96 protein-coding genes and 1 pseudogene (2 of these 97 only partly in view) are annotated in these 115,343 nt (G+C 66.1%); 40 read left to right on the top strand and 57 right to left on the bottom strand.

Annotated features, from left to right (window positions below; genetic code table 11):
• The 8 genes from BES08_RS18975 to BES08_RS18940 all read right to left on the bottom strand — a co-directional run.
• A protein-coding gene (locus BES08_RS18975; protein WP_036525335.1) for a cell wall hydrolase crosses the window boundary here: on the bottom strand, nt 1–300 show its beginning. It extends 831 nt beyond the left edge of the window; only the first 300 of its 1,131 coding nucleotides appear in the window; the start codon lies at nt 298–300; its stop codon lies beyond the left edge, outside the window.
• Between the two features lie 162 nt (nt 301–462).
• Complete coding sequence (locus BES08_RS18970) at nt 463–1,560, bottom strand: polysaccharide pyruvyl transferase family protein (RefSeq protein WP_036525123.1); 1,098 nt, start codon at nt 1,558–1,560, stop codon at nt 463–465.
• A gap of 2 nt (nt 1,561–1,562) precedes the next feature.
• Nucleotides 1,563–2,498 carry a phosphoribosyltransferase family protein gene (locus BES08_RS18965; RefSeq protein ID WP_036525126.1) on the bottom strand — a complete coding sequence of 312 codons (936 nt, stop codon included), beginning with the start codon at nt 2,496–2,498 and terminating at the stop codon, nt 1,563–1,565.
• Nucleotides 2,498–3,970 (bottom strand): hypothetical protein, encoded by a 1,473-nt coding sequence (locus BES08_RS18960; protein ID WP_036525129.1) that lies wholly within the window; start codon nt 3,968–3,970, stop codon nt 2,498–2,500. The genes BES08_RS18965 and BES08_RS18960 overlap by 1 nt, the downstream gene beginning before the upstream one ends.
• Entirely contained in the window at nt 3,967–5,106 is a 1,140-nt protein-coding gene (locus tag BES08_RS18955; RefSeq protein ID WP_051586777.1) for a glycosyltransferase, read from the bottom strand. Before BES08_RS18955 ends, BES08_RS18960 begins: the two co-directional genes overlap by 4 nt.
• Nucleotides 5,103–7,244 (bottom strand): GumC family protein, encoded by a 2,142-nt coding sequence (locus BES08_RS18950; protein ID WP_036525132.1) that lies wholly within the window; start codon nt 7,242–7,244, stop codon nt 5,103–5,105. The genes BES08_RS18955 and BES08_RS18950 overlap by 4 nt, the downstream gene beginning before the upstream one ends.
• A 41-nt stretch (nt 7,245–7,285) precedes the next feature.
• On the bottom strand, nt 7,286–8,554 hold the full coding sequence (locus BES08_RS18945) for an outer membrane beta-barrel protein (protein ID WP_036525135.1): 1,269 nt from the start codon (nt 8,552–8,554) through the stop codon (nt 7,286–7,288).
• On the bottom strand, nt 8,554–9,213 hold the full coding sequence (locus BES08_RS18940; protein WP_008828990.1) for a sugar transferase: 660 nt from the start codon (nt 9,211–9,213) through the stop codon (nt 8,554–8,556). Before BES08_RS18940 ends, BES08_RS18945 begins: the two co-directional genes overlap by 1 nt.
• Nucleotides 9,214–9,591: 378 nt before the next feature.
• Here BES08_RS18940 and BES08_RS18935 point away from each other — a divergent pair, with 378 nt between their 5' ends.
• Both BES08_RS18935 and BES08_RS18930 read left to right on the top strand, forming a co-directional pair.
• Nucleotides 9,592–10,197 carry a polysaccharide biosynthesis/export family protein gene (locus tag BES08_RS18935; RefSeq protein ID WP_051586778.1) on the top strand — a complete coding sequence of 202 codons (606 nt, stop codon included), beginning with the start codon at nt 9,592–9,594 and terminating at the stop codon, nt 10,195–10,197.
• A 497-nt stretch (nt 10,198–10,694) separates the two neighbouring features.
• A complete protein-coding gene (locus BES08_RS18930) occupies nt 10,695–11,396 on the top strand; it encodes a LuxR C-terminal-related transcriptional regulator (RefSeq protein WP_036525138.1) in 702 nt (233 codons plus the stop codon).
• Nucleotides 11,397–11,469: 73 nt separating this feature from the next.
• Here BES08_RS18930 and BES08_RS18925 read toward each other — a convergent pair whose 3' ends face one another.
• The 4 genes from BES08_RS18925 to hisD (BES08_RS18910) form a co-directional block, all read right to left on the bottom strand.
• A complete protein-coding gene (locus tag BES08_RS18925; RefSeq protein ID WP_036525141.1) occupies nt 11,470–12,183 on the bottom strand; it encodes a 2OG-Fe(II) oxygenase in 714 nt (237 codons plus the stop codon).
• On the bottom strand, nt 12,180–13,250 hold the full coding sequence (ada, locus tag BES08_RS18920) for a bifunctional DNA-binding transcriptional regulator/O6-methylguanine-DNA methyltransferase Ada (protein ID WP_069709366.1): 1,071 nt from the start codon (nt 13,248–13,250) through the stop codon (nt 12,180–12,182). The genes BES08_RS18925 and ada overlap by 4 nt, the downstream gene beginning before the upstream one ends.
• A gap of 197 nt (nt 13,251–13,447) precedes the next feature.
• Entirely contained in the window at nt 13,448–14,212 is a 765-nt protein-coding gene (locus BES08_RS18915) for an SDR family NAD(P)-dependent oxidoreductase (protein WP_008828985.1), read from the bottom strand.
• Nucleotides 14,213–14,305: 93 nt separating this feature from the next.
• Nucleotides 14,306–15,637, bottom strand: coding sequence for a histidinol dehydrogenase (hisD, locus tag BES08_RS18910; protein WP_008828984.1), 1,332 nt, complete (start codon nt 15,635–15,637; stop codon nt 14,306–14,308).
• A gap of 229 nt (nt 15,638–15,866) precedes the next feature.
• On the opposite strand from hisD (BES08_RS18910), the gene BES08_RS18905 reads away from it, so the two are divergent.
• The 3 genes from BES08_RS18905 (at nt 15,867) to BES08_RS18895 (ending at nt 19,073) form a co-directional block, all read left to right on the top strand.
• Nucleotides 15,867–16,880 carry a LacI family DNA-binding transcriptional regulator gene (locus BES08_RS18905; RefSeq protein ID WP_008828983.1) on the top strand — a complete coding sequence of 338 codons (1,014 nt, stop codon included), beginning with the start codon at nt 15,867–15,869 and terminating at the stop codon, nt 16,878–16,880.
• Between the two features lie 128 nt (nt 16,881–17,008).
• Nucleotides 17,009–17,779: an HpcH/HpaI aldolase family protein gene (locus BES08_RS18900; RefSeq protein ID WP_008828982.1), complete on the top strand. Its 771-nt coding sequence runs from the start codon at nt 17,009–17,011 to the stop codon at nt 17,777–17,779.
• A 34-nt stretch (nt 17,780–17,813) separates the two neighbouring features.
• Nucleotides 17,814–19,073, top strand: coding sequence for an amidase (locus BES08_RS18895; RefSeq protein WP_008828981.1), 1,260 nt, complete (start codon nt 17,814–17,816; stop codon nt 19,071–19,073).
• A gap of 256 nt (nt 19,074–19,329) precedes the next feature.
• Here BES08_RS18895 and BES08_RS18890 read toward each other — a convergent pair whose 3' ends face one another.
• Together BES08_RS18890 and BES08_RS18885 are read right to left on the bottom strand one after the other, a co-directional pair.
• Nucleotides 19,330–21,609: a TonB-dependent receptor gene (locus BES08_RS18890; RefSeq protein ID WP_036525149.1), complete on the bottom strand. Its 2,280-nt coding sequence runs from the start codon at nt 21,607–21,609 to the stop codon at nt 19,330–19,332.
• 261 nt (nt 21,610–21,870) lie between these two features.
• Nucleotides 21,871–22,917: a LacI family DNA-binding transcriptional regulator gene (locus tag BES08_RS18885; RefSeq protein WP_081798963.1), complete on the bottom strand. Its 1,047-nt coding sequence runs from the start codon at nt 22,915–22,917 to the stop codon at nt 21,871–21,873.
• Nucleotides 22,918–23,090: 173 nt separating this feature from the next.
• Between BES08_RS18885 and hisD (BES08_RS18880) the strand changes: the two genes are divergently transcribed.
• The gene (gene hisD / locus BES08_RS18880; RefSeq protein ID WP_036525157.1) at nt 23,091–24,386 is read left to right on the top strand and encodes a histidinol dehydrogenase; all 1,296 of its coding nucleotides are present in this window, start codon (nt 23,091–23,093) and stop codon (nt 24,384–24,386) included.
• Between the two features lie 343 nt (nt 24,387–24,729).
• Here hisD (BES08_RS18880) and BES08_RS18875 read toward each other — a convergent pair whose 3' ends face one another.
• The 3 genes from BES08_RS18875 to BES08_RS18865 form a co-directional block, all read right to left on the bottom strand.
• Complete coding sequence (locus BES08_RS18875; protein WP_036525343.1) at nt 24,730–24,984, bottom strand: hypothetical protein; 255 nt, start codon at nt 24,982–24,984, stop codon at nt 24,730–24,732.
• A 105-nt stretch (nt 24,985–25,089) separates the two neighbouring features.
• Entirely contained in the window at nt 25,090–25,404 is a 315-nt protein-coding gene (locus BES08_RS18870; RefSeq protein ID WP_008831447.1) for a hypothetical protein, read from the bottom strand.
• A 190-nt stretch (nt 25,405–25,594) separates the two neighbouring features.
• Nucleotides 25,595–26,629, bottom strand: a complete 1,035-nt coding sequence (locus BES08_RS18865; RefSeq protein ID WP_081798964.1) for a cupin domain-containing protein — start codon at nt 26,627–26,629, stop codon at nt 25,595–25,597.
• Nucleotides 26,630–26,821: 192 nt separating this feature from the next.
• Between BES08_RS18865 and BES08_RS18860 the strand changes: the two genes are divergently transcribed.
• The 3 genes from BES08_RS18860 to BES08_RS18850 all read left to right on the top strand — a co-directional run bounded on the left by BES08_RS18860 (nt 26,822) and on the right by BES08_RS18850 (nt 30,070).
• Nucleotides 26,822–27,553: an alpha/beta fold hydrolase gene (locus BES08_RS18860; protein ID WP_036525161.1), complete on the top strand. Its 732-nt coding sequence runs from the start codon at nt 26,822–26,824 to the stop codon at nt 27,551–27,553.
• A 29-nt stretch (nt 27,554–27,582) separates the two neighbouring features.
• Nucleotides 27,583–28,728, top strand: coding sequence for a nuclear transport factor 2 family protein (locus tag BES08_RS18855; RefSeq protein ID WP_069709364.1), 1,146 nt, complete (start codon nt 27,583–27,585; stop codon nt 28,726–28,728).
• A gap of 79 nt (nt 28,729–28,807) precedes the next feature.
• Complete coding sequence (locus tag BES08_RS18850; RefSeq protein WP_008828942.1) at nt 28,808–30,070, top strand: MFS transporter; 1,263 nt, start codon at nt 28,808–28,810, stop codon at nt 30,068–30,070.
• A gap of 23 nt (nt 30,071–30,093) precedes the next feature.
• Here BES08_RS18850 and BES08_RS18845 read toward each other — a convergent pair whose 3' ends face one another.
• Together BES08_RS18845 and BES08_RS18840 are read right to left on the bottom strand one after the other, a co-directional pair.
• Nucleotides 30,094–31,788 carry an FAD-dependent oxidoreductase gene (locus BES08_RS18845; RefSeq protein WP_036525163.1) on the bottom strand — a complete coding sequence of 565 codons (1,695 nt, stop codon included), beginning with the start codon at nt 31,786–31,788 and terminating at the stop codon, nt 30,094–30,096.
• The gene (locus BES08_RS18840) at nt 31,788–32,414 is read right to left on the bottom strand and encodes a gluconate 2-dehydrogenase subunit 3 family protein (RefSeq protein ID WP_081798965.1); all 627 of its coding nucleotides are present in this window, start codon (nt 32,412–32,414) and stop codon (nt 31,788–31,790) included. The genes BES08_RS18845 and BES08_RS18840 overlap by 1 nt, the downstream gene beginning before the upstream one ends.
• Nucleotides 32,415–32,634: 220 nt before the next feature.
• On the opposite strand from BES08_RS18840, the gene BES08_RS18835 reads away from it, so the two are divergent.
• Nucleotides 32,635–33,840, top strand: a complete 1,206-nt coding sequence (locus BES08_RS18835; RefSeq protein ID WP_036525164.1) for an MFS transporter — start codon at nt 32,635–32,637, stop codon at nt 33,838–33,840.
• 42 nt (nt 33,841–33,882) lie between these two features.
• Here BES08_RS18835 and BES08_RS18830 read toward each other — a convergent pair whose 3' ends face one another.
• The 3 genes from BES08_RS18830 to BES08_RS18820 form a co-directional block, all read right to left on the bottom strand.
• Complete coding sequence (locus BES08_RS18830; protein WP_069709363.1) at nt 33,883–35,352, bottom strand: indolepyruvate oxidoreductase subunit beta family protein; 1,470 nt, start codon at nt 35,350–35,352, stop codon at nt 33,883–33,885.
• Nucleotides 35,353–35,516: 164 nt separating this feature from the next.
• Nucleotides 35,517–37,661 (bottom strand): ferredoxin family protein, encoded by a 2,145-nt coding sequence (locus BES08_RS18825; protein WP_036525166.1) that lies wholly within the window; start codon nt 37,659–37,661, stop codon nt 35,517–35,519.
• 6 nt (nt 37,662–37,667) lie between these two features.
• Nucleotides 37,668–38,441, bottom strand: a complete 774-nt coding sequence (locus BES08_RS18820; RefSeq protein ID WP_036525167.1) for a cyclase family protein — start codon at nt 38,439–38,441, stop codon at nt 37,668–37,670.
• A 103-nt stretch (nt 38,442–38,544) separates the two neighbouring features.
• Between BES08_RS18820 and BES08_RS18815 the strand changes: the two genes are divergently transcribed.
• Nucleotides 38,545–39,009: a MarR family winged helix-turn-helix transcriptional regulator gene (locus tag BES08_RS18815; RefSeq protein ID WP_008828462.1), complete on the top strand. Its 465-nt coding sequence runs from the start codon at nt 38,545–38,547 to the stop codon at nt 39,007–39,009.
• Nucleotides 39,010–39,044: 35 nt separating this feature from the next.
• Here the strand turns inward: BES08_RS18815 and BES08_RS18810 are convergent, their stop codons facing one another.
• The 5 genes from BES08_RS18810 to BES08_RS18790 form a co-directional block, all read right to left on the bottom strand.
• Nucleotides 39,045–39,455 (bottom strand): acyl-CoA thioesterase, encoded by a 411-nt coding sequence (locus BES08_RS18810; protein WP_036525169.1) that lies wholly within the window; start codon nt 39,453–39,455, stop codon nt 39,045–39,047.
• 95 nt (nt 39,456–39,550) lie between these two features.
• Complete coding sequence (locus tag BES08_RS31950; RefSeq protein ID WP_231958273.1) at nt 39,551–40,231, bottom strand: phosphatase PAP2 family protein; 681 nt, start codon at nt 40,229–40,231, stop codon at nt 39,551–39,553.
• A gap of 11 nt (nt 40,232–40,242) precedes the next feature.
• Entirely contained in the window at nt 40,243–42,540 is a 2,298-nt protein-coding gene (locus BES08_RS18800) for a TonB-dependent receptor (protein WP_069709362.1), read from the bottom strand.
• Nucleotides 42,541–42,681: 141 nt separating this feature from the next.
• Entirely contained in the window at nt 42,682–44,052 is a 1,371-nt protein-coding gene (locus tag BES08_RS18795; protein ID WP_197524481.1) for a sensor histidine kinase, read from the bottom strand.
• The gene (locus BES08_RS18790; RefSeq protein WP_008828467.1) at nt 44,049–44,729 is read right to left on the bottom strand and encodes a response regulator transcription factor; all 681 of its coding nucleotides are present in this window, start codon (nt 44,727–44,729) and stop codon (nt 44,049–44,051) included. The genes BES08_RS18795 and BES08_RS18790 overlap by 4 nt, the downstream gene beginning before the upstream one ends.
• Before the next feature lie 237 nt (nt 44,730–44,966).
• On the opposite strand from BES08_RS18790, the gene BES08_RS18785 reads away from it, so the two are divergent.
• The 9 genes from BES08_RS18785 (at nt 44,967) to BES08_RS18745 (ending at nt 57,292) form a co-directional block, all read left to right on the top strand.
• A complete protein-coding gene (locus BES08_RS18785) occupies nt 44,967–45,545 on the top strand; it encodes an ANTAR domain-containing response regulator (protein WP_008828468.1) in 579 nt (192 codons plus the stop codon).
• Nucleotides 45,545–46,753, top strand: a complete 1,209-nt coding sequence (locus tag BES08_RS18780; protein ID WP_036525173.1) for an ABC transporter substrate-binding protein — start codon at nt 45,545–45,547, stop codon at nt 46,751–46,753. Before BES08_RS18785 ends, BES08_RS18780 begins: the two co-directional genes overlap by 1 nt.
• Before the next feature lie 254 nt (nt 46,754–47,007).
• Complete coding sequence (locus BES08_RS18775) at nt 47,008–48,264, top strand: nitrate/nitrite transporter (protein WP_036525175.1); 1,257 nt, start codon at nt 47,008–47,010, stop codon at nt 48,262–48,264.
• Nucleotides 48,265–48,337: 73 nt separating this feature from the next.
• Complete coding sequence (locus BES08_RS18770) at nt 48,338–49,558, top strand: hypothetical protein (protein ID WP_036525176.1); 1,221 nt, start codon at nt 48,338–48,340, stop codon at nt 49,556–49,558.
• Between the two features lie 228 nt (nt 49,559–49,786).
• On the top strand, nt 49,787–52,312 hold the full coding sequence (gene nirB / locus BES08_RS18765; RefSeq protein WP_036525178.1) for a nitrite reductase large subunit NirB: 2,526 nt from the start codon (nt 49,787–49,789) through the stop codon (nt 52,310–52,312).
• 5 nt (nt 52,313–52,317) lie between these two features.
• On the top strand, nt 52,318–52,653 hold the full coding sequence (gene nirD / locus BES08_RS18760; protein ID WP_008830579.1) for a nitrite reductase small subunit NirD: 336 nt from the start codon (nt 52,318–52,320) through the stop codon (nt 52,651–52,653).
• Nucleotides 52,653–55,277 (top strand): nitrate reductase, encoded by a 2,625-nt coding sequence (locus tag BES08_RS18755; RefSeq protein ID WP_036525180.1) that lies wholly within the window; start codon nt 52,653–52,655, stop codon nt 55,275–55,277. Before nirD ends, BES08_RS18755 begins: the two co-directional genes overlap by 1 nt.
• Entirely contained in the window at nt 55,264–56,064 is an 801-nt protein-coding gene (gene cobA / locus BES08_RS18750; protein WP_069709361.1) for a uroporphyrinogen-III C-methyltransferase, read from the top strand. Before BES08_RS18755 ends, cobA begins: the two co-directional genes overlap by 14 nt.
• 4 nt (nt 56,065–56,068) lie before the next feature.
• Nucleotides 56,069–57,292 (top strand): molybdopterin molybdotransferase MoeA, encoded by a 1,224-nt coding sequence (locus BES08_RS18745; RefSeq protein WP_036525182.1) that lies wholly within the window; start codon nt 56,069–56,071, stop codon nt 57,290–57,292.
• 72 nt (nt 57,293–57,364) lie between these two features.
• Here the strand turns inward: BES08_RS18745 and BES08_RS18740 are convergent, their stop codons facing one another.
• From BES08_RS18740 to BES08_RS18725, 4 genes are read right to left on the bottom strand one after another with little or no spacing between them, the layout of a single operon-like run.
• Nucleotides 57,365–58,774: an efflux transporter outer membrane subunit gene (locus BES08_RS18740; RefSeq protein WP_036525184.1), complete on the bottom strand. Its 1,410-nt coding sequence runs from the start codon at nt 58,772–58,774 to the stop codon at nt 57,365–57,367.
• On the bottom strand, nt 58,771–59,946 hold the full coding sequence (locus BES08_RS18735; protein WP_036525186.1) for an efflux RND transporter periplasmic adaptor subunit: 1,176 nt from the start codon (nt 59,944–59,946) through the stop codon (nt 58,771–58,773). The genes BES08_RS18740 and BES08_RS18735 overlap by 4 nt, the downstream gene beginning before the upstream one ends.
• A gap of 8 nt (nt 59,947–59,954) precedes the next feature.
• The gene (locus BES08_RS18730) at nt 59,955–63,143 is read right to left on the bottom strand and encodes an efflux RND transporter permease subunit (RefSeq protein ID WP_036525188.1); all 3,189 of its coding nucleotides are present in this window, start codon (nt 63,141–63,143) and stop codon (nt 59,955–59,957) included.
• On the bottom strand, nt 63,140–63,760 hold the full coding sequence (locus BES08_RS18725) for a hypothetical protein (protein ID WP_036525189.1): 621 nt from the start codon (nt 63,758–63,760) through the stop codon (nt 63,140–63,142). The genes BES08_RS18730 and BES08_RS18725 overlap by 4 nt, the downstream gene beginning before the upstream one ends.
• A gap of 57 nt (nt 63,761–63,817) precedes the next feature.
• Between BES08_RS18725 and BES08_RS18720 the strand changes: the two genes are divergently transcribed.
• On the top strand, nt 63,818–64,747 hold the full coding sequence (locus BES08_RS18720) for a LysR family transcriptional regulator (RefSeq protein WP_051586780.1): 930 nt from the start codon (nt 63,818–63,820) through the stop codon (nt 64,745–64,747).
• Here the strand turns inward: BES08_RS18720 and BES08_RS18715 are convergent.
• Both BES08_RS18715 and BES08_RS18710 read right to left on the bottom strand, forming a co-directional pair.
• On the bottom strand, nt 64,700–66,055 hold the full coding sequence (locus BES08_RS18715) for an ATP-binding protein (protein ID WP_051586781.1): 1,356 nt from the start codon (nt 66,053–66,055) through the stop codon (nt 64,700–64,702). The two genes, BES08_RS18720 and BES08_RS18715, sit on opposite strands and share 48 nt — an antisense overlap.
• 8 nt (nt 66,056–66,063) lie before the next feature.
• A complete protein-coding gene (locus BES08_RS18710; protein ID WP_036525192.1) occupies nt 66,064–66,732 on the bottom strand; it encodes a response regulator transcription factor in 669 nt (222 codons plus the stop codon).
• 236 nt (nt 66,733–66,968) lie between these two features.
• On the opposite strand from BES08_RS18710, the gene BES08_RS18705 reads away from it, so the two are divergent.
• The 5 genes from BES08_RS18705 to BES08_RS18685 all read left to right on the top strand — a co-directional run bounded on the left by BES08_RS18705 (nt 66,969) and on the right by BES08_RS18685 (nt 78,898).
• Entirely contained in the window at nt 66,969–69,590 is a 2,622-nt protein-coding gene (locus tag BES08_RS18705) for a TonB-dependent receptor (RefSeq protein WP_069709359.1), read from the top strand.
• Between the two features lie 19 nt (nt 69,591–69,609).
• A complete protein-coding gene (locus BES08_RS18700) occupies nt 69,610–70,611 on the top strand; it encodes a YncE family protein (RefSeq protein ID WP_162177372.1) in 1,002 nt (333 codons plus the stop codon).
• 332 nt (nt 70,612–70,943) lie between these two features.
• Nucleotides 70,944–73,580, top strand: a complete 2,637-nt coding sequence (locus BES08_RS18695; protein WP_231958272.1) for a TonB-dependent receptor — start codon at nt 70,944–70,946, stop codon at nt 73,578–73,580.
• A gap of 319 nt (nt 73,581–73,899) precedes the next feature.
• The gene (locus BES08_RS18690; protein WP_083274771.1) at nt 73,900–78,324 is read left to right on the top strand and encodes an autotransporter domain-containing protein; all 4,425 of its coding nucleotides are present in this window, start codon (nt 73,900–73,902) and stop codon (nt 78,322–78,324) included.
• Nucleotides 78,325–78,346: 22 nt separating this feature from the next.
• Nucleotides 78,347–78,898, top strand: coding sequence for an invasion associated locus B family protein (locus BES08_RS18685; protein ID WP_155986215.1), 552 nt, complete (start codon nt 78,347–78,349; stop codon nt 78,896–78,898).
• Nucleotides 78,899–79,433: 535 nt separating this feature from the next.
• Here BES08_RS18685 and BES08_RS18680 read toward each other — a convergent pair.
• From BES08_RS18680 to BES08_RS18650, 8 genes and pseudogenes are all read right to left on the bottom strand, one after another.
• Nucleotides 79,434–79,772, bottom strand: a complete 339-nt coding sequence (locus tag BES08_RS18680; RefSeq protein WP_008832106.1) for a hypothetical protein — start codon at nt 79,770–79,772, stop codon at nt 79,434–79,436.
• Nucleotides 79,769–80,521, bottom strand: coding sequence for an SDR family NAD(P)-dependent oxidoreductase (locus BES08_RS18675; RefSeq protein ID WP_036525200.1), 753 nt, complete (start codon nt 80,519–80,521; stop codon nt 79,769–79,771). The genes BES08_RS18680 and BES08_RS18675 overlap by 4 nt, the downstream gene beginning before the upstream one ends.
• A 16-nt stretch (nt 80,522–80,537) precedes the next feature.
• Nucleotides 80,538–81,086: a nuclear transport factor 2 family protein gene (locus BES08_RS18670; RefSeq protein WP_069709356.1), complete on the bottom strand. Its 549-nt coding sequence runs from the start codon at nt 81,084–81,086 to the stop codon at nt 80,538–80,540.
• Nucleotides 81,087–81,154: 68 nt separating this feature from the next.
• Nucleotides 81,155–83,650: a TonB-dependent receptor gene (locus BES08_RS18665; protein ID WP_231958271.1), complete on the bottom strand. Its 2,496-nt coding sequence runs from the start codon at nt 83,648–83,650 to the stop codon at nt 81,155–81,157.
• A 126-nt stretch (nt 83,651–83,776) separates the two neighbouring features.
• On the bottom strand, nt 83,777–84,448 hold the full coding sequence (locus BES08_RS18660) for a TetR/AcrR family transcriptional regulator (protein ID WP_051586784.1): 672 nt from the start codon (nt 84,446–84,448) through the stop codon (nt 83,777–83,779).
• 252 nt (nt 84,449–84,700) lie between these two features.
• Nucleotides 84,701–84,908 (bottom strand): annotated as a pseudogene (locus BES08_RS34095) (transcriptional regulator); the annotation flags it as partial.
• Nucleotides 84,909–84,969: 61 nt separating this feature from the next.
• The gene (locus BES08_RS18655; RefSeq protein WP_197524480.1) at nt 84,970–85,599 is read right to left on the bottom strand and encodes a ParB-like protein; all 630 of its coding nucleotides are present in this window, start codon (nt 85,597–85,599) and stop codon (nt 84,970–84,972) included.
• A 2-nt stretch (nt 85,600–85,601) separates the two neighbouring features.
• Nucleotides 85,602–87,203 carry a SulP family inorganic anion transporter gene (locus BES08_RS18650; RefSeq protein ID WP_069709354.1) on the bottom strand — a complete coding sequence of 534 codons (1,602 nt, stop codon included), beginning with the start codon at nt 87,201–87,203 and terminating at the stop codon, nt 85,602–85,604.
• On the opposite strand from BES08_RS18650, the gene BES08_RS34730 reads away from it, so the two are divergent.
• Nucleotides 87,185–87,613 carry an SDR family NAD(P)-dependent oxidoreductase gene (locus tag BES08_RS34730; protein ID WP_202902832.1) on the top strand — a complete coding sequence of 143 codons (429 nt, stop codon included), beginning with the start codon at nt 87,185–87,187 and terminating at the stop codon, nt 87,611–87,613. The two genes, BES08_RS18650 and BES08_RS34730, sit on opposite strands and share 19 nt — an antisense overlap.
• Here the strand turns inward: BES08_RS34730 and BES08_RS18645 are convergent.
• Genes BES08_RS18645 through BES08_RS18630 form a run of 4 tightly spaced genes read right to left on the bottom strand, consistent with a single transcriptional unit; the run spans nt 87,523 to nt 90,256 of the window.
• On the bottom strand, nt 87,523–88,092 hold the full coding sequence (locus tag BES08_RS18645; protein WP_036525206.1) for a DNA-3-methyladenine glycosylase I: 570 nt from the start codon (nt 88,090–88,092) through the stop codon (nt 87,523–87,525). The genes BES08_RS34730 and BES08_RS18645 overlap by 91 nt on opposite strands.
• Before the next feature lie 20 nt (nt 88,093–88,112).
• Nucleotides 88,113–89,102, bottom strand: a complete 990-nt coding sequence (locus BES08_RS18640) for a saccharopine dehydrogenase family protein (RefSeq protein WP_069709353.1) — start codon at nt 89,100–89,102, stop codon at nt 88,113–88,115.
• A 1-nt stretch (nt 89,103) separates the two neighbouring features.
• On the bottom strand, nt 89,104–89,499 hold the full coding sequence (locus tag BES08_RS18635; protein ID WP_036525210.1) for a VOC family protein: 396 nt from the start codon (nt 89,497–89,499) through the stop codon (nt 89,104–89,106).
• Nucleotides 89,500–89,512: 13 nt separating this feature from the next.
• Nucleotides 89,513–90,256 (bottom strand): SDR family NAD(P)-dependent oxidoreductase, encoded by a 744-nt coding sequence (locus BES08_RS18630; protein ID WP_069709352.1) that lies wholly within the window; start codon nt 90,254–90,256, stop codon nt 89,513–89,515.
• Nucleotides 90,257–90,392: 136 nt separating this feature from the next.
• Between BES08_RS18630 and BES08_RS18625 the strand changes: the two genes are divergently transcribed.
• Complete coding sequence (locus tag BES08_RS18625) at nt 90,393–91,286, top strand: AraC family transcriptional regulator (RefSeq protein WP_036525351.1); 894 nt, start codon at nt 90,393–90,395, stop codon at nt 91,284–91,286.
• Here BES08_RS18625 and BES08_RS18620 read toward each other — a convergent pair.
• Nucleotides 91,267–92,064 (bottom strand): IclR family transcriptional regulator, encoded by a 798-nt coding sequence (locus BES08_RS18620; RefSeq protein WP_069709351.1) that lies wholly within the window; start codon nt 92,062–92,064, stop codon nt 91,267–91,269. The genes BES08_RS18625 and BES08_RS18620 overlap by 20 nt on opposite strands.
• A gap of 129 nt (nt 92,065–92,193) precedes the next feature.
• On the opposite strand from BES08_RS18620, the gene BES08_RS18615 reads away from it, so the two are divergent.
• The 4 genes from BES08_RS18615 to BES08_RS18600 all read left to right on the top strand — a co-directional run bounded on the left by BES08_RS18615 (nt 92,194) and on the right by BES08_RS18600 (nt 96,339).
• A complete protein-coding gene (locus tag BES08_RS18615; protein WP_036525212.1) occupies nt 92,194–92,979 on the top strand; it encodes a 2-keto-4-pentenoate hydratase in 786 nt (261 codons plus the stop codon).
• Nucleotides 92,980–92,983: 4 nt separating this feature from the next.
• Nucleotides 92,984–93,928 carry an acetaldehyde dehydrogenase (acetylating) gene (locus BES08_RS18610; RefSeq protein ID WP_036525214.1) on the top strand — a complete coding sequence of 315 codons (945 nt, stop codon included), beginning with the start codon at nt 92,984–92,986 and terminating at the stop codon, nt 93,926–93,928.
• The gene (gene dmpG, locus BES08_RS18605) at nt 93,925–94,953 is read left to right on the top strand and encodes a 4-hydroxy-2-oxovalerate aldolase (RefSeq protein WP_036525216.1); all 1,029 of its coding nucleotides are present in this window, start codon (nt 93,925–93,927) and stop codon (nt 94,951–94,953) included. Before BES08_RS18610 ends, dmpG begins: the two co-directional genes overlap by 4 nt.
• A 243-nt stretch (nt 94,954–95,196) precedes the next feature.
• Nucleotides 95,197–96,339 (top strand): acyl-CoA dehydrogenase family protein, encoded by a 1,143-nt coding sequence (locus tag BES08_RS18600; protein WP_036525218.1) that lies wholly within the window; start codon nt 95,197–95,199, stop codon nt 96,337–96,339.
• Nucleotides 96,340–96,392: 53 nt separating this feature from the next.
• Here the strand turns inward: BES08_RS18600 and BES08_RS18595 are convergent, their stop codons facing one another.
• The 5 genes from BES08_RS18595 to BES08_RS18575 form a co-directional block, all read right to left on the bottom strand.
• Entirely contained in the window at nt 96,393–97,400 is a 1,008-nt protein-coding gene (locus BES08_RS18595) for a phosphotransferase family protein (RefSeq protein ID WP_036525220.1), read from the bottom strand.
• Nucleotides 97,397–98,317 carry a DUF7064 domain-containing protein gene (locus tag BES08_RS33695; RefSeq protein WP_036525222.1) on the bottom strand — a complete coding sequence of 307 codons (921 nt, stop codon included), beginning with the start codon at nt 98,315–98,317 and terminating at the stop codon, nt 97,397–97,399. Before BES08_RS33695 ends, BES08_RS18595 begins: the two co-directional genes overlap by 4 nt.
• A 22-nt stretch (nt 98,318–98,339) precedes the next feature.
• A complete protein-coding gene (locus BES08_RS18585; RefSeq protein WP_162177373.1) occupies nt 98,340–99,074 on the bottom strand; it encodes a FadR/GntR family transcriptional regulator in 735 nt (244 codons plus the stop codon).
• Between the two features lie 127 nt (nt 99,075–99,201).
• Nucleotides 99,202–101,412, bottom strand: a complete 2,211-nt coding sequence (locus tag BES08_RS18580; protein ID WP_162177374.1) for a TonB-dependent receptor — start codon at nt 101,410–101,412, stop codon at nt 99,202–99,204.
• A gap of 182 nt (nt 101,413–101,594) precedes the next feature.
• On the bottom strand, nt 101,595–102,254 hold the full coding sequence (locus BES08_RS18575; RefSeq protein WP_036525223.1) for a class II aldolase/adducin family protein: 660 nt from the start codon (nt 102,252–102,254) through the stop codon (nt 101,595–101,597).
• A 112-nt stretch (nt 102,255–102,366) separates the two neighbouring features.
• Between BES08_RS18575 and BES08_RS18570 the strand changes: the two genes are divergently transcribed.
• The 7 genes from BES08_RS18570 to BES08_RS18540 are packed head-to-tail and all read left to right on the top strand — an operon-like array spanning nt 102,367 to nt 108,892.
• The gene (locus tag BES08_RS18570) at nt 102,367–103,644 is read left to right on the top strand and encodes an aromatic ring-hydroxylating oxygenase subunit alpha (RefSeq protein ID WP_036525224.1); all 1,278 of its coding nucleotides are present in this window, start codon (nt 102,367–102,369) and stop codon (nt 103,642–103,644) included.
• Nucleotides 103,637–104,140 carry an aromatic-ring-hydroxylating dioxygenase subunit beta gene (locus BES08_RS18565; protein WP_069709350.1) on the top strand — a complete coding sequence of 168 codons (504 nt, stop codon included), beginning with the start codon at nt 103,637–103,639 and terminating at the stop codon, nt 104,138–104,140. The genes BES08_RS18570 and BES08_RS18565 overlap by 8 nt, the downstream gene beginning before the upstream one ends.
• A 17-nt stretch (nt 104,141–104,157) precedes the next feature.
• Nucleotides 104,158–105,063, top strand: a complete 906-nt coding sequence (locus BES08_RS18560; RefSeq protein WP_036525226.1) for a VOC family protein — start codon at nt 104,158–104,160, stop codon at nt 105,061–105,063.
• On the top strand, nt 105,056–105,802 hold the full coding sequence (locus BES08_RS18555; RefSeq protein WP_036525227.1) for an SDR family NAD(P)-dependent oxidoreductase: 747 nt from the start codon (nt 105,056–105,058) through the stop codon (nt 105,800–105,802). Before BES08_RS18560 ends, BES08_RS18555 begins: the two co-directional genes overlap by 8 nt.
• A gap of 19 nt (nt 105,803–105,821) precedes the next feature.
• Nucleotides 105,822–106,670 (top strand): alpha/beta fold hydrolase, encoded by an 849-nt coding sequence (locus tag BES08_RS18550; RefSeq protein ID WP_036525356.1) that lies wholly within the window; start codon nt 105,822–105,824, stop codon nt 106,668–106,670.
• A gap of 14 nt (nt 106,671–106,684) precedes the next feature.
• A complete protein-coding gene (locus BES08_RS18545; RefSeq protein WP_036525357.1) occupies nt 106,685–108,271 on the top strand; it encodes a long-chain fatty acid--CoA ligase in 1,587 nt (528 codons plus the stop codon).
• Between the two features lie 12 nt (nt 108,272–108,283).
• Nucleotides 108,284–108,892 (top strand): TetR/AcrR family transcriptional regulator, encoded by a 609-nt coding sequence (locus BES08_RS18540; RefSeq protein WP_051586787.1) that lies wholly within the window; start codon nt 108,284–108,286, stop codon nt 108,890–108,892.
• Here the strand turns inward: BES08_RS18540 and BES08_RS18535 are convergent, their stop codons facing one another.
• Nucleotides 108,893–109,636 carry a MerR family transcriptional regulator gene (locus tag BES08_RS18535; protein ID WP_051586788.1) on the bottom strand — a complete coding sequence of 248 codons (744 nt, stop codon included), beginning with the start codon at nt 109,634–109,636 and terminating at the stop codon, nt 108,893–108,895.
• Between the two features lie 126 nt (nt 109,637–109,762).
• On the opposite strand from BES08_RS18535, the gene BES08_RS18530 reads away from it, so the two are divergent.
• On the top strand, nt 109,763–110,878 hold the full coding sequence (locus tag BES08_RS18530; RefSeq protein WP_036525228.1) for an alkane 1-monooxygenase: 1,116 nt from the start codon (nt 109,763–109,765) through the stop codon (nt 110,876–110,878).
• Between the two features lie 124 nt (nt 110,879–111,002).
• Here BES08_RS18530 and BES08_RS18525 read toward each other — a convergent pair whose 3' ends face one another.
• The 5 genes from BES08_RS18525 to BES08_RS18505 form a co-directional block, all read right to left on the bottom strand.
• Nucleotides 111,003–111,815, bottom strand: coding sequence for a tyrosine-protein phosphatase (locus tag BES08_RS18525; protein WP_036525229.1), 813 nt, complete (start codon nt 111,813–111,815; stop codon nt 111,003–111,005).
• Between the two features lie 94 nt (nt 111,816–111,909).
• Nucleotides 111,910–113,040, bottom strand: coding sequence for a phosphotransferase family protein (locus BES08_RS18520; RefSeq protein ID WP_051586789.1), 1,131 nt, complete (start codon nt 113,038–113,040; stop codon nt 111,910–111,912).
• Nucleotides 113,037–113,543 carry a hypothetical protein gene (locus BES08_RS18515; RefSeq protein WP_036525230.1) on the bottom strand — a complete coding sequence of 169 codons (507 nt, stop codon included), beginning with the start codon at nt 113,541–113,543 and terminating at the stop codon, nt 113,037–113,039. The genes BES08_RS18520 and BES08_RS18515 overlap by 4 nt, the downstream gene beginning before the upstream one ends.
• On the bottom strand, nt 113,540–114,505 hold the full coding sequence (locus tag BES08_RS18510; protein WP_036525231.1) for a DUF7064 domain-containing protein: 966 nt from the start codon (nt 114,503–114,505) through the stop codon (nt 113,540–113,542). Before BES08_RS18510 ends, BES08_RS18515 begins: the two co-directional genes overlap by 4 nt.
• Before the next feature lie 12 nt (nt 114,506–114,517).
• Nucleotides 114,518–115,343 carry the end of a TonB-dependent receptor gene (locus BES08_RS18505; protein ID WP_051586790.1) on the bottom strand. 1,541 nt of this gene lie beyond the right edge of the window, so the window shows 826 of its 2,367 coding nt (coding positions 1,542–2,367); its start codon lies off the right edge, out of view; its stop codon occupies nt 114,518–114,520.

Below are 115,343 nucleotides of genomic sequence, written 5' to 3'. Positions count from 1 at the left end.
GTACAAGCCCGCCGCAGCGAGGCAGGTCAGCGCCCGCAGATGGTCTTGCTCGCCGCCCGCGAAGGCGAACGGCCTCGCGAGGCCCGGAGGCGCATCGAAACGCCGCGCATCGTTGAGCAAGTGCGCCTTTTCGGGTGAACCGGCGGTATCGGCGGCCGGCGCGGCGGAACCGAACGGCGGCTTTACGACCGGATTGCGGAGCATCACCGGCCCGGATCGGGCCGTCACGGAGACCGGCGCGCGCACGGCGGCAGGCAGTGCATAGGAGCACAGGCCGACAGCTGCGACGATCGCCGTCATCGCGCGCATCACCCGGACCACCGGGAATCGTGCAGGGCCTGACGGCCGCGCCGATGTCGAGGCAGCGGGATACTGCACGGTGCCGTGATGCCGTCTTCCCGCCTGGACGGAAAGTGCCACGGCGGGCGAGCAGCGGCGCAGCGGGATTAGCCCTTTCGGGTATCAATCGAGGTTGAGCGCCGCCCGGCGCCCGAGTTCCTGCCTGACTTGCGCCCGGGCCGCGCCATCGAACGCCAACGCCGCCGCGACTTTGGCTCCGGCCTTGGCTGCCTCTTCACGGCCGATCAGGGGGATCGCGAAGTCGTCGGCCACGACACGGACCTTGGCCGTGCCGTCCTCGATCGCCAGCGCGGGCGCATCGGCAAGGATCGCGAAGATCAGCGAATGCAGCCGGTTCGTCACCACCAGAGCGGCGTCGCGATAGAGCTGCGTCAGGGTTTCCAGTTCGAAACTGTCGAAGACATGGGGCTCACGCCCCTGCCAACGGCTTGCGAGACGGGCAGCGGACGCCTTGTCCATCGATTCGCGCGGGTCGTGGCAGGCAATGGCGACCCGCGCGTCGGGCAATGCCGCCTGAGCTGCATCCAGCACCGCATCGAGCGCGGCGCCGTCAAGCGAGCGGCGCTCGCTGCCGTCGTCGCAAGGCGCCACCACGATCCAGCGCGCGACCGGCTCGCGTTCGGCTTCGACATACGCGCCGGTTGGCAGGAACACCATGTCGGCGAGGACCGCCACCGCCTTGCCCGGCAGCAGATCGGCCAGATTACGCGCGGAAGCCGCATCGCGCACGTTCACCACGGCGCAGCGTCGCAGCACCATGCGCCAGAGAAAACGCCGGGAGCGTGAACGGATCACACTCACCCCAAGCCCCCGCGTGACCACGCGCCCGCCGCCAGCGCGTGCGCTTACGGCGGCCAGTGCAAGGCCGAACATCGACGCGATCGACACGTTGTCCCGCACGATCTGGCCGCCGCCAATCACGAGATCGGTCCCGAAGGCCCGGCCCGCGAAGTGAAGCAGGCGCTTGCCCGGCGTGAGTTCGCCGCCTGCCTCCTCGACCTGCCTGACGATCGCTGCGGGGAGCCGCGCCCAGTACCGCACCGCCCCGCCCTCCCCTCGCGAAACCGCAAGGTTCTGCAGCACCAGCTTGAGGTCGCCGAGATTGTGCAGGTCACCCGGTACGAAGACCTGTCGCCGGTGCGAATGGCGAGGCGTCGCGGCCCCTTCGCTCCCCGCGTCGATCACCGGCTGGTGCTTCACCGCTACCCCGCTCGCAGCACGCGCGAGACCATCCGGCCGACACGCGCGCGGAACCGGCGCGGAGCCAGCGTATGGCGGATCGCCTGCGGGTTCATCATCCCCGGCATCAGCATCTGCGGGCCCTGAAGGCTGAGCACGGGTTTGCCGGACAGCCGCGCAATGTCGCGGGCCTGCGGCAGTTCGCTCTCCACGAACAGGTCGCAGGCGGCTTCGCGATAAACTTCCGCCTTGAAACTGCCGTGTGCCCGCAGGCGGCGCCGCGCGGCGGCGTCGGGGAGGTCGAGCATCCGGAGCTGGCCGTAACGGACGCCGTGACGGTCCAGCCAGTCCTCGGTCGGCGCACGGTACTTCTCCAGCCGGCTGGTCACCAGCATCGCGATCTCTCGGCGGGGTCGATGGAGCGGCACGGCGCTGGCGAGGAAGTTCAGGTAGCGGGCGCCGTCGTCGTTCTCGCGCTCGGTCGGATCGACGCAGAGCACGCCGTCAATGTCGAAGCAGGAGCGCGAGACGATCGGATGATGCAGCACGTTCCACTCGAAAACGCGTGGTTCCGGGACGGTCTCGAACACGAAGTCGGCGCCGCCGGACTTGCCCGGCACGCCGTAGACCGCCGCGAAGGTGATGCGACAATCGAGGTGTGCCAGCTTCGCACGCGCCTCCTGCATGGAGGCACCGGTGCGGCAACTGTCGTCGATAACGAGGACGTGGGCGAACCGGGAGACGGCGCCTTCCTCGCGCCGGGTATGGCCGGAGGAGAGCAGCCGCCCTTGCGCAAAACCATCGATGTCCGCCAGCGGCAGGTTGCGCGCGAGAGCGACCATCGAGGCGGGCAGCATCCCGCTGCGAGGCACGCCCACGACGAGGTCGATGTCGTGCGGCAGCCGGGAAAGGCCACGCCAGACATCGCGGTAGAGGTCGTTAATCGAGCGGAAATGCATCAGGCGGAACCTCCGGAAGATCGTGCAGTTGCAACGGCTTGCGGCGGCGACCCTGAGATTTTGCGGCTGACCAGTATCGCCAGGTCGGGCTTCCTCACCACGTGCGGGATCATCCGCCTGAGGCCGAGCGCGGCGCCTGCGAAGATCGCGAAGCTGGTGCCTGGGTGGCTGTTGGGGGAGGACACCGCTGCCGGGATCAGGATGATCGGTGCCGTCACCGCGCAGGCCCGCATCACCGCGATCATCGCCTCGTGCCCACTTGCGGCCACGGTGGCGCCGATCGGGCGCACCACGCTGATGAGATACCACACGAAAGTGCCGATCCCGATCACGCCCATCGTACCAAGGATCGCCATGAACAGGCTCGACGAACGGAAACTGCCCGGCCCGATGCCGAGACCGCCCGAGGCGATGAAGGCGGTCACCCCCTGCATGGCCCAGAACAGGCGCTGCTGGCCGGAGGTGCTGGCGCCCTTGTCGACGGTCATGTGGACGACCATCTGCCCGATTTTCGCTGCCATTCCAGGCACAACCGCGATTGCCACCGCCACCAGGAACACCAGCGCGACGAGCGCGGCGGCGGCCTGCCGGAGCCGCTGCGGCTGCGCTCCGGCCGGGAACAATGCGGCGCGCCCGGCGAAGAACGCGGCGTAGCAGGCGAGGCCGACGTAGGCGGTGCTGGAGGTGCTGAGGAACAGGACCCCGCCCAGCAGGAGCGCGGCCGTGCCGGTGTGGCGTGCCCAGACCGAGCGATACCAGCACTCGGCGTTGAACACGAACCAGCCGAGCGCGAAGGCGGCCCAGCCGGAGGCTTCGGGGAAAAGCCCGTCCACCCGGTTAAATCCTTGATAAGACTGATCAAGCTGGGCGTAGGCGCCGTTGCGGAACAGCGCGAAGACGTCCTGCACCCAGGTGCCCTTGGTCTGCGAGGCGATCAGGCCGGTCAGCGCGTGGACCCAGCCGATGACGACGCCGCCCTTGACCAGAGCCTCGATTCCGCCCGCCGTACGCACCGCCACATAGGCACTCAACGTGACCATAAGGGCACCCAAGAGGTACACACAGGCTGTGATGTTCTGCGAAGTCGGCTTCAACGGCACCGTATCGAACAGGCTACGCGCATCATCGAAGCGCATCGGCGCGACATCGATCTGCCCGGCGAAGATGCGCGGCGCGACCAGCGCGGCAACCATGCCGTAGAGCGTGAAGAGCACGAGCGGGAAGTTGTCCTTCACCCCGTCGCGCCACAGTTCGAAATAGCCGCCGCTCGGCATCAGCACGCGCAGATAGACGAAGACCAGCGCGAACTGGATCGGCGGTATCGAGCTGTTGCCCAGCGCCGGAACCGTCAGCGCCGCCGCCCCGCCGAACAGGCCCGAGGCCATCAGGAACAGCAGCATCGCGGGCATCGAGCGGAACAGCAGCACGAAGCCGATCACCAGCTGCACGAGGCCGACGAAAGTGAAGCTCATGACAGTTGCCCCACCGCCGTAAGGATCTTGCGATCGAAATGCTCGGGCGCGAAGCGGTTGGACTGCGCGACCGCGACGCTCGGGTCGAATTCGGGAAGCCAGCGCTCGAACCGCTCGATCCCGTCGACCAGCGAGTCCGCCGTCTGTCGTTCGAAGAACAGGCCGGTCTCGCCCGGCACCACGCTGTCGAGCACGCCGCCGCGCCCGTAGGCCAGCACCGGGCGGCCCGAGGCCATGGCCTCCACCGGGACGATGCCGAAGTCCTCCTCCGCCGTGAACACCAGGCCCCGCGCCCGCGCATAAGCCTGCCGCAACTCGTTGAACCCCAGCCGCGAGACGAAGCGGATGTTCGGCCCGGCGACGCGCTTGAGCCTGGCGAGCATCCCGCCGTCCCCCACCATGAGCAGCGGCAGTCCGGTGCGGTTGAACGCCTCCACCGCAAGGTCGGGGCGTTTGTAGGGCACCATCTGGCCGACCCACAGGTAGTGATCATCGACGTCGAGGCTGGGGGTGAAGATGCGCGTATCGACCGGCGGGTGGATGACCTCGGACTCGCGCCGCCAGAACTTGCGCACGCGCTCGCGGATGAAGCTGCTGTTGGCGACGATCGTGTCCACCCTTGCGCTGGACGACATGTCCCATTGCCGCATCCGGTGGTAGATCAGCGGCATCGCCGCGCGGGCGATCGGATTGGCGTCCTTGCGGTAGAGGTGGTAGTGATCCCACAGATACCGCATCGGCGAGTGGCAGTAGCACAAGTGCTGCGCATGGGGGCTGGTGATCACCCCCTTGGCCGGCCCGCTCTCGCTGCTGATGACGAGGTCGTAGCCGGTCAGGTCGAGATGCTCCAATGCCATCGGCATCAGCGGCAGGTAATACTGGTACAACCGGCGCGAGAACGGCAAGCCGTTGATCCAGGTCGTCGTCACGTTGGCCTTGCGGATGCTCTCCGACATCCGGCTTTCATCGTAGACGTGGGTGAAGACGTCCGCGCCCGGGAACAGGCCGAGCAGCCGCTCCAGCACCCGCTCCCCGCCGCGCATCGACACCAGCCAGTAATGGACGATGGCGACGCGCGGTTCGCTGAACCGGGTGTGCCGTCCCGCCATCGGGGGTTCGGCCAGGTTCAGTGTCATGCGTAATAGGCCTTGTATTCACGGTAGAAGTAGGCCGGGTCGGAGTAGCCGAAGAGGCGCTTGCGGCGCATGTCCATCCGGTTGATCGTCACGCCCACGACGTTGACGCTCTCACGCGGCAGCATGCCCAGGGCCGAGCGCGCCGCCCCCTTCATCGTCTTGCGCCAGCGCACCACAAGCACTGTCGCGTCGGCCATTCCGGCGAGGGTGCGGCCCGCCGCGATCGGCAGCACCGGCGGCAGGTCGAGCACGACATAATCGAAGCAGGCGCGCAATTCCTGCAGCAACCGGGTGAAAGTCTCGCCCGTCAGCAGCGTGTCATGGGCAAGGTCGGAAGGCTTGACCGGCAGGACACAGAGCCCCGATTCCCCGGTCACCAGCGCATCGGCGAGCGAAACCTTGCCCTCCAGCACTTCGATCAGGCCGGGATGCTCGGGCGAGAGGCGCAGCAGCTTGCTGACACCGCGCCCGCGCAAATCGCAGTCGACGAGGATCGCGCCGCGCCCGCTGACCGCCAGCGTCTGCGCGAGGCAGGAGGCCACCGTCGTCTTGCCCTCCTTGGGGAGCGCCGAGGTCACCGCTATGATCTGCGCCGGGCCATAGACCGCCTGCTCGATCGAGGTGCGCAGCGAGCGGAACGATTCGGCGAAGGCGGAGCGCGGTTCCTGCGTGATCGCTGGCACCTCGCGCCGCGACTTGCGGCTGACCGAAGCGAGCAGCGGGATCGCGCCGAGGTAGCGACTGCCCAGTCCCTGCTCGACTTCGTCCGACGTCGTCACGCCGCGGAACAGCGCCTCGGCGACGTAAGCGGCGGCAAGCCCGGCGCCGAGGCCGATCACCAGCGCCAGCAGCATGTTCATGGGAATGTTGGGCGAGCTTGGCAGCAGCGGCACTTCGGCCAGCGACAGCACGCGGGCGTTCGGCCGCTGGGTGCCGTCCTGCGCGATCAGCTGGCGGTAGCTGTTGAGGTAGGTCTCGTACATCGCCTGCGAGGACTGCGCGGTGCGCTCCAGTTCATCGAGGCCCACCATTGCCGCGTTGTTGCGCGCAAGGTTCCCGCGCGCCGCACCGAGGCTGGAGCTGAGCGAGGCGAGGCGCTGGTCCGCCACATCGCGCTGCGCCTGCAGGTTGGACATGATGCGGGTAATCTCGTTCCTGATGTCGCTGCGCACTTCGGCGAGTTCGCTCCGGCTGCGCACGAGCTGGGGATGATTGGGGCCGTAGCGCGCCTGCATGTTGGCGACCTCGCCGCCGATCTGCGATTCCCGCGCGCGCAGCGAGCCGATCACGCCCGAACCGAGCGCCTCGCCCACGTCGTCGCCCGCCGATCCCGAGCGCAGCTGCGCCTGCGCCGTCGCGAGCCGCGCCTGGCTCTCGGCCGCCTCGGCGCGGGCCTTGGTGACTTCCTGGTTGTAGCTGGAAATCTCCTGCTCGGTCAGCGAGGCACCCGAAGTGCTCAAGAGGCCGTTGGCGATGCGGTAGCGCTGCAGCCGCTCGGTATCGGCGTGGGCCTGCTGGCGCAGTTGCTCGAGCCGGGGCGCGACCAGCTTGGCGGTTTCGGTGTTGCTCTCGTGCGCGGCCTTGACCTCGATCTGGGTGAACTGCTGCGCATACATGTTGGCGACTTTCGCCGCGTCCTGCCCGTTCGGCGCCTTGAACGCGACCTTGAGCGCATAGCTCTCGCCGCTGCGCACGGCCGAAACGTTATTCTGGTACGTGGTGACGATCTCGGCCTGCTGGGCCGCGCTCTTGCCGTCGAGGACGCCGAGTGCGGAAGCGACACGCTGCGCAAGGTCGCGCGATTTCAGCGTCTCCACTTGCGTATCGACATAAGAGCTGTTCGGCGAAGGCCCGGCCTGTCGCCCGGCGCTTGCCGCGGCCTCAGGCGTGTCGGTCGGCGCCAGCAGGCTGACGACCGCCTCGGCCGTGTACGTGATCGGCATCGAGAAGGTCACCGCCGCGCCGATCGCCAGCGCCGCCCCCGTGACCAGCGCGATCAGCCCCGATCGGCGCCGGAAGAACGCCATCGACCCGCCAAGGTCGACGCGCGCCGACGGCAGCATGAGCGATTGCCCGGGCGCCAGCGCAAGATCGCGCGGATCGGGACCGGCACTGATAATCTGGTGTGCACTGTTCATTGTCTGCTCCTGCCCTTCCGGCCGCTGGAGATGGTGGCGCCTCAGATCGCGATCCGGGCTCCCACTCGAACGGCTGCCCCGTCGTATTCCCTTGGATTGATGCCTGACCCGCGCTGCCGCCGCGCACTCACGCCGACGAAGGCGGCGATGCGGGTGGAGATCGTGCGGGTCACGGTAGCCTCGCCGAAGACGCGCGATTCGCGGCGGTCGAAGCCTTCGTATTCGTTGCGCAGGAACCCGGCCTCGATCCCCACCAGCGTCCGGCTGCCGAGCGCGATGGAGGCGTTGCCGACCAGCGTGGACTGCAGGACGGCGGAGCCCAGCATCAGCGGGCTGCGCTCCACCGTGCGCTCGCCCTTCAGTTCGAAGCGGGTGCGTGCGGTGGGGGTCCACTTGACGCTGACGTGGTAGTCCATCGCGCCGATGTCCGGGCGGGCCGGATCGCGGGTGTCCTGCTTGACGTAGCCCAGCGCCGCTTCCGCCGTCACCAGGTCCGTTATCCGGTAGCTGACGCCGCCGACCACGGAGAAGCCCTTGGAATTGCGGCCGGTGCCGATGTCGTAGGCCAGCCGGTTACCGGTCGCCCTCACGAACAGACCGAAGGTGTCGGAGCGGCGATAATCGACCCGGAAGGTCACGGCATCGCGCCTGACGTCGCGGAAGGACTGGTCGACCGGGAGCCCGTTCTGGCGCGCGTCGTTATAGTCCAGCTTGCGCGAACTGACGCCGATCTGCCACTCGATGATGCCGCCGCCGCGCGACAGGCGCAGGCCGCCGCCGTACTCGTTGTAGGATACCGGGCGGTCGGTGAAGAACTGGTCGCCGAAGGTGCCGCGCCGCTCGATCCTGCGCGCGACGCCGAAGTCGCCGTCGAGCACGAAGCGGTCCGCGAAGTCCAGTCGCCCGCCCGCCGAAAGCGACCACTGGTTGCTGTTCTCGGCGCTGGTGTCGAGGTAGCGGCGGCCCTCGGCGGCGGCGTCGAAGTGCAGCGCGTGGCGGGAAAAGTCGCTCTGCAGGCTGACGCTGGGGCGCACCACGGCGACACCGTCGTCTATCTTGCTGCGCTGGTTATAGATGTTGGTGTCGTAGCGCAGGTCGAAGTTGACCCGGGGCAGCACCTTCATCGTGCCGATGCGGATGCCCTCGGCATCGGTCTGCTCGACCACCGATTCGGGCACTTCCACCGGATAGTCCTGTGCCCGCGCGGTGCCCGACAGGAACGCGGGCACGAACGATCCGGTGAGCCAGAGCGCGGCGGCGCGCTGGAAGCGTTTTCGCCCCAGACCGGTTGGCGCAAATGCCAACCGCATCAGCAGGACCCTCGCCCGGAAGCGACGGCGGGGATGGTCGCGGCAAGGATGCGGGCATCGTAGGCAAGCGTTCGCGCGCGGGTGTAGCGAATGTCGGCGGCGATGCGGCGGCGATAGGTCACGCTGCTGCGCCCCGAGACCTGCCACAACCCGGTCAGACCCGGCCGCACGGCAAGGTAGTGATGGATGTAGCGCCCGTAACGCGGCATCTCGTCCACCACGATCGGGCGGGGTCCGACGATGCTCATCTCCCCGCGCAGAACGTTGAACAGCTGCGGCAGCTCGTCGAGGCTGGTGACGCGGATGATCCGGCCGACGCGGGTGACGCGCGGGTCGTTCGGCAGCTTGCGATCGCGCTCCCACTGCGCGCGCAGATGCGGGTTCTCGCGCAGGATACCGTCGAGACTGCGCTCGGCGTCGAGCTGCATGGAGCGGAACTTGAAGCACGGGAAGCCGCGCCCGTTGCGGCCCACCCGGCGCTGGGCGAAGATCACCGGCCCCGGCTGGTCGACCCAGATCGCAATGGCGACGATGATGAACAGCGGCAGGAAGGCGATGATCGCCAGCGAGGCGATGGCGATGTCGAACGGCCGCGCCAGCACGTGATCGGGCTGCGCCAGCAAGTCCCAGCAGTCCCAACGCGAGCGGGCGCCCGGCACGATGGGCGCCAGCTGTGTCGCTTCCTCCCGTTCGGTGCTACTCGGCGAATACGCATCCGAGAAGGATTCGTGTATCCGAGCCTGAGTCCCGGCCGAATTCCCATCCATGGAAGATACCTCTCTGCGTCGCGATAACCGAAGGACCGGATCTCTTTTCGTATCCGTACAAAGAGAACTGATCACGATTGTCAGAGTGACGGCATCGATGGCCGGCAGGCAAACGGTCATAAGACGTAAACCCACCTACCCCTTTCGGACTATCGGCCCGGAACTTACTGATTTTTCTTCACAACCTAAGAGGTATGGAACCGCGACGGTACTTGGATAGGATTGCCTCTCACCCCGACTTTGAGCCGGGGATCTCGCAAGGAGGGTGAAATGATCCAGGAACTTTTCAGGCCTCGCACACGCCGCTCCACGCATATTTCCGCGGCTTTGCTGGCGACGGTGCTGGCCGCCGGATGCGCGACTCAGAACTATCCGCTTGTCGACGTGTCCGAGGCGAACGCACGGGCCAGCCAGGGCATGCGCCTGGACGCCGGCGACAAAGTGCGCGTGACCGTGTTCGACGAGCCGACACTGACCGGCGAGTACGAGATCGGCACCGCAGGCGCGGTGACGATGCCGCTCATCGCCGACGTCGCGGCCGCCGGCAGCACGCCTGACCAGATGGCAGGGGCCATCACCGCCAAGCTGACCCAGGGCGGCTACGTACTGAACCCGCATGTCGCGGTGGACGTCATGTCGTACCGGCCGTTCTACATCCTCGGCGAAGTCGGCAAGCCGGGCGAGTATACCTACGCCGGGCAGATGTCCTTGCTGCAAGCGATCGCCAAGGCGGGCGGTTTCACGCCCCGCGCGAACAAGGCCACCGTCGTCGTCCTGCGCAAGAGCTGGGGCGGAGGCCGCAAGGTCGTCGTCGGCGATCCGGCCCTGATCATCATGCCCGGCGACACCATCACCGTGAATGAATCGATGCTCTAAGAGGCTCTTTGCGAAAATGCCCGGAAGGGCATTTCGTAAGCGGCACCGGCCCGCTCCCCCTCCCGACCGCCCATCGGCAGTATCCTGCGGGCGGTCGGGAGGGGGAGCGGGCCGGTGCCGCGAAATTCGTTTCCAACGAATTTCCAAACAGGCTGCGAGTGTCCCGCGATGAACCGTTCATCGCAAATATCGGCAATTTCGACGTGAATCGCTCAAAACACTGAAAAATGCCAATGTAGCCACCCAGCAAGACCAAATATGGTTATGTACGTAAACAGCTTTCGAAAGATATACATCGGCCTCAACCGGCCATGGGTATTTTGAGGACCTGAAAAAAGTACATAATGGATTTGGGAGAAAGCCGCGCCTGAATATTTGGGACGCCGGATGTCGTCTTGTACCGTCGATTGACAGGACTGACCTCGAAAGGCCGCACTTGAACAACACTCCGGGCATTGAGGAATCGATGCCCGGGTTGGGACTCGGAAGGGTGACCGTTGGGTATTTCAGTCTCTATTATCAACCCCAGTTCGATTTCTCGCGAGGGGCTCCGACGCATCATCCTCGATGGCGGCATCGAGGTCGTATCGACTTCCGCCAGCGTCGATGACTTGCCCGAATTGCCCGACCGCAGCGATCATCTGGTCCTGGTCGACATGCCCAGCCTGGCCGACCAGCTCGATTCGCTGCAACGGCTGGCCAGCCGCGACACCGTGAGCGCGCTGATCCTGGCCGAGAAATTCGACCTCTCGTCCATGCTCAACTGCTTCGACCATGGCGCGCAGGGCTATGCCGTGAAGGACATGCCGTGCGACACCCTGATCGCGCTGCTGCGCCTGGCGGCACTGGGGCACAAAGTCATCCCGCCGGACGTCGCCGACATGCTGCGGCGCGAGGACTTCCGGATCGCGATACCCGAGGCGCGTGACGACCTGACCGGCCTGCAGAACACCGGCCACGGCGGTGGGTCGAAGCTGTCCCAGCGTGAAAACGACGTGCTGTGCTGCCTGATGGCCGGCTATTCCAACAAGCGCATCGCCCGCAAGCTCTTCGTGACTGAGGCGACGGTCAAGGTTCACGTGAAGGCGATCCTGCGCAAGCTAAACGTCGCGAACCGGACACAGGCGGCGATGTGGGCGACCACGCACGGCGTGCCCACCCTCGATGCGACGATGACGGCGCCCTCGATGGGGAATTGATCGCTTTGCCGGAGCATGGCCGCCTGCCCCCACACCGCCGTCATTGCGAGCGTAGCGAAGCAATGACGAAGCGTCAGGCCGCGTCGTGGAAGATGATCCCCAGCGTGTGACGCCTGCCCGAACGCAGCGTGCTGACACCATGCCGCAGCGTGACACGGTAGTCGCCCCGCGTGCCCCGCTGCGGGCGCTGGTTCACCGCGAACAGGACGCCGTCGCCCTTGCCGAGCGGCACGACCGATGCGCGTGATTGCATGCGCGGACGCTGCTCGGTCAGTACGAACTCGCCGCCGGTGAAGTCCCTGCCGGGCTGCGACAGCAGCACGGCGACCTGCAGCGGAAACACGTGATCCCCGTAGAGATCCTGATGCAGGCAATTGTAGTCGCCCTCGCCATATTCCAGCAGTAGCGGCGTCGGCCGCCTCTGGCCCGCTTCGTGACACCTTGCGAGGAAACTCGCGTGATCGGCGGGGAAGCGCGCCGCCATGCCCATTCGTTCGCTCCACCTGTTCGCGATCGGCGCGACATGGGGATAGAGACAGATGCGCGCCGCTTCCACCAGCGGGGGCAGCGGGTAGGCGAAATAGCGATACTCGCCCTTGCCGAACCCGTGCCGCGCCATGTGGACGTGGCTGCGGAAGGCGCCTGTTGGTCCGTACATACCAGCCACGGCGTCGCATTCGGCGTCTGCGAGCAGGCCGGGCAGCACCGCCCAGCCTTCCCGGTCGAGATCGCCCGCGATCGCATCCCAGTCGTAGGCGTCGATCCGCGTACTCGGAAAAGCGCTCACGCCCCGCCTTCCAGTTCGATGAGCCTGCGCTTGCGCTCCACGCCCCAGCGATAGCCCGACAGCGAACCGTCATTGCGGATGACCCGGTGGCAGGGGATGGCGATGGCGATGCGATTGGCCGCGCAGGCTCCCGCAACCGCGCGCGTGGCGCTGGGCGAGCCGATGCGGCGCGCGACTTCGGCATACGTGACGGTCTCGCCCGCCGGGATTTCGCGCAGCGCCTGCCAGACGCGCTGCTGGAAGGCGGTGCCCCGCACGTCGAGCGGCAGGTCGAGGCCGATGTCCGGCGCCTCGACGAAGCCGACGACCCGTGCCACCGTCCGCTCGTAACCGGCATCGGCGCCGACCAGTTCCGCGCGGGGAAAGCGGTCCTGCAAGTCGCGGACCAAGTCCTCGGGGTCATCGCCAAGCAGGATCGATGCCACCCCCTTGTCGCTGGAGGCCACCAGGATCGCGCCCAGAAAACATTGCGCCACCGCGAAGTGGAGCACCTCGTCGGCCCCGCCGTTCCTGTAGCGGCCGGGCGTCATGCCCAGCATCGCGCCCGACTGCTCGTAGAACCGGCCGTTGGAATTGAACCCGGCGTCGTAGATGGCGTCCGTCACCCGGCCTCCTGCGGCCAGAGTGTCGCGTACCTTGCGGGCACGATGGGCGCTCGCATAAGCCTTGGGGGTCAGGCCGGTCTGGGCCTTGAACAGGCGGTGGAAGTAGCCGGGGCTCAGTTCCACCGCCGCCGCCAGGTCATCGAGCGAAGGCGGCTCGTCCGACGCCTCGATCAGGCGGCAGGCCTGCTCGACCAGCGCGGCATTCCCGGCGTCCTGCGACGCGCCTTCCGGGTTGCAGCGCCTGCAGGGCCGGCACCCGGTCGCGCGGGCACTCGCCAGCGTGTCGTGCAGCGTCACGTTGCGGGGATTGGCGGTCCGCGAGGGGCAAGAGGGGCGGCAATAGATGCCGGTGGTCGCGACCGAGTACCACAGCGTGCCGTCGGCGCTCTTGTCGCGGGCGACGACTTGCGCCCAGCGCGGATCGTCCGCGGTGTCGTCGATAGGTGTGTCTGCGTTTGTCATGGCCCCATTCTGCCAGCCCGCAGGTGAAACGCGCTCTGTTTCCTGCTTTCAAATTCGATATGGGGCCTTCGTCGCTGCCATGCGAGGCTTACGGCGGGACTCTGGAGCAGAAATGGCTGCCCCATAAGGGGAGGTTTGATTACTCCACCCTTCGTCATTGCGAGCGCAGCGACGAAACACGGTAGGGCGACAACACCCTAGTCGGCGGTCCAGCCGCCGTCCACGACGAGGCTGGTCCCGGTCATCAGCGCCGAGGCGTCCGACGACAGGAACAGCACCGCTCCCATCAGGTCTTCCACTTGACCCAGTCGGCCGATCTTGATCTTCGCCAGGACGCTGGCCTTGAACGCCGCGTCCTCGAAGTACGGCCGGGTGAGCGGCGTCTCGATGAAGGTCGGCGCGATCGTGTTGGAGCGAATGCCGCGGGGCGCAAGGTCGAGCGCCATCGCCTTGCTCATACCCTCCAGCGCCCATTTCGAGGCGCAGTAGAGCGAGCGGTTCGGGCCGCCGACATGGCCCATCTGCGATCCCATGTGGATCAGGCTGCCGGTTTCCCCCGCCGCCATCATCCGCCGCGCGCAGGCCTGGGCCACGAAAAAGGCGCTCTTGACGTTGAGGTCGAGCACCGCGTCGTAATCCTCGACGCTCACTTCCCACATCGGCTTGGGCCGGTTGGTCCCGGCATTGTTGACGAGGACGTGGAACGGCTCTTGCCCGGCGAAGAAGGCATCGACTGCGGCAAGGTCCGACACGTCGAGCGTTGCGGCTTGCGCCTTGCCGCCCAGCGCGGTGATCTGCGCCGCAGCTGCCTCGATCTCGCCTGCGGTACGCGCCACCAGCGTGACATCCGCCCCCGCTTCGGCCAGCGCAGCGGCGGCGGCAAGGCCGATGCCCCGGCCCGCACCGGTGACGACCGCGCGCCGCCCGTCGAGGCGTAGGCTGGGAGTTCTGGGCAGGGTCATCGCATCGTCCTCATGTCTTTCCAAATCGCCGCATCGGCGAACGGGGCCAACAGAGACGGCCCCTGCCGCCCTGTCCACCCCGTTCATGACCGATCAGGCCGCCGTCGCCGGGGTCGGCTCCGCCTGCCCGGCATAAGGCACGTCACGCCCGCCGAAGCGGCGCACGCGGATGTTCGCCTGCTCGCCATGCCCGGCGAAGCCTTCCAGCGCGCAGAGGCGGCTGCAGTATTCGCCGATCAGCGCCGAGGCCTCGTCAGTGAGGACGCGCTGGTAGGTGCAGGTCTTGATGAACTTGCCGACCCAGAGCCCGCCGGTGTAGCGCGCCGCCTTTCTGGTGGGCAGCGTGTGGTTGGTGCCGATCACCTTGTCGCCGAAGCTGACATTGGTGCGATTGCCCAGGAACAGCGCGCCATAATTGGTCATGTGCTGCAGGAAATAGTCCGGGTCGGCGGTCATCACCTGCACGTGTTCGGAGGCGATCTCGTCGGCAACGCGGACCATTTCCTCGTAGCTGTCCGCCACGATCACCTCGCCGAAGGTCTCCCACGCCTTGCGGGCATGGTCGGCCGTGGGCAGTATCTGCAGCAGGCGCTCGATCTCGGCCATCGTCTCGCGCGCGAACTTCTCCGAATTGGTGAGCAGGACGCCGGGGCTGTCCGGGCCGTGCTCGACTTGCCCGAGGATGTCTGTGGCGGCCATCTCGGGGTCGCAGCCGATCTCGTCGGCGATGATCAGCGTTTCGGTCGGTCCTGCGAACAAGTCGATGCCGACGCGGCCGTAGAGCTGGCGCTTGGCTTCGGCCACGAAGGCGTTGCCGGGGCCGACGAGGATATCGACCGGGTCGATCGTCTCGGTGCCCAGAGCCATCGCGCCCACCGCCTGGATGCCGCCCAGCGCATAGATCGCATCGGCACCCGCCATCGCCTGCGCCGCGACGATCGCGCGCGCGGGCTTGCCCTGGAACGGGGGCGCACAGGTGATGACCCGCTTAACGCCCGCGACTTTCGCGGTGATGACCGACATGTGCGCGCTGGCCAGCAGCGGATACTTGCCGCCCGGCACGTAGCAGCCCGCCGAGTTCAGCGGCAGGTTCTTGTGGCCGAGCACGACGCCGGGCAGCGTCTCGACCTCGACGTCCTTCATGCTGTCGCGCTGGATCTGCGCGAAATTGCGCACCTGCGCCTGCGCGAATTCGATGTCCTTGCGCTCCTGCGCCGAAAGCGATTCCACGCAGGCGTCGATCTCGGCCTGCGAGAGTCGGTAGTCCTCGCGGTCCCAGTTGTCGAACCGGTTGCTCATCTCGCGCACGGCGACGTCGCCGCGCGCCTCGATATCGGCCAGCGCTGCCTCGACGATGTCACGCACCTTGCGGTCCGCATCCGCCTTCGCCTCTGCGGTCGCGCCGCGCTTGAGATAGATCGCCATTCGTCCTGCTCCTGCCCGGGCGGTCTGCCCGCTTGCTCTGCGGCGCCTGGGAATCGGACACCGATTGGTGTTTGAATACATATTCATCTATATATGCACAATATGCAAAATATTCGAACATATGGCCATTATATCGCCGCATTAACCTATGATCATGCATTCACTGAACGTACTCCACCCCCCGCGTAACGCCGTTGACCTCCCCCATGACCACTCGATAGGAAACGGCATGGAAATCGAGAAAGAGGCGATCACGTCCCTGGACGTCGCGCGCAGGGCCGGCGTGTCGCAATCGGCGGTGTCGCGCGCCTTCACGCCGGGCGCGAGCATCGCCGCGGACAAGCGCGAGCGGATCATCGCCGCCGCCGAGGAATTGGGTTACCGGCCCAATCCGCTGGCCCGCTCGCTACTTCGCGGGCGCTCTAACATCGTCGGCGTCGGCGTGGGCTACCTCACCAATCCGTTCTTCACCCAGACCCTGCAACTGCTGTCCGACGCGCTGGACGGCGCCGGGCTGCGCCTGATGCTGTTCCCGGCGCAAGGCAGTACCCGGCCCGAGCCCTCCATCCACGAAATCCTGCATTACCGGATCGACGCGCTGGTGCTGCTGTCCGTCAGCCCCTCCTCCACCCTGACCGAGCAGTGCCGCCGCGCGCAGGTGCCGGTGATCCATTACAACCGCACCACCCCCGCGCAGGATGCCTCCTGCGTGGTGGGCGACAACGAGACAGGCGCGAGGGCGATCGCGGCGCACCTGCTGGCCGGGCGTCACCGCCGCTTCGCCTTCATGGCGGGCACCGCGGATTCCTCCACCAACGCCCAGCGCGAGGCGGGATTCACCGAATACCTTGCCGAGCGGGGCGCACCGGCCCCGATCCGCGAGGATGGCGCCTTCGATTTCGATACCGCGATGGCCGCCACCCGCCGCCTGCTGCTGCGCAAGGACCGGCCCGAGGCGATCTTCTGCGCCAACGACACCATGGCGCTGGCCGCGATCACCGTCGCCCGCCACGAATTCGGGCTGGACGTGGGCCGCGAGATTTCGATCGCCGGGTACGACGACGTGCCGATGGCGGCATGGCCCGGCTTCTCGCTCACCAGCTATTCGCAGCCCGCGGCCTTCATGGTGGCGGAGACCCTGCGCCTGATCCTGTCCCTGCGCACCGATGCCGACCGGCACGAGCAGGTCGTCGCGCAAGGCTCCCTCGTCGTGCGCGGCAGCACCCGCCCGGTCGGCGCCTGACCGCAAATCTGATTGGCAGCAAATCCATTGACCGGGCAAGCCCTCGGGCTTACCGATGAATTCGAATTCATCGGAGAATGATCCATGGGAACTGCAACGCCGCACCGCGAATGCCACCGGGCTCTGTCTTGAACACGCCCGCGTTCCGTGAACGGCTGACCTCGGGCGAACTGCTGGTCGGCACGTTCGTCAAGACACCCTCGCCGATCGTCGCCGAAGTGCTGTCGCTCACCGGCCTCGACTGCCTCTGCCTCGATGCCGAGCATGCGCCGTTCGACCGCGCGACCATCGACGGCTGCGTAGCCATGACCCGCGCCATCGGCATGCCCAGCCTCGTGCGGATTCCGGTAGCGACGCCGGAGCAAGTGCTCAATGCGCTGGATTGCGGCGCCACCGGTGTCGTCGCGCCGCATATCCGCAATGCCGCAGAAGCCGCCGCCTTCGCCCGCGCCTGCCGCTTCGGCGCCGGAGGGCGCGGCTATGCCGGCTCCACCCGCGCGGCCTGCTACACGACGCGCCCAATGGCCGACCACTTGCGCCTGAGCGAGCGCGAAACCGTGGCCATCGCCCAGATCGAAGACCCCGAAGCGGTCGAGGACATCGACGAGATCGCCCGCGTCGACGGCATCGACTGCCTGTTCGTCGGCCGCGTGGACCTGACGGTGGGCTACGGCCTTGCCAGCCAGGACCATGAACGCGTCGTCGCCGCCGTCGAGCGCATCTGCGACGCGGGGCGCAGGAATGGCCGGGCGGTCGGCATGTTCCTCAGCCGGATCGAGGACGTGACCCACTGGCACGAACGCGGCGCCAGCCTGTTCCTGCTCGGCTCCGACCATGGCTTCCTTTTGCAGGGCGCCGCAGACCTTCTCGACAGGGCGCGCCGGTCCGTTGCCGTCTGATCTCGCGACAGGCCCTGATCCCGCGACAGGCAACGTGGAGGCAAGGCTGGACGCCTGCCTCGACCGCATCGGCGCCGAGGATCATCGCTGGAATGCGATGCTGGCGCTGAACCCGCACGCCCGCATGGCGGCGCGCGACGCGGACGCGGCCATGCGCCGAAGGATGCCGGTGGGGCCGCTCCACGGCATGGTGCTGGCGATCAAGGACAACATCGACATCGCAGGGATGGCGACCAGTTCGGGATGCCTCGCGCTCGAAGCCGCGATGCCGCTCGCCAATGCCACGGTGATCGACCGGCTTGTCGATGGCGGGGCCGTCATCGTCGGCAAGACCAACTTGTCCGAGTTCTCCTTCGAAGTGCGATCGCGCAGTTCGCTCGGCGGCGACGTCCTCAGCCCCTTTGCCCCGGCCACGACGGCGGGCGGATCGAGCGGCGGATCGGCGGTCGCAGTCGCGCGCGGCTTCGCGAGCGCCGCGATCGGCACCGATACCGGCGGCTCGATCCGCATTCCGGCGGCCTGCAATGGCCTTGTCGGACTGCGTCCCGCGCATGGCATGCTGCCGCTGGACGGCGTCGCGCCGCTGGCCCCATCCACCGACACCATCGGCCCGATCGCCCGCACGGTCGAGGATGCCCGCGGGCTCTATCTCGCGATGGGCGGCAAGATCCCTGCGGGAGAAACCGGGGCGCCGCCGCGCATCGGCGTGCTGCGCGCCGCCTTCGGCACCGACCCGAGGGTGATCGCCGCCTGCGAACGCGCCTTGCGAAAACTGGCGGACGGCGGGGCCGAACTCGTCGATCCTTTCGCGATCCCCGATATCGCGCAAATGCTGGCCGGTCCGCATATCGTCGACGTCGAATTCGCGGCCGCGTTCGACGCGTATCTTGCCCGCAATTTCGTGGCCGGGACCGCACCGCAAAGCCTCGCCGCCTTGCTCGAAGGCGGCCGATTCCTTCCGGAATACCGCCCGGTGATCCTCGATCGCCTGTCGCGCAGCGCGGAAGAGGCGCAGGCTGTCCTTGCCGCTCATCGCCGCCTGACCGACACCCTGCTGCGGGCCATGGCGGAGCACCGCCTCGACGGGCTGTTCCACCCGACCCTGCGCGTCATTCCCGAGGGTCTGGGCAATCCCAAGGTCGGCTGGGCTCCCGAACTGGCGCCTCGCACCGGCTGGCCCGCGATCAGCGTTCCGGCGGGCGCGCAGACCTGCCCTGTCGGTGTGGAACTGCTGGCTCCGACGGGCCGCGAACAGCTGCTGTTCGATCTCGCCCGCATGATCGAGCAGGCTTGACCGAACGCGCTTTGGTCGCCGATCGAGGTTCGCCCTACCCCTCGCCCCGCCCCTCGTCATTGCGAGCGCAGCGAAGCAATCCAGAGCAGTCTTGAGCCGCCCTGGATTGCTTCGCTGCGCTCGCAATGACGAACGGTGAGCAGGCAGGGCATTCGCAACCCGGCAAACAAGGAAGACGGCGCCTTCCCCGCCGGGAAAGCGCCGCCTCTTCACGCCGTGAAAGGGAAGGCTCCCGCCTCCCCCTTCCCTGCCATCGTCAGAACTTGGTGCCGACGCGGATGCCGTACGTGCGCGGTGCCGCGTAGGACACCTGGATGCGCTGGCGGCGACCGATCACGCCGCTCAGCAGCACCGCCTGGTTGCTCAGGTTGTCGCCATAGGCTTCGACGTAGGTGCGATCGTCCGGGCTGCTCCAGCGCAGCGAGGCGTCGAACTTGTCGTAGCTGCCCTGACGGTCCAGCACGGTGTTGCGGTCGGTGGTGTAGTAGCTGCTTGAATGCAGCCACGACCCCATCGGCGACAACATGCCCGCCGTGCCCAGATCGATGTCGTAGGATACCGCCAGCGTCGTCTTCAGCTTGGGCGACTGCGGAATGCGGTTGCCCTTCAGGTTGAGCGACACCGGATCGGTGCCATCGGAAAGTCCGTAGAAGTTGTTGCCGCTAATGTAGCTGGTGTACTCGGCATTCATCAGCGCCGCCGTGGCATCGATGTGCAGCGCCTGTACCGGATTCAGCCGCAGCGCCATCTCGGCACCATAGCTGCGCGCCTTGCCGGCAGAGCCGAAGTACGAGACCAGCGGCGTGTAGATGTTGATCTGCAGGTTACTGAACTTGTTGTAGAACACCGAGGCCTCGAACTGGCCCAGTCCGCCCAGGATGCGGCTCTTGAAGCCCGCTTCGTAGGCGTCCACCTTCTGCGGCGCGTAGGATTGCGGGATCAGCGGATTGCCGCCGCTGTCGTTGACGCCGCCCGATGCGAAGCCGGTCGATGCCGTCGCGTAGATCATCGTGTTGCGATCGACGGTGTACTGCAGGCCCGCGCGCCAGGTCCAGCTGTTGAAGCTGGGCGAGCCGCTGGTGACGACATAAGGCGTCGTGAAATCGTAGGTGTTCGGCGGCGCGTCGGCGAAGTCGGAGAAGACGAAGCTCTTCTTCTCGTGCGAATAGCGGATGCCGCCGATCAGCTTCAGCTTGTCAGGCACGATCGCGTAGCTGGCCTGGCCATAGAAGGCGAGCGCCTCGACGCCGATGTCGGAGTCCGCACGGAAGCCGTTGGTCGTAGCGCCGGGCGCGGTGACCTTCTGCTGGTACGTCTCGAAGATGTCGTCCTTGAGGTAGTAGGCCCCGACGATCCATTCCAGCGGCGTGCGGCTGTTCGAGGCAAGCTGCACTTCCTGCGAGAACGCCTTCGAGCGGGTCTTCGGCTCCTGGATGCCCGAGCCGTAGCCATAGGCTTCGAAGACCTTGCTGGACTGGTCATTGTCGGCGCTGCGGTGAGCGGTGAAGTGCGTGTAGCCGGTGATCGAACTGACCGTGGCAAAGCCGAGGTCATAGGCGATCTTGCCCGAAACGTAGTCTTCGGCGACATGCTCGAACGGCTGGTAATCCCAGTCGTTGGTCCAGGCGCCGCCGGTCACAGGGGTGCCCACGTCACGGCCCGCCAGGTTCGGGCTGCCATTGGGGACGGAGGGGTTCACCGCCACGCCCGATCCATTGATCGACTGGTAGCCGGTGGACGTGTTGATGAGCGTACCGGCGGTCTTGTAGCCGTAGGAGCCCGCGCCTGCATCGTCGCGGCGCCAGGTCCCGGCATGGATGGTCACCTCGAGGCGGTCGTCGGGCTTCCACTTGAGCGAGACCCGCTGCGCGTTCTCGTTCAGGTCGTTGAGCACGATGCCCGGGGTCGTCGACTTGACGTAGCCGTCATGGCGCTGGAACACCCCGGCCACGCGCACCTGAAGGGTGTCGCTGACGGGAATGTTGACGAAGCCGTCGATGCGGGCGGAATCGAAGTTGCCCCTGTCGAGGTTGACCCCGGCCGCGAATTCGTCAGTCGGATCGGACGTCACGACGCTGATGTTGCCGCCGAAGGTGTTGCGTCCGTAAAGCGTGCCTTGCGGGCCGCGCAGGACCTCGACACGGGCGATGTCGAACAGCGGAATGCTCTGCTGCTGGGTGCGGCTCTGGTAGACGCCGTCGAGGTAGAACCCGATGACCGGGTCGGTCTGCGCGCTGACGAGGCTGGTGCGCACGCCGCGGATCGCCGGGAACGAGTCCGACCCTTGCGACCCCCAGGTGAAGCCCGGCGTCGCCAGTTCCACCTTGGACACGTTCTGCGCGCCTAGCCGCTGCAGGGCATCCCCCGAGAGCGCGGTGACGGCAACCGGAACGTCGAGCAGACGCTCGCTGCGCCGCTGCGCGGTAACGACGATATCGCCCGCCGAATTCGCGGATTCATCCGCCGCAGGCACGGTAGTGGTGGTTTTGGCGTCCTGCGCCATGACGGGCGCCGCCGCGAAAACCAGCGCCGCCAACGAAACTCCCTGGATCAAACGAGTGTGCATATTCATCCCTCAAATGCCCTCGAACTCCAGGAAAGGTATCTGCGACCCGCCCCTCTGTCCATGAATTTTTGCATTCGAAGTCATTTCGTGATCGAGCGGGTATATACTTGAGAACCATTTACCTTAAGTAAGACAAGATGCGATATTTGACGATGTTTTATAAAAACTTGAGGTATTATCGGTACATCAATCGAAATATCAAAATATATCACTTCCGTAATGAATGATAATTCAATAGCCTTCTACGGCAATTCGCGCACTGCTTCCCGCCTCCATCTGACCGCTGAACAATCGCTGTTCAGGCGGAGCGGAGGCATCTTCGATACGCTTTATTAGAAGCTCGATGGCCGCCTCGGTCATCCGGCGCACGGGCTGACGGACCGTAGTGAGGTCGTATGCACCGAGTCTCGATGCACCCGAACCATCGAAGCCTACGATGGACAAGTCCTGCGGCACCGACAGACCCAGATCGATTCGCGCCGCGTCCATTGCGCCGATAGCCATCATGTCGTTGACGGCGATGATCGCCTCGCACCCTCTGGCGTGAAGTTCTGCCATCGCCGCATGGCCGCTCTCGTACGTGAAGTCGCCGCGGACTTCGGGCACCTCGGTGATCCCGGCCATAGACAGCGCCATCAGCGCGGCGCTGCGGCGCTCCTCGCCGACGTAGTTGTCCAGCGGGCCGGAGATCAGGCCGAAGCGCCGATGCCCCGCCGCGAGCAGGCGCCCGACCAGATCGCGCTCCCCCTCCCCCGAATCGCACCGTACCGAGGCGGCACCGCTGGCAACGCGATTATAGAGGACGACCGGCACGCGATGCTCGGCGAACTGCGCGACTTGCGCCGTGGACAGGCGCGCCGCCGAGATCACGCCATCGACCGAATGTCGCCAGATCTGGTCCAGCACGCCATCGACCTCGCTCTCCTGCGACAATGCGAAGAGCAGCACGCGAAAGTCCTTCTCGCTCAGCCGCGCGCCCACTTCGGCCAGGACTTCGGGATAATAGAGGTTCGTGCGCGCAGCGATGATGACCGCCACGATGTTGGTCCGCTTCGAGATCAGAGCCTGTGCCAGCGCATTGGGCTTGTACCCGATTTCCGCCGCGACCTTGAGAATCAGTTCGCGCTTGGCAGGCGCGATCGACGCGTTAGGGGCGAAGCAGCGCGATACGGCTGACTGCGAAACCCCCGCGATGCGCGCCACGTCGTAAGACGTGGGACGGCGACCGTCTTCCATTCCGGTGGACTTGAGCTTCTTGGTCGATCGAGGCTTTGGCATGGAACGTCCGTAACTTGGCGCGAAACCACGGTCTAGCGACGTAAAGGCGGCACCGCAAATGCAACGCAACAGCGCCACTCGTTTTGCTACGTGACATTTGAATTCGAATGCAATAAAACTGCATCCCGTCGCCCAGACCGACCCATCCAGACCAGTCCAACGGGAGCCCTTCCATGACCGATGCGCCGCACGGATTTTCCGAGACCACAACTTACATCAAGGCGCCCGCGCGCGACCAGATCACCGACAGTGGTGACGTCGCCGGCCTGGTCGCCCGCGTCCTCGCCGACGTCCGCGCCGAAGGCGATGCCGCCGTGCGCCGCTACTCCGCGCAATTCGACAAGGCCGAACTTGACCGCTTCGAGGTCAGCCCTGCCGAGCGTCAGGCCGCACTCGACGAACTCGACCCGCAGACCCGCGCCGACACCGAATTCGCGATCGACAACGTGCGCCGCTTCGCCGAGGCGCAGCTGGGCACGATCCTGCCGCTGGAGATCGAGCCGATCCCCGGCCTGCACCTCGGCCATCGGGTGATCCCGATCGACCGGGTCGGCGCCTATGTGCCCGGCGGCCGCTTCCCGCTGCTTTCCGCGCCGATCATGACCATCGTTCCGGGCAAGGTCGCGGGCTGCGCCGAAGTCGTCGCCTGCCTGCCGCCCAATGCCCACCGCGCGATGATCGCGGGTTGCCACCTTTCGGGCGCCGACCGCATCTTCCGCATCGGCGGCGCGCAGGCGATCGCGGCGATGGCCTACGGCACCGAGAGCGTGCCGCAGGTCAACAAGATCATGGGCCCCGGCAACGCCTTCGTGAACGAGGCCAAGCGGCAGGTCTTCGGCCCCGTCGGCATCGACCAGCTGGCAGGGCCTTCCGAGATCTTCGTCGTCGCCGATGCCTCGGGCGATCCCGAACTGATCGCCTGCGACCTGCTGGGCCAGGCCGAGCACGACGTGCGCACCCGCGTCGGCCTCATCACCACCGACCGCGCGCTGGCCGAGGCGACCGTGCGCGAGGTGGAGCGCCAGCTCCAGACCCTCGCCACCGCCAAGGTCGCGGCGGAATCCTGGGAGAACTACGGCGAAGTCGTGCTCTGCGCCGACGAGGCGGCGATGATCGCCTATTCCGATTTCGTGGCGGCCGAGCACCTTCAGGTCCACACTGCCGACCCGCACGGCTTCGCCAAGAAGCTGCGCAACTACGGCTCGCTGTTCATCGGCGAGAACGCCAGCGTGGTCTATTCTGACAAGAACGTGGGCACCAACCACACCCTGCCGACGATGGGCGCGGGGCGCTACACCGGCGGCCTGTGGGTCGGCTCCTACGTCAAGATCGCCACGCACCAGTGGCTGGAGGACAAGGCCGTCGCCGCCGTCGCCCCGCCGGCGATCCGCCAGAGCGGCAGCGAGGGCCTCGAAGGCCACCAGAAGGCCGCCGCAATCCGCTTCGATCGGCTGAAGCAGCCCGCCTGACACCCACCGTCGCGATGTGAGGGCGGCTCCGGGTGACCGGGGCCGCCCTTCGCGTGTCCGGCCGCGCAAGGTGACAGGGTTTACACGGTTTACACAGTCCTGGAGGAAAAGGCGTCACCTTGCGGCGGAAGCTGTCACCTTGTGCGCCAGATGTGTCACCTTGTGTGGAAAAGGTGTCACCTTGAACGCTGGAAGTGTCACCTTGCGGCCTCGAAGGTGTCACCTTGCAAGGTCTAGTCGGAAGGCGGCATGCTAGCTCGGGCGAAGTGGAAAACGGCATTCATGACGAATACCGTACCCACCCGGCTGTAGGAAAATGCCCGGTTCGCGCGCCGCGAACCCGTTACGAAACGTCCGGCCCCGCAGCCAGCGCTGCTTCGATTTCCTGTCCGGCAGCGGCCGCTTCGGCCGCGAGCTTGCGCAAGGCCTTCGCGGTATCCGCCAGAAGCCCGGCGCCGAGGGGACGCTCGGCGTTGATGAAACGGCGGATCGCCCGCTCGTCTATGCCCATGCGGCGCGAGAACGCCGTGGTGCCGCCAAAAAGCTGGACGCAATAGGCGAAGTGTTCGCGTTGCTCGTCGATCGAAGGTGCTGCCATTGTATCCGCCTGCTGGTTTGCCGATGCCGCCATACCCGATCTTGCGAACGAGGCAACACGGGTGCGAAGCCTGCAGACTTCGAGCGATCTGCGGGAAATCGCGGCCTAGTTGCCTTCCGCATCGACGGTGAACACCATGGGTTTGCCGCGGGAATCGGGGTCCCATCCCGCCAGCAATGCGGCCCGTACACCCCGCACCACGATCGCATCGCCGATCTGAAGGCGCCCTCGTTGCATGCCCTTGAGCAGCCGTTTGGGCGCCGGGAATTCCAGCAGGGCGCCGCGCTTGGTGTGCCTGCGCAGCAGGGCAACGGTCATCCCCCGCCAGCCATCGGCATCGCCCCACTGCGGCTCGCTGCGGAGTTCCCATTCATACTGAAGTCCATCGACCTCGACGCAGCCGGCTAGCTTGTTGCTCATCGCGGCATGCCTAGCAGGTCTCTGTCCGCAAACCACCCTCCAGTTCCGGAAAGGGCGATCGTCGCTGGCCGAAGCCGCCCTGTGCAGGGCAACAAGGAGCCTGCCCGGCGCGGATGGGGACGCCGGGCAGGCCAGAAGACATCGCCCGACCCATGCAGATGTACCGGGCGACGCGGGTGTTCCCTGAAAATCAGGCTGCGGCGCCAGACTCGAACAGCGGCCGCGCGACGTCCTCGCCGCCGCGCACCACGTAGGCCACGCAAGGGACCGAGGCGGTGTTGCGCAGGGCGTGGGGCAGGCCTACCGGCACGGTCAGGGTGTCGCCCGCGCCCATCAGGATCTCGCCGTGGTCCCAGCTCACTTCCAGCGTGCCGGAGTGGACGAAGATCACTTCCACTTCGCGGCGGCTGTGGCGCGGCACGTAGGCGCCGGTCTGGAGCGTCAGCAGGCGCAAGTTGAAGCCGTGCGGCCACCAACCGCTGATCGGGCCGGGGGCGAAGCCGTCTGCGGTCGCCTCCGGGACGATCAGCCCGGCTTCCTCGACGCCGGGTGCGGCCAGCGGCGAGGCCGGGTTGGCGGCGACGTCCGCGAAGCGCACCATGCATTCGGCCAGCTTTTCGAGCGGGGGCGTGCGAAGTTGTGCAAGGTCGTCCTCGCTCAGCGGGGCTTCCAGTTCGGCCTCACGCAAGGTGTAGTCGCCGTCGCTGGTGTCGATCAGGGTGCCGCCCTTGGTCAGCTTGAGGCCGAAGTCGGCGGCGGATTCGAACACAGCGGGCGCCCAGGTGACTTTGCCGGGATCGTCCTGGCCGAGCACCACCCACAGGAAGCCGACGCCCTCGTCCAGCTTTTCGAAGCCGCGGAACATGCGGGTAGGGACCGAGCAGACGTCGCCCGGCGCGATGTCGAGCGTGCCGTCCTCGCGGTTGGGGCCGAAGATCAGGCGCCAGTGGCCGGAGTGGACGACGAAGACTTCCGCCGTCTCGTGGCTGTGCTGCGAGTTGACGCAGCCTTCTGGCTGGCGGGCAGCGCCGACGTTGAAGCCGTGCGGCTCGGTGATGTGGACGAACTGGTCGGCGCTTTCGGACACGCCCGCGCCGATGATCGTGAAGTTCTCCTTCTCGGTCGAACCCGGCGTGCGGGTATCGATGAAGGCGGTGCGGCAAGGCACGAGGTCTGCGTAGCGCACGAGGCGCTGGGCCATCGCTTCGCGAGTCCACTCGGTCACGTCATACTCCTCAATAGGGTCTTCGATGCGGAGCGCTTTCCTCTACCTTTTCGGATTTCATGAATCACGCTTGCATTCGAATTCAATCGTGGTACGTCATGGACACCGCCAGCGCAAGCCATGACGCGCCTGCGGCACGAAAATTGATCGAGAGGACCAGATAGACGGTCCCACGGGGAGCTGAGCTTGACCATGTCCGCCACTGGACGAAACGATGCCGACGGCCTGCCGCTCGTCCTGCTTGCGGGAACGCTGTGCGACGCGCGGGTGTTCGCGCCGATGCTGCGGCATGCGGCGCTGGCCGGGCGACCGGTGGTCCATTACGACATGACCGGCGTGGCATCGGCGCGGGGGCTGGCCGAACGGGCGCTTTCGCAGGTTTCCGGGCGCTTCATTCCGGTCGGCTTCTCGCTGGGGGCGATCGTGGCGCTGGAGATGGCGGCCCTCGCGCCCGAGCGGATCACCGCCATGGCGCTGATCGCCGCCAACGGGCGCGACGTACCGGAGGCAGATCACGCCGACCGCCGCGCCGCCGCCACGACCGATCCGGGAGTGCTGGTCGGCGAAGTGCTGTGGGAGCGCTCGGTCGCGGCCGGGGCGCGCCATGACAGCGCGCTGAAGGCGACGATCGTGGCGATGGCGCAAAGCCAGCCGCCCTGCACGCTGGCGCTGCAGACCGAAGTTGCCCTCACCCGTTCCGACAAGCGGCCGCTGCTGCCCATCATGCGCATGCCCGCACTGGTGCTGGGCGGGGCCGAGGATCGCATCGCTCCGCCCGAACTGCAGCGCGAACTGGCGGCGGGCCTGCCCGATGCCGAACTCGTGATCGCGCCGGATGCAGGGCATTTCCTGCCGCTCGAATGTCCCGATTTGTGCGCCCGCACGCTGGCCGACTGGCTGGCGCACGTGCGGACGCTCGCATAGCATCATCAAGATCATCCCACGGAGGTCACGTGACTGATACCCAAGCCCCCAAGAAGCCCGCAACACCGCGCACCGACATTGCTCCCAGCGACGGCGAGACGGGCCGCGTCCTGCAGGTCGAGCGGCGCGACTTTACCCAGCTTGTGCCCGAGGGGCGCAAGCGCGTGCAGTCGATGCGCGGTTTCGACGAATGCTACACCGACATCGTCGACTACATCATCCGCTGCACCCACCGCATCTGGGACGAGCGCGACGTCGGCCTGATCTATTCGCACTACACGCATAACTGCGTCGCCTACACCACGATGGGCACGATGTACGACCGCGAGACGCACATCCGCGACACCATCCAGCGCCTCGTCGAATTCCCAGACCGGCGCGGCATGGCGCAGCAGGTGATCTGGAACGGGGACGATGTGAACGGCTTCTACACCAGCCACATGACGCATGGGCTGGGCCGTCACACCGAGCCGGGTTCCTGGGGCAAGCCGACGGGCCGCACCTACTGTACCCGCACCGTCGCCGACTGCATGATCCTGGAGAACAAGATCTACAAGGAGTGGATCGTGCGCGACAACATGGGTCCGCTGATCCAGGTCGGCCTCGATCCGCACGTCTTTGCGCAAGGGATCGCGCAGAAGAAGTTCGATCTCGGCGAAACCGTGCTCGACCTCACCGAGAACCGCCGCCTGCTCGGCCAGTACCCGCCCGAGAGCGAGGCCGACCTGTCGATCGCGCACAATGCGGGCGAGGAGCAGCTGCTCGAATGGCTGCACCACATCTACAACAAGCGCATGTTCGGCAAGATCCACGAGATCTACGCGCCCAACTGCCAGTGGCACGGGCCGCTGATGCGCGAACTCTACGGCGTGGCATCGGTGCTGCACCAGACCATGCGCCTCGTCGCGCTGCTGCCCGACTGCTCGTTCGTGCCGCAGCACATCGCCTCGGTCGACAGCGAGGAAGGCGGCACCAAGTACGCGGTACGCTGGGTGATGGACGGCCACCACCTCGGCTACGGCTCTCTCGGCGCGCCGACGGGGCATCACCTGTTCGTGATGGGCGTGACCCACTTCCACGTGAAGGACGGCAAGATCGTCGACGAATGGGTGGTCTACGACGAGTTGTCGATGCTGGTGCAGCTCAAGCTGGCGGCGATCCAGGCGGCGGCCTGAGTTCAGCACCCCGGGGCCGCGTGCAAGGCGCGGCCCCGACCCTACTTCCGCCACACTCCAACCATGACCGGAGCCGTGCATGCCCATCATCGCCCCCCTCGCGCCTGACGTCGCCCCTGACGTCGCCATCGAAGCCGAGCCGGTCGATCGGGCCGCGCGTCTCCCCATGCCCGGCATGGGGCGGCAGGTGGCGATCTTCGCGCTGCTGCTCGCCTGCGAATTCCTCTACGGCTGGGCTTGGAACACGGTGGACGTGCTGCGCCCGTTCATTCGCGCATCGCTGAACCTCTCGCTGCTGGAGGCAGGATCGGCCTATTCGGCGCAAGGCGCAGGTGCGCTGATCGGCGCGGTGCTGATCGGGCAAATCGCCGACCGCTTCGGCCGTCGCCGGATCTTCGCGCTGGTCGTGCTCGGCTACGGCACGATGCTGATCGCGGGCACGGCGGTCGGCAGCTATCCGATGCTGCTGGTCCAGCGTTTCCTGCTGGGTGCTTTCGCAGGCGCGAGCTTTCCGGTGGGCGTGGGCATCTATGTGAACCTCTTCCGCCCCTCGCTGCGTGGACGTCTGGCAGGGACGATGAACGCCTTCTTCAGCTTCTCGATCGTCGCGCTCGGCCTGGCGATGGGCGCGGTGGCGCCGGGAGACTGGAAGCTGCTGCTGTGGATCGGGGGCCTGCCGACGTTCGCGCTGGCGCTCATGGTGCTGTGGCTGATCCCTGCACGGTCGCCGATCGACATGGCCAGCGAACGCGCGGCGAAGCTGCCCATCGGCGAACTCTTCGCGCCCGACGTGCGCCGCCAGACGCTCATGCTGGCAGCGATGACCGGCCTCAACTTCTTCGGCTACGCGGCCTACAGCGGCTGGCTGACCACGTATCTTTCGGGCGAACGCGGGTTCGACGCGGCGACGGCCGGAAAGCTGGTGGCCTGGCAGTTCGCGGGCAACATCGCCGGAGGCTTCTTCTGGGGCTGGACGGCCGACCGCTTCGGCCGCCGCTTCAATGCGATCGGCTTCCTGATCGCCGCCGCCGCGATCATCGCCTACCTGCTGGCGCCCACCGACGTGCTGATGCTGCAGCTGATCGGGCTGGTCTACGGCGCAGCATTGTGTTCGAGCGTGACCTGGGGACCGTGGCTGGCCGAACTGTACCCGCCGCACCTGCAGTCCACCGCCGCCTCGATCTTCAACTGGGGCCGGATCATCAGCTTCTTCGCGCCGCTCATCACCGCGACGCTGGCGCAGAAGCTCGGCATGACCATCGCCATGGGCTCGGCGAGCCTGGCGTTTTCGCTGGCGGCGGTGCTATGGCTGGCACAGCGCGAGACGCTGGAGCGGCGCTGAGGCGCCTCCAGCGACAGGAGCCGTCAGGCCGGAACCGCCAGCGCCCCGCCTTTCACCTGCTCCGCCGCATGCGCCGCCGCGCGGGCCGTCAGCGCCATGTAGGTCAGCGACGGGTTCTGGCACGCACTGGAGGCCATCGCTGCGCCGTCCGTAACGTAGAGATTCGCGATATCGTGCGCCCGGTTGTGCGCGTCGAGCACCGAAGTGCGCGGATCGCGGCCCATGCGCGCGCCGCCCATCTCGTGAACCGCACCGCCGCCGGAGCCGACCTCCGCCGATTCCGAGAGGATGTCGGCGTCCATCAGCCCGATCATCGCCTTGGCCTCTTCCAGAGCATGGCTCACCAGCCTACGCTCATTGTCGCCATAGGCGAAATCGATGCGGGTCTGCGGCATGCCGAGGCTGTCCACCTTGCCATGGTCGATCGTGACGCGGTTGTGCGCCTGCGGCAGGCATTCGGCAAAGGCGCCCAGCAGCATCGTCCAGTCACCCGGACGGCTGGTCGCCGCCTTGAGGCCGCCGCCGATACCGGGCGTGCCGATACCGTCCGCCCAGCCCCGCCGCGTCGCGCTGCCCTGATAGGAATAGCCGCGCAGCATCTCGCGGTCCTGCCCGTCGAGATTGACGAAGCGCGGGATGACGATCGCCACCGGGCGGTTGCCATAATAAGCATGCCCCTCGAAGCCGCGAATGCGCGCGACGACCGACATCGCCAGCGCATGGTCCATGAAATAGCGTCCCAAAGTGCCGCTCGAATTGGCGAGGCCGTGCGGATTGGCGTCGTCGGCGGAGCGCAGCAGGACGCTGATCGAATTGACGCTGCCCGCGCACAGGAACACCACGTTGGCACGGTAAATCGTGCGGGCGCGGGTCTCCGCATCAATCACGCGCACGCCGCTGATACGCTTGTTCACGGGATCGTATTCGAGGCTGTCGACCACCGTGTCAGTCACCAGCGTCAGCCGCCCGGTGGCGCGCGCGGCGGGGAGCGTCGAACTCTGCGTGCTGAAATAGGCCCCGTAGGAGCACCCGCGCGAACAGATGTTGCGATACTGGCAATGCGAACGTTCGCCCTTTGCCTCGGTCAGGTTGGAACTGCGGCCCATGATCAGTCGCCGCTCGGGCCAGCGTTCGGCGATCCGCTCCTTGAGCGCCGCCTCCACGACATTGAGTTCCATCGGCGGCTGGAACACACCGTCAGGCAACTGGTCCAGTCCCTCGCGCGATCCGGAAACGCCGATGAAGCCTTCGACGTGATCGTACCACGGCGCGATGTCGGCATAGCGGATCGGCCAGTCGGTGCCGTGCCCGTCCCGCGCGTTGGCGCCCCAGTCGAGGTCGCCCCAGCGGTAGCACTGGCGCCCCCATACCAGCGAGCGGCCGCCCAACTGATAGGCGCGGCGCCACTGGAAAGGGTCCGTTGCGGTGGTTTGGTACGGGTTCTCACGGTCGTTGACGAAATGGTCGCGCGACCATTCGGTGAAACCCATGCCCTTGCTCTGCACTGCGTAGTCGCTGGCGTTGAGTTGCGGGTCGCCGAAGCCGCGGAACGGCAGTTCCCATGGCGGCGTCGTCTCGTTGGTGTAGCCCGACTGGTGCTCGATCATGCGGCCGCGTTCGAGCATGAGGACGTTGAGGCCGCGCTCGGTCAGTTCCTTGGCCGCCCAGCCCCCGGTGATCCCGGAGCCTATGACGATGGCATCGAATGCTCCGCTCATTATCCGGCGATCTTCTTCTTGATGGAGTTGGCGGAATAGTCGTTCGACAGCGGCCTGAAGGCAGGCGTCACCGGCACGTCGCGGTCGTAGCGACCGGGAGCGATCTCGTAATCGAGCTGGCCGCTCGCCCCGGCCTCGGAGGTGTAGTAGGCCATCAGGATCAGTGCCTTGGCCGTGAACCAGGGGCTCGGAAATGCGATCGGCGCGGCGAAGACCTTGCGATCGTACTCGCCCAGGATCGCGGCCTGCCGTGCCTGTGACTGGTCCATGAAGCCGCCTGTGGCAAAAAGCCCCGGCACTTCGCCGTCCAGCGCCTGGGCCAGGCGGGCAAGGGTATCGCGCGGCGTGCCCATGAGCCCGGCATCGACCGCGCGCAAAACGAATTCAACATTGCCCTGGTTTCCGGCTCCGGATGTCTCCCCTTGGGGAATCACCAGTCCCAGCAGAACGCCCACCATCGCGCCCTGCTCGACGCCCTCCGCAACCTCTCCGGAGCATGCCGCCGCACCTCCCAGCAGCGCCGCGCAGCCCAGCGCTTCCATCGCCAGAAGTCCTGCACGCAGCGCAGAACGGCGATTTTGAGGCCGCCCCGCAAGATGCGACAAGACATCGTTCGATAGCTGCATTATACCTCCTGCACCCTCACGCCACCCCCGGCAGGGTCGCTTACGGGGCGCCACTCGATCTCGATAATTCAGTCATAAACTAAATTCTCATTCACGCCAATTCAGAATTCACTTTCCGCTTGAGCTGGCATGAACGCAGTGCCATCGACGGAATATCCGGTGCCCGGCGCCAGGCACGGGAGAGACGATTGGCGTCGCAACAAGAAAGGGGAACCGGACAATGGACATCGGCACAAGAGTGCGCCTCTCGCTGATGATGTTTCTTCAGTATTTCGTCTGGGGTGCGTGGTGGGTGCCGTTCGGCAGCTACCTCATGCATGCCGGACTGGGTTCATGGATCGGCACGATGTTTTCCGCGCAAGGCTGGGCCGCGATCCTGTCGCCGCTGTTCGTCGGGGCGATCGCGGATCGCTACTTCTCGGCGCAGAAAGTCGTCGGCGTGCTGCATCTCGCGGGCGGCGGCGCGCTGCTCGCGCTGTCGCTTGCGGGGAGCGACCCGGGCCTCGTCTTCGCGCTGACGCTCGGCGTGCTGCTGGCCTACATGCCCACCCTAGCCCTGTCGAACGCGATCGCCTTCGCCGCGATGACTGACACCGCGAAGGAGTTTCCCGCGATCCGCGTGCTGGGCACCATCGGCTGGATCGTGGCGGGCCTGCTCGTCGGCTGGCTGGGTGCGGAGGAGACCGCGCTACCCCTGCGCATGGCGGCCGGGGTTTCGGTGCTCTACGGCCTCTATGCCTTCACGCTGCCCGCCACTCCTCCGGCCGCCAGCTCGAAGCGCGTGGGCCTTGCCGGACTGCTGGGTCTGGACGCGATCAAGGGCGGCGACCGCTCGTTCTGGGCGCTGATCGGCTGCTCGCTGCTGCTGATGATCCCGCTGAGCTTCTACTACGCCTATGCCAACCCGTTCCTGGTCGGCGTGGGCGTCGGCGCGGCGGCGGGGGTGCAGACGATCGGGCAGGTTTCCGAAGTCGGCTTCCTGCTGCTGCTGCCGCTGTTCCTGCGCTGGTTCGGGATGAAGACGGTGCTGCTCGTCGGCATGCTGGCATGGACCGCACGCTATGCGCTGTTCGCCTTCGGCTTCGACGCGGGCGGCCCGCATATGCCGATGCTGCTGGTCGCGCTGGCGCTGCACGGCGTGTGCTTCGACTTCTTCCTCGTCGCCGGACAGATCTGGGTGGACCAGCGCTTCCCGACCGAGACGCGGGGCCGCGCGCAGTCGTTCCTGGCGCTCGTCACCTGGGGTGTCGGCTCGATCATCGGCAGCCTGCTGGCGAACGCCGTCTACGTCGCGCACAGCGGCGGCACGAACGGGCACGAGGTCGACTGGACCGGCTTCTGGCTGATCCCCTCGGCACTGGCCGCCGTGGTCGCGGTGGTGTTCGCGCTGTCCTTCAGGGACAGCGCGAAGCGGGCCGGGAACTGAGCGTATCGGGGCGATCCCGCAAGGATCGCCCCGATACGGCCATTAACCTGCGAGGGCTTCGGTCAGCCCGCTCGACTTGTCGTCCGCCAGCGCCAGTTCGCGCAAAGTGCGGATGCCTGCCGCATCCCGGGGAGCGCGGGCGTGTTCGGCAACGATGCGCTGGAAGTTCCCGAGGCCGCGCTCGAAGGTATCGCCGTAGCCCTTGATCAGCCGCTGGCAGAGCACCAGTTCCAGCGCCAGTTCGCGGTCCTTGGCTGCCTCGGTGCGCACCAGTTCCAGCCAGTGCTCGATGCGCTCCTGCTCCTCGATGTAGCGCAGCGAGCGCGGGCGGATCGACCGCATCGCCGCAACGGTGCGCAGCGCCAGGAACCAGCGCAAGCCGGTCGTCTCGACATGGCGCCCTTCGGTGAAGAAGCGGCCGAGCAGCTTCGTCAGGCCCTTGCTGGCGAGGATGCGGCGGCCGATCCCGGCGGGCAGCGTCTCGCAGACTTCCTGCAGGCGCGGGTGCATGAATTCGGTGATCGAAAGGATCTGCTCGTCGCCCGCCTTCACTTCGCCGCGTACGCGGGTGATGCGGCTGGCGCGCGTCTTGAGGTCGGCGACGCGAATGGTGTCTTCATAACCCATCCACAGCGCCAGATGGCGCGCGGTCTCGGCGGTCAGTTCGAACGGCGCGGCATCGAGCGCGGCGACGGATTCGAGGCGATCCAGGTAGAGCGCGGCATAGGCGCCGTCCTGCCAGTCCATCAGCTTGGCGACGCCGTGCAGGGCGTTGGCCTGCGCGGGCGGGGGCAGGTTCGCGGCGATGCGCGCGGCGAGCGCGCGGCCCTGCTCGGTGGTCGGCACGGGGAGGTCGTGCGTGATCTCATCCGGCCTGGCAACGGGCTGCTGGGCGCGGTCGAAGCCTTCCTGGAAGCCCTTGAGGTTGCTCTTCACGGCGATGCCGCTGTGCTCGATCGCGGCGCGATAGGTGTCGGCCGCGAAGGGCAAGCCGCCGCTGCCCGCCAGCGCGCCGAACATGATCGCGCTGATGACGCTGCCCGAACGGTCAGTCGCGGCGTCCATGTCGAAGCCGATGAAGCGCTTCGAGCGCTGGTACGCCGCCTCGATGATCTTTTCGCCGTTGCCGCGGCCGTCGCCCATCGCCTGCTTCTCACCGATGGCGTAGATGCGGTGGGTGGAGCCGATCAGCGTCGTGCGCCCCGCGGTGGAGAACCCGCGCAGCAGTGCGCGACCGGTTTCCATGAGTTCGGAGGCGACAACCACGTCCACGTCGCCCGGCATCGGCATCTGCGCCATCACCGGCAGGCGGCCCGATCCGTCGGGCTTCGCCAGTTCGACGTAGTACACGGTCGAGCCGGTGCGCTGCGCCACGCCGGGGACCGAAGTGCCCTGCGCCAGCCAGCCCTCGGCGCGGGCGACTTCCTGAATCCAGTCGGCCAGCACGCCGCCGCCCTGTCCGCCGAGGGCGAGGATGGCGATGGTGATGCGGTTTTCGTTGGCGATCGTCATGGTGGTGTCTCTCACTCTCTTGCTTCATCCTCCCTGTCGCGAAGCGATGGGGAGGTGGCAGCCCGTCAGGGCTGACGGAGGGGACGGGCTGGGTTCCGCCCCCTCCACCACCGACTGCGTCGGCGGTCCCCCTCCCCATTGCTGCGCAACGGGGAGGAATGGCTTCAGAACGCCCGCGCCGCGCGGGCCTTGTCGGCGCCGGCCTGCCAGCGGGCCATGATCGCGCCGCTGACTTTCGCCTTGAAGCGTTCGAACTTGCCCGGATTGGCGACGATCTGCGCGCGGTAGAAGCTGGGGCACAGCACCGCCGCATGGCTCACCTCGCCGCACAGGCCGCAGCCCACGCAGGAATTCTCGACATGTGCCACCGGGTCCTGCCGCAGCGGGTCCGGGTTGGGCTTGATCGTCAGCGACGGGCAGCCCGACAGGCGGATGCAGCTGTGATCGCCGGTGCAGGTGTCGCTGTCGACGCCGAAGCGTTCGCGCACCACGCGCTCGCCCGCCTTCAGCTTCGCCGAAGTCGCCTTCTTCTCGCGCCGCTGCTTGTTGAGCATGCATTCGGACTGCGCGACGATGACCTTGGGGCCTTTCTCCTCGGTCGTCAGCGCTTCGCGCAGCATCGAGGTCATGCCCTTGAGGTCATAAGTGCGATGCGTCTCGCGCACCCACTTCGCGCCGACACCGCGCACCGCCTTGGTGATCGGGTTCTTGGTCACGCGATTGGCGTTTTCGGCGCGCGACGACAGGATATCCTGACCGCCGGTGGCCGCCGAATAGCCGTTGTCGATGATCATCGTGACGGTGTCGTCCTTGTTGAACACCGCATTGCCGACGCCCGAGGTCAGGCCGTTGTGCCAGAAGCCCCCGTCGCCCATGATCGCGATCGACCGCTTTGACCCCTCACCTTCCTTGGGCTTGAACGCCGAGGCACCCGCCGCGCCGAGGCCATAGCCCATCGTCGTGTTGCCGATGTTGAACGGCGGCAGGATCGAGAACAGGTGGCAGCCGATGTCCGCCGAGACATGGGTGGGGCCAAGCTCGCGCTCCACCAGCTTCATCGCGGTAAAGATCGGGCGCTCCGGACAGCCGGTGCAGAAGCCCGCCGGGCGCTGCGGGATTTCCTTGGCCACGGGTGCGGGCAGCGGGTTGGCCGCTTCCAGTTGCGGGGCCAGCGCGGGCGCATAGGCTTCGAGGAATTTCGCCAGGCCCTTGCGGATCACGTCGGCGGTGTACTCGCCCGAGCGCGGCAGCATGTCCTTGCCGACGATCCGGGTGTCCAGCTCCGCGCGGCGGATCAGCGTGTTGAGTTCGTGCTCAATGAACTCGGGCTGGCCTTCCTCCAGGATCATCACTGCGCGCTTGCCCTTGCAGAACGCGGCGACTTCCTCGGGGATGATCGGATAGACGACGTTGAGGCAGTAGATCGGCAGCTTGCTGACACCATAGGAGTCCGCCAGCCCGATCAGTTCCATCGCGCGGTTGAGGTTGTTGTAGAGGCCGCCCTGCACGATCAGGCCGATGCCTTCTTCGCTTTCCTCAGGCCCGAACCACTCGTTCAGCTTGTTGTCGCGGACATAGGCGATGCCTGCGGGCCAGCGCTTCTCGATCTTCTCGACTTCGTGAAGGAAGTTCGCAGGGGGCAGCACGATGCGGTCGGTATCGCGCACCGGGCTGGCGGCCGCCTCGCCCACCGTCAGCGGCGGGCGCACGTTGTCCTTCGCCACGAACGAACCGGTCATGTGGCAGGACCGCACGCGCAGCTGCAGCATGACCGGCGTGTTCGAGGCTTCGGAGAGGCGGAAGCCCTGCTCCACCGAGTCGACGATGCTGGGCAGGTTGGGGCGCGGATCGATCAGCCACATCTGCGACTTCATCGCGAAGGCATGCGTGCGCTCCTGCATGATCGAGGAGCCTTCGCCGTAGTCCTCGCCCACGATCACCAGCGCGCCGCCGGTAACGCCGCCCGACGAGACGTTGGACAGCGCGTCCGACGCCACGTTGGTCCCCACCACCGATTTCCACGCGACCGCGCCGCGTAAGGGGTAGTTGACCGAGGCCGCCAGCATCGCCGCCGCGGTGGCTTCCGAGGCGCTCGCCTCGAAATGGACGCCGAGGCTTTCGAGCAAGTCGTTGGCATCGGCGAAGACGTCCATCAGGTGGCTGATCGGCGAGCCCTGATAGCCTCCGACATAGGCCACGCCCGACTGCAGCAGCCCCTTGGTGACCGCCAGGATGCCCTCGCCGGTGAAGACCTCGCCCTCACCCGCGGTGAGCTTGAGGACTTCCTTCTTGAATGAACGCTCCGCCACTTGCCCTTACTCCGAAACGAGCGCGAGGACGCGCAGCGGGCTGCCCGAACCGCCCAGGATCTTGAGCGGCGAGGCGATCACGATCGCGCCGGTGGCGGGCAGCCTGTCGAGGTTTTCAAGGCACTGCAGGCCGTACTTGCCCGCGCCGTGGAGCAGCGTGTGCGCCGGGTACATCGGCTCAAGCAGATGCGCCTGGCCTGCATCGGTGCCGATCGTCTCGACGCCGAAGCCCAGCGCGTCACGGTCGAGGATGTACTGGATCGCGGAGGCGTCTGGCCCCGGGGTGTGGGCGCCGTCTTCCTTGCGGTTGGTGTAGGCGTCGACGTCCAGCTTCGACCAGTCGGTGCGGAACAGCACCCAGGCGCCGGCGGGAATGGCGCCGTGCTCGGCTTCCCAGACCTTGATGTGCTCGGCCGTCAGGAGGAAGTCCGGGTTCGCGGCGCATTCGGCCGAGAAATCGAGTACCACGGCGGGCGCGACCAGCTTCTGCGGCGGCACCTTGTCGATGGTGTTGTCCGGCAGGTCCTTGCCCGAGACCCAGTGGACCGGCGCGTCGAAGTGCGTGCCGGTGTGCTCGCCCACCGTGAAGTTGTTCCAGTGCCATGCGACGCCGCGCTCGTCGTAGCGCGAGATTTCCTCGCGCGAGAAGGCAGCGGTCTGGCCGAACGGTTCGGGCAGCACCAGCAGCGGGGTGTCTTCGGAGAGGGTCTGGGTCAGATCGACGACGGTGATGTCACCGGCCGTCAGCGCATGGGCGAGAGAAGCGAGAACGTCTGTCATGGACTTGGGCCTCCTGTTGGACCATTACGGCGAAGAGTATCGGATTAAGTTGCATATGCAACTAAAATGTCATGCCGGGCGCTTATCGCCCTTGGAGCCTAGGATGAGCGAGGATTTGCGCCCTTTCGGTAACCCTGGATCGGAGGATTTCCGCCTCGACGCCTACCCGTTCTATCTGCTGAACCGGGCCGCGAGCCGGTACAACGTGGTCATCGAGTCGGGCCTGCGCGGGATCGGGATCGACATTCCGACGTGGCGCGTGCTGATGATTCTCGGCGAGCACGAGCCGCTGGCGATCGGGCAGGTGGCGAAGTCGGCGGTCATCAACCTCTCCACCATGATGCGCATCGTGGAGCGCATGACCAAGGCGGGGCTGATCGAGACGGCGCCCAGCGAATCGGACGGCCGCGTGACCGAGATCCGCATGACGGCCGAGGGGCGCGTGAAACTGGGCGAAGCGCGCGAGGTGACCGCGCCGCTCTACGAGCAGATCATCCGGGGGTTCTCTGCCACGGACTTTTCGAAGATGCTGGATCTGCTGGGGCGGCTCTACGACAATCTGGATTGAGAGCACACGCCCCGAAACAGACGGGAAGCCTTGGTCTATTCGGTGTCGTCGACGGAGAAGAAGCGCTGGATGACGTCGCGGGCCAGACGCGCCGGGCGCATCGTGGAGGCATCGAGGCAGCACCAGCTCGAGCGGACTTCCGCCAGCACTTCCTCGCCGCGACGGATCACGGTCTCGTAGAATGCGCGGGCGCCCTGCACTTTTTCCAGAAGCACCGTCGCGATGACGTCGTCTTCGAGGAAGGCGGGCTTGCGATAGGTGATCTCATGCTTGATCGCGACCCACAGGTGGCCGGCGATCGCGTCTGCGGGGGCCAGAGCGCGCCAGTGATCGGTCACCGCCGCCTGCACCCATTTCAGGTAGCTGGCATTGTTGACATGACCCATGAAGTCGATGTCGTCCGGATCGATGCCGATCGGAAAGCGATGGGGAATTGCCTGGTTCACGTATACGTCAATAGCACCTTGCGAGCGATCCCGGAAGCCGGGCTTGCACTTGCGCCACGGCTTCCGGTCTTCATCCGGGCCTATCGTGTGGGGATTCAGAATCCTGCGGCCTTAAGCTCTTTCGCCGCCTCGTAGAAGCGCGCCTGAAACGTGGGCTTTTCCATCAGGCGCTCGCCGATGATCATGCCGTAGGTCTGGCCGGCGACGACATCGGATCGGAAATGACGCCCGCAAACCACGCGGCCATTTGCGTAACCGGCAGCGCGGGCCATGATCGCGGGAGCCTTGGCAGGGGACAGGCGCGCAAGGATCGAAGCCATCGAGAACACCATCGTGGCATGGCCGCTGGGATAGCCAAAGTCCGGGTTCTCGAGATTTCCGCAAGGATGCAAGGTGGCATCGGAGACCCACGGACGATCCCGATGGAAATGCGCCTTGCCCCGCTCGACCGCTGCCTGCTCTTCCGCACGCACTGTCGCGAACAACGCGCGGGTCGCGGGAAGCCGGTCCAGGGAGAAGCCCGGCCCCATCGCCGCTGCGAAGACGCTGACGTCCTTGATCTTGCCCTCTGCCGCAGCATTCTCGGCCTCGGCGGTGCTCCGCGTTCGTTCGAAGCGGTGGAGTTGCTCCAATTCGGACCGACCTTGCGTGCTGTCCATTGCCGGAGGCGGGGGCAGCAGCAGCGAAGGATCGACGTCCCCGGGCGTCAGCAGCAAGGGCTGCTGCGGCCCTTCCTTGGCCGCGACCAGAGCGATCGCAGCCAGGGTGAGAAGCATTGCCTTGCGCATCAGAAGCGCACCGTGATGTCGCCCATGATCTGGCGGCCGGGCTGGAAGTAGACCTGATCCTGCGAGGTGTTCAGGCTCGTGGACGTAGGGCCGGTCCCCGAGAGGCCGATGTCGGTGTACTTGGTGGAGTCGAACAGGTCGGTCACCGTCACGCCGAAGCGCAGGTTGCGCCAGTCGTAGCTCGCGGAAAGAATGGTGGTGTTGTACGGCGCGATGCGAACCTGCCGGTTCACCTTGTTGAGCCCGCCGCCGATGCTCGATTCATCGATCGCGTACTGAACGCCGGTCCACTTGTCGATGATCGAGAAGCGGATCGGGCCGGACTTGAAGATGGCGCCGGCTGCCGCCGTTCCCTTGGGCGCATTGGCAACCTGGATGTGCGTGGTCTTCTCTTGCGCGGAATTGAGCGAGCCGTTTGCGAACACGGCAAGTCCGTGGCCGATCACCAGCGTCGCCTGCCCTTCGAGGCCCTTGTAGATCACGCCGCCCTGATTGTAGAACGCCGAGGTCGTTCCGCCGGTGCCGTCGGATACGGTGCGGCTGCCGATCTTGTTGTTGAAGTCGATGTAGTAACCATCGAAATCGAGGCTCAGGCGCGAACCGTGATAGACGAAGCCGGCCTGGTAATTGGTCGAAGTCTGCGGCTGCAGGTTCGAAAGGTCGGGGCGCGCGATGTAGAGCGTGCTCAGGCCGGGGGCGAGGAAGCCCTGAGCATACTGGCCATAGACCGACAGGTTCGACAGCACCGAATAATTGATCGTCGCGTACGTCAGGTTCTTGCTGTTGGTCTGACTCAGGCGCTGCGCATAGCGGGTCTTCTGGTTGTAGAGCGCGTCGATCTTGCGCGTGAAATCGACATGCTTGAACCCGGGGGTGATCGTCAGGCCGGGCAGCGGGCGCAGTTCCAGTTCCGCGAATTCCTCAGCCTGATCGCCGGAGGAGTTCTGGTCGAACTTGACGTACTGCGGTGTCTTTGCGCCAGTGACCGGGTTGGTGACCGACTTCTCGATATAGTTGTAGCCGCCGGTGACGAGATCCACGTCAGTCTGCTGGCGGTACGTATCGTTATGCTCCAGCCACAGGCCTGCGGTCAGCGCACCGAAGCCGAAGTCGTACCTGATCTTGGCGATATCGCCCCAGACGCGGTACTTGTTGGTCTTGGTGTAGCCGGGAATGCCGGCGACCTTGGCGCCGCCCGGCGTCAGGACGACCTGGTTGGCGACGTTCAACTGGCTGTTCGGCACGCCGACGAGGTTCGTCGCGGTGTTGCCCGACAGCGTCTCGTTATCGTAGGAATAGGTATAGGCCGTATTCGTGAACGTGGAGTTCGGCGCGAAATTCGCGTCGAGCTTGACGATTTCGAAGTCGGTCGTCTTCGAGGTCGAGTTGTACTTCCAGTAGCTCTGGCTGTTCGGATCGTTGTTCAGGCTGTGATTGCGTCCGTACAGGCGCACCTGATCCAGCGTCGAGCCATCGCTGTCCGGCTGGTTGAAGTGGTTCTTGTTGTAGGTCGAGAGCAGCGTCAGCTTCACGTCAGGGCCGACCGGGATCACGACTTTGCCGAAGAGGTTCTTCTGGTTGTAGCCGCTATAGGTCAGCGCGCCGTCGGTCTTGGTGTACTGGCCCGAGAACACCGCTTCGGTGCCGCCGAGCTTTTCGATCGCGCCGGTCTGGATAAGCCCGCGCAGGAGGTAGGTGTTGAAGGTGCCGTAACTGCCCTTCATTTCCACGCCGGGATCGGCACGCGTCTCGCGCGAGAACATGTTCATGTTGCCGCCGAACGTGGCGATGCCAAGCTGGCTGGCGTTACCCGGACCGCGATCGACCACCAGGGTCTCGACGGTGTTGGACGGGAAGAACGTGTTGGAGTGATGGCTGGGATCGTTGGTATCGCCGAACGGCACGCCATCGTAGGTGATGTTGAATTCACCGTCCTTGAAGCCGCGCATGCGCGACTTGGACTCGTTGAGGCCGACGCCGTTGGTGCCGCCGCTGTTGCTCACCGAAGGCGAGATCAGCGCGATCTGGTTGAAATCGACGCTGGCGGGAAGCGAATCCTCGATGAACGAGCGCGACACGATCGAGGCCGGTTGCGTCTGCTTGAGCGACGCGGTGACAGGCGCGATCTCGTTTGCCTTGGTCGCGGTCACCAGAATGGCGGAACCCTCGGCGATGCCGTCGCCGCCATCTGCCGCAGGCGCCTCGTCGGCCCAGGCAGCCTGGGTGGAAAGGGCGATGGCGAGAGCGGCAATGGATGTAAGGCGGCTAGCGCGCAGGCACAAATTCCGGGCTTTCATGAGTGCATTCCCTGAGTGGTGTGATCTTGTGGCCGTGCCGCTAGAGGCCACGCGTGACAGTTCAGGGTAGTGACCGCCGCCAACCTTGCACCGATGCAATGTTGCATAATTATAATTTTTCGCGGCTTGCCGGAGGCCGAGTCAGATCGCTTGCGGCAAGGCCTCGCCGGGAATTCTCACCCGCACTTCCAGGCCCGGCATCGCGTCCGCCAGGTCGAGGCTGCCTTTGTGAAAGCGGGCGATGGCGCTCGCGATCGCCAGACCCAGTCCGCTGCCCTTGGACGGGGAAACCGCGAGGCCGCGCTCGAACGGCTGCGTAACGCGCGCGAATTCGTCTTCCGGCAAGCCGGGGCCGTCGTCGCGCACCGTGATCGTCGCGCCGTCCCCGACGCTTTCGAGCGAGATCGTGACGTTGGTTCCCGTGGGAGTGTGCGTGACCGCATTCTCAAGCAGGTTCACCAGCAACTGATTCAGAAGGTCCGGATCGCCGTCGATGGCGACCTCCTCCAGGCTCTCCACCCGAAGCGATCCGCCGCGATCGGTGATCACCGGCTCCATCGTATCCGCAATGTCCCTGATCAGCGGGCGCAGCGCGATTCGTCCCATGACCGTGGGATGCTGCCCGGTCTCGATCTCGGCCAGGCGCAGCAGCGCGTCGAAGATATTGATGATGGAGCCGCACTCACGTTCCGCCCTGTCCAGCAATGAGGGGAAGGCCGATTGGTCGTCGCGCGATGCCTTTTCGAGGAGGCTGCGCAGGCGCATCAGGGGTGTGCGCAGGTCATGCGCCAGATTGCTGGAAAACAACTGCTGCGCGCGGACCAGCTCCGCCATGTGATCCAGCATCTGGTTGAGACTTTGCGCCTGCACCGCGAACATGCCGTCAAGCCGCTCCATCGGAATACGGCGGGACAAGTCGCCTGCGGCGATGGCGGCGGCGGTATCCTGCGTTTCCGAAAGCCGCCGGGCCGTCAACTTTGCGACCAGCAATGTCGCCGAGACGCCGAGCACCAGCGCCACCAGCGAAATCGCGACGACCACCATGGGCAGGATCGCATGCAGCCCCCTGACCGCCTCCAGATGCTGGACGACCACGAACAGGCCCCCGGCATCGAGCCGCGTCGCCAGTGCCCTGCCCGCCTCCTTGTGATGCCCGCCCGCCGTATATTGCACCTCGGAGAAGCCCGATGGCGGCGGCACGATGTCCAGCCTTCCCGCCAGACGGCGCCCGTTGCGGTCGAACAGGACATACGTGCGTTCGCTGAAGACCTTGCGCTGGCTCCATTCGAGGATCTTGGCCTTCAGAATCGCTTCCTGCGCGGGATTGCCCCTGAGGTTCGAGACGTACTTGCGGGTATGGTATCGCAGCGATTCGTCGATCCGGTTCGATACTGAATTGTCGGCAAGACTGAACCCGACGATGCCGGTGACGATCATCGCCAGCGCAAAGGCGAGACCGACCTGGATCGCCAGTCGACCCAGCGTCGCCGGTCCACGCATGATCGAGTTCACGTGCAGCGCTCAGTGCGCAGCACATAGCCTGCACCGCGCTGCGTATCGATGGGATCGCAGCCGATTTCCTGCAGGGCCGTGCGCAACCGGCTCATGTTGCTTTCCACGATGTTGGTCGTGGTCGAAAACGAATAGGACCACACTGCCTCCAGCAGCATGGTGCGCGTGACGATGCGATCCGCGTTGTGCATGAGATGGGCCAGCAGGGAATATTGCTTGCGGTTCAGGATCATCGAACTTGCACCGTAGGATACGCTGTGGCTGGCGACGTCCAGCTTCAGTGCCCCGATCTGCAGGATCGCCTTCCCCGCTTGCGGGGTGCCGCGGCGGACGATCGCCTGAAGGCGGGCATCCAGTTCGTCCATGCTGAACGGCTTGGCAAGGTAGTCGTCCGCCCCGGCCTGCAGCCCCTCGATGCGATTCTTGACCGACCCCAACGCACTCAGCATGAGGATCGGCATCGCACCTCCCTTCGCGCGGACCTGATCGATCACCGAAAGGCCGTTTATATCGGGCAGCATGCGATCGAGCACCACCGCGTCATAGACGCCATCGGCGATCGCCCTGGCCGCATCCGCGCCGGTTACGGCCAGCCTGGCGGTGTGGCCGCCCAGCTTCAGCCCGGAAACGATATGATCTGCGATGAGGGGGTCGTCTTCTACGACTAGAACATGCACGGCGCTTTTCTCCTTGCGCCTGTTCCTCGGAAAACATGACAGGAAAATGACGATCTCCGCCTGTAAGCGGTTCTCGTGCAGGGCGTCGTTGGCTGCCCGAAGCGGAACGGGAAGATGAGGCCTGTCACTCAGACGCTCCGGTCATGCTGCCGATGGCCTTCAAAGCGCCTCATATTTCTCGGCCTGCCGTTGACGTCCCATGAAAATCTGCTGCAGATAGCGAGCGAAGGGGCACTTATGCGCATTGTCATCATCGACGACAGCGGGCTGCGCGCGACCGTGCTCGAGGAGGGGCTGCGCGACGCGGGATATGACGACATCCATATCGTTCCCCCGCGCGGCGCTTTCGTGGCGCGGCTGGAGCGCATGGCGCCCGACGTCGTGCTCATGGACCTCGGCAGCCCCAGCCGCGATACGCTGGAGGAAATGCTCACCGTAAGCCGGGCGCTGGCCCGGCCGATCGCGATGTTCGTCGACCAGTCGGACGAGGCGATGATCGGTGCCGCCATCGACGCGGGCGTCTCCGCCTATGTCGTCGATGGCTTGCGCAAGGAGCGGGTGAAGCCGGTGCTGGAACTGGCGGTGCGCCGTTTCAACGCCTTCTCGCGCATGCAGACCGAGCTTGAGGAGGCGCGCACCGCGCTTGCCGACCGCAAGGTGATCGACCGCGCCAAGTCGATCCTGATGAACCAGCGCGCCTTGTCCGAACAGGACGCCTATGCGCTCCTGCGCTCCACCGCGATGAACCAGGGCAAGAAGATCGCCGAGGTCGCGCAGGCGCTGATTACCGCCAGCGACCTGCTGGGAGGGGTATAATGACGACGAATCTTCGCATCGCCTTCCTGCCGCTCAACGACGTCGCGGTGCTCGCCGCCGCCCGCGAACGCGGCTTTGCCGAGGAGGAGGGCCTTGCGCTCGACCTCGTGCGCACGACGAGCTGGGCGACCTTGCGCGACCGGCTGGTCTACGGACAGGTGCAGGCCGCGCACATGCTGGCGCCGCTGGCGGTGGCGGTGACGCTGGGCCTGAGCCAGCAGCCCGCCGCACTGGCCGCGCCGTTCAAGCTGGGCGTCAACGGCAACATGCTGGTCATGGCGAAGGACTTCGCCGCCGCCCTCGCACCCGATCCCGCCGCGCGGCTGGCCGACCCGCTGGGCACCGCGCACGACTTCGCCGCTGCAATCGGGCTGTGGCGGCGCAAGCCGATCATCGGCGTCGTCCACCGCTTTTCCAGTCATGCGCTGATGCTCCGCTACTGGCTGGCCAGCGCGGGCATCGATCCCGACCGCGACGTGGTGCTGCGCGTGCTGCCTCCCTCGCTGACGGTCGAGGCGATCCATGCCGGCGAGATCGACGGTTTCATCGCGGGCGAGCCCTGGGGCAGCGCCGCGATCGAGTCCGGACGCGCGGAGGCGGTGGCGATCGGTCAGCGCATCTGGCAGCGCGGGGTGGAGAAAGTGCTGGCCTTCCGCGAACCATGGCTCGAGGAGAACCCCGAGATCACCGACCGCCTGCTGCGCGCGCTCGCCCGCGCCGCCGTCTGGTGCGACGAGCCGGACAACCGCGAGATACTGGCCGATATTCTCGCCGACCCGCGCTATGTCGGGCAGCCCTCCGACCTGATCCTGCGCACGTTGAGCGGCACGATCGTCCCCAGGGCGGGCGATGCGGCGGTGTCCTGCCCCGACTTCGTGCTGTTCTCCCGCGAGGCGACGCCGTTTCCGTGGCGCAGCCAGGCGCTGTGGATCTATTCGCAACTGGTGCGCTGGAACATGGTGGAGCCTTCCGCCGAAACCGAGGCGCAGGCGGCGGCGGTGTTCCGTCCCGACATCTACCGCCGTGCGCTTGCGGGCAGCGACCTGCCGATGCCGGGGGCGAGCATGAAGCTGGAAGGGGCGGTCGATGCGCCGCTCGGCGTGGGTTCGCGCAAGGGCGACCTGCTGCTGGGGCCTGACCGGTTCTTCGACGGCCGCGTGTTCGATCCTGAACGGATCGAGGACTACCTCGCCGGTTTTGCCCGTTAGGATTTTTGGGCAGCATTGAAAATGCGATGACGCTGAAAACGCGTGCAATTTTACGTCTTGCCAGATCTGCGAAATCGCGTGACTATATAGGCGTCTCGCGATGAAGCGCGACCACACCGGATAGGCTGTCCCAAAGACGGGACGCCATCCTCACCGAAATTCGCAGCAAAGCCGCTGACCGGGCTCACCGCAAGGGTGACGTCCGGCCTGCGGCTTTTTTCGTGTCCGCTTTCATGATTTATGGGGGACGTACCATGGCAACCGCATTCTTCCGACCTGACGAAGACAATGACGTGCTTGCGCCCGCGCAGAAGCCCGCCGTCGGCTTCTGGAAGGCCGGCCACACGCCGACTCTGATCGCAGCTTTCCTCTATTTCGACCTCGCCTTCATGGTCTGGGTCCTGCTCGGCCCGCTGGCGCCGGAGATTTCGAAGACTCTCGGGCTCACGCCCGCGCAGAAGGGCCTGATGGTGGCGCTTCCCACGCTGGCGGGCGCTCTCCTGCGCGTCGTCAACGGGCTGCTGGTCGATCGCATCGGGCCGAAGCGCTCGGGCGCGATCAATCAGGTCATCGTCATCACCGGGCTGTTCTTCGCCTGGTCGATGGGCGTCACCAGCTTTGGCGGGACGCTGGCGCTGGGCGTGATCCTGGGCTTTGCGGGGGCGAGCTTCGCGATCGCGCTGCCGCTCGCCAGCCGCTGGTATCCGGCCGAGCATCAAGGCAAGGCGATGGGCCTTGCGGGCATGGGCAATTCGGGCACCGTCTTCGCCGCGCTCTTCGCGCCGACGCTGGCCAAGATGTTCGGCTGGAACGCGGTGCTGGGCCTTGCCTGCATCCCGCTGACCGTGGTGCTATGCATCTATCTCGCGCTGGCGAAGGACGCACCGAACCAGCCCGCGCCGCGCAAGCTGGTGGACTATGCGGCGCTGCTCAAGCAGGCGGACGCATGGTGGCTGATGGCCTTCTACGCGGTGACTTTCGGCGGTTTCGTGGGGCTTGCCGCGTCGCTGCCGATCTACTTCACCGACCAGTTCGGCCTCAGCACCGTCGTCGCCGGATATTGCACGGCGGGCTGCGTCTTCGCCGGATCGCTGGTCCGTCCGATGGGCGGCGCGCTGGCCGACAAGATCGGCGGTGTGAAGGCGCTGATGATGGTCTACGCGGTGGCTGCGATCGCGCTTGTCGGCGTGTCTCAGGCGCCTAGCCTGATCGCGGCGCTCGGGCTGTTCGTGGTGGCGATGCTGGCGCTCGGCACCGGCAACGGTTCGGTGTTCCAGCTGGTCCCGCAGCGCTTCCAGGCCGAGATCGGCGTGATGACCGGCCTCGTCGGCATGGCGGGCGGTGTCGGCGGGTTCTACCTCGCCAGCTCGCTCGGCCTGGCCAAGCAGTTCACTGGCAGCTTCGCGCCGGGCTTCCTGATCTTTGCCGGCCTTGCGGTCGTGGCTCTCGCCTCGGTGGCGAGCGTCAAGGGCCGCTGGCGCGCGACCTGGAAAACCGGCGCGCGCATCTGAGCCGACAACCGGGGCGGCGGCACCCCAGCGCCGCCGCCCCACTTTCTTTCGTCCTGAGGGGGACGCTTTCACCATGAAAAACATAACAAAAGCGGCGGCCGTGCTGGTCGTCGGCGGGGTCGCTTGCGCGGGATCGGCGCAGGCCCAGGACATCACGGTCAAGCCGGTCGCCGAGGCGCGGGTGCGCTACGAGCATGTCGATCAGGACGGCATCGCCGCCAAGGCCGATGCGCTGACCGTGCGGGTGCGCGGCGGCGCGCAGGCCACCAGCGGGGCGCTGAGTGCCACCGTGGTCGCGCAGGGCAACCTCGCCGTGGTCGATCACTACTACGATGGCGTGAACGGCGCGGCCACGCGGCCCCTTGTGGCCGATCCGCAGAACATCGCGCTCTACATCGCGCAGTTGCAGTACAAGGCGAAAGGCGTGACGCTGACCGCCGGGCGCCAGAAGATCGCTCTGGACGACGAGCGCTTCGTCGGCAACGTCGCCTTCCGCGACAATGCGCAGACCTTCGACGCGGTGAGGGCCGAGGTCACCCCGGTCAAGGGCCTGAAACTGGACGTTTCCTACGCCTGGAGCGTGCGCACGATCTGGGGCATCGACGGCAACGCCGCGCGCCAGCAGGCGGTGGGCGGGGACAATCTGCTCGCCAACCTCTCGTGGGAGACACCGCTTGGGGTGCTGACCGGGTTCGCCTACCTCGTCGATCAGGATGAGGCGGCGGTGCAGGCGTTTCGCCTCTCCAGCCAGACATATGGTGCCCGTTTCGCGGGGACTCATGCGTTCGGCAAGGCGGTGAAACTGGCGTATCAGGCGAGTTACGCGCGCCAGTCGGACTGGCACCGCAATCCCAGCGACTACAGCGCCGAATACTGGCTGGCCGACGCGACGCTCGACGTGAAGGGTTGGAAGGCCAATGCCGGTTACGAAGTGCTTGGCTCCGACAAGGGCGCGACGCTGACCAGCTTCCAGACGCCGCTGGGCACCAACTTCAAGTTCCAGGGCTGGGCGGACAAGTTCCTGACCACCCCCGCGAACGGCGTGCGCGATCTCTATGTCGGCGGCGGGTATGGCACGAAGCAGATCGGCGCGTTTTCCGCCGTCACCCTGCAGGCGACCTGGCATCGCTTCGACAGCGACCGGCTGGACCAGCACTACGGCAACGAAATCAATCTCCTGGCCTCGGCAAAGCTGCGCAAGACGACGATCGCGCTGCGCTATGCCCACTATGACGCGAAGACCCTCGCGACCGACACCGACAAGGTCTGGGTCCAGTTCGACTGGGCGATTTGACAGGTTCGTTACGGAATCGCTTGAGCCTTCGGGCGATTCCATTTATGTTGCAGTGCAAAGGGCAGCGTTGTCCTTCCTACATCGCCGAAATGTCCCACTGACGGGGCACTTAGGCACCGAATGATGGCAAGGCCGCCATCCTGACTTCCGGTTTCGAACCGGGGGTCTGGATGGCGGCCTTTTCTCGTTTTCAACTCCCTTTCCCATGACATTGCCGGAGTTTCGAACATGGACTTTCAGGACGGGATCGAACCCAATTCCGACTATGACGACGCGCCGATCGTGCCGAGCGACGATGTGCGCGAGCATCTGGTCGTCGTCGGCAACGGCATGGCGGGCTGCCGCGCGGTCGAGGAACTGCTGGCGCGCGATGCGGACCGCTACCGCGTGACCATCTTCGGCGCCGAACCGCATGTGAACTACAACCGCATCATGCTTTCGCCGGTGCTGGCGGGTGAGAAGACCTTCGACCAGATCGTCATCAACACCCGCGAGTGGTACGACGAGAACGGCATCGACCTCATCACCGCCGATCCCGTCACCGCGATCGACCGCGCGGCGAAAACCGTGACTTCGCGCTCGGGCCGCACGGTGCATTACGACCGCCTGCTGATCGCGACCGGCTCCGATCCGTTCATCATTCCGGTGCCCGGCAAGGATCTGCCCGGCGTGATCTCGTTCCGCGACATGAACGACGTCGATACGATGCTGGCGGCTGCCGAGGCCGGAAAAGCGCAAGGTGGCGGCTCGGCCGTGGTCATCGGCGGCGGCCTGCTGGGGCTGGAGGCGGCGCATGGTCTGACCCTGCGCGGCATGAAGGTCACCGTCATCCACCTCATGTCCACGCTGATGGAGCGCCAGCTGGACGAGGCCGCGGGCTGGCTGCTCAAGTCCGCGCTGGAAGGTCGCGGCCAGTCCATCCTGACGGGCGCCGACACCGCCGAGATCTACGGCGAGGGCAAGGTCGAGGGCGTGCGCCTCAAGGACGGGCGCGAGATTCCGGCCAGCCTTGTCGTCATGGCCGTGGGCATCCGTCCCGCCACCGCGCTGGCGCGCGAGGCGGGGCTGGACGTCGGGCGCGGCATCAAGGTCGACGACCACATGGTCACCAGCGACCCCTCGGTGCTCGCGGTCGGCGAATGCGTGGAGCATGACGGCAACGTCTACGGCCTCGTCGCGCCGCTGTGGGACATGTGCCGCAGCCTCGCCGACGGGCTGACCGACCGGCACACCGGCTATCGCGGCTCGGTCACCTCGACCAAGCTGAAGGTCGCCGGGCTCGACGTGTTCTCCGCCGGCGACTTCTCGGGCGGCGAGGGATGCGAGGACATCGTGCTGCGCGATGCCGCGCGCGGGGTCTACAAGCGCGTCGTGGTGAAGGACGACAAGGTCGTCGGCGCCGTACTCTACGGCGATACGGCGGACGGCGGTTGGTACTTCGACCTGCTGAAGAAGGGCGAGGACGTTTCCGAAGTCCGCGACCTGCTGATCTTCGGCCAGGCCTTCGCCTCGGGAGGAGGCGCGCTGGACCCTAAGGCGGCCGTTGCGGCGCTCTCGGACGATGCCGAGATCTGCGGCTGCAACGGCGTCTCCAAGGGCCAGGTCGTCGGTTGCATCGAGGCGGGTGCCTGCAGCCTCGACGCCGTGCGCGCCACCTGCAAGGCTTCGGCCAGCTGCGGGCAGTGCACCGGCCTTGTCGAGAGCCTGCTGGCGCTGACGCTGGGCGAAGAGGTCGAGGCAGGGCCGAAGACCTTGTGCAAGTGCACCAGCTTCACGCACGACGACGTGCGCCGCGAGATCGTGGCGCAGGACATGCGCTCGATCCCCGAAGTGATGCAGAAGCTGCACTGGGCGACGCCGGATGGCTGTTCGTCCTGCCGCCCGGCGCTCAACTACTACCTGCTCTGCGCGCTGCCCGGCGAATACGTGGACGACCAGCAGAGCCGCTTCGTCAACGAGCGTATGCACGCCAACATCCAGAAGGACGGCACCTATTCGGTGGTCCCGCGCATGTGGGGCGGCCTCACCAACCCGCGCGAGTTGCGCGCGATCGCCGACGTGGTCGAGAAGTACGATGCGCCGATGGTGAAGGTGACCGGTGGCCAGCGCCTCGACATCTTCGGCATCAAGAAGGAGGATTTGCCCGCCGTCTGGGCCGATCTCAACGCCGCCGGGATGGTCTCGGGCCATGCCTACGGCAAGTCCCTGCGCACGGTGAAGACCTGCGTGGGTTCGGAATGGTGCCGCTTCGGCACGCAGGATTCGACCGGCCTCGGCGTCAAGACCGAGCGGATGACCTGGGGCAGCTGGATGCCGCACAAGTTCAAGATCGCGGTTTCCGGCTGCCCGCGCAACTGCGCCGAGGCGACGATCAAGGACTTTGGAATCGTTTGCGTGGATTCCGGCTACGAACTGAGCGTGGGCGGCAACGGCGGCATCAAGGTGCGCGCCACCGACTTCCTGTGCAAGGTCGCGACCGAGGAGGAAGCGCTCGAATATTGCGCCGCCTTCATCCAGGTCTACCGCGAGGAAGCGCGCTATCTGGAACGCACCGCACCGTGGATCGAGCGCGTCGGCGTCGACTACGTGAAGTCCCGCGTGGTCGAGGACGAGGCGGGCCGCAAGGCGCTCGCCGCGCGGTTCCTCTATTCGCAGAGCTTCAGCCAGGACGATCCGTGGGCCGAACGCGCCTCGGGCGATCGCGCCGACCTGCACCAGCACCTCCAACCTCTTGCTCTCGAAGCAGCGGAGTGAACGCCATGACCGACTGGATCGATATCGGAACCCTGAGCGACATCCCCCAGCGCGGCGCGCGCACCGTGCGGTTCGAGGGGGAGCCGGAGATCGCCGTCTTCCGCACCGGCGACGACAAGGTCTTCGCGCTCGTCAACGAATGCCCGCACAAGAAGGGGCCGCTCAGCCAGGGCATCGTCCATGGCCACGCGGTCGCCTGTCCGCTGCACAACTGGAACATCGCGCTGGCGAGCGGCGAGGCGCAAGGGGCGGACAGCGGCTGCACCCCGACCATTGCCGTGCGTGAGGAGAACGGTCGCATCCTGCTGGCGCGTCCCGAAGTGATGAGGGACGCGGCCTGATGCGCGAGGCGGTCCGCACGACCTGCGCCTATTGCGGCGTCGGCTGCGGCATCTCGGCCACCCCCACGGGTGCGCGCGAGGTGACGATCCGGGGGGACGAGGCACACCCGGCGAATGCGGGGCGCCTCTGCTCCAAGGGTACGCATCTGGGCGAGACGGTCGGGCTGAGCGGCCGCCTTCTCCACCCGATGATCGGCGACAAGCGCGTACGCTGGGACAAGGCGCTGGACCTCGTCGCCAAGCGCTTTCGCGACACCATCGCCCGCCATGGCCCGGACAGCGTGGCGTTCTATGTTTCCGGCCAGCTGCTGACCGAGGACTATTACGTCGCCAACAAGCTGATGAAGGGCTTCATCGGTTCGGCCAACATCGACACCAATTCGCGCCTGTGCATGTCGAGCGCGGTCGCCGGCCACACCCGCGCCTTCGGCGAGGACGTGGTGCCCGCCGGCTACGAGGATCTGGACAAGGCCGACCTCGTCGTGCTGGTCGGTTCGAACACGGCATGGTGCCATCCGATCGTCTACCAGCGCATCCAGGCGGCGCGTGCAGAGCGGGGCACGAAGCTGATCGTCATCGACCCGCGCCGCACAGAAACCTGCGAAGGCGCCGACCTGCACCTGCCGCTGCGCCCCGGCAGCGACGTGGCGCTGATGAACGGGCTGCTGGCATGGCTCGCCGAGCAGGGCATGGTCGACAAGGCGTTCATGGCTGCCCACGTCGATGCGCCCGAGGGTTTCTGGGAGCACCTTGCGACCGGCCATGACGTGTGGACCACGGCGCAGACCTGTGACCTCGATCCCGCGCTGCTGCTGCAGTTCTACGAGATGTTTGCCGCGAACCCGCGCACGGTCACGATGTTCAGCCAGGGGATCAACCAGTCGATCCGCGGCACCGACCAGGTCAACGCGATCATCAACCTGCATCTTGCGACGGGGCGGATCGGCCAGCCGGGCGCGGCGCCGTTCTCGATCACCGGGCAGCCCAATGCGATGGGCGGGCGCGAGGTCGGCGGGCTCGCCTCGACGCTGGCTGCGCACATGGACTTCGCGGCCGAGAACGTCGCGCGCGTCGGCCGCTTCTGGGCCGCGCCGACGATGGCGACGAAGCCGGGTCTCAAAGCAGTGGACCTGTTCCGCGCGATCGGCGAGGGGCGGATCAAGGCGCTGTGGGTCATGGCGACCAACCCCGCCGTCTCGCTGCCCGACGCGGGCAACGTGCGTGCGGCGCTGGAGAAATGCCCCTTCGTCGTCGTCTCCGACGTCATCGCGAACACGGACACCACCGCCTATGCCCATGTGCGCCTCCCCGCCGCCGCATGGGGGGAGAAGGACGGCACCGTCACCAATTCGGAGCGCACCATCAGCCGCCAGCGTCCGTTCATGGCGCTGCCCGGGGAGGCGAAGCCGGACTGGTGGATCGTCAAGGAAGTGGGCCGCCGGATGGGCTGGGGGAGCGCCTTCGCCTATGATACTCCCGCCGACATCTGGCGCGAACATGCGCGCCTCACGGGCTATCAGAATGATGGCGCGCGCGTCCTGAACCTCGCCGCCCACGCCGCGATCGGCAACCTTGCCTATGACGCGATGGAGCCGTTCCGCTGGGGTGGTACACCGTTCGCCGACGGTCGCTTCCCGACGCCGAGCGGACGCGCGCGGATGGTCAAGGTCGGACAGATGGACCTTCAGGCACCGCTCGCCGACTGGCCGTTGACGCTCAACACCGGGCGCTACCGCGACCAGTGGCACACGATGACGCGCACCGGCCTCGCCCCCAAGCTGGCGCGCCACCGCGAGGAGCCGCTGGTCGAGGTCCATCCCGCCGACGCCCTCGCGCTGGACCTCACGGACGGCGATCTCGCCCGCGTCTCGACCCCGCAGGGCAACAGCACCTTCCGCGTGCAGCTCAGCGACGGGCAACGCCCGGGCGAGATCTTCACGCCGATCCACTGGACCGACCAGATCTCCACCGGCGGCCGCACCGGCCTGCTGCCGCGCCCGCTGGTCGATCCGCACTCCGGCCAGCCCGGCTTCAAGTCCACCCCCGCCGCGCTCGCCAAAGTCGAGACCGAATGGAAGGGCTTCCTCATCCTGCGCGGCGATGAACCCGCCCGCGTGCCCTGCCTGTGGGCGACGCGCGTGGCGGTGCCCGGCGGCGCGCTCTACGAGATCGCGGGCAATGGCGATGCCGCGCGCATCGAAGCCTGCCTGCCCAAAGGCGAGCGCATCGAGGCCATCGACCATACCCGAGGCTCGCGCCGCATCGCGGTGATCGTCGAGGGGCGTCTGGCGGGCGTGCTGTTCGTCACCCGCACCGGCCTGCTGCCTTCGCGCGACTGGCTGATCGGGCAACTCGCGGCGGGCGACGTGGGCGCCACCGTGCTCGCCGCGCGCGGCCCCGGCAGCCAGCCGGACAAGGGCGCGACCGTCTGCGTCTGCTTCGACATCGGCCTCAACCAGATCGTCGCCGCCATCCGCGAGCAGGCGCTGGTGGACGTTCCCGCCATCGGCAGGGCGCTGGGCGCGGGCACCAACTGCGGGTCGTGCCGCCCTGCCCTCGCCAAAATTCTTGCACAGACCAATACGGCACAGGCCAACGAGGAGGTTCTCGATGCAGCCGAATGAACTGATCGCCCCCGGTGAAGTCTGGCTGGTCGGCGCCGGGCCGGGCGACCCGGATCTATTGACCCGCAAGGCGGAAAAGCTGATCGCGGCGGCCGACGTCGTTTTCCACGACGCGCTCGTCGGCCCCGGCGTGCTCGATCTCATCCCTGCCCGCACGGACCGCGTCAGCGTGGGCAAGCGCTCGGGCCGCCACTCCCGCGATCAGCAGAGCATCGATGAGATGCTCGTCGCAGCCGCGCTTGCCGGTAAGCGCGTGGTGCGGCTCAAGGGCGGCGACCCGGCCATGTTCGCCCGTGCGACCGAAGAGATGACAGCCTTGCGCAAGGTCGGCGTGCGGGTGCGCATCTGTCCGGGCATCACCGCCGCCAGCGCCGTTGCGGCATCGGCCGGGCTGTCGCTGTCCCTACGCGGCATCGCCCGTCGGGTGCAGTTCGTCACGGCCCATAGCCGCAACGGGCAGGCACTCGATCTGGACTGGCCGGCGCTCGCCGATCCCGCCTGCACGCTGGCCGTCTACATGGGCCGGGAAGCGGCACCGGAACTGAGCATGGCGCTCATCGCCGCCGGTCTGCCGGGCTCCACGCCTGCCCTGATCACCTGCGACGCGTCGCTGCCGCAGGAGCAGCAATTGCGCACCCGGCTGGACCTGCTGCCGCTGGTGGCCCAGGCCTTTGCCGAGGACCGCCCCACTCTGATCCTGATCGGAGAGGCCGTCGCGCAGGCCGACGGCACGGTGCCCGTCGGTTCGGCGGTGGCAATGCCCCTGCGCATCGCGGTAGGGGAGTAGGCGAATGGCCACCGCTCCCGAACTGCCCTGCCACGCTGCCGCAACCTTCGATGACGCGCAGGCGATAGTCCGGCAAAGCTGCGCGCCGCTGGGGGTCGAATGGGTCCCGCTGGCGAAGGCCGGTCGCCGGACGCTGGCCGGTGATGCCATCGCGCAGATCGATTCACCAAGGCGGGACAGCGCGGCAATGGACGGTTTCGCCGTCCGGTCCGAGGACTTTGCCGGGGATTTCACCCGCTTCGTGCTGCAGGGAGAGAGCGTGGCCGGGGGAAGCCAGCCGTTGCCATTGCGACCCGGAGCCGCGATGCGCATCTCGACCGGCGCACCGATACCCTTGGGAGCAGACCGGGTGGTGATGCGCGAACACGCCCGCCTCGACGGCAAAGAGGTGATCCTGCCGCGTACTTCGGGCAAGCCCCATGTCAGGCCGCGCGCATCCGATTTTGCGAAAGGTACGGCGCTGCTCCCGGCAGGCAGCCGGATCGGTCCCCGCGCCATGGTGGTCGCCGCCGCTGCCGATATTGCGAAGCTGCCCGTGTGGCGCCAACCCCGGCTTCGGGTGATGGTCAATGGAGACGAGCTTGTCGTTCCCGGCAATGCCGCACCCGACGTCGATACCATCCCCGACAGCCTGAGCGAAGCCCTGCTGCTGATGGCGCGTCAATGGGGTGCGAAACCGCTCGGCACCTTGCGATCGATGGACCGGGTCGAGGACCTGCGTGCGGCTGCGATGGCGGCGATGGACGGGACGGACCTTATCGTCGTCGCGGGCGGCGCCTCGCACGGCCACCGGGATCTGGCACGGAGGGCGCTGATGCCGCTGGGCCTGCGGATGGCCTTTGCCGGTGTGGCGATGAAGCCGGGCAAGCCGCTATGGTACGGCAGGATCGGCCGGACTCATGTGCTTGGCCTGCCAGGCAATCCGACCGCCGCGCTGACCACTGCCCGCCTCTTTCTGGCGCCCATGATCTGCGCGCTTTCCGGCGCGGGCTTCGATCAGGCTTTGCAGTGGAGCGAGCACCGGCTGCTCCACGATGCGCCGGGCAGAAGCGATCGCGATCAGTTCCTTTGCGCGGCAGGAGACAATGCGGGAGACGGCGTCGCCATCATCGAGCGGCAGGAAGCATCGGCCCAGATGCTGCTCGCCCGCGCCGACCTGCTGGTGGAACGGCGCGCGCATGCGGTGCCCGCGGTTGCGGGCTCCCGGGTGCGATGCCTCCGCTTCTGACGCTGCCGTGCCCGGCGCGATCACGGGCGGGATAAGATTCGTCCGCTCCGGTTCGGACAAGGCGGCGGCGTACTACCATCCACCGCCTAATGCGCGGACAAGGTCCACCGCGGCGACGAAATGGCGTGTCCGCACGTCGAGGGCGGCCTGCTGCGCCTGAAACAGGGAAGTCTGGGCGGTGACCACGTCCAGATAACTCGTGGTTCCTGCACGATAGAGATCGCTCGCCGCATTCGACGTCTGCGTCGCGGCGGCAACGGTCGTGTCGTTGAACCCGCGCTCCTTCGCAAGATCGGACAGCAGCACGCGATTGTCCTCTACCTCGCGAAAGGCGCGGAGCACCGTTCCGCGATACTGCGCGGACATTTCGCGAAAGCGCGCATGCGCCGCATCCAGGTCAGCCTTCAGGCGGCCGCCCTGGAAGATGGGCAGGTTGATGGACGGCCCCAGCGACCAGAGGATGTCGCTGGCCTTGAAGGGATCGCTGCCTGCGCTCTGGAACCCGCCCAGCGCGTTGAAGCTGATAGAGGGGTAGAACGCCGCGCGCGCGACGCCGATCCCGGCATTGGCCGAGGCCATCGCTCGTTCGGCCGAGGCGATGTCGGGGCGGCGTTGCAGCAGTTCCGAGGGCACCCCTTCCGGAACGGCGGGCAGTGCCGGCGGAAGATCGGCCGGGGTAACTGCGAAATCGCTCGGCATGGTGCCGACAAGGACGGCGATCGCATTCACCAGCAGCGCGCGGCGACTGTGCACCTCGGTCAGCGCGGCCTGCGCGGTGCCCAGCTGCGCTTCCGCCCGCGACACGTCCATCTGCGCCGCCAGCTTGCCGCGATAGAGAATGGCGGTCAGGTCGCGGCTCTTGCGATAGAGCGCTACCGTATCGTCGAGCAGCCGGGTCTGGGCATCGAGACCGCGCAGCTGGAAATAGCTGTCGGCAAGCTGGGCCTGCAGGCTCAGCTGCGCCGCCGCGCGATCCGCGTCGCTGGCCTGCGCCATCGCCTTGCGGCTGGTGAGCTGGTTGCGCAGCTTGCCCCACAAGTCCAGTTCGTAGCCCACCACGCCGTTGGCCTGGTCGGCGCTGTAGACGTCGGGCTGTCCCGAGCCGCGCAGGGGCTTGTCCGCCGACTGCCGGTTGCGGGTGGCGCTGCCCTGCAGGCTTGCCGAAGGGAGGAGCGCGCCGCGTGCCTGCCGGGCATAGGCGCTGGCCTGGTCGTAGCGGGCGACGGCGGCCTGCAGGTCGGGATTGTCGGCGGTCAGGCGGGCCTCGAAGGCATTGAGCGCAGGATCGCCGAATGCCTCCCACCATGCCCCGCGCGGCGCGGCATCGGCGGGCGCCGCCTCGCTCCATCCAGGCAGCGGGGCGAAATGGTCCGGCACCGGCATGGTGGGGGGGTGATATGCCGGTGCCAGGTTGCAGCCCGCCAGCGATGACGCGGCGAGGAGGGTAAGGCCGAAGCGCAGCCTGCGGGCAAGGCCGGTCATGCGCCGGCCTTCGTCTTGGCGGGGGCGGGAGCGGCGATCCGCACCGCGTCGCCGGTGCGCAGCGTTTCGGGCGGGGTGTCGACGATGCGGTCGGAGGGCGACAGCCCGGCGACGACATCGACGGCATCGCCGTAGTCGCGGCCCAGCTTGACGTCGCGGATCACCGCCTTGTTGCCGGGGCCGACGATGGCGACGGCGCTGCCGGCGTTGCGCACGATCAGCGCGGTCGCGGGAATGCGGATGGCGTTGCTTGCCGCCGCCGGTTCATCGAAGGTCACCTGGCAATAGGCGCCGGCGCCCACGTTGCCGGGATTGGCCGCCTGCAGCTGCACCAGCATGGTGCGCGCCGCCGGGTCCAGGGCGTGGGAAATCGCCGCCACGCTGGCTTTCAGCGTCTGTCCGGGTTGTTCGGGCAGCGTGAACGTCGCCTGCTGCCCGACCTTGAGCTTGGCCGCCAGCGTCTGCGGCACCTGCACGTAGATGCGCAGCTTGCGCAAGTCGGCGACCTCGAACAGTTCCTGCCCGTTCGATCCGGCGGTGATGAGCGCGCCGATATCGGTCTTGCGCGCGGTCACGATGCCGTCGAACGGCGCGGCGATGCGCTTGTAGGCGGACAGGGCCTCAATCCCGCGCACTTTGGCCTGAAGGGCGGAGACGACCGCGCGCTTGGCCTCGCGGTCGCCCGCCTTCTCGTCCACCACCTGCTGCGCGACGGCGCCGGTCTGGCTCAGGTCGGACCAGCGCGTGGCGGTCAGCGTGGCCAGGCGGTAGTTCGCCTGGGCCATCGCCAGATCGCCGCGCGCGGCGGCCAGTTGCTGGTCGAGGTCGGGCGCATCGACGACGGCCAGCGTCTGCCCGGCGTGGACCGGCGCGCCGATATCGACGCTCCACGATTTCAGGTAGCCGTCCACCCGCGCATAGAGCTGCGCCTTCTGGAAGGGCTGGATCGTCCCCGGCAGGCTGATCGCGCTGGCTTGTCCGACCTGCGGCTTCGCGAGGTTCACGGTGGGCACCGCGTTGCTGCCCGACCACTGCGCGTTGGCGCTTGCCGAAACGGCGCGGGTGATCAGGCCGGAGGCGGCGATCACGATCGCCAACGCAGTTCCTGTCGCTCCCGCGATTAGGAGGAAGCGGCGGCTGGGCGTCTTTGGGGTGATGGATGGAGTGGACATGATGGCTCTCAGATGGTGGCGGGTTCGGGAGCGATGCCCGAAGTATCGCGCTTGATGACCTTGCCTGCGCCGTGGACGATGGCGAAGAGCGTGGGAACGAGGACGAGCGTGGCGCAAGTGGCGAACAGCAGCCCGCCGATCACCGCGCGGCCGAGCGGCATGTTCTGGCCCGGCTCGATCGCCATCGGGATCATGCCCAGGATCATCGCGCTGGCAGTCATCAGCACCGGGCGGAAGCGCGCGGCGCCCGCTTCCATGGCCGCCGTCAGCGGCGCGGAACCGCCGTCCAGACGTTCACGGGCGAAGGCGATCAGCAGGATCGAGTTGGCGGTCGCGACGCCCATGCACAGGATGGCTCCGGTGAGCGCGGGCACCGACATCGTCGTGCCGGTCGCGAACAGCATCCACACGATGCCCGCCAGCGCCGTCGGCAGGCCCAGCACGATCACCAGCGGATCGAGCCAGGACTGGAAGTTGACGACGATCAGCAGGTAGATCAGCAGGATCGCGAAGGCGAGGCCGACGAACAGCTGCGTATAGGCGCTGGTCATCGTCGCGACCTGACCGCGCAGCGCCACGCTCGATCCCTTGGGCAGGGTCTTGGCGGCATCGGCGACGATCTTGTTCACGTCCGCCGCGACGGCACCCAGATCGCGCCCCTGCGGGGTGGCGTAGATGTCGATCACCGGGCGCACGTTGTAGTGCGAGATCAGCGCGTTGTTGGGTGCGCGGCTGATGTCGGCAAGGTTGCGCAGCAGTTCGGGCGTCTGCCCGGCGGCGGCAGTGCTGGGCGTCAGCGGGATGTTCTTCAGCCCGTCGAGCGAGGTGATGTCACGCTGGGGCATCTGCACGGCGACCGGGTAGGACACGCTGGTCTTGGGATCGAGCCAGTAAGTCGGCGCGACCTGCCCGCTGCCCGAGAACGTCGTCAGCATCGCATTGGCCGTGTCGCGGGCGTTGATCCCCACCGCGCCTGCCATCGAGCGGTCGAGCGACACGCTGAGCGCGGGCTGCTGGAAGGCCTGCTGGATACGGGCGTCGGCGACGCCGGGTATCTTGCGGATGCGGGCGAGCAGCGCGGTGGCATAAGCGCGGTTGGCGGCAAGGTCGCTGCCGACGATCTGGAGGTCGATCGGCGCAGGTGTGCCGAAGTTCAGGATCTGGCTGACCATGTCGGCGGGCAGGAAGGCGAAATCGACGCCGGGGAAGCGGCGCGGCAGTTCCTCGCGCAGGGTCTTCACGTAGTCCGCCGTCTCGCCGTGCTCCGGCGCCAAGCTGACCTGGATGCTGGCGTCCTCGGTGCCGATGGTGCCGGCGTTGTCGTAGGCCATGTTGATGCCGCTGACGCTGAGGCCGATGTTGCTGACGACGCCCGCGACCTCGCCATGCGGCAGGATATCGCGGATGGCGGTGCTGACCTGGTCGGCGGTGCGCGTGGTCGCCTCGATCCGGGTGCCGGTCTGGGCGCGCATGTGGATGCGAATCTGGCCGCCGTCGACTTGCGGGAAGAAGTCCTGTCCCAGCAGCGGGTACAGGCACAGCGACAGCAGCGACAGGCCAATGAAGCCGATTACCACCGGACGGCGGCGACCGAGCGCGAGTTCGAGCAGGCCCAGGTAATAGGCGCGCAGCGTCTCGAACCCGGCCTCGAACCGGCGCTGGGCGCGCTGAAGGGTCTGCGAGATCCGGCCGCCGGTCGGCGCCTCGCCGTGACGGATCGGCTTGAGCAGGCGGTCGGCCATCGCCGGGACCAGCGTGCGCGACAGCAGGTAGGAGGCGATCAGCGCGAACACCACCGCTTCCGCCAGCGGACGGAACAGGCTGCCGGACACGCCGTTCAGCCAAAACATCGGCACGAAGGCAATGCAGATGCACAGCAGCGAGACGGTGGCGGGCTGGACGATCTGTTCTGAGCCGTGCAGCACCGCATCGCGCACGTCCTCGCCGCCTTCGAGATGGGCGTTGATGTTTTCGATCGTCACCGTGGCGTCGTCGACGAGGATGCCCACCGCCAGCGCCAGGCCGCCCAGGGTCATCACGTTGATCGTCTGCCCCAGCACCGCCAGCGTGCCCAGCGAGGCCAGGATCGACAGCGGGATCGAGACGAGGATGATCAGCGTCGAGCGCCAGTTGCCCAGGAAGATCAGGATCATCAGCCCGGTCAGCGCGGCGGCGATCACGCCTTCGCGCACCACGCCCGACACCGCGCTGGTGACGAACACCGACTGGTCGCCGGTGGCCAGCAGGTTCAGTCCGGCAGGCAGGGTATCGCGGATGGCGGGGAGCAGGCCGGTGACGCCGTTGATCACGTCGAGCGTGGAGGTCGCGCCGGACTTGATGATGCTGAGCAGCACCGCGTTGCCGCCGTCGACGTGGACCACGTTGGTCTGCGGCGGGTTGCCGTCATGCACGAAGGCGACGTCGCGCATGTAGACGGTGGCGCCGTTGACGGTCTTGATCGGCAGGTCGTTGAACTTGGCCATCGCATCGGGCGAGGCGTTCAGGTTGATGGTGTATTCCAGATTGCCGATCTTCTGCGTGCCCGCCGGAATGATCAGGTTCTGGCTGGCCAGCGCGGCGGTGACGTCGTTGGCCGAAAGGCCGTACTGCTGCAGCGCCTGCGGATTGAGGTCGGCCTGCACCTGGCGCACCTTGCCGCCGTAGGGCAGCGGCACCGACGCCCCCGCGACCGAGGCGAGCTGCGGGCGGATGAACGCGGAGGCCTGGTCGAACAGCGTCGTGTCCGGCAGCGTCTTGGACGACAGCGCCAGCTGCAGCACCGGCACGCTCGATGCGTCGAAGCTCAGGATGGTCGGGGGGGTGATGCCGGCGGGCATCTGCTTGAGCACCGTCTGCGAGGTCGCGGTGACCTGCGCCAGCGCGGCGTTGATGTCGACCGAGGGCTGGAAGTAGATTTTCACGATGCCGTAGCCGGGCAGCGACTGCGATTCGACATGCTCGATATTGTTGACGCTGCCGGTCAGCGCGCGCTCGTAGAACGTGACGATGCGCCCGGACATCTGGTCGGGCGAGAGGCCGTTGTAGCTGAAGACCGCGCTGACCACCGGCACGTTGACCGAGGGAAAGATGTCGACCGGGGTGCGCACCACCGCCGAAAGACCGTAGATCAGGATGAGGATCGCGAGAACGACGACCGTATAGGGCCGGTGCAGCGCGAGCTTGATGATGTTTTTCATGCAGCGTCCGTGGAGTCGTCCTGCCGGGTGGGGTGCCGGGCTGCGGAAGGATAGCGGCTCGCTTGGGCGACGAGCTCGACCAGGAAAGTGTTCAGCGCGCCGTTCGTGGGGTCAGGCCCGTCCCACAGCGCGAAAGTGCGGATGTCGAAGGAGAGGTCGCGCAGCACGCGGATCATCTCGTGAAAGGCGCGCCCCTCGGGATCGTCCTCGTCGCGGTGCTGGACGAAGCGCAGCGAGGCGGGCGCCGCGCGCATCACCCGCGGCAGGGCGGGACGGGGCAGATCGACGACGATCGCGCCCGCACCCGGCGCCCGGCCCTGCAGCACCAGATCGAGCGCGACGTGCCCGGCGCTTCCCGCGCCGACCAGCACGACTTGTCCGAAGGTCAGCCCCATTTCGTCAATCCGCGCCCGGATCAGCGCGGCGTCGGCGGTGGATTTCCGTTCCGTCAGGATCGCCGCGAAAGCGGCGCGGGGCACCGCTTCGTGCCAACCCGGCACGAATGCGGTCATGTCGGACCGGTCGGTGCCCTGCAGGACGACGACCAGCGCTTCCGGCGCCACGCAGGGCAGGTGAAGCATCTGCCATACCGGCTGGGGGCTATCCGGGATATCCATGGGCAGCTGAATGCCCGCACTTGCAGCATTACTCCAACTCATTATATAAATTCGTACATGCACGATATGAATGAAGAGCGGACCGGCGCCCGGCTCGACCTGAACCTGCTGCTGGTGTTCGAGGCGATATTGCGCGAACGCAGCGTCACCCGCGCCGCCGCCCGCCTTGGTCTGAGCCAGCCGGCGATGAGCCACGCGCTCAACCGCCTGCGCCATCTGCTCGGCGATCAGGTCTTCGTCCGCACGCCGCAGGGGATGCTGCCGACGCCGCGCGGGGAGCGTTTGGCGGAACCCGTTCGCCATGCCCTGCTCGAACTGCGCACCGCCCTGGAAACCGAGCACTTCGCGCCCGAGGAGACGCATCACCGCTTCGTCGTCGCGGTCAACAACCATGCCGCAATCGCGCTGGTCGGGCCGATCCTGCAGAAGGTGGCGGCGATGGCGCCGCATATCCGCCTGCGCTTCGTGCCGAGTGGCACTCTGGACGTCGCCGACCTGCTCGACCGCGCGGAACTGGATCTTGCACTGGTCGCGCGGCCTCCGGCCCAGGCCCGTTTCCACGCACGCGAACTCATCGACAATCAGTTCGTGGGACTGGTGCGCCGGGGCCATCCGGTCCTCGGATCGCGGATGGACGCCGCCGCCTTCGCGGCGCTACCCCACCTTGCAATCTCGTCGAGCGGCGACGATCTGAGCGCCATGGATGCAGGTCTCGCGGAAATGGGCCTCGAACGCGCCGTCCGCGTGGAGGCGCCTTACCTGTCGATCGGCGCCATCCTCATGCAGTCGGACATGATCGCCGTCACGGCGCGGCATATCGGCGAGGAATTCCGCCGCGCCTATGCGGTGCAACTGGTCGAACTGCCGGTCCAGCCGGAGCCCTTGCGCAGCCACATGGTCTGGCATCGGCGGTTCGACGACCACCCCGCGCATCGCTGGCTACGCGAGACGGTTCTGTTCGGGGTCCGCGAACTGGGGCCGCGTTGACGGCCTATCCTGCGGAAACCGGACGCGCACGCATAGACCGCCCAGCGAGGCCGCATCTTCCAGCGTGATCGCCGCCGCATGCCGATCGGCAATGCGCTTGGCGATCGCCAGGCCGAGGCCGCTTCCCGCCACGGTATGTCCGGCACCCCGGAAGAATCGGTCGAACGCGCGTGTACGCTCGGCCTGCGGAATGCCTGGCCCGCTGTCCTCGACCGTCAGGTCGAATGTGCCATTGCCCCGCCACAGTGCCACATCGACCTGCCCTCCGACCGGCGTATAGCGGATCGCGTTGTCGATCAGATTGAGTACGAGCAGCATAAGCTCGTCCCCGTCGCCCGGCACGACAGCCTCGTCATCGTGCACGAGGCCAATGTCGATCCGCTTGGCCTGGGCCAGCGGATCGAGCCGGACGAGCGCTTCGCGCACGATCGTGTTGATCGTGATCGGCCCGCGGCTGGCCACCGAACCCTCCGCATCGAGGCGCGAGGTCGCAAGCAACTGTTCGACCAGCCGCCCGGTCCGCTTCACGCTGGCCTTGAGCGCTTCCAGCCCGTTCCGGCGCTCCGCATCGGATCCTGCCTGCTCTACCATCTGGACCTGCAGTTGCAGTCCGGCCAGCGGCGTGCGCAGTTCGTGCGAGGCGTCGGCCAGGAACCGCTGCTGCGCCCCGGCCGCCCTCCCCAACCGGTTCAACAGGGTGTTGATCGCCTGCACCAGCGGCTGGATTTCCGCTGGCTCGCCAGTGGGGTCGAGCGGATTGAGCCGGTCGATGTGCCGGGCATCCAGTTCGCGCGAGATCCTGTGCAAGGTCCGCAGCCCCGCCGTGACCGCCAGAGGCGTGAAAAGCGCAATGACCACGAACAGCAGGATCAGCGGTGCGACCAGATGCAAGGCACGCTCCCGCGCCAGTGCGCTGCGCTCTTCCAGCGATTGTCCCACCTGGATCGTGTAAGGCCCCGCATGCCGGAGGTACACCTTCCACCGCTCCCCGCCGATCGAGCGGATGCCGAAGCCGGGTTGCGTGAAGCGGGGCAGGCCGCGATCAATCGTCGAGCGGTAGATTTCCCGGTCGCCGGTCCATACCTGCAGCAGGAAATCGTCCCTGCCGTGGAACAGCTTGACGTTGATCGCCCTGAAATCCGCGGTCTTGAGCCTTGGCGGAATGCCTGTGGCGATCTGGCGCAGGCGAAGGTCCTGGTAATGTTCGATGGCTGCCCGCTCGACCGCGTAAGTGCCGCCGATGAAGACGACGCTCAGCCCCAGCAGGGGGACAAGCAGCCACAGCAGAAGTCTTTGCTTGATCGACACCCGAACGGTCAGTCGGCCGGCTCGTCGGCCAGAAAATAGCCGACGCCGCGAATATTGCGGATGGCGTCCGGCGACAGCTTGCGGCGCAGGGCATGTACATGGAATTCCACGGCATTGCTCTCGATCTCGACGTCCCAGCCGTATACGCGGTCGATCAGCTGGTCACGCGAAAGCACTTTGCCGGGCTCCTCCAGAAGCGCCGCCAGGAATGCGAGTTCGCGCCCCCGCAGGTTCACCGGTTTGCCGCGATAGGTCACCACCTGCCGCGCGGGGTCGAACACGACCTGCCCGTAGCGGCGCAGCACGCTCGCCCGGCCTTCGCGGCGCCGCCGGACGGCGCGAAGGCGTGCGGCAAGCTCGTCGAGGTCGAAGGGCTTGGGAAGATAGTCGTCAGCCCCGCAGTCCAGACCGGCGATGCGGTCCTGAACGGCATCGCGCGCCGAGAGGATGATGACCGGCGTGTCGTTGCCCCGCCCGCGCATCCAGGACAGCACTTCGAGCCCGGACTTGCCCGGCAGGCCGAGGTCGAGCAGTACCGCCCAGTAATCGTTGGTTCCCAGCGCATGCTCGGCCGCGTCGCCGTCCTCGACCCAATCGACCATGAAGCCATAAGACCGGAAACCGCTGCGGACAGCTTCGCCGATGGTCTGATCATCTTCGACAAGACAGAGACGCATGGCAGACAATCACCAGTCGCACAGAGGCAAATTGCGATGCTGATTAATCCGCCGGCCATTACATAAATATGACGTTTTTGGCAGAATTCTGTACATTGCAGCAATATTGCTTGCACCTCCCGATCGCTAATTTTCGCATAATCCGGCGCGCCTAACCGGCGCCCCCGAACCACCGGACGACGGCTTCGCGATGTGATTCGCCCCGCCCCGTCCGACGCAACTCGGGGGTCAGTTCAATGTCCGGAAACACATCTTGCGCAGGCCAAACGGCACGCGCCGTCATCGTATCCGCCCTTCTTTGCGGCACCGCCGTACCGGCACTCGCCGATGACCTCGATACGGGCGAGCACGCCGACATCGTCGTCACGGCGGACGGCAGCGCCGAGAGCCGTGCGCGGCAGAGGGACGCGCCCAACATCGTTCAGTCGATCTCGCAGGAAGAGGCGTTTCGCCTGCTCGACCTGAATGCGGGCGAGGCGATCGCCCGCCTGCCGGGCGTCACCATCGGTGCGGACAAGGGTGTCGGCCACTTCGTCAACATCCGCGGGCTCGACGCCGACCTCACCAGCACGACCTTCGGCGGCACGCACCTGCCGCCGCCGGACCCCGTGACCCCGCAAGGCGGCGGCCGCGCCTTCTCGTTCGACGTGATGCCGACCGGCGTGTTCGGCTCGCTCACGCTGACCAAGACCAACCGTCCCGACATGGACGCCGAGGCGCTTGGCGGCACCATCGAAATCTCGCCCAAGGCAATTCCGACCGGCCGCGACCATTTCCTCACCGCCCGCCTGGGTTCGGGCGAGCAGTTGTCGCGCCACACCGGCGTCGTCGACCTGTCCGCCAGCGGCGGCATCCGTTTCGGCGACAAGAACGGCGGCGGGCCGTTCTCGATCGTCGGCTCGCTGGCCTACTACCGTGACGCGCTGGGCATGGACGACCGGCGCACCAGCTACGTCAACAAGGCCTCCGCCCCGGACCTGGCCTGGTCGAGCATGTCGCAGTCCTACAACACGTTCCGCCATGTGACGAAGGGCGGCAGCATCGAGTTCGCCTACGAACCCGATGCCGATACCCGTTTCTATGCCCGCTACCTGAACACCGGCTACCAGGAAGACAACTGGCGCCAGCAGCTTGCGATCAAGACCTCTGGCACGGCGACGGCCAACGCCGACGGCACTTACACGTCGCCGGTCAAGCAGCTCGACAAGAGCCTGCGCGACACCCTGCTGAAGGTGAACCTGCAGCTTGCCGAAATCGGTGGCCGCAACAAGCTGGGCGATCTGGCACTCGACTACCATGTGTCCTTCGCGCAGGGGCGCGAGTACCGTCCTTACGACACGATTTCGACTTTCACCTCGAAGCCGGGTTCGGCAAACATCACCTATGGTGATGCAGGCGGGTACTATCCGTCATATACCGTCACCGGGACCGATCCTTTCGGGACCGGCGCCTACAAGCTCTCCAGCCTGACCAACAACGACAACCTCTATCGTACCCGCGAGTGGTCCGGCGCGGTCAACGCCGCCTTGCCGACCGCACTGACCGGCGGCGCCAATGAGAGCATCAAGTTCGGTGTCGCCGTGCGACTGCGCACCAACACCCACGTCATCAACCCCTACACGGCCACCACCTTCCCCTCGACCGGGCCCGCGGTGGTTGCGCCGGGTGCCAATGCGATCGTCGACCAGAGCCATTATTCGAACGGCCCGGACATCGATATCGACGCCATGCGCGGCCTGTGGTCCGGCGGAACCGGCACCGGCTTCGGCAACAATGTTCAGGCGGATGCCTATGCGGGCGGCCTTTCCCGGCAGGACAACCGCGAGAACGTGTTCGCGGGTTACGTGCAGGGCGAGGCCGACTTCAGTGCACTGCATCTGCTCGCCGGTCTGCGCGCCGAGTTCACCGACGCCCGCTACCAGGGCAACACCGGCGTCCCGATCACATCCTCGGCAGCAGCAGGCGGCACGATCACCAACGGCAAGGGTTCGATCCTGGTGCCGACCTCGTCCACGTCGCGCTACACGAACCTCTTTCCTTCGCTGCAGGCCCGTTACGAGTTCTCGCCGAGCCTGATTGCCCGCGCGGTCTACTCCTCGACGATCGCGCGTCCGGGCTTCAACCAGGTCAATCCGTCGGCAACCATCGACGCCGCCAACAACATCGTCACTACCGGCAATCCGAACCTGAAGCCGATCACCGCCAACAGCTTCGATCTTTCGGTTGAGCACTACCTGCCGTTCGGCGGCATCGTCTCGGCGGGCGTATTCGACAAGGAACTGTCGAACTACATCTTCAACCGCACCCAGTCCGGAGGCATCACCGACCCGGTCACCCTTGCCGTGCTTGGCAATCAGGCGACGCCTACCCAGGTCGTCACATATGCCAATATCTCCCACGCCTGGGTGCGCGGCATCGAGCTGAACTACGACCAGCACCTCTCGTTCCTGCCCGGCCCGCTGTCGAACCTCGGCGTTTCGGGCAACTACACCCTCATCGACTCTTCGGCCGATATTCGTCCCGGCGAGAAGGGACCGCTGCCCGCCAGCTCGAAGCATATCTACAATGCCGCGGTCTACTGGGACGACGGCAAGCTCAACGTGCGCACGGCGATCTCCTATGCGGGGCGCAGCCTCTGGTCGGTCGGCACAACCCGCGCACTCGACCAGTATGCCGAGGCCCGGTTCATGCTCGACATCGGCGCCAGCTACGCCGTGACCGACAATGTCTCGATCTACACATCGGGCCGCAATCTGCTCAACACCCCCAAGATCCGTTCGGAAGGCACGCGGGACCACACCGTCCAGCACCAGCTTTCCGGATCAGCGGTGTTCGGCGGCGTAAACGTTCAGTTCTGAAGGAGAATACGATATGCGCATGATCCCCTCCCTCCTGCTCGCGGCGGCCACGGCCTGCATCAGCGGTGCAGCCATCGCCGCCCCGGCCGAAAAGCCGGTCTACGAGCAGCTTGCCGTCACCCCGGTCCCCGACATGCCCGAAGGCGACTGGGACCAGCTGGTGACGGACGTGGCACACAACCGCATCTATGTTTCCGGCGAGGACGGCGCGCTCATGGCCGCGTTCAATCTGGAGACCGGGGCGCTCATCGCTTCGGGCGGTGACGTCGTTTCGCCGCACAAGGTCGCCTTCGACCCCAAGACCGGCCATCTCCTGGTGGCCGAAGGCAAGGATGGCACGGTCAAGGTACTGACCACCGACTTCAAGACCGTCGCCTCGATCCCGGTCGGCGCGAAGTCCGACACCGGCGCCATCGATCTCGTCGGCCGCGTCTTCTACGTCAGCGGCCGCGACGGCGATACCGGATCGCAGATCAGCGCGATCTCGCTCGACACGCTCAAGGTCGTGCGCCGCTTCCCGGTTCCGGCGATGACGCTCAAGGGCCTCGTCCTCGACCGGACGGGCGGACGTCTTTTCGTCAGCATGCGTGACAAGAACGCGGTCGGCGTTATCGACATCAGGACCGGCACGCTGCGGACCTGGACTTCGCCCAACCTCAACAAGAACGTGCCGCTGGCCTACGACAAGCGCAGCCAGCGCCTGTTTGCCGGTTCGCGCGAACCCGGCCGCCTCGTCGTGCTGGATGCGCGCAGCGGCAAGGAACTCCAGTCGCTGCCGGGCACCGAGACGGCTGACAGCATGTCCTTCGACGAGAAGGGCCGCATCCTGTACGTGTCGGGCGATACCGGCATGAGCCGTTACCGCATCGCCGCCAACGGCAACGCCACCCTGCTGGAAACCGACGCCTCGCTGGTCGGCAAGTCCTCGCTCTACGTGGGCGAGAACCATCGCCTCTACGTGATGCGCCCACGCAAGGGGGAAACCGTCGCCGCGCTGCAGGTCTACGCCATCCACGACTGACAGCCCGTATTCGACAACCGGTGAAGTATCACACCCCGCCATTCGCAAGAGTGGCGGGGTTAAGGCACATACACCTGAATGAAAATTAGAACAACTCCCCTCATATCGAGAGAGATATTTGATAACAGAGTAATTTCCATTTCTAGAAAATGTAATTTATTTCATTTTTATGAAAGTATTGAAAATTTATTCAATAATTTTCCTTAAATTATAATTCAAGATAATTCAGCGATAATTTTCCCTCTCTAATGGCGCTGTTCGACAAGCAAGGGGTTGCAGCAGCGGCAGATCCACCGCCGCTGGACAATCACGACATCTCGGAGGCTGTCATCGTGTCGAATAGAAGTTCTGCCCTGCCTCGCGCCCAGCGCGCGGTACTCGTCGCCATGCTCCTGTGTTCGGCGGCCTCGCCCGCGTTCGCAGCGGCCGATGAAGACGAAGCAAACGAGCCGAAGGGCGACATCGTCGTCACCGGCCATGCCGCCACCGACAGCCGTGCCAAGCAGGAAGCCGCGCCCAACATCATCCAGACCGTCTCGGTCGAAGAAGCGCGCCGCCTGCCCGACCTCAACGCCGGCGAGGTCATCTCGCGCCTGCCCGGCGTGACGATCGCGGCGGACAGCGGCGTCGGCCACTGGATCAACATCCGCGGCCTCGATGCCGACCTTACCAGCACCACGCTTGCCGGCACGCACCTGCCGCCGCCAAGCCCCGTCACGCCCCAGGGCGGCGGCCGCGCTTTCGCGTTCGACGCTTTCCCGACCGGCCTCATCGGCTCGGTGACGGTCACCAAGACCAACCGCCCCGACATGGATGCCGAAGCATTGGGCGGCACCATCGAAATCACCCCGAAGAAGCTGGCGCCGAACCAAGGCTACTTCGTGGAAGGCCGCCTGGGTTCGGGCGAGCAACTTTCCCGCAGCACCGCGATCGCCGACATGGCGCTCAGCGCAGGCATCCGTTTCGGCGGCCATGGTATCGGCGACGGTCCGTTCACCCTGGTCGGCTCACTCGCCTATTATCAGGACGCGCTCGGCACCGACGACCGCCGCGTCTCCTTCGCCAACAAGAGCGGCACCCCGGATCTGGCCTGGTCAGGCGTGACCCAGGCGTACTACCAGTTCCACCGCAAGACCAAGGGCGCCACGATCGAACTCGGCTACGAGCCCGACGTGAACACCCGCCTCTACATCCGCTACGTCAACAGCGGCTACCAGGAAGACATCGCCCGCAACCAGCTTGCGTTCAAGCTGGGCAGCCCGACGGTGACCAACGCAAACGGCTCGCTGACGACGCCCGCGACCCAGTACGACAAGTCGGTCCGCGACATGCTGCAGCGCGTCAGCCTGCACCTCACCGAAGTCGGCGGCCATCACCAGTTTGGCAATCTGGACCTCGCGGCGCGCGCATCCTACGCGCAAGGTCAGGACTACCGCCCCTACGACACGCTTTCCACCTTCAGCAACAAGGCCGCCTCGGGCTCGAGCGTCACCTATGCGGATGCGGGCGGGGAGTTCCCGACCACGACTTTCACCGGCACCGATCCCTTCGGCACCGCAGGCTACAAGCTGTCCAGCGTGACCAACAACAGCCAGATCTATCGTACCCGCGAGTGGTCGGGCGGGATCGACGGCACGCTCGCGACTTCGCTGCTGGGCGGTGAGAACGAGAACATCAAGTTCGGCGTCAACGTCCGTCTGCGCACCAACACGCACGTGTTCAATTCCTACACCTCGACGAGCGTGCCGGTGCTGGACATGGCAAGCGCCGCCCCGGGGCGGAACATCCTGTTCGACCAGAGCCACTATGCAAACGGCCCGAATATCGACATCGACTACATGCGCAGCGTCTGGGCGAACGGCACCGGTCCCGGCTTCAGCAACAACGCTCAGGCCGACGCCTACGCCAGCGGGCAGGCACAGCAGGACAACCGCGAGAACGTCTTTGCCGGCTACGTCCAGGGCGAGACCGACTTCGGTGCGCTGCACCTGCTGGCGGGTCTGCGCGTCGAACACACCGACGCGCGCTACCAGGGCGTTACCAGCGTCCCGATCACGTCCTCGGCGGCCGCAGGCGGTACGATCACCAACGGCAAGGGCTCGATCTTGGTGCCGGTCTCGTCCTCGTCGAGCTACACCAACTTCTTCCCGTCGATCCAGGCACGCTACGAACTGTCGCCCAGCCTGATCGCGCGCGCTTCCTACTCCTCGACGATCGCGCGTCCGGGCTTCAACCAGATCAATCCGTCGGCAACCATCGACGCCGCCAACAACGTCGTCACCACCGGCAATCCGAACCTCAAGCCGATCACCGCCAACAGTTTCGACCTCTCGATCGAGCACTACCTGCCGTTAGGCGGCATCATCTCGGCCGGCGCGTTCGACAAGGAGCTGTCGAATTACATTTTCAGCCGGACCCAATTCGGCGGCATCACCGACCCGGTCACCCTCGCTGTGCTCGGCAATCAGGCGACGCCCACACAGGTCATCACCTATGCCAACATATCCCACGCCTGGGTGCGCGGCATCGAGCTGAACTACGACCAGCACCTCTCGTTCCTGCCCGGCCCGCTGTCGAACCTCGGCGTCTCGGCGAACTATGCCTTGATCAAATCGTCGGCGGACATCCGACCGGGCGAGAAGGGCAGCCTTCCGGGTACGTCGAAGCACGTGTACAACGCCGCGGTCTACTGGGACGACGGCAAGCTCAACTTGCGCGCCGCCCTGTCCTATAACGGCCGCAGCCTGCTTTCCGTCGGCGCGACCCGGGCCAAGGACCAGTATCTGGAGGACCGCCTCTCGCTGGATATCGGCGCCAGTTATGCCATGACGGACAATGTGTCGATCTACGCATCGGGCCGCAATCTGCTCAACACCGCGAAGATAAAGAGCGAAGGCGCTGCGACCCGCATCACGCAACTGCAGCTTTCCGGCTCGGCAGTAATGGGCGGGGTCAACTTCAAGTTCTGACGCCAGCGGGCCGTTCCGACCGTCGCCCCCAAGGAACGACCGCAACGCGTACGCGGCGACGGAGTCATCCGTCGCCGCGTTTACCGTCTTGCAAGATCGGAAACGCAAAGCCGCCACAAGCGCATAGCCATTGCGGCTTTTGAAGCCGTCGCAGTGAAATACAAAACTCGACGTTAACTTAACTCTCCATAACGGATCAAACTGTTATTGCTCGAAATTTCTGTGAGCATCTAAAGCCGCTTGTGCGTGCGACGGACTTTCCCATCTCCCCTAGCCGCAAGTTCGATCAAGCTAATCACAGAAAAAAGGGGCACATCGGATGGCAATCCGGAAACGGCACTTCGCCAAGATCGGACGCGAGCGTCTTCTTCAGAGCGCGGCATCGCTGACGTTTCTCGTCGGTACACGGTCTGCAATGGTCACGATTGCCTCGGCGGGCCTTGTCGTGGGCGCGGGCATGGCCAGCGCGCATACCGATGCCTTGGGCTATCTCGTGTCCGACGGCTCGGCCGCGGGATTGTTCGATGTCCAGATCATCTACGGTAGCTGGCACGGCGGCTCCGTTTCGGCGGAGGGCGCCGTACAGCTCAATCGCGCGGACAGTTCCGCAGTCGGCACGCAGGCATTCTCGATCCTGCTGAGCAACGTCCCCAACGGCACGTTGCCCGCAGGCCTGACGGCAGGGCAGAACTTCTTCTACATCAGCCCGGACGGGAATTCGCTGGTAGCATCCGACAGCGCGAACAACGGCGTCTACAATTTCCAGGCCGCGACCTTCTCTGACATCACCGCGGGGACCTACACGTTCGCTTACGCCAGCACGAGCGGCCTTTCCCAGGTGTGGACGCCGGCCGGGAACGCGATCTCGTCCGGGACTTTTACGGTGACCTCGGACGGCGGCGTGACGGTGCCGGGACAAGCCAACGACATCGACACCGCAAGTCCGAACTACGGTTCGAGCAACCTTGGAACCTCGGTAAACCCGACCTTCGCAGGCGGCACCTTGCTGATCGACCAGAACGGGCAGACCTATCCCAACAGCTTCGCGCTGGACGATACGAACACCAACACCATCGATATGAACGGCAACACGACCGTGCTGTCCGGTGGATTTTCGGATGGCACGGCCGGCACGCCGGGCGTCATCACTTACATCGATTCGGGATCCGGCGGCCAGGTGACGCTCACCGGTGCAAGCGGGTACACCGGCACCACGACGCTCGAATCCGGCACTTTGGCTCTGGCGGGCAACGGCACGCTCGGCGCGGATACGGCATCGACGATCGTGAATGGCGGAACCCTGGACCTCGGCGATACGCAGCAGATCCAGGCGTCGCTCACACAGGGCGGCGGAACGATCCGCAACGGTACGCTATCGGTCGATACCTACACGCTTGCGGGCGGAATCCTCGCCAGCGATGCCTCCGTGGATGCAGGCACGGCAATCGATGCACAGGCGGGGGCGATCGATGGCGCACTGAGCGGCTCGGGCACGTTGACCAAATCCGGCAACGGCACTGTCACGCTCGGTGGAGCGAACAGTTACACCGGCGGCACCGTCGTCAACGGCGGTACACTGGCGCTGGCAGGTGCCGGGACTTTGGGCTCCGGCGACGGTACGACAACGATCAATGGCGGCACCCTGGACCTGGGCGCGGGCAGTCAGAGCCAGGCAACGCTCACGCAGGGCGGCGGTACCGTCCAGAACGGTACGCTCTCGGTCGGCACCTATACGCTGACAGGCGGAACCCTCGCAGGCAATGCGGCCATCGATGCCGACGATATGCTAGACCTCCGGTCCGGGAGCGTCGATGGCGCGCTGTCCGGCACGGCTGGGTTGATAAAGACCGGCTCCGGCGGCGTGATCCTCAAGGGTGCCAACAGCTATACCGGCGATACCGTCATCGATGACGGATCGTTGGTGTTGGCCGGCGCGGGCACCCTCGGTTCGGCCAGCGGTTCGACGGTCATCCACGGCGGCACGCTCGACCTCGGCGGAACGAGCCAGACGCAAGTATCGCTGATGCAGGGCGCGGCCACGATCCTGAACGGGACCTTGGTACTCGATACTTATACCATTGCGGGCGGAACGCTGACGCGAACCGTGGCCGCCAACGTGAGCAGCACTATCGATGCCCGGACCGGCATGATCAACGGCGTGCTGTCGGGTACGGCCGGTCTGATAAAGACCGGGAACGGCGGCGTCACCATCACCGCAGCGAATACCTACACCGGCGGGACCACGATCGATGCCGGCGCGCTGGTGCTGGCAGATGCCGGTGACATCGTCTCGTCGGTTGCGATCGGCGCGACGGGCACGTTCGACATCAGCGCAGCGGACGGCGATCGCGATCTCGACACGGTAACCGGCGCTGGTGCCATCGCCCTGGGAGACAACACCCTGACGCTCACACAGGCCGGCGGCAATTATGCGGGATCGATCAGCGGTACGGGCGGACTGATACTCTCGGCCGGACAGGGCTACGCCCTGAATGGAAGTAGCACGTATTCGGGCGGCACGGCACTGCTGACCGGCACACTTTCGCTGGGGAACAACGACGCGCTCGGCACGGGCGCGCTGGCGATGAGCGAATTCACCGCCATCAACCTCGTCCAGAGCGGCATGGTCATCGGCAACGATATCACCGTCAGCGGCGATCCGACGATCTTCGTACCCACCGGCGTGACGGCAACCGTCGCAGGAACGATTTCAGACGGCACACAGCCGGGCGACGTCGTCAAGACTGGCGGTGGCACGCTGATTTTCACGGGCAACAACACATATTCCGCCGGCACCACCATTTCCGACGGCACGCTGCAGCTTGGCGATGGCGGGACCAGCGGCGCCATCATCGGCAACGTCCTGAACAACGCAGCCCTGGCGTTCGACCGCGCTGACGCCGTGACGTTCTCCGGGACGATTTCAGGCACCGGCGCAGTCGTGCAGGCCGGTGCGGGCACGACGACGCTTTCCGGCGTCAACACGTATTCCGGCGGCACGACGATCTCGGACGGCACGCTCGTCGGGTCGGCGACCGGCTTCGGCAGCGGTGCGATCCTCGACAACGCCGCACTGGTCGTGACCCAGGGCACTGACGCCACTTTCGCAAACGCGATCAACGGCAACGGCACCTTCACAAAGCAGGGTGCGGGCATGCTGTCCCTGACGGGTACGAGCGGCCTGTCCGGCGCCACCATTCTGGCTGAGGGCGAATTGCGGATCACCGGTTCGCTCGCGGCATCGTCGGTCTCCCTGGCCAGCGGCACACGCATATCGGGCACCGGAACCGTGGGCGGCATCGTCGCCGCACCGGGTTCGACGATCGCCCCGGGCAATGGCGCGATCGGGACATTGGCCGTGGATGGCAACGTCACGCAGCAATCCGGGTCGATCTATGCGGTTCAGGTCGCCGTGGATGGACCGCTTTCCGACAGGATCACCGCCACGGGCTTTGCGGCAATCGGGAGCGGCGCGACACTGGAGGTGACCAAGACCGACACCGCAACGCCCTATGTGCTTGGCCGGCGCTACACGGTGCTGACGGCGGCTCAAGGCGTGACGGGCACTTACACGCTGACCGGCGATACGGCGGTATCGGCCTTTTACGATCTTACCGTCGGGTACGACGCCAGCAACGTCTACCTCGATGTGGCCCAGACCAGCAGCTTCGTCTCTGCCGCGATCACCCCCAACGAGCGCAGCGTCGCCGGCGCGCTGGATGCACTCGACCCGGCCGTGGGCCTGCGCAACGCCCTGGGCTATCTCCAGACCTTCGAAGAGGCGCGCGGCGCGTTCGGGCAACTGTCAGGCGAAATCCACTCTTCCGCCAAGAGCGCGCTGATCCAGGACAGCCAGTATCTGCGCGATGCGGTGTCGATGCACCTGCGGTCAGGCACCGATGGCCGGGAGACAGAGCGGCCCGGCGTGTCGCTGTGGGGACATGGCTACGGCTCGTGGGGTTCCCTCGCGGGCAATGGCAATGCCGGGGTCCTGCACCGTTCGGCCCGGGGCTTGCTGGTCGGTGTCGATCTGCCTATCGGCGATGTCGCAAGGGCGGGCGTAGTGGGCGGCTACAGCCGCTCGAAATTCAACACTGCCGGGCACCGCGATACCGGCCATAGCGACAATTACCACCTGGGCGTCTATGCGGGGACCGGCCTTGCCCCCCTCAACCTGCAGGTCGGCGCGGCTTATACCTGGCACAAGCTCGATGTCGATCGCGCGGTCGGGTTCACCGGCTTCGCCGATGCACTCTCCTCGCGATACAAGGGCAACAGCGCGCAAGTCTTCGGAGAAGCGGGCTATCGAATAGAGGTCAATCATGGGCACTTCGAACCATTTGCCCAGATCAGTCACGTGCGTCTTCATACCGATGGGTTCGCCGAAAATGGCGGCGATGCGGCGCTGATCGGGGAATCGAAAAATACCGAAGTGACCTTTTCGAGCCTGGGCTTGCGCGGCGACCTCGATCTGGCGAGAGAAGGCGCGCTGCATGCGTTCTGGTCGACCGGGTGGAGGCACGCCTTCGGCAACCGTACACCGTTCACCGATCTGCGCTTCGATGCGGGCTCGCAGGTCTTCGGGATATCAGGCACACCGATCGCTCGGAATGCAGCCGTCCTTCAGGCCGGGATCGAAGCGGGCCTGGGGGCTGGCGTCAGCATCGGGGCATCCTATTCGGGCCAGATCGGGCGCAATGTGCAGGACCACGGCGTGAAAGGTAACCTGACGTGGCGCTTCTGACGATGCACGAAGGGCCTTGTCCGTGACGGTTGAGCGCGGTGGCCATGCTTGCCGGTGGCCTGTTCTGGCCATCGTAGCAGCGCTGTTTCTCACCGGCGACATGGCCGTTGCCGCGGAACCATCCGCTGCCCCGCCACATGAGCGCCATGGAGACTGGGAGGTCGTCTGCGCCGTGGCGGGCAAGGCCACCAAATGCTCGGCGGTGCAACGACAGGCGACCACGGCGACTTCCGGCCATGAAATGCAGCGCGTGCTCGCGATGGAACTGGTCGCCGTGCCGGATGGGGCAGTGGGCACCCTGCTAACGCCCTTCGGGGTGGATTTGGCTAGCGGCCTCGTTCTCAAACTGAACACATCCGGCCCGCCATTGCCGTTCAAGACCTGCCTGCCCTCCGGCTGTGTGGTCCCGCTGCAATTCGGCAAGGAAGCCGTCCGTTCCTTGCGCAAGGAGACGTTGTTACGCATCTCGTTCGTAACCGCGGGAGATGGGCGTAGGATCGACCTGCCGGTTTCCCTCAAAGGACTTGGTCAAGCGCTCGACAGAGCGGGGGTACTTGCCGGCACAAGCCGCTAACTCATATCTTCGGTAAGGTTTTTCGGCGCCATGCGCCAACTGCCGAGACAAAAGACATTTTCAGGCAGTCTTTCGAACGATCGCAGCATAGGCCCACGAGAAAATCGACGCCTGCCGTGGCAAATCGAGGCGTGCGTCGCGGCTTCATCCCCACCGGAAGCGAAGGTTTCAACTAAGGCTCTCGCGCCGATCTGACGGCGATCCCGAAGCCCAAGCCTCTACGGCCCTGCCGGCCGACGAACGCCATGATGCCGGCGGGTTGGGTGAGAACCTGCAAGGCACCGTATCTGCCCATCATTCCGGCGCGCTCCTACCGCCAGGTTCCAGGTCTTCCTGATCATCGCCGCTACCGCGACCGCTTGCAAACCGATCAGGGCATCTCCCATCAGTTCGAATCGAGCCCCCTTCCCCACGCATGGGAGCACCGCCCCTCATCTCGACGACATCGCAACCGCGCGATTTGCCGTCGATCGCCGGATCAAGGAACGCCGGATGACGAATGAGAGGCTGCCTGTCGAGATGTCGCCCTCGTTCCTCAGACCCGGCTAGCCAACGCCACCACCGCGCAGGAAAGCGTCAGCAGCCCGAGCCGCGCCCATGAGGCACCTTCGCCCAGCCACACCACCGCGAGCAGGATCGCACCCATCGGTACCACGGCCGCCATCAGCGGCATCAACAGGCTGAGCGCGGCGCCCTCGTGCAGTAGCAGCGCCAGGCAGTAGAGCGAGACAACGTAGACCGCCGCGCAAAGCAGCGACCAGCCGGGCGAGGTAAACCCGGCGGTGCGCGCCAGCAGCACGCTCCCGCCGATCTGACCGACCACGACCACCACGAACAGCGCGATCGCTCGCGCCGTAAGGCCCGCCGCAATCATTGCGCCGTCAACCCGCCGTCGACGACGAACTCGCCTCCGGTCACGTACTTGGCGCGGTCCGAAATAAGAAACGCGATCATCTCGCCGATGTCGTCGGGCTCGCCCATGCGCTTCATCGGGATCGCCGCGTTGATGGCGTCATACTGGTCGGGGTTGTCCTCGATCGCGACCTTCTGCATCTCGGTCCAGATCACGCCGGGGTGGACCGAGTTCACACGGATGCCCTTGGCCGCCACTTCCAGCGCCAGCGCCTTGGAATAGAGCCGCACGCCGCCTTTGCTGGCCGCATAGGCCGAGGCGCCGGCAACGCCGACGAGGCCCGCGATCGACGAGAGGTTGACGATCGAGCCCGATCCTTGTGCCTCCATCACCGGCAGCACCGCGCGGCAGCCGAGGTAGACGCTCTTGAGGTTGACGTCGATCTGGCGATCCCAGGCGGCGGAGTCGAGGTCGGCGGTCCACTTGAGCACGGCGATGCCGGCATTGTTGACGAGGCCGTCGATGCGGCCGGTCTCGCCGCTGACCTGCGCGATCAGCGCGGCCCAGCCCGCCTCGTCGGTGACGTCCTGCGCGAGGCCGGTTGCAGTCAGGCCCTCGGCGCGCAGTTCTTCCGCGCGGGCGGCGGCGGCATCGCCGTCGAGGTCGGTGAGGGTGACGGCATGGCCCTGCCGCGCGAGCAGGCGGGCGGTGGCGAAGCCGAGGCCGCCGGCCGATGCTGCGCCGGTGACGATAATGGTCTTGCTGGTCATGAAGGTCTTCTCCGGGTCAGGCGTTTTTCAGCCAGTCGCAATCGTAGGAACGGTCCTGAGTATCGTGGCGGCCGAGCAGGCAGGCGGCGAGATCGGTGGACAGGATGCCGTCGGCGGCGATGTCCTTGCGTGCCCAGTCGACGAATTCGCTGCGATGGGCGAAGCGCCATTCCGGGCCGGAGGGGGTATCGCGCCGTTCGTAGCGGTCGAGATAGCGACCGCTGATGATGAGGTCGGTCGCCACCCCATCATCAAGGATGCGGTGGAAGGCATAGTAGTAGACTTCGCCAAAGGCGCGGTTCGGGTCGGCCTCGTCGAATTGAATATGGTGCTGGCCGATGATGTGCTGGTTGGCGAGATGCTCTGTCAGCAGGCCTTGCGCGAAGTCCACGAAGTCCGGGCCGCTTCCTGCGAAGATGCCGTAATCGGTGGTCGAATCCGGCCAGAACGTACCCAGCTGCAGCGCGTGGTCGAGGCGGTCCTGCCCGCGCATGTAGCGCATGGCGAGGTCGCGTATGTCGTCCTTGGCGATGAGCGCGGCGAGCCTGCTGTCGGTATCGGTCATGATGCTGTCCTCTCCCCCGGCGCCCGGGTCTGAGCCGGGCGCCGGGTTTCACGATTACGCCCTGCCGTTCAGAACCGTACGCTGGCCTGCAGTTGCACGGTGCGCGGAAGGTTCACGAAGCCGATCTGGTCGGCGATGCGCGTGGTGCCGGTGTTGGGACCGTCGATGGCGCCGCCGACGATGAACTGGTTCGTCAAGTTCTTGCCGATCAGGGCCAGTTCGAAGCGCTCGTCGTCGAACTTGACGCGGATGGTGCCGTCCACTGTCAGGTACTTGGCCTGGCCCGAAAGCGGATGCGCGAAGCTGGAGGCGAGGTAGGAACTGGAATAGCGCGTGTCGATCGTCGCGCCCAGCTTTGTGCCGGTGCCGATGTCGGTCTCGTAGCCGATGCCGAACGAGCCGGTCCAGCGCGGCGCGACGGCGGTGGGCGCGCCGCTCAGGTCCTGACCGGGGGCGGCGGGCGAGTCCGGATTGGGCTGGAACACGGTGTTACAGCCCTGCGCCGCCGTCTGCCCGCCATAGCACGGGGCGATGTATTCGAGGTAACGCGCCTTGTTGTAGTTGATCGAGCCGTGCAGGTTCAGGCCCGGCACCGCATAAGGCGCGAACTCGAATTCCAGCTCCACGCCCCTGGTGCGCGCGGCGCCTGCGTTGGTGGTGATGAACGCGAACGTGGCGGGGTTGAAGAAGTCCACCTGCAGGTCGGTGTACTTGTAGCTGTAGACGTCGAAGTTCAGGCGCAGCTGGTTGTCGACCAGCTTGGTCTTGATGCCGACTTCGAAACCGCGCGCCTTTTCCGGTTTGAAGGCGACGTCGCTGGGCACGGTCCCGGCGCTGACGAAGCCGGAGTTGGAGAACCCGCCCGACTTGTAAGCGGTCTTGTACGCGCCGTAGACAGTCACGTCGTCGGTCGGCTTCCAGGTCAGGGTGGCTTCGGGCGACCAGTTGTTGAAGGTCTGGTCGGCCGCGATCGTCTTGTTTTCCGGGAACAGGAACTGCAGCGCGGCATTCACGTACGGCTGGACAAGGTAGCTGTCCTTGGTCTCGTGAATGTAGCGCACGCCCGCTGCGGCTTCGAGGTTGGACAGAATCTTCCAGGTCGCCTGACCATAGGCCGACAACGTCTCGCCGTGAGTCTCGGAATGCTTGAAATAGCCGAGGTATTCATACTCGGCCGGCGCGGTCGAATCCGAAACGTTGCCGAACGAGCCGGTCTGGCGGTGGTTGCGGTGGGTCTTCTGGTAATAGGCACCGGCAAGCAGGTTGATCGGCCCGTCGAACTTGGTCTGCGCGCGCAGTTCGCTGGAGAAGGCGTGGAACAACGACCGCTCGGTCGATGGGGCGGCGGCGCTGCTGCTCGACACGAAGGTGCAATCGCAGGCCCACTGGTTGGTGTTGCGGTTGAAGTTGTTGACCCAGGTGATGTCGACGTCCTTCAGCGCATACTCCGCCGTGCCGGTGACCGCCCAGCTGCTGTACTTGTTGTAGAGCGCGCCGTCATCGCGCGACCATGGGTTGGTGCCCGCGAGGTCCTCGGGGAAGTAGTTCTGGTAGACCTGGAATTTCTTCTCGCACTTGATCAAGGGATTGGTTTCATAAGTGCCGCCGACGCAGCCGAAGGGTACGTAGTTCCACGAGTTGTTGTTGTTCTTCGAGGTCGAGCCGTTGGCCTTGACGGTGAATTTGAAGTCGTTGCCCGGGTCCCAGACCAGCGTGACGCGGCCCAGCAGTTCCTTGTTGCCGGGATTGTCGCCGTCATAGGCAGGCGCGAAGTGCGAGGTGGTGACGCCGGTGGCGATGTCGGTGGTGTTGTAGGTCTTGTCGACCCCGGCATTCCTGAAATAGCCGCCCCACATGTTCGAGGCACGCACCGCGACGCGTAATCCCAACGTGTCGGTCAGCGGGCCGGAGCCGACGAATTCGCCGACCAGTTCCTTGGCGCGGAACTCGTAGCCGAGCTTGGCCTTGAATTCGGGGGTCGAAGTCGGATCGGCGGTACGCAGAGAGATCACCCCCGCCGTAGCGTTCTTGCCGAAGAACAGCGACTGCGGGCCCTTGAGCACCTCGACGCCGTCGAGATCGAGAAAGCCTTCATTGATGACGCGGCCCTGGCCGTAGTAGACGCCGTCCACCACCACCGCGACCGACTGCTCGATGCCGATCGAGGTCGAAGACGAACCGATACCGCGCAAGGTAAGCTGCGCGCCCGAACCGTTCGAGGAGCGGCCGATCGTGAACTGCGGCGTCTGCGTGGAGATCTTCTCCAGGCTGGTCATGTCGTAGCGTTCGAGCGTCTCGGCGCTGAGCGCGGTGACGGCGACAGGCACGTCCTGCAGGCTTTCCGCACGGCGGCGCGCAGTCACGACGATGTCGTTCAGGCCGCCTTCGGCATGCTGCGGGCCGATTGCGGAAGCGGCTTCGGGAGTGGCTGCAGGCGGCGTCGCGCCGGCTGTGGTCGTCGCTGCCTCTTGGGCACCGGCGGATGCGGATGCGAATGTGAATGCCGATGCGAATACCCCGGCCATAAGCGCGGCGCGTGCAGACGGTCCTGCCGTTCCAGACATGAAAAGCTCCTTTCCCCTTTGACCGGAGAAGGGCCTGTTATGACCTGTTCGCCCTCCCGGTTGCCTCTATGCTGAGACTGCCGGCAGAGTACCTCAGTTAAAAAATGCAGCTGACTGCAATTAGTGCTAGGCACCGCCGCCGAGGGCACGGGTGAGAGCACGGGCTTCGTCGCGCAGTTGCGCGCCCAGCTTGCCCTCGGCGTAAGGCAGGACGATCTGGCAGATCGCCAGACGCAGGTGCGCTTCCAGCGCGGCGTCGGCGATCTCGTTCTTGGCCCACAGCAGGATCGTCGCGACCATGCGCATGCAAACCAGGCGCGAAACCAGGCCGACGTCCTCAAGCGCCAGCACCCCCGCTTCGGCCATCGCCCGCAGCGCGCCGCCCGCGAAGCGCTCGTAGACGTCGGGCAGGCCGACAAGGTCGGCGTGCTCGATGAGGATGGGAGCGAGAGCGCGGGCAAGTTCGGGCGCCTCGAAAGTCTTTTCGGCGAGGCGTGCGGGCAGTTCGCGAAAGAACGCCATGCCGTCCCCGCCGCCGTGCACGGAGGCGGCATGGGCGATCGTCTCCTCGCTGCGCTCGCGCACGGTGGCGGCGAACAGGCGGTCCTTCGAGCCGTAGATATTGAACAGCGTCCGTTCGGCCACCCCGGCGGCCTCGGCAATGAGCCGCATCGAAAGCGCCTCGCCGCCGTGCCGGGCCAGCAGTGCGAAGGTCGCAGCCCGCACCCGCTCGCGCCGCTCGCGCTGGCGCGGCGTGAGTCTGCGCCCGATTGTCTGACCATCCGATATTGCGTCCATCACACGACGTTTAAGTCGTAAACGCAAGAACGTCACCATCGAGTGACCGCCATCGAGCCGTGCGGCATACCACATCGTCGGGCCCGGGCACTCACCGTGCCGGGCAGGTTACGCCTTCATCGCGGACACACTTCTCTCCTCTGAAGAAGAGGGGCAAGGGATTGGCAGCGCAGGCATAGCACTACGATAGGTCCGGCCAAGCGGGTTATGGTAGATCACGATATCGATCATCGTTGCCTCTTCAGCAGCAGGTAATTCGGCCGGAAGCGGCTCGCACAGTTCGGCGCGCCCCTGGCAGCAATCCTTGGCCAGACACACCATTCAGTTCGTGCGGCGCGTCGAGGTTGGCGCGCTGAATCTGCTGCCAGCCACGTTTCTCGGAGAACACCAGCCCTGCCTTCACCATCACGGCGAGGTGCGTCGAGAACGTGCTCTGGGCCCGCCCGGATGACTCGACCAGTGCGCAGCCTTAGAGCGATTGATCCCGTGTAACCGGATCGAAAACCGCTCTAACTGGCAGTTCAACGGATCGGGCTTTGCCCGGCCCACCCGGGCAGATGCTGGGCATCCCGTTCACGCGCGAGGATCAGCGCGTGTGCGACCGCCTCTGGATATTCGCTGTCCAGCGCCTTCCTGCGGATGTGATCGCGAAAATAGTCCGCCCAGAGAAATTCGGAATAGGGCGTCTGCGTCTTGGCGAAGCCGCCTGCCTCTCGCACGTCGCCGGCCAGGGAGCGATAGGGATCATCGATCAGCCCCCCGACATGGTGCGGAATATCCTTCCATGGGCAGGGGCGCCCTTCCTCATCATAAGGATGCAGCCAGTTATGCGCGTCCATGAAAGCGAAAAAGCGTTTCTTTGGCAGATGATCGAGCCGGGCGAGGATGGAGATCAGCACCATTTCCACGCCCTCCAGATGCAGCGCCAGCGCAAGATGATGATGATCGACGATCCACGGCCGCTTTTCGGGGCCAATCACCGCCGGGATCATGCGCTCGCCCAGATAGCGCCCGGCTTCGTCGTGCGGCCGCTCACGCCAAGCTCGCGCCTTGCGCTCCACCTCGCGCATGCCGACTGTCATCTGGGTAGGGCGCAGGTCGCTGATCTTCACCGGGTCCAGTATCGGCTGGATGAGGGTCGCGATCGCCATCGTCAGTTCTCCTTCAACGCCAAATCGGCGGCGTCCGCAACGCTATAGGTGCCGGTGGATGCCAGTTCATCCTGTCCGCTCGCACGCAATATTCCGCGCACCCGGTCATGCGCGCGGGCCAGGATGAGGCGACAGTTTATCGTACGCAAGGCCGTGGCAAACTCGCCCAGCGCCTCTACGGCCGTGCTGTCGAGATCGTCGCTCTCCTCCAGGCTCAGGATCAATGTGCCAGGCTTCCTCTGCCGCGCTCTGTCGGCCATGGCCCGCAGCACGCTCTCGGCATTGGCGAAGATCAGCGGAGCGTTGGGCCGGACGATTATGATACCCGGCAGCGCCGATGTGTCGGGATGGCGCTGACGATCGACGAAGTCATGGCCATCACCCACTCGCCCCAGTTCGCTGAAGGACGGATGCGACAGACGATAGAGCAGTTCGACGATCGACAACGCGATGGCCGCCAGCATGCCGTTGAGTACGCCGAGTGCCAGCACGCCCAGTGTTGCCGTCACTGCCACCCACTGGTCCCGCTGGAGGTGGAACAGCCAGAGCAGCGGCGCGGGCGAGAGAGCATGGGTCAGCGCGCCGATCACCACGGCGGCGAGAACCGGCTCCGGAATATGGGCGATGAGCGGCGTCGCGAACAGAGCGAGGGCCAGAAGCGCCAGGCTGGCCGTCAAAGCAGCCATGCGGCCGGTCGCGCCGGCACTCGCATTGGCATTGCCGGCGGAAAAGCCCGCGCCCACCGGCATGCCGTGCGCCAGGGCAGAAAGGCTGTTGGCAAGGCCGAGCCCGGCCAGTTCCCGATTAGGGTTCACGCTGTCGCCATGCGCCAATGCAAGGCCGCGGATGGTGCCCCAGCTTTCGGCAAAAAGGATGAGCGCGATCGGAGCGGCCAACTGGGTCAGGCGCGCCCATGTCGAAAAATCGTCGGGCAGACGTAAATCCGAGAAGGCGAGCGCGACCGGTCCCGCCTCCGCCACGCCCCATGCCGACAGGTCCATGGCTTGCCCCAGTGCGATCCCGGCAAGGATCACCAGCAAGGCAGCAGGAATACGCGGCGCGCGGCGCAGCAAGAGCAAAGCACACAGCGCGCCCACTCCGATCAGGATGCTCGGCCAGTGCCAGCGCCCGACCTGTGCCCCAAGGCCATCGAGCACCGAGAGGATGGAACCCCCATCAACGCGTACACCTGCGATGTTGGGCAATTGCTTGATGATGATCGTGATCGCCAGTCCGAAGGTGAAGCCGCGCAGGACGGGGCGGGAGATGAAGTCGGACAGCCCGCCGACCCGAAAGGCCGCAAGGCCCAGGAATATAACGCCCGCAATCAGCGTGAGCGCCGTCGCCATCATTCCCCTGTCTGCAGCATTTGCATTCAGGCCGATCAGCGCGGCGGCAAGGATCGCGGCCGAGGAGGATGTCGGCGAGACGATGGCATAGCGGCTGCGACCGACGACCAGATAGGCGAGCCCACCGGCGATTCCGGCTGCCAGCGCGCGACCGGGGGGCAGGCCCGCTATCCCGGCATAGGCAATCCCTTCGGGCAGGACGAGGCCGGCCACGGATAGCCCAGCCACCACGTTCCGTGCGATCGATTGCTGCATCGCGCTGCCTCCTCCCGGCTATTCCGTGTAATGCCGACATCACCGGGGGGCAATCGCCAGCGCGGATTACGGCCTGCCCAAACCTGGCGATCGAATATCGGTTGCTGCATGACTGCACTGGGCCAGCCAGTTCCGAAGCATTCTACCCGTCTTTCGATGGCGTCATTGCGCAGCACTGCAAGCTGGATATTGTTGTCAACAATGCCGGCGTCGCGCGGTTCGAGATGGCCGATAGCCTGACCCAAGACACCTTCCACAAGCAGTTCAATGTCAATGTGCTCGCCTATTTTCTCCAAGGGTGCGCGCGGTGTCTGAAGCATCAGGGCCGGGTCTGGCCTGAAATCTGCGCCTTGCGGAAGCAGGCGGGGACGTGGTCGTTGGTGATGCCGACGGCCTGCATCCAGGCGTAAACGATCGTCGGCCCGACGAACTTGAAGCCTCGGGCCTTCAGGTCCTTCGAGAGGATCGCCGACAGCGCGGTCTGCGCATCGGTGACCTTGCCCTCGATCGGCGTGCCCGAAGTAAAGGACCAGCAATAGGCGGCGAAATCCTCGCCGCGATCCTGCATCTCGTTGTAGATTTGCGCGCCCCGGATCGTCGCTTCGATCTTGGCTCGTGCCCGGACAATGCCGGGATCGCCCATGAGGCGTTCGATATCCTGCCCGTTGAACAGGGCGACCTTCTGAGGATCGAACCCGGCGAAGGCTGCGCGGAACGCCTCGCGCTTGCGCAGGATGATCTCCCAGGAAAGTCCGGCCTGGAAACCTTCCAGCATCAGCGTCTCCCACAGCATGCGGGAATCGCGTTCGGGCACGCCCCATTCGGTATCGTGGTACTGCTGCATAAGCGGGTTCGATCCCGCCCAGCCGCAGCGTTGCTTGTCGTCCATAGTCGGCTCCTCCTGTCGCGTCACTGATCGACTATACGCGTATCGGCGATTGTCTCTGCAAAGCCGTTGCCGAACAGCGTGGCCGGGGTCTGGAAGCCCGGCCGCGCCTCGCCGCCGATGACCCGCCGTGCCGCTTCCGCCGCGGCGATCGTCGTGAAGGTATAACCGTTTACGGTATCGAGCAGCGAGCGAACCACGGTTCCGTCCCTACCCGTCACTTCCACTGCCGCATGGTAGCGATTGGCTTCGCGCTGTTCCAGCGTGGGACCATCCGGCATTTGCGCCAGATCGCCCTCGGGGAAGGCGCCTTCCGCGACATATACGAACGTCTCGATGTTCGGGATGCCCGTGGAGTGCCAGATCGTGATGAGATCGGGCAGCGTCACCGGGAAGGCCATGGCCGGGCCCTTGCCGAAATCGAAGGCGCGGACCTCATCCGCATTGCGGCCGACCAGCGCGCCGTCGATGCGGTGAAGCGTCTGCGCCGTCACGTTCTCGCTGGCGCTGACCGCCGACCCGCGCGAGAAGCCGCCGGTTACATGCAGCGCGATGCTGAGCCTGATGGGACCGGCAACCCGCTTAGCCGCGTGTCCGGCCAGCGATCCGAGCATTGCCACGCTGCCGCCGCATCCGGGCAACAGCATGATACCCTTCGCCCGGGCCTCAGCATCCAGCGTTTCGGCAAGCCGGTAGCTGTCCATCTCGGCCGCAATGTCGAGATAGTGGACTCCGGCTGCCAGGCATGCACGCATCAGCGGCTCAGCCGTGTGCATGAAAGGCCCGGCGCAGTTCACCAGCACGCCGATGCCGTCCATCGCCGCGTGCGCAGCGGCGCGATCGTCGGCCGTGAACAGCCGGTACTCCGCGCCGAGTTCCGCGGCGAGCAGTTCGAGCCTGCCTTGGTCCTTCACTCGTCCGGCGATCACGAAGTCCAGCCCGTGCGCCTTCGCGTTAGCGCAGACCATGCGCCCGGTGTACCCGGCCGCGCCGTAGATGATCAGTTTCGTCATGTCAGTGCTGCCAGTTCTTGTAGGTGAATTCGAGGCTGTATCCGTCCGGATCGAGCACGTTCGCGGCGTAATAGCGTGGATCGTAATAGAGCCGGGGGCCGGGCGGTCCATTGTCGGTCGCGCCCGCGGCGATGGCGGCGGCATAGGCGGCATCCACCTCCGCTTGCGAACTGGCGATAAAGCCGACATGCGCCGCCTTGCCCTCGACGGTGCCCTCCCGCAACCAGAAAGCCATCCGGTTGTCCTTGCCGAACCCCTTGAGGTCCGGATGCCCGGGAGGGCCGTCCTTTCCATCGTAATCGACCCGCTGCGTGATCCCCAGCGGTGTCAGTACGGCGGTGTAGAAGGCGACCGCGCGATCGAGATCGCTGACCGACAGGAAGACGTGATCGAGCATGTGGCTCTCCCGTTCAGATGATGTAGCCGCCGGCGATTTCGATCGACTGCGCATTGACCCAACGATTGTGATCGGAAAACAGCCCCGCGATGGCACCGCCGACGTCGTCCGGTTCGCCGACCCGGCCGAGCGCGGTCTGCCCGGCCAGCATGGCCTCGAACTCGTCATCGAGACCGCCGCCCAGATCGGTGCGGATTGCGCCCGGTGCGATGGAATTGGCACGGATGCCGCGATGCCCGAACTCCTTCGCCATGTAGCGGGTAAGCACTTCGAGCCCGCCCTTGAAGCTGGCGTAAGGGGCGACACCGGCGGTCGCGACGCGGGTTGTGGCGCTGGCGACATTCACGATATGCCCGCCATTGGCCATGAGCGGCGGCAGCGTCTGCGTCAGGAAGAACGGTCCCTTGAGGTGCACGGCGAACAGGCCGTCGAACTCCGCTTCCGTGACCGTCGCGATCGGATTGAAGACGCCGTAACCCGCGTTGTTGACGAGGCCGTCGAAATCCTCGCGGCCCCAGTGGGTCTTCAGCGCGGCACCGACGGCATCGCGGAAGGCGAGAAACACGGAGGTGTCAGCGACGTCGAGCTTCAGTGCGGCCGCCTTGCCGCCATCCGCCTCGATCCCGGCCACGACGGCCTCGGCACAGGCGGGGTTGCTGTTGTAGGTGAGGATCACCCCCATGCCTTCCCTGGCGCAAAGGCGGGCGGCGCTGGCACCGATGCCCCGGCTTCCACCGGTGATGATGACGATTTTCATTGGGTAGTTCCTCGCGATGTTGTCGAGCCTTGAACTACGCCGACGAGCCGGACGGCGCTCACCGGATCCTCTTCGATCCATGCCTATTTCTGCTTTTGACTTGGCCGGGTGAACTGCGCGTGAGATGGTCATGCGCATGAACGCGAACCTCACCGAACTGCGCCGCCTGGCCGCGCATGCCGAGAACCGGCGCACCGACACAAGCATACCCCGGGTCGCGATGGTGCAGGGCGAAATTCCCGAACATCAACTGGCGGCGGTCTACGATCCGATGATCAACCTCATTCTCACCGGATCGAAGACGATGACGGTCGGAGACCGCACTCTGCGCTACGATCCGGCCACCTACTTCGTGATGTCGATCGACCTTCCGGCGGTGGGCTCGGTTCACCCGACCGAGACCGGCGAGCCCTATCTGGCAGTGAGCCTCACGCTGGAGCCGACGATCGTTGCGAACCTGCTGGTCGACCTGCCCAAACCTGCCGGAGGCGATCTCTACAGCCCCGGTTTTTCGATTGCGCCGGTGACGGACGAACTGCTCGACGCCTGGCTGCGCATGCTGCGCCTGATGGAGCGCCCCGCCGATATCGCTGCTCTCGCTCCCGCCTATGAACGTGAAATCCTCTACCGCGTCCTCCAGGGACCGCATGGCTGGATGCTGCGTGACATTGCTGCGCCTGGCACCGCGCTCTCGCGCGTCAGCATCGCCATCCAATGGATACGTGAGAATTTCACCAGGCCGCTGAGAGTCGAGGCCCTGGCCGCGATGGCGGCACTCAGCGTTTCCGCGTTTCACCGGCACTTCAAGGCAGTCACGGCGCTTAGTCCGCTTCAGTATCAGAAGCGGATTCGGTTGCTGCATGCCCGGTCGTTGCTGATCGCCGGAGAGGGAAACGCGACCTCGGTTTCATTCGGCGTAGGCTACGAAAGCCCCACCCAGTTCAGCCGGGAGTATGCCCGCTATTTCGGGACGCCACCATCGAAGGATACGCTGCAGATTGTGGGCAGGGTCAATTCGAAGAGGCCGTAGCTGGCGGCACCACATCAAGAGCTTGGACGCCACGGCTATACCTGAGAATGATAAATCGACCATTGAACGACCGGCCAAAGGCCCGTTGCTCCAACACGCCTCGCGCCTCTTCCAGCAACGGCAGCGCTGCTTCCAAGTCCACCGAATGGCCTGGTCCGATCGACCGTGAGGCGGAAATCGCCGCGACGACCATGCCGTTCGCATCCCGCAGCGGCACGGCGATGCATGCCAGCCCTTCGCTGATCTCTTCACGGTCACAGGCGAAACCCAACCGGCGCACCGCAGCAAACTCTTTCGCAAGCGCGCGTGGCTCGGTGATCGTATGCGCAGTCAACTGAACGAACGGACCGGCCTCCAGATAGCGGGCCTGCTCCCCGTCCGGCAGATGCGCCAGCAGGACCTTGCCGATCGCGGAGCAATAGGCTTCCAGCTGCATCCCCACTTTCGTGAACAAGTCGCCGCCCGCCTTGACGCGGTACGTCACCATATCGCCGTCGAGAGTGCCCAGTTGAACCACACAGTCCAGTCGCCTCGCGAAGTCGGGCAACAATTGGCGGCCGATACCGGACAGCACCTCCGGCACGCTGATCCGGCCCGCGAAGGCGAGCATTCGCGGGCCGGCAACATGACGCCCGCCTCCAACCGGCGTCAGCAACCCTGCGTCACGCAACGCGGCAAGATGCCGGTGCATGGTTGCCACGGGCACATTGAGACCGCCCGCAAGCGATGAGGCGCGGCTGCGCCCGCCATCGACCAGGACCGCTTCCAGCAAGTCCATTGCCCGCTCGAAAGATGAAAGGCGTGGCATTCCATTTCTCATATTGTGAGAAGTAAACCTGCTAGCCAACTGGCGCAAGTCATGCCGCGCATCTATGCTCGACGGCAAGCGAGAGGGAGACCATCGGTAATGACCGAAACACCGCACGAGAGCCTGGCGAAAAGGCTGCGCGACGCATACGTCGCGGGCGCCGTACCGCCGCTACGAGATGGACTTGAGCCGGTGGATGCGGCGGGCGCCTATGCCGTGCAGGAGATCAACACGCGTCACTGGCAGGCACAGGGCCGTCGCATCGTCGGCAGGAAGGCGGGGCTGACGGCAAAGACGGTCCAGCTACAACTCGGGGTCGATCAACCGGATTTCGGCGTCCTGTTCGATGACATGCGCATCGCTGATGGCGGGCGCCTCGCGGCTTCCCGGACGATCCAGCCGAAGGCCGAAGCCGAGATCGCGCTCGTGCTGGCACGCGACCTGCCGGACGACACGACCACCGCCGCGCAGGTGGGCGCGGCGACGGGCTCGGTTCACGCCGCGATCGAGATCGTCGATTCCCGCATCGCCGACTGGAAGATCACCTTTGCCGATACCGTGGCGGACAATGGATCGTCCGCCTTCTTCGTGATCGCAGAGGAAGGCGTTCCGATCGCCGGGCGCGACTTGTGGAGTTGCGGCATGGTGATGACGGTGAACGGCGCGATCGCATCGATCGGCGCTGGCGCTGCCGCCCTCGGCCATCCGCTCGAAGCGGCCGCCTGGCTGGCACGCACGCTGGCGGCACGGGGCGATCCGCTCAAGGCAGGCGACATACTGCTTACCGGCGCACTGGGGCCGATGGTGCCTCTCTCGCCGGGAGATCAGGTGCGCGCCGTGGTCGGCGGCATCGGCGAATGCGCTTTCAGCTTCGGCGGAGAATGACGCCATGAGCAGAACCAAAGTCGCGATCATCGGCTCGGGGAACATCGGCACCGACCTGATGATGAAGATCATGCGGCTCTCGAAGACGCTCGAGGTGGCCGCGATGATCGGCGTCGATCCGTCCTCGGACGGCCTCGCACGCGCCGAGCGCATGGGCATCGCCACCAGCAGCGCGGGGATCGACGGGCTGCTCGCCCTGCCCGGCTTCGACGAGATCGGCATCGTCTTCGACGCCACGTCCGCAGGCGCGCACGAGCGGCACGATGCCGTCCTGCGCGGGCATGGCAAGCGCGTGGTCGATCTCACCCCCGCCGCGATAGGGCCTTTCGTGGTGCCGCCGGTCAACGGCGCGGCGCATCTCGATGCCGCCAACGTCAATATGGTGACCTGCGGCGGACAGGCGACGATCCCGATCGTCCACGCCATCAACCGCGTAGCGCCTGTGCACTATGCCGAGATCGTTGCCTCGATCGCCTCGAAAAGCGCAGGTCCGGGCACGCGCGCCAACATCGACGAATTCACCGAGACGACCAGCCGCGCCATCGTCGAGATCGGCGGCGCCACGCGGGGCAAGGCGATCATCGTGCTCAACCCCGCGGAACCGCCGCTCATCATGCGCGACACAGTGCTGTGCCTGTGTGAAGACGCGGACCGCGAAGCGATCGCCGAAAGCATCGCCGCCATGGTCGCGCAGGTCCAGGAATACGTCCCCGGATACCGCCTGAAGCAAGCGGTCCAGTTCGAAAGCATCGGCTCCAACCGCCCCTTGCGCATTCCCGAAATGGCATCGACCGGCCGGACCGAATTCACCGGCCTAAAGGTTTCCGTCTTCCTCGAGGTGGAGGGCGCGGCGCATTACCTGCCCGCTTATGCCGGCAACCTCGATATCATGACCTCGGCGGCCCTGCGCACGGCCGAGCGGATCGCCATGAAGGAGGCCGCCCTGTGACCCCCGCCAAGCCAAAGCTCTATATCCAGGACGTCACCCTGCGCGACGGGATGCACGCGATCCGTCACCAGTACGGCCTCGACCACGTCCGGTCGATCGCGCGCGCGCTCGACCGTGCCGGGGTGGATGCGATCGAAGTGGCGCACGGCGACGGGCTCAGCGGGTCCTCGTTCAACTACGGGTTCGGCGCGCATACCGACTGGGAATGGCTGGAAGCGGTGGCAGAAGTGCTGGAAAGCGCGGTGCTGACAACGCTGCTGCTCCCGGGGATCAGCACGGTCCATGACCTCAAACAGGCGCACGACCTGGGCGTCCGCTCGGTCCGCATCGCGACGCACTGCACCGAGGCGGACGTATCGCGCCAGCATATCGAGGCGGCGCGCGGCCTCGACATGGACGTGTCCGGCTTCCTGATGATGAGCCATATGGCAGAGCCGGAAGTACTGGCCCGGCAGGCGCTCCTGATGGAGCAATACGGCGCCCACTGCGTCTACGTCACCGACAGCGGCGGCGCGATGAACATGGACGACTACGCGGCGCGGCTGCAGGCTTACGACCGGGTGCTCAAGCCGGAAACGCAGCGCGGCGTGCATGCGCACCACAACCTCTCGCTCGGAGTGGCGAACTCCATCGTCGCTGTGCAGAACGGCGCGGTGCGCGTCGATGCCTCGCTGGCGGGGATGGGCGCGGGGGCAGGCAATGCCCCGCTCGAAGTGTTCATCGCCGCTGCGGACCGCAACGGCTGGGACCACGGCTGCGATCTCTACGCGCTGATGGACGCGGCAGAGGATCTGGTTCGCCCTCTGCAGGACCGCCCCGTGCGCGTCGATCGCGAGACGCTGACGCTCGGCTATGCCGGGGTCTACTCCAGCTTCCTGCGCCATGCGGAAAAAGCCAGCGCCGATCACGGCGTCGACACCCGCGCCATTCTTGTCGAGGCCGGGCGTCGCAAGATGGTCGGCGGGCAGGAGGACATGATCGTCGATATCGCGCTCGACCTCGCGCGGGCACCATCGGCGCAGTGAAAAGAAGACCTGGTCCGTTTTCAGTGGACCAGGTCTTTCGAGTCATAGGAGAGAGACCGCCTGAAGCGATCCGGTCGAACCGGAAGACAGGCACCGCCTGCGGAGGCGATGCGCTTCCCGTGGATGTGAGGTCCGACGATTCCAACCTCGCATAAAGTTCACAGGTTTACAATATGTGATTTCATAGGCTAACCCGAGGGGCGACGGGGCGACATACGATCGCCGCCAAAAAGGGATGATGCCATGTTGGAACGCGATGCCAGCCACCTTTTCGACGAAGACCTCCGGCTGTTTCGCCAGACCGTGCGCCGCTTCGTCGAGCGCGAATTCTCGCCCCGGGTGGAGGAGTTTGAGGACGCCGGAAAGGTCGCCCGCGATTTCTGGCTGAAGATGGGCGAGGCCGGGTTCCTGTGCCCCGGAATTCCCGAGGAGTTCGGCGGTCTTGGGCTCGACTTCCGCTTCAATGCCATCCTCAACGAGGAACTGACTTATGCGATGATGTCGGACAGCGTGACGCTGCAGTCCGACATCACGATGCCCTATCTGCTGCACTACGCATCGGACGAACTCAACGCGCGCTGGCTGCCGGGCATGCTGTCGGGCGAGACAGTGTCCGCAATCGCGATGACCGAACCGGGCGCAGGCTCGGACCTGCAGGGCGTGCGCACCACGGCGCGGCGTGACGGCGACGAATACGTCATCAACGGCTCCAAGACCTTCATCACCAACGGGCAGAACGCCGACGTCATCATCACGGTATGCAAGACCGAGCCGGAACTGGGCGCCAAGGGCACCTCGCTGATCTTGGTCGAAGCGGACCGCGCCGGGTTCGAGCGCGGGCGCAATCTCGACAAGGTCGGGCAGTGGATGGCGGATACCTCCGAACTGTTCTTCAACGACGTGCGCGTTCCCGCCGGCAATCTCATCGGGCAGGAGAACCGGGGGTTCATCTACCTCGTCAGCGAACTGGCGCAGGAGCGTCTGTCGATCTCCATCACCGCGCAGACCGCCGCGCAGCGCGCCTATGACGAGGCGGTCGCCTTCACCCGCGAGCGCAAGGCGTTCGGCAAGGCGATCATCGATTTCCAGAACACCCGCTTCACCCTCGCCGACATCAAGGCCAAGCTGCAGGTCGGTTGGGCGCACCTCGACTGGGCGATCGAGCGCCATGTGCGCGGCGAACTGACGGCGGAGGAAGCGGCGGCGTCGAAGTACTGGCACACCGAGATGCAGTGGCTGGCCTGCGACGCGGCGCTGCAACTGCATGGCGGCGCCGGGTACATGAACGAGTACCCGATCGCCCGCATCTGGCGCGATGCGCGCGTGCGCCGGATCTACGGCGGGTCGAGCGAGATCATGCGCGAATTGGTCGGCCGCTCCCTGTGAGCGGCCGCATCTAAGCGGCTAGGCCGTCCGGCGTAGAGCCGGACGGCCGCGCATCAATCCCGGCAGTAATGCGCCGCTTCGGCAAGGAAGCGCGCCTCGTGCGTGGGATCGGCGAAGTAGGAATCGTGCCCCGCGAGGCGCGAATAACGATAGAGCGCCGCCAGCTTGAAGTTCACCATGGCCTGATACCAGCGGATATCGATCGCCTCGCCCCCGGTCTGCGCAAAGTAGCGCGCGATCACCGTTTGCGGCTCGGGGCAACCGGCTTCCAGCAGCGCGGCTGCCAAATCCTGCACCGGCGTATGGCACGCCCCTTCGCGCGGGAGCGAGCAGGCGAGATAGGCAAGGTCCAGCAGCGGATCGCCGACGGTCGCCAGTTCCCAGTCGAGGATGGCGACGAGCCGGGGCACCCCCTCGCCGCTCCACATGACATTGCCGAGGCGCATGTCGTTGTGGATGATCGCCGCGCCGGAAGGCTCGGGCACCCTGCCCTCCAGCCATGCCGCGACTTCGCGGAACGCCGGGGACGGCTCCTCGCGCCCGTCATCCAGCATGCGCGCGAATATCCGCAGGTGGCGCGCGTTGAAGGCTTCCGGCCTAGCCTTTCCGGCAAGCGGGGTGGCGCTCCAGTCGATGCCGTGAAGCTGCGCCATCGCCGAGACCAGTTGCCCGGCCATGCCCTCGCCGACACTCTCGCCGGTAAAGGCGGCCGGAAGCGTCTCGGTGACGACCACGCCGTCAACCATGTCCATGATGTAGAACGGCACGTCGAAGACCGCGCCCGCCTCGGCCGTTGCCAGCACGCCCGGGACGGGGACGCCGTGCGGGCCGACGATGCGCAGGAAGCCCGCCTCGCGCAGCACGTCGTTGCTGCCCGGTGGGAACGGCGGCGGCGGCGGGCGGCGCAGCACCATGCACCGCCCGCCCGTGTCGAGGCGGAACGTCAGGTTGCTGTGCCCGTCGCCGATCGGCGCGATGCGGGGTTCTTCGTCGGCAAGGTCATGCTCGCGCAGGAAGGCATGCAGGCGCTCGCGCGTGGGCGCGTCGAAACTCCAGCTCAACGGGTTGCTCCGCTTTCCACCAGATGGTCGAGGTAGGCCTGCTGCCAATGCGTCTCGTACTGCCCCGCCGCCGCCGCGCCGTCGATCGACCCGATACAGGCGGCTTCCTGGATGAGCGTGCCGAACTTGTCCTTGGTCGGCAGCTTGACGAGGCCGAAGCGCTGCAGTTCGAGCAGGCAGGTTTCCCCCGCAGTATCGACGATCTCGGCACGCAGGGTGTCCTGGCTCATGTCGTCGCGGTATGTGCCGTGCTGGCGGATCGTGGCGATCGGCGTCAGCGCGCCGTCGCGCACAACATAGCCCCCGCAGCCCAGTTCCCCGCGCGCGATCCAGATCCAGCCGTTTATCATGCGGCTTCCATCGGGCGTATAGGCGCACAGCCACTTCCAGTGCTGCGGCACGCCCCAGTTTCGGTTGCCCCAGCTGTGATCGCGGTGCGCCATGCCCGAAAGGTCGATCATGCGCCCGCCCGTGCGGATGCTGCCCTCGATCCGCCCGGTCTGCTCGTAGCGGTTGAGCGCGAACCATGCGGGCAGCCCATCGGGATTGTCATGATAGCTGAAGGGCGGATGGCTGCCGGTGAAGGTGAAATCCAGTTCCACGCGCTCGCTGCGATAGCTGACTCTGGCCGGCTCTCCGAAGCCGGTCTTGCGCAGTTCCAGCCCCTCGAACGACAGCGCGTCGAGGTCCATCCCCGCAGGTATCTCGCCATTGACGAGTTCGAGCAGCAGCGGCCGCTTCTCCTCCCCCCAGAGCACCACGTTGAAGCCCGCCTTCCCGGCGCTGGTCAGGTAGAGATAGGCCTGAAAACCGAGCTTCTGCTCGGGCAGGATCGTCTGCCAGAACAGGGAATCCCGCATGCGGCCGCTGTCGTCGGCGGGGTGGCGCAGATGATCGCGGGGGGAAAAGCGCGACATGAAATCTCCTTCGTGGGCTCGCTCAGGCGTCCGGCTTCGCTGCGCTGTTCACGCGGGAAAGGACATAGCGGGTGGTCTGCGCATAATGCGCCGTGAGGATACGCGCGGCCTCGGCCGCGTCGCGCGCCCGCAGCGCGGCGACGACGGCGCGCCGCGGGGCGACCAGTTCGATCTCGCTGGTCAGGCGGTAGACGCGCAGGACGTCGGCGACGATCTCGGCGACGGAATCGATCAGCATCGACAGCACGAGATTGTGCGAGGCCCGGCCCAGCACCCGGTTGAACTCCACCAGCGGATCGATCGTCGCCAGCGGATCGCCCATTTCCAGGCAGCGCACGGTTTCGGCGATATTGGCGTCGAACGCGGCAAAATCCTCGTCATCGGCGCGCTGCGCGGCCAGTTCGGCAGCCTGCATCAGCAGATTGACGCGCACCGCCATCAGGTCTTCCAGCGGCATGCGGCCCAGCACGATCATGTCACGGATCGACTGGCCGACGCCCTCGCCGCTGCGCTCGCGCACGAAGGCACCGCCGTTGACACCTTTGGCGAAGCGCAGCACGCCGGACATTTCCAGCGTCCGCAACGCCTCGCGCACCGCATGGCGGCCGACATGGAAGGCTTCGGCCAGGGCGCGTTCGCTGGGGAGCCGGTCTCCCGGATTGAGGCGCTGGGCGCCTATCTCGTCCAGGATGGCGTCGCGGACCCGTTCGAATATCCGTCGCCCGCCCGCGGCGCTCCCTTCGGCATGCATCGTCATGGGACTGCCCGCCTTGCTTCGCAGGTGCCGCGTTCGTTGGACGGTCGCCCGGCAGGCCGGGACCGGGCGCGAGGGTTCGATCCCTGCGCCACAGTCTCCACCCCATGCCTGCCGGGCCGCCCCCATGCTACATCGCCCAGCCCAGCGTCAGGCCGTAAGTGCGCGGCTGGCCGTAGATGCTGATGACCTGCCCCGGCAGCGCCAGCACCGTGCGGCGATAGTTCACGTCGAAGGCGTTCTGCACCCATGCGCTGAGGCGCCACTGGCCGGTGCGGAAGGTCACCCGCGCGTTGCTCAGCACATAGCCGTCTTCCGAGGTGAACGGGATCGTCGTGCCATAGGCAAGTTCGCCCTGTCCCGGTTCGTGGAAGAAGTCGCTGAGCATCGCCACGTCGCCGTGCAGCGTCAGGTCGCTGTCGCCGCCGGTGTGGATGGTGTAGTCCGAGCTGACGTTGACCGAATGCTTGGGCGCACGCACCATCGTCGTGCCCGAGAAGTCCAGCGCTCCGGTCGAGTAATCGAGGTACTTGGCGTCGGTATAAGCATAAGCCACCGCCACGCGGAAATCGCGGATCGGCTCGATCGTCACATCCAGTTCGGCGCCCTTGATCCGGCTCTTGCCCGCGTTGGTGATGAGCGACGGCGTCGATCCGTCCGGCAGCTGCGTGACCCGCGAGACCTGCAGGTTCGAATAGTCGTAGCGGAAGACCGCCGCATTAGTCTGCAGCGCGCCGTTCAGCCAGGTGCTCTTCACGCCGATCTCGTACGCCTTGATCTTCTCGGGATCGAAGACTTCGGCCGCCTGTGCCGCCGTCAGCGGAGTGTACTGGTAGCCGCCCGACTTGAAGCCCTTGCTGAAGCTGGCGTAGAAGTTGAGGTCGCGGTTGGGCTGGTACGCCAGCACGAACTTGGGATCGAACGAGGTGAACTTCTTGGTTGGGTTCACCTGATCGAAATCGGCGCGAACCAGCGGCAGCGTGTCCGTGGTGCGGCCGCCCAGCGTCGCCTTCTTGCGGTCCTCGGTATAGCGCGCACCGGCGGTAAACTTGAGTTCGTTGCTGATGTTGAAGGTCGCCTGACCGAACCCGGCAATGCTCTTGGTGTCATAATGGCCGAAGGTCTGGTCGACCGATCCGGCCCCCGCAACGCTGTCCGCGCCGTAGCGGAAGAAGTCCTCGTGGTAGCTCTTGTCCTTGTAGAAGTAGACGCCGACGATCCAGTCTACCAGCCCGCCCAGCGACAGTGCGCCATCATTGGCAGAAACGAACCGCAGTTCCTGCGAGAACTGCTTGGAGTCCTCGTTGCTGATCTGGCGGATCACGTCGAGGCTGGTGTTATCGAAATCGCGGTCGTCGGTGTAGGTCATCTTGCGATAGGACGTGACCGAGACGAAATCGCCAACGTCCGTCGCCCAGTTGATCTTGCCGGTGAAGGCATCGATCTTGCGATCATAGAGCGGATCGGTGGTGTAGTACTGCTTGTAGGGATCGTCCGAAAGCTGCGGCACCAGCCCGGCGCGGCCCAGCAGGATGCCGTAGGGATTGGTGGTGCTGCCGATGCTCTCGCCCTGGAACGAGCGGCCGGTATCGCGCGCGATCTCGCCGATGAGGTCGATCTTGATGGTCGAGGTCGGCTCGATCGCCAGACGCAGGCGGCCGCCCCAGTTGTTGACGCCCTGCGGGTGATTGCCGGTCGTCAGGTTGGTGATGTAGCCCTGCTGCTTGGTGCGCCACGCCGCGATGCGGCCCTTGATGACATCGCCTGCGATCGGGCCGGAAACGGCACCGAACAGGTTGTAGCTGTCGTAGTTGCCGACGCCTGCCTCGGCCTCGGCCTGGAAGTCGTCGGTCGGCCCCTTGGTGATGACATTGACGGCGCCCGCGATCGTGTTGCGACCATAGAGCGTGCCCTGCGGCCCCTTCAGCACCTCGACCCGTTCGATGTCCTTCAGCGCGCCGAGCACGCCGCCGGTACGTCCCAGATAGCTCTCATCCACGAACACGCCGACCGAGGATTCCGAACCGGGATCGAACTGGCGCGTGCCGATGCCGCGAATGTAGAGCTGCGGGCGCGCCGAGCCGAAGCCGCCGGCATAGAAGCCCGGCACGCGCGGCGCGATGTTGCTTATGTCCATGACGCCGGCGGCGACCAGCGCCTTGCTGTCGAGGGCGGAAATCGTGGCGGGAACGTCCTGCAGACGCTCGGCGCGGCGCTGCGCGGTGACGACGATGTCGCGCGAAGGGTCCGCCGCAGTATCCTGCGCTGCCTGATCCTGAGCAAACGCAACTTGCGGCATGGCGCATGCGGCAAGCAGAATCGTCCTGTACTTCAAGTTCATCCTCTTCCTCCCTCCGTTTGAGGTCCACCCGGCCACCGTCTGTCGCGGCATCCCGGATTTGGTTGGACCATTTATCAAGCTCGATTCAAAATCGTCAAGCTGTTTATCAATTACGAAATATTTCCGACAAGGTGTCTTCGAAAAACAAGGAATTTTGGGAATGTGGCGACCTCTTCCGAGGTCTACACTGAAATGAGCCAGTTCCACATTCTTTCGACGACTCCGCCTGACCAGACCTGCCGTGCGGCCGCTTCCTCGGCATTCAGACGGCCGCTTTCGGGGGCGAAGCCCATCATGCGCACGTCGCGCTCGATGCGGGCGGCGTCTTCGAGAAACCAGTTCAACACCGCCGCCTGCTCCAGCGTCTCCCCCGCAACGACGACGCCATTGCCGCGCAGGACGATGGCACTCCCCTCGCCCAGCGCCTCGGCGACGCGCGCCGCCGCACCATCGTCGCGGAGCAGGCGGGGATCGTCCCACAAGGCGGGGCCCGGCGCGAAGTATGCACCGATGCCGTGGCGCGCGGCCGGGACGATCCCTTGCGTGGACAGCGCCATGAGCGCAGGCGGCATCGTACGGCAGATCCCGCCGACGTCGGCGCGCCGCGCATAGATCGCCTGATGCACGCGCACTTCGCCCAGCACGCCTTCCGGCAAAGGCCCCGATATCGGCACGACGACGCCCGGCTCGTCCGAAACCAGCCCCATCGGCATCGCCGCGCAGACAAGGAAACTGTCTCCATCGAGCCGCGCCGAGCAATGCCCATAGGCATGCGCCAGCCCGCTGCGCCCCAGCGCCCGCGCGGCCTTGCGCACCAGATCTTGCCGCGCATTCGCCTCCATCGATCTCTCCCGCGTTGCCGGGTGTTGACCCCGGGTCCATCGCTTCTTACAAACCAAGTGCTCGGTTTGTTGATTCGTCTTGTAGCCGGGCCAATACGGGAGTCAACACGACATGGAGAGGATAACGACCGGGATCATCGATGATCCGGCGTCCAACAGGTTTCTCGTGCCGCGCCGGGTCTTCACCGACCGCGCCACGTTCGAGCGCGAATATGCGGCGATCTTCGACACTTGCTGGCTGTACCTCGGCCACGCATCCGAATTGCCCGCGCCCGGCAGCTTCGTGACGCGCAAGGTCGCGCGCAGGCCGATCCTGTTCACCCGCGACCGCGACGGCGAATTCCACGCGCTGTTCAACGCCTGCCCCCATCGCGGCGCCACGGTGTGCCGCGAGCGCAGCGGCAAGTCGCCGGCGTTCATGTGCCTCTACCACGGCTGGACTTTCGGTTCGGACGGGCACCTCAAGACGCTGCCCGGCTCCTCGGGCTATCCCGAGGGCTTCAAGACCGACCCGCAGAAGCAGATGGTCCACGTGCCGCGCATGGAGCGCGTCGGGGACTTCTTCTTCATCAGCTTCGCCCGCGACGGCGAGGATCTGGCGACCTACCTCGCGGGCGCGGGCGACTACCTCAAGCTGGTCTCCGAGCATTCCGCCAGCGGCATGCAGATCGTCGGCGGCACGCAGGAGTACGCCATTCGCGGCAACTGGAAGCTGCTCTCGGAAAACAGCTTCGACGGCTACCACGCCGCCTGCAACCACTCGACCTACCTCGAATACCTCAAGAGCGCGAACGGCGCCCTCTCCGCCACGCCGCTTGCGGGCGACGCGTTCGACCTTGGCAACGGCCACGCCGTCGTCGAATATTCCGCGCCCTGGGGCCGCCCGATCGCCAGTTGGGTGCCGCTGTGGGGCGAGGAAGGCAAGGCCGAGATCGACGAAGTCTACGCCGAACTCGTCAGCCGCGTGGGCGCCCCGCGCGCCGACCGTATTGCGCGCAAGAACCGCAACATGGTGATCTTCCCCAACCTGGTGGTGAACGACATCATGGCGATCACCGTGCGCACCTATTTTCCCACCGCGCCCGACTACATGGAAATCAACGCCTGGGCCCTCGCCCCGCGCGAGGAAAGCGAGTGGCGGCGCAAGTACCGGCTCTACAACTTCACCGAATTCCTCGGTCCCGGCGGCTTCGCGACGCCCGACGACGTGGAAGCGATCGAGAAGTGCCAGCAGGGCTACGCCACCGCCGGCGACGCGCTCTACAACGACATCTCCAAGGGCATGATCCGCTCCGACGCCCCCTCGTTCGACGACGAGGCGCAGATGCGCTGCTTCTGGCGCGAATGGGACCGCCGGGTCACGGCGGCGAAAGTGATGGCCGATGCCTGAGATGATCGACGACACCCTGATGCTGCGCCTGCGCGTGGAAGACCTGCTGTTCGAGGAAGCCGACCTGCTCGACAGCTGGCGGCTCAAGGAGTGGCTGGCGCTCTATACCGAGGACGCCTGGTATCATGTGCCGCCCAGCGACGTGGACGGCGATACCGCCGATCCCGACACCTCGCTGTTCTACATCATCGACGACGCCGTGCGCATGCGCGAGCGGGTGTCGCGCCTGTCCAAGATCGGCGCGCATTCCGAGCACCCGCGATCGAAAGTGCGCCACATCGTCTCGAACGTGCGCGTCCACCGCGACGGCACGGTGATCCGGGCGCGGTCCTCGTTCATCATCTACCGCAGCAAGGACATTACCAGCGACGCCTTCGTCGGCCACTACATCCACGAGATCGTCGAGCGGGACGGCGCCTTGCGCATCGCGGGCAAGAAGTGCGTCCTCGACATGGAAGCGCTGCGTCCACACGCGCGCATCAGCATCATCCTCTGACCGGCGGGAGAGACGCCATGGACCATCCCCTTCGCTTCGCCCGGCTGGGCTACTGCCGCCTGCACGCGCCCGATCTGGAGCGCAGCATCGGCTTCTACCGCGACGTCGTCGGCCTGACGCTGGCCCGCCGCGACGATACCGAGGCATGGCTGCGCTGCGGCGACAAGCCTTACGACATTGTGCTGGGCGAAGGCCCGGCGGGCCTCGCCGCCGTGGGCTTCGAAGTGGAGAGCGAGGCCGATCTCGACCGCGCCCATGCCATCGCCGAAACCCTCGATCTCTCGCCCCACTGGGCCGACGAGGCAACATGCGCGCGCATGCAGGTGCGCCGTTCGCTGCGCTTCACCGATCCTATCACCGGCATGGAAATCGACTTCTTCACAGGCCTCGCGGTGACGGACGAACCGCTCGCCTCGCAGCTCACCAAGATCGTGCGCATGGGCCATGTCGTCATCAACGTTCATGACCTGAGTGCTGCGCACAATTTCTGGGTCGAGACGCTCGGCTTCGCGGTGTCGGACCGGGTGGAGGGCATGGCCGAATGGCTGCGCTGCTGGCCCAATCCCCTGCATCACAGCCTGGCCCTGCTGCAAAGCCCGACCGGCGCCAACACGCTGCACCACGTCAACTTCATGGTGACGGACATCGACGATATCGGCCAGGCCATGAACCGCCTCAAGGGCGCCGAAGTACCGATCGTGTTCGGGCCGGGCCGCCACCTGCCCTCGACCAGCGTGTTCCTCTATTTCCTCGACCCGGACGGCAACAGCGCCGAGTTCAGCTTCGGCATGGAACTGTTCGAGGAACAGGGCGCGCGGGGCCCCCGCGAACTGGAGCACAAGGCCGAAGTCATGGACACCTGGGGTGGCCGCCCCGACCCGCGCTTTGGCAAGGGTAGCCCGGTGCTCGCGCGTCATGGCTGACGGACCGCTGGCCGGACAAGTCGCCATCGTCACCGGCGCGGGGCGCGGGATCGGCCGCGCCATCGCGCAGCGGTTGCGGGCGGACGGCGCGCGGCTCGTGCTGGCCGATCTCTCGCTCGATGTTGCCGAAGCGCTGGCCGGGGAACTCGACGGGATCGGCTGCGGTGGCAATCTGGCGCAGGAGGCGGTCGCCCGCGCCCTCGTCGATACCGCGCTGGACACGCACGGCCGGATCGACATTCTGGTGAACAACGCGGGCGGCGGCATCATCGCGCCGTTCCTTTCGCATACGCCCGAAACCTTGCGAGAAACAGTGGACCGCAACTTGTGGTCGGCGCTCTGGATGTGCTGGCTGGCGCTGCCGCACATGAAGCAGGCCGGGTACGGGCGCATCGTCAACATCGGCGCGGATTCGGTGCGCAACGGCCTTGTCGATCATGCAGCATACAATGCAGCAAAAGGCGGCGTGCATGGCCTGACGACCGGCCTTGCACGCGAATTCGCGCAGGACGGGATCACTGTCAACACCGTAGCCCCCTGCGCCGTGCGCACCGAACAGTACGACGAGATCGAGGCGGTGAACCCCGATCTCATCCGCAAGGTCGTCGAGGTCATCCCGATGGGCCGCCCCGGCACTGTGGAGGAAGTCGCCTCGATGGTCGCCCACCTTGCCAGCCCCGCCGCGGCGTTCGTGACCGGACAGGTCATCAGCGTCAACGGCGGCACCACCATGCTATAAGCCTTCTGGGAGAACGATGATGAGCACGGATTCCGCAACCTTGATCAACCCCGAGATCGGCGAGCGCGTCGACGTGGGCGGCATCGGCACCAACTATATCGTGGCGGGTGAAGGCGATCCGCTGATCCTGATCCACGGCTCCGGCCCCGGCGTCACCGCCTATGCCAACTGGCGCGGCGTGATCCCCGATCTGGCGCAGCATTTCCGCTGCTATGCGCCCGACACGCTGGGGTTCGGCTACACCGATTTCCCCGAGGATATCGCCGGCTTCGACATGGACCGCTGGATCGCGCACCTGACCGGCTTCATGGACGCGCTGGGCATCGAGCGGGCGCACTTCATCGGCAACAGCTATGGCGGCGCGCTGGCGCTGGCGCTGGCGACGCGGCACCCCGAGCGGGTCGGCCGCCTGGTGCTGATGGGCGCGGCGGGCGTGCACTTCGAGGTGACGGAGGGCCTGCGCAAGGTCTGGGGCTACGAACCCTCGGTCGAGGCGATGCGCGACCTGATGACCACTTTCGCTTTCGACCCCGCGCTGGTGAAGGACGAGATCGTGCGGTCCCGCTTCGAGGCCAGCGTGCGCCCCGGCGCGCAGGAGGCGTTCTCCAGCCTGTTCCCCGAGCCGCGCCAGCGCCGGCTGGAAGCCCTCGCCACCGACGAGGCCAAGCTGGCCGCCCTGCCGCATGAAGTGCTGATCGTCCATGGCCGCGAGGACGTGATCGTCCCGCATGCCGTGTCGGAGCGCTTCCACCAGCTCATCCCCAACAGCGAACTGCACCTGTTCGGCCAGTGCGGCCACTGGACGCAGATCGAGAAGCGCGAACGTTTCGTGGCGCTGGTGACGCCCTTCCTGAAAGGCCCGCAATGACCATACCCGGCTCGATGCAGGCGCGCCCGCTCGCCATCATCGACATATTGCGCTTCGCCGCCAGCGCGCACGCCACGCGCGAGATCGTCTCGCGCAACGTGGACGAGCCGCTGTGGCGTTACGACTATGCCGCCTGCCTGCGCCGCGCCGCGCAGGCGGCGGGGATGCTGGCCGCTATGGGCGTCGCCTCGGGGGGCCGGGTGACGTCGCTGGCGTGGAACACGCACCGGCATTTCGAGCTGTTCTTCGCGGTCCCCGGCATGGGCGCGGTGCTGCACACCGCTAACCCGCGCCTGCCCGACGAACATCTGGTCTACACCATCAATCACGCGGGCAGCCGCGTACTGCTGCTGGACCGCAACATGGCGGCGACAGTTGCGCGCATACGCGACCGGCTGGAGCATGTCGAACGCCTGATCGTGCTGTCCGACCGGACCTGCGAGGGCATCGAAAGCTATGAAGACCTGATCGCCCCGCACCCAGATGCGCTGGACTGGCCGAGCTTCGATGAAAATGCTGCGGCATTCCTGTGCTACACTTCAGGCACCACGGGCGATCCCAAGGGCGTGCTCTATTCGCACCGCTCGACCGTGCTGCATGCCCTGGCGGGCGGACTGTCGGGCAGCATGGGGTTCAGCGCCTTCGACGTGGTGATGCCGTGCCAGTCGCTCTACCATGCGACCGCGTGGGGCCTGCCATTCGCCGGCGCGATCAACGGCGTCAAGTTCGTGCTCCCGGCCGACCGCATGGACGGTGCCTCGCTCGACGAACTGGTCCGCACCGAGGGCGTTACCTTCTCGGGCGGGGTGCCGACGATCTGGACGATGTACCTCGATCACCTCGACCGCACCGGGGGAGACACCGGCGCGCTGGAGCGCGTGTTCATCGCGGGCTCTGCGGTGCCGCGCGACATGGCGGTGGCCTTCGACCGGCGCGGCGTCGCGGTGCGCCAGATGTGGGGCATGACCGAGACGAGCCCGCTGGGCGTCGTCTCCGCCCCGACCCCCGCGCTCGCTGACCTCGGCGAAGAGGACGCGCGCGAACGCATCTGGACGCGGCAGGGGCGCATGCTGTTCGGGATCGAGATCGAGATCGTCGACGCGCAAGGCAGACCCCTCCCCCACGATGGCGAGACCTCCGGCGCGCTGATGGTGCGCGGACCATGGGTGCTGGACCACTACTACCGCAGCGAGGAAAGCGCCTGCGACGCGCAGGGCTGGTTCGATACCGGCGATATCGCCACGATCGACCGCTTCGGCTTCATGCGCATCACCGACCGCACCAAGGACGTCATCAAGTCCGGCGGCGAGTGGATCAGTTCGATCGACCTCGAAAACACCGCCGCAGGCTGCCCCGGCGTGAAGGTCGCCGCCGTCGCCGGGGTGCCGCATCCCAAGTGGGAGGAACGCCCGATCCTGCTGGTCGAGGCGCACGAAGGCGTCGCGCTGTCCGAGGCGCAAGTGCTCGATCACCTCGCCGCACGGGTGGCGAAATGGTGGATGCCCGACCGCGTGATCTTCGCAAGCGTGCCGCTGACCGCTACGGGCAAGATCGACAAGAAGGTGATCCGCGACACCTATCGCGATATCCTTGCCAGCTGAGAAGGACCGCGATTGCCGACCGAAACGAAACCACGCCGCACTCAGGCCGAACGCAGCGAAGCGATGCGCGCCCGGCTTGCCGCCGCCGCGTACGAGACGATCGCGCAAGGCGGCTTCAATGCCCTGCGCATGCGCAACGTGGCGCAGGCGGCGGGCGTCTCGCAAGGGGCGCTGATGCACCACTTCCCGGACAAGAACGCGCTGGTCCTCGCCGCCGTGGAGCAGGCGCTGGCGCTGGCCGAGCAGGACAGCGGCGTGGGCGACCTCGCGCCAGATGCATCGCCCGAAGCGGTCCTGCGCGCGCTGCTTGACGACCTGCACGGGTTCTTCTTCAGCGACCGCTTCTGGGTGGCCATCGGCATGACCATGGAAGCAGCCAAGGACGCGGAATTCTACCCCGTCCTGCGCGGCAGCGTCAGCGGGCTGCGCACGCCGGTCTATGAAGGCTGGAAAAACCGCCTCGCCGCCGCAGGCTGGAGCGAGGAGGAAGCGCAAGGGGCGGTGCGCTCGGCGGCGGCGATGATCTCGGGCTTCTCGATCCGCCGATTCTGGGCGGAACCCGATGCGCTGGAGGAAACCCTGACGCAGCAATGGATCGCCGAACGACTGGCGCGGCGCTGATCAGCCCTTCGCGCGAGGCGCGCGGGGCAGCTTCTTCACCTTGATCCCGGCGCCGTCGCGGGTGCGTTCGCCGATCATGCGCAGGAACGCGCGCTGGCGCAGGATGCCGAAAAAATCGAGCATCGAGGGCAGCGCCACTTCCAGCATCGCCGCCGCCTCATCCTCGCCCATCTGGCCTTCGACCTGTTCGAGGAACAACTTCGCCTCGTTCGCCGCGACGAATTCGGACGCCTTGACGTAGTAGTCGAGGATGTCGGGCGGGAAGCCGTGCTCCTCGTCGAAGCCGACGCTGCGCATGCGGCTCCAGATGTTGAGCAGCTCGGCATCGGTGATGCTGATCATCGGGCCGTCCTCGCCCTCGGCCAGTTCGATGATCTCCAGCTTCGCCAGCGCGCGGGCATCGCCCGGAGCCTTGGGGTTCTGTTCCGCGAGCGCCGCCAGCGACAGGTAGCCCTTGCGCACGCCGACGCGGCCGGACACCAGTTCCTCCAGATGGCCGAGCGCATTGGCACCGATCTGCCTCGTCCCGTTCTGCCCGCTGAGCGCCGCCTTGATCTGCGGCAGGGTCATGCGCGAATCCTGCTGCAGCTTGCGCACCGCGAGAATCGCGCGGACGTGCTCCTCGCCGTAATCGGCCACGTTGCGCGCCGGACGGTGCGGATCGGGGAGCAGTCCGGCACGGAACAGCACGCGGATGGTTTCGCGGTTCACACCGGTACGGGCTTCCAGATCACGCATTTTCATGGGCCTTCCATACGCATTCCAAGCGGGAATGTCTTGGCCGACCGAGATGCAATTTCACGGATTGCCATAACGCATTTTTTGCGTATATATATAACGCAATTATTGAGCATTCCTGTGGAGAGGAACATGGACTACTCGCGCTACTATCTGGGCGTGCTTTTGCAGGTGGCGGTGATCGCCAGCTTCATCGTCGGCGGGCCGTGGGTCTGGGTCGGCATCGCCAGCCTGCCCGCGTTCGGCCTTGTCGACAGCGTGCTGCCCAACGACTTTCGCGCCCGCCGCATCCGGCATGAAGGGCTGGTCGAGATCCCCGTGTGGCTCTGCGCGCTGCTGGGTCCGGTGATCTACCTTGCCGCCGCTTACTGGGCCGCACGCAATCCCGGCGCGAACGGGTGGGAATATGCAGGCGTCATCGCCTCGTGCGCGTGGCTGAGCGTGATCCCGCTGGTTCCCGCCACGCACGAACTCTACCACCAGCGCGGCAAGCTGCGCCGCCTTGTCGGCCGGTACTGCCAGGTCTGCTACCTCGACGCGACGCGCGAGATCGCGCACGTGGTGGGCCACCACATCCACGTCGCCACCACGCTGGACGGCGACACCGCGCCGCGCGGCACCAGCCTCTACGCCTTCACCCCGCGCGCGGTGGTGGAGAGCACGAAGGAAGCCTGGCGCTCGGAAAGCGACAATCTGGAGAAGATGGGCAAGGGCCGCTGGTCGATCGGCCACCGGGTATACCGCGCGGCGCTGGTGCTGCTGGCGTTCCACGCGATCCTGTTCGCGATCGGCGGCTGGCGCGCGAATGCCGTGGCGCTGGCCGGGATGATCGGCGCGCGCTTCTGGATCGAGAGCTTCAACTACTTCCAGCACTACGGTCTTATCCGGGTTCCCGGCACGCAGATCGACCGACGCCATGTGTGGAACCATCTGAAGCCGATCTCGCGCGTGATGGGCTTCGAGATCACCAACCACGCCGATCACCACACCAACAGCTTCGCGGCGTTCTACGAACTGGTGCCCGATCGGCAGTGGATCCCGATGCCGAGCGTGTTCGTGTGCTTCTTCTCGGCGCTGATCCCGCCCTTGTGGCACCACAAGGTCATCATGCCCGCGCTGCGCCGCTGGGACAACGAGATGGCCTCTCCCGCCGAGCGCGAACTGGCACGCGAACAGAACCGTCGTGCCGGATGGCCCGACTGGTTCGAGGACAAGCCCGTGGCCGAAGGACAGATGGCGGCGGCGTAAGGCCCCCTTCGTCATTGCGAGCGCAGCGAAGCAATTCAGGGCCGCGTAAACCGCCCTGGATTGCTTCGCTGCGCTCGCAATGACGAGGGAGGTGGCCTTTGAGTGGCAGCCTCGCCGCTCCGGATCAGGCCTGCAATCGCTGCCCGATCCGGTCCATGGCTCCCGATGGAAGCCCCGCCATCGCCTCAAGGTAGGCTGCGGGGCTTGCGCTGATCTCGCCGATCTTGGCGAGGCCGGCTTCCAGATACTCCGGCCGCACCGACATGGCTTCTTCCAGCACCCATTGCGAACCGCGAGCACGATCCTTGCCGAGCAGCGCGTCGAGCCCGGACTCGATGCGCTCCGGTCCCATGGCGTTGGTCAGCAGGTAGTCGTGGAACACGTCGTCGCGGTGGACACCGAGCGCGATTTGCACCAGCGCGACCGCCAGCCCGGTGCGGTCCTTTCCGGCGAAACAGTGGATCAGGGTGGCGCCGTCGTCCTGGTCCAGCGCGGTCACCAGATGGCCCATGGATTCGCGAAAGCGCGGACTGTCGGGCAGGATGCGGTAGATCCGCGTCATGTGCGCGACCACTTCCTCGATCGTCGTCATCTTCAGGAATGCGGCGACGGCGTGGGGGATCGTCTCGTCATGGGCGGTCGCCCGGCGGATCGCGCCGGCATAGCCGTCGAAGGCCCCGCCCCTTTCGAGCGTGCACTCCGAACCGGCGCGCAAGTCGATGATCGTTGCCACGCCGAGCGCGGACAGGATGCCCTCGAACCCCGCCCCCGCCGCTTCGAGCTGGCCCGAACGCAGCAGGCGCCCGGGCTTGAGCCGGGCGCCAGAGGCGGTGGCATAACCGCCGAAGTCACGCAGGTTGTGGACGGGCGAGCCCGCCGGAAACGCGCCCTGAAGAACCGGGGGGGTGCCGGTGGCCGGCTGGCTGTTCGATGTCATCACGCAAGAATCCCGTTGCTGGATTTCGAGGGGCCTTCTGGCAGCTTCGGCGCCTCGGGGTCAACGAAATGGTACATGGATTTACGATTCCCTGTCAGTGCCGCCCCTTCTCCAGCAGTGCGGTCAGGTGGCTCAGCACCACATGGGCGGAGGTCGCCAGCCAACTGAGCAGCGCGTCCTGATGGTTGTTGCCGTCGCGCGCTGCGGTAAGGCAGCTGGAGAGATCGATCACCGCGCATTTCCACGCGGCGAGCACGTCGTAGAAGAACAGCGCGGCCGGATCGACGGTGCGGCCCGAGGCCTTCTCGTAGGAGGACAGGAATTCGTCGCGCCGGAACAGGCCCGATATCATCGTCTCGCCATCGGCGCCGCGGTTGGCGAAGATCGGCTGGAGGTTCCACGCCAGATCCTCGTGGAAGTCGCCGACGTGCGCCAATTCCCAGTCGAGGATCGCGGTGACTGCGCCGCCCGCAGGGTCGAACAGGTAATTGCCGGTGCGGTAGTCTCCGTGGACCAGCACCGGGTCGGTGCAGGCGGGCAGGTTCTCGCGCAGCCAGCATTCGGCCAGCGCCATGATCGGGAAGGCATCGACGACGTCGTCGGCCCAGACCTTGGCCCACCAGTTGACCTGCCGAAGCGCCATTTCGTGCGGGGCACCGCCTGGCATCGCGAAGTCCGGCAGGGCGGCGGCGCGATAGTCGAAGCCGTGGATGCACACGAGGTTGTCGATGAAGGCGGGTGCCAGCAGCGCGATCCAGTGCGCGTCGAAGTCGGTGCGCAGACCCGAAACCGACGCGGCGGCCTGCGGTGGCTTGGCGACGCCGGGCACGAACGTCGTGACCAGCGCGGGCAGGCCGAAGGTGGCGCCGTCGATATCGGCATGGCGCACCTCGGGCACCGGCACGACGCCATGCATCGCACGCAGCACCTGATCCTCGCGGCGGCGGCATGTCTCGATGAGGCCCTCCAGCGGGTCCATGCGCAGGACGAGGCGCTCGCCGCCGTGGTCGAACACGAACTGCTCCTTGGAAGCCCCGCCCGCCATGCGCCGCAGGCCCGAGATGCTGCCGGGGCCATACAGGCTTTCGAGCGAGGCGGTGACTTGCGCGATGCTGCGCGGGATATAGGGACCGGTGAGGCGGCGGGCCTTCTTCTCCTCGAGGATGGCGAAGATGCGAGGTTCGATGGCCACGCAGGTATCGGTGGTTTCGGCGGTCAGGATCACCGGGCGGTCTCCATGGTCAGGTCCGCGATGCTGTGCAGTTCGGCGGGGTTGAGATCGAAACCGCTGGCGGCGAACCACGAACGATCGCGCAGCGACTGCCGCGTGCTGAAGGCGAGGACGCCGCGGTGCAGCGCCTCGCGGAAGGCGGGTTCGCCATCGCGCGCGGCGGCGCGCACGAGGCTGTCGGTCGCGCGCATCAACGCCTTGTAGTGCGCTTCCGCCGGACCATCCGCCACGCGCGCCTCGGCCAGCTCGGCAGCGGCGGCGCGGGTGGCCGGGCCGCCGGAGGGGGCAAGGCCCTCCAGCGTCGCCTCGATATCGGCAAGGCAGGTGCGCGCATAGCTTTCCGCCTTGTTCCACTGGATCGCCAGCAGCCGCAGATGCCCGACGATCAGCGCCGCCTGCTCTGCGGCAAGGCTGTTGAGCGGATCGATCGCCGGGCGCACCACGTCCTCCATGGCGCGCACCATCGAGGCGATCCTGAGGTCGATGTCAGGCGTCATGCCAGATCGCTGCGCAGGCGGTTGAGCGGGAAGCCCTCCAGATACGTGCCCACGCCGATCGCGCCGTCGCTGCGGTGCCAGCGCGCCATCGTGATCGGCGAGAGGTTGTTGCCGTAAGGCACCCAGGGGTGATGGACCAGCACCGAGCCGGAGACGGTATGCTCGCGGTCGTCGCGATCGACGATGGTCATTTCCATCGTCGTGGGGAACAGCCCCGGGCGGTGCGTGCGGACCGAGCCCGCCTTGGCCCCGCGCACTTCGCCGCCCACCAGCGCATAGCCGTGCTTGAAGACGTGCTGCTGCCCCACCGGCGCGGTGCGATCGACCGAGAAGATGCCGTGGAGCGCCAGCCCATCGTCGAAATGGGCATTGGCCCACAGGATCGGATGGAAGCCGTTCTCGGGACGCGGCCCCCAGCTGTGGTCCATGGTCGAGACGCAGTCGATCGCATGGGTCCGCCCGCCCAGCGAGAGCGAGCCCTTCATCCGCACCGTCATGTCGAAGTGCGCCGAATAGGCCGTCCCGAAGCCCGAGTTCGCCACCGCCGCCGCCGCGTCCGCGACGGCCATCGGGTCCATTGCGGGGTCATGGATGTCGTAAGGCTCCATCAGCGCACTGGCTTCGATGTGCAGCTTCACGCCGCCCGCATCGTAGTCGAGCACGTAGTCGCGGATCGAGGTGGCCTTGAACGACAGGCCGGTTTCCAGCCGGAAATCCTCGGCCCTGTCCACCAGCGGGTTGTGGTTGATGAGGTCGATGTAGACCGCATCGTCAGCGCTGAACCCTGCGCGGTCGATGATCTCGATGTCGCTCACCGTCGCGCCCACTCCGGCGCGGTGGACGATGTAGATGAAGCCGAAGATGTTGGCTTCGGGAATGTAGAAGTTGAAGTATCCGGTCTCGGCCCAGTCGGCGCGGCTGACGTCGGGAAGGTGCAGGCGGGTGTCCGCATCGGTAATCATGCGTTGCTCTCCTTAAAAACGGTAGCTGAAGGTGGCGCCGTAGGTCGCGGGGCGGCCGGTGTAGCGGACGTAGACGTCCTGGGTCTGGAACGCGCTGGTCCAGTAGTACTTGTTGAAGACGTTGCGGCCCCAGACCGAGAAGCGCCAGCTGTCGTCCGGCGCATGAACACCGGCGCGCAGGTCGACCAGCGTATAGGCCCGGATCGCCAGCTGCGGGATGTCGCCGATGCTCGCGGTGGTGCGGCTGTTGTAGTTCGCCGAGGCCCCGACGAAGCCCTGCATCGATGGCGTGAGCGGGAAATCATACCCCGCATCCGCCACCACCGACCACTTGGGCGAGAACGGGAAGCGCGCGCCCGAAAAGTCCGCCAGCTCGCCCGACTGGTTGAAGCCGGTGAACCGCGTGATCTCGGTATCGAGATAGGTACCCGCCACGTTCAGGTGCAGGCCGTCCGCCGGCTGGATCACCACTTCGAGTTCGGCGCCCTTCACCCGCGACTTGGGCACCTGCACCAGCGCATCGAGCGGCCCGAAGATCTGGTCGAGAATACGCCCGCGCAGCTGCTTGTCCTTGTAATCATAGTAGAACACCGCGCCGTTCAGCTGCACCGCATGGTCGAACAGCGGCTGCTTGAAGCCCACTTCGTATGCGGTGATCGATTCCTGCGCGACCGGCGCCAGTTCCTTGGCGGTGGCGGGCGCGACGGTGGGGAAGCTGCCCGCCTTGTAGCCCCGGCTGACGGTGGCATAGATCAGCCCGCGATTGCCGGTCTTGTAATTGACGCCCGCCCGCCACGACAGGTTGTCCTCGTTCAGCTTGGCCTTGAGCGGGGTGATG

This window comes from Novosphingobium resinovorum (assembly GCF_001742225.1).
Taxonomy (GTDB): Bacteria; Pseudomonadota; Alphaproteobacteria; order Sphingomonadales; family Sphingomonadaceae; genus Novosphingobium; species Novosphingobium resinovorum_A.
This window is presented reverse-complemented; position numbering and strand designations above follow the sequence as displayed.

Excerpts from the sequence above, each read along its gene's own strand:
- BES08_RS18950 (WP_036525132.1), bottom strand. The coding sequence starts at position 7,244 with ATGAACAGTGCACACCAGATTATCAGTGCCGGTCCCGATCCGCGCGAT.
- BES08_RS18885 (WP_081798963.1), bottom strand. The coding sequence starts at position 22,917 with ATGCCAAAGCCTCGATCGACCAAGAAGCTCAAGTCCACCGGAATGGAA.
- BES08_RS18675 (WP_036525200.1), bottom strand. The coding sequence starts at position 80,521 with ATGACCAGCAAGACCATTATCGTCACCGGCGCAGCATCGGCCGGCGGC.
- BES08_RS18625 (WP_036525351.1), top strand. The coding sequence starts at position 90,393 with ATGAACGCGAACCTCACCGAACTGCGCCGCCTGGCCGCGCATGCCGAG.
- BES08_RS18800 (WP_069709362.1), bottom strand. The coding sequence starts at position 42,540 with ATGAAAGCCCGGAATTTGTGCCTGCGCGCTAGCCGCCTTACATCCATT.
- BES08_RS18570 (WP_036525224.1), top strand. The coding sequence starts at position 102,367 with ATGGAGAGGATAACGACCGGGATCATCGATGATCCGGCGTCCAACAGG.
- BES08_RS18530 (WP_036525228.1), top strand. The coding sequence starts at position 109,763 with ATGGACTACTCGCGCTACTATCTGGGCGTGCTTTTGCAGGTGGCGGTG.
- BES08_RS18535 (WP_051586788.1), bottom strand. The coding sequence starts at position 109,636 with ATGAAAATGCGTGATCTGGAAGCCCGTACCGGTGTGAACCGCGAAACC.
- BES08_RS18915 (WP_008828985.1), bottom strand. The coding sequence starts at position 14,212 with ATGACCCTGCCCAGAACTCCCAGCCTACGCCTCGACGGGCGGCGCGCG.
- BES08_RS18770 (WP_036525176.1), top strand. The coding sequence starts at position 48,338 with ATGAAAAACATAACAAAAGCGGCGGCCGTGCTGGTCGTCGGCGGGGTC.
- BES08_RS18565 (WP_069709350.1), top strand. The coding sequence starts at position 103,637 with ATGCCTGAGATGATCGACGACACCCTGATGCTGCGCCTGCGCGTGGAA.
- BES08_RS18705 (WP_069709359.1), top strand. The coding sequence starts at position 66,969 with ATGTCCGGAAACACATCTTGCGCAGGCCAAACGGCACGCGCCGTCATC.
- BES08_RS18515 (WP_036525230.1), bottom strand. The coding sequence starts at position 113,543 with ATGACGCCTGACATCGACCTCAGGATCGCCTCGATGGTGCGCGCCATG.
- BES08_RS18710 (WP_036525192.1), bottom strand. The coding sequence starts at position 66,732 with ATGCGTCTCTGTCTTGTCGAAGATGATCAGACCATCGGCGAAGCTGTC.
- BES08_RS18935 (WP_051586778.1), top strand. The coding sequence starts at position 9,592 with ATGATCCAGGAACTTTTCAGGCCTCGCACACGCCGCTCCACGCATATT.
- BES08_RS18615 (WP_036525212.1), top strand. The coding sequence starts at position 92,194 with ATGACCGAAACACCGCACGAGAGCCTGGCGAAAAGGCTGCGCGACGCA.
- BES08_RS18665 (WP_231958271.1), bottom strand. The coding sequence starts at position 83,650 with ATGTCTGGAACGGCAGGACCGTCTGCACGCGCCGCGCTTATGGCCGGG.
- BES08_RS18860 (WP_036525161.1), top strand. The coding sequence starts at position 26,822 with ATGTCCGCCACTGGACGAAACGATGCCGACGGCCTGCCGCTCGTCCTG.
- ada (WP_069709366.1), bottom strand. The coding sequence starts at position 13,250 with ATGACAAACGCAGACACACCTATCGACGACACCGCGGACGATCCGCGC.
- BES08_RS18955 (WP_051586777.1), bottom strand. The coding sequence starts at position 5,106 with ATGACACTGAACCTGGCCGAACCCCCGATGGCGGGACGGCACACCCGG.
- hisD (WP_008828984.1), bottom strand. The coding sequence starts at position 15,637 with ATGGCGATCTATCTCAAGCGCGGCGCGACCGCAGAGGCGAAGGCGGAT.
- BES08_RS18635 (WP_036525210.1), bottom strand. The coding sequence starts at position 89,499 with ATGCTCGATCACGTCTTCCTGTCGGTCAGCGATCTCGATCGCGCGGTC.
- BES08_RS18510 (WP_036525231.1), bottom strand. The coding sequence starts at position 114,505 with ATGATTACCGATGCGGACACCCGCCTGCACCTTCCCGACGTCAGCCGC.
- BES08_RS18620 (WP_069709351.1), bottom strand. The coding sequence starts at position 92,064 with ATGGACTTGCTGGAAGCGGTCCTGGTCGATGGCGGGCGCAGCCGCGCC.
- BES08_RS18690 (WP_083274771.1), top strand. The coding sequence starts at position 73,900 with ATGGCAATCCGGAAACGGCACTTCGCCAAGATCGGACGCGAGCGTCTT.
- BES08_RS18785 (WP_008828468.1), top strand. The coding sequence starts at position 44,967 with ATGCGCATTGTCATCATCGACGACAGCGGGCTGCGCGCGACCGTGCTC.
- BES08_RS18835 (WP_036525164.1), top strand. The coding sequence starts at position 32,635 with ATGGACATCGGCACAAGAGTGCGCCTCTCGCTGATGATGTTTCTTCAG.
- BES08_RS18745 (WP_036525182.1), top strand. The coding sequence starts at position 56,069 with ATGGCCACCGCTCCCGAACTGCCCTGCCACGCTGCCGCAACCTTCGAT.
- BES08_RS18600 (WP_036525218.1), top strand. The coding sequence starts at position 95,197 with ATGTTGGAACGCGATGCCAGCCACCTTTTCGACGAAGACCTCCGGCTG.
- BES08_RS18660 (WP_051586784.1), bottom strand. The coding sequence starts at position 84,448 with ATGGACGCAATATCGGATGGTCAGACAATCGGGCGCAGACTCACGCCG.
- cobA (WP_069709361.1), top strand. The coding sequence starts at position 55,264 with ATGCAGCCGAATGAACTGATCGCCCCCGGTGAAGTCTGGCTGGTCGGC.
- BES08_RS18820 (WP_036525167.1), bottom strand. The coding sequence starts at position 38,441 with ATGACAGACGTTCTCGCTTCTCTCGCCCATGCGCTGACGGCCGGTGAC.
- BES08_RS18960 (WP_036525129.1), bottom strand. The coding sequence starts at position 3,970 with ATGAGCTTCACTTTCGTCGGCCTCGTGCAGCTGGTGATCGGCTTCGTG.
- BES08_RS18780 (WP_036525173.1), top strand. The coding sequence starts at position 45,545 with ATGACGACGAATCTTCGCATCGCCTTCCTGCCGCTCAACGACGTCGCG.
- BES08_RS18525 (WP_036525229.1), bottom strand. The coding sequence starts at position 111,815 with ATGACATCGAACAGCCAGCCGGCCACCGGCACCCCCCCGGTTCTTCAG.
- BES08_RS18650 (WP_069709354.1), bottom strand. The coding sequence starts at position 87,203 with ATGCAGCAATCGATCGCACGGAACGTGGTGGCTGGGCTATCCGTGGCC.
- BES08_RS18845 (WP_036525163.1), bottom strand. The coding sequence starts at position 31,788 with ATGAGCGGAGCATTCGATGCCATCGTCATAGGCTCCGGGATCACCGGG.
- BES08_RS18730 (WP_036525188.1), bottom strand. The coding sequence starts at position 63,143 with ATGAAAAACATCATCAAGCTCGCGCTGCACCGGCCCTATACGGTCGTC.
- nirB (WP_036525178.1), top strand. The coding sequence starts at position 49,787 with ATGGACTTTCAGGACGGGATCGAACCCAATTCCGACTATGACGACGCG.
- BES08_RS18580 (WP_162177374.1), bottom strand. The coding sequence starts at position 101,412 with ATGAACTTGAAGTACAGGACGATTCTGCTTGCCGCATGCGCCATGCCG.
- BES08_RS18575 (WP_036525223.1), bottom strand. The coding sequence starts at position 102,254 with ATGGAGGCGAATGCGCGGCAAGATCTGGTGCGCAAGGCCGCGCGGGCG.
- BES08_RS18560 (WP_036525226.1), top strand. The coding sequence starts at position 104,158 with ATGGACCATCCCCTTCGCTTCGCCCGGCTGGGCTACTGCCGCCTGCAC.
- BES08_RS18905 (WP_008828983.1), top strand. The coding sequence starts at position 15,867 with ATGGAAATCGAGAAAGAGGCGATCACGTCCCTGGACGTCGCGCGCAGG.
- BES08_RS18945 (WP_036525135.1), bottom strand. The coding sequence starts at position 8,554 with ATGCGGTTGGCATTTGCGCCAACCGGTCTGGGGCGAAAACGCTTCCAG.
- nirD (WP_008830579.1), top strand. The coding sequence starts at position 52,318 with ATGACCGACTGGATCGATATCGGAACCCTGAGCGACATCCCCCAGCGC.
- hisD (WP_036525157.1), top strand. The coding sequence starts at position 23,091 with ATGACCGATGCGCCGCACGGATTTTCCGAGACCACAACTTACATCAAG.
- BES08_RS18870 (WP_008831447.1), bottom strand. The coding sequence starts at position 25,404 with ATGAGCAACAAGCTAGCCGGCTGCGTCGAGGTCGATGGACTTCAGTAT.
- BES08_RS18670 (WP_069709356.1), bottom strand. The coding sequence starts at position 81,086 with ATGACCGATACCGACAGCAGGCTCGCCGCGCTCATCGCCAAGGACGAC.
- BES08_RS18755 (WP_036525180.1), top strand. The coding sequence starts at position 52,653 with ATGCGCGAGGCGGTCCGCACGACCTGCGCCTATTGCGGCGTCGGCTGC.
- BES08_RS18775 (WP_036525175.1), top strand. The coding sequence starts at position 47,008 with ATGGCAACCGCATTCTTCCGACCTGACGAAGACAATGACGTGCTTGCG.
- BES08_RS18840 (WP_081798965.1), bottom strand. The coding sequence starts at position 32,414 with ATGCAGCTATCGAACGATGTCTTGTCGCATCTTGCGGGGCGGCCTCAA.
- BES08_RS18700 (WP_162177372.1), top strand. The coding sequence starts at position 69,610 with ATGATCCCCTCCCTCCTGCTCGCGGCGGCCACGGCCTGCATCAGCGGT.
- BES08_RS33695 (WP_036525222.1), bottom strand. The coding sequence starts at position 98,317 with ATGTCGCGCTTTTCCCCCCGCGATCATCTGCGCCACCCCGCCGACGAC.
- BES08_RS18610 (WP_036525214.1), top strand. The coding sequence starts at position 92,984 with ATGAGCAGAACCAAAGTCGCGATCATCGGCTCGGGGAACATCGGCACC.
- BES08_RS18550 (WP_036525356.1), top strand. The coding sequence starts at position 105,822 with ATGAGCACGGATTCCGCAACCTTGATCAACCCCGAGATCGGCGAGCGC.
- BES08_RS18640 (WP_069709353.1), bottom strand. The coding sequence starts at position 89,102 with ATGACGAAACTGATCATCTACGGCGCGGCCGGGTACACCGGGCGCATG.
- BES08_RS18720 (WP_051586780.1), top strand. The coding sequence starts at position 63,818 with ATGCACGATATGAATGAAGAGCGGACCGGCGCCCGGCTCGACCTGAAC.
- BES08_RS18725 (WP_036525189.1), bottom strand. The coding sequence starts at position 63,760 with ATGGATATCCCGGATAGCCCCCAGCCGGTATGGCAGATGCTTCACCTG.
- BES08_RS18630 (WP_069709352.1), bottom strand. The coding sequence starts at position 90,256 with ATGAAAATCGTCATCATCACCGGTGGAAGCCGGGGCATCGGTGCCAGC.
- BES08_RS18655 (WP_197524480.1), bottom strand. The coding sequence starts at position 85,599 with ATGGCGATCGCGACCCTCATCCAGCCGATACTGGACCCGGTGAAGATC.
- BES08_RS31950 (WP_231958273.1), bottom strand. The coding sequence starts at position 40,231 with ATGCTTCTCACCCTGGCTGCGATCGCTCTGGTCGCGGCCAAGGAAGGG.
- BES08_RS18680 (WP_008832106.1), bottom strand. The coding sequence starts at position 79,772 with ATGATTGCGGCGGGCCTTACGGCGCGAGCGATCGCGCTGTTCGTGGTG.
- BES08_RS18815 (WP_008828462.1), top strand. The coding sequence starts at position 38,545 with ATGAGCGAGGATTTGCGCCCTTTCGGTAACCCTGGATCGGAGGATTTC.
- BES08_RS18850 (WP_008828942.1), top strand. The coding sequence starts at position 28,808 with ATGCCCATCATCGCCCCCCTCGCGCCTGACGTCGCCCCTGACGTCGCC.
- BES08_RS18645 (WP_036525206.1), bottom strand. The coding sequence starts at position 88,092 with ATGGACGACAAGCAACGCTGCGGCTGGGCGGGATCGAACCCGCTTATG.
- BES08_RS18735 (WP_036525186.1), bottom strand. The coding sequence starts at position 59,946 with ATGTCCACTCCATCCATCACCCCAAAGACGCCCAGCCGCCGCTTCCTC.
- BES08_RS18555 (WP_036525227.1), top strand. The coding sequence starts at position 105,056 with ATGGCTGACGGACCGCTGGCCGGACAAGTCGCCATCGTCACCGGCGCG.
- BES08_RS18965 (WP_036525126.1), bottom strand. The coding sequence starts at position 2,498 with ATGCATTTCCGCTCGATTAACGACCTCTACCGCGATGTCTGGCGTGGC.
- BES08_RS18875 (WP_036525343.1), bottom strand. The coding sequence starts at position 24,984 with ATGGCAGCACCTTCGATCGACGAGCAACGCGAACACTTCGCCTATTGC.
- BES08_RS18830 (WP_069709363.1), bottom strand. The coding sequence starts at position 35,352 with ATGACGATCGCCAACGAAAACCGCATCACCATCGCCATCCTCGCCCTC.
- BES08_RS18545 (WP_036525357.1), top strand. The coding sequence starts at position 106,685 with ATGCAGGCGCGCCCGCTCGCCATCATCGACATATTGCGCTTCGCCGCC.
- BES08_RS18740 (WP_036525184.1), bottom strand. The coding sequence starts at position 58,774 with ATGACCGGCCTTGCCCGCAGGCTGCGCTTCGGCCTTACCCTCCTCGCC.
- BES08_RS18585 (WP_162177373.1), bottom strand. The coding sequence starts at position 99,074 with ATGACGATGCATGCCGAAGGGAGCGCCGCGGGCGGGCGACGGATATTC.